This window comes from Candidatus Campylobacter infans (genome assembly GCF_013416015.1).
Lineage (GTDB): Bacteria > Campylobacterota > Campylobacteria > Campylobacterales > Campylobacteraceae > Campylobacter > Campylobacter infans.
Map to the genome: position 1 here is coordinate 1 of NZ_CP049075.1, position 115,343 is coordinate 115,343.

The 115,343-nt window shown below is 37.0% G+C and carries 103 protein-coding genes, 2 tRNA genes, 3 rRNA genes and 3 pseudogenes (1 of these 111 running past the window's edge); 72 read left to right on the top strand and 39 right to left on the bottom strand.

Going from position 1 to position 115,343, the window contains the following annotated elements; translation table 11 throughout:
• The first annotated feature begins 27 nt into the window (after nucleotides 1–27).
• The 4 genes from dnaA to CINF_RS00020 all read left to right on the top strand — a co-directional run bounded on the left by dnaA (nucleotide 28) and on the right by CINF_RS00020 (nucleotide 6,267).
• Nucleotides 28–1,335 (top strand): chromosomal replication initiator protein DnaA, encoded by a 1,308-nt coding sequence (dnaA, locus tag CINF_RS00005; protein ID WP_240156129.1) that lies wholly within the window; start codon nucleotides 28–30, stop codon nucleotides 1,333–1,335.
• A gap of 151 nt (nucleotides 1,336–1,486) precedes the next feature.
• The gene (gene dnaN / locus CINF_RS00010) at nucleotides 1,487–2,563 is read left to right on the top strand and encodes a DNA polymerase III subunit beta (protein ID WP_179975280.1); all 1,077 of its coding nucleotides are present in this window, start codon (nucleotides 1,487–1,489) and stop codon (nucleotides 2,561–2,563) included.
• An 8-nt stretch (nucleotides 2,564–2,571) separates the two neighbouring features.
• On the top strand, nucleotides 2,572–4,881 hold the full coding sequence (gyrB, locus tag CINF_RS00015; protein WP_179975281.1) for a DNA topoisomerase (ATP-hydrolyzing) subunit B: 2,310 nt from the start codon (nucleotides 2,572–2,574) through the stop codon (nucleotides 4,879–4,881).
• A gap of 21 nt (nucleotides 4,882–4,902) precedes the next feature.
• Nucleotides 4,903–6,267, top strand: a complete 1,365-nt coding sequence (locus CINF_RS00020; protein ID WP_179975282.1) for a nicotinate phosphoribosyltransferase — start codon at nucleotides 4,903–4,905, stop codon at nucleotides 6,265–6,267.
• A 220-nt stretch (nucleotides 6,268–6,487) separates the two neighbouring features.
• Here CINF_RS00020 and typA read toward each other — a convergent pair whose 3' ends face one another.
• Nucleotides 6,488–8,302: a translational GTPase TypA gene (gene typA / locus CINF_RS00025; protein ID WP_179975283.1), complete on the bottom strand. Its 1,815-nt coding sequence runs from the start codon at nucleotides 8,300–8,302 to the stop codon at nucleotides 6,488–6,490.
• Between the two features lie 105 nt (nucleotides 8,303–8,407).
• On the opposite strand from typA, the gene fliK reads away from it, so the two are divergent.
• The 3 genes from fliK (at nucleotide 8,408) to CINF_RS08900 (ending at nucleotide 10,933) form a co-directional block, all read left to right on the top strand.
• Nucleotides 8,408–10,114: a flagellar hook-length control protein FliK gene (gene fliK, locus CINF_RS00030; RefSeq protein WP_179975284.1), complete on the top strand. Its 1,707-nt coding sequence runs from the start codon at nucleotides 8,408–8,410 to the stop codon at nucleotides 10,112–10,114.
• A gap of 148 nt (nucleotides 10,115–10,262) precedes the next feature.
• A complete protein-coding gene (locus tag CINF_RS00035; protein WP_179975285.1) occupies nucleotides 10,263–10,628 on the top strand; it encodes a hypothetical protein in 366 nt (121 codons plus the stop codon).
• A 71-nt stretch (nucleotides 10,629–10,699) separates the two neighbouring features.
• Nucleotides 10,700–10,933, top strand: coding sequence for a hypothetical protein (locus tag CINF_RS08900; protein WP_240156130.1), 234 nt, complete (start codon nucleotides 10,700–10,702; stop codon nucleotides 10,931–10,933).
• A gap of 246 nt (nucleotides 10,934–11,179) precedes the next feature.
• On the opposite strand, the gene fliI is transcribed toward CINF_RS08900, so the two are convergent.
• Nucleotides 11,180–12,478, bottom strand: a complete 1,299-nt coding sequence (fliI, locus tag CINF_RS00045; RefSeq protein ID WP_179975286.1) for a flagellar protein export ATPase FliI — start codon at nucleotides 12,476–12,478, stop codon at nucleotides 11,180–11,182.
• Nucleotides 12,479–12,520: 42 nt separating this feature from the next.
• Complete coding sequence (gene folE, locus CINF_RS00050; protein WP_179975287.1) at nucleotides 12,521–13,108, bottom strand: GTP cyclohydrolase I FolE; 588 nt, start codon at nucleotides 13,106–13,108, stop codon at nucleotides 12,521–12,523.
• Nucleotides 13,109–13,207: 99 nt separating this feature from the next.
• Between folE and tig the strand changes: the two are divergent.
• The 5 genes and pseudogenes from tig to CINF_RS00075 all read left to right on the top strand — a co-directional run.
• Nucleotides 13,208–14,524: pseudogene (tig, locus tag CINF_RS00055) on the top strand (trigger factor); the annotation flags it as partial.
• 175 nt (nucleotides 14,525–14,699) lie between these two features.
• Nucleotides 14,700–15,293 carry an ATP-dependent Clp endopeptidase proteolytic subunit ClpP gene (gene clpP, locus CINF_RS00060; protein ID WP_178695903.1) on the top strand — a complete coding sequence of 198 codons (594 nt, stop codon included), beginning with the start codon at nucleotides 14,700–14,702 and terminating at the stop codon, nucleotides 15,291–15,293.
• A 97-nt stretch (nucleotides 15,294–15,390) separates the two neighbouring features.
• Nucleotides 15,391–16,467 carry a GGDEF domain-containing protein gene (locus tag CINF_RS00065; RefSeq protein ID WP_179975289.1) on the top strand — a complete coding sequence of 359 codons (1,077 nt, stop codon included), beginning with the start codon at nucleotides 15,391–15,393 and terminating at the stop codon, nucleotides 16,465–16,467.
• A gap of 2 nt (nucleotides 16,468–16,469) precedes the next feature.
• Nucleotides 16,470–17,030 (top strand): peptide deformylase, encoded by a 561-nt coding sequence (gene def, locus CINF_RS00070; protein ID WP_178695512.1) that lies wholly within the window; start codon nucleotides 16,470–16,472, stop codon nucleotides 17,028–17,030.
• A gap of 79 nt (nucleotides 17,031–17,109) precedes the next feature.
• Nucleotides 17,110–18,633 (top strand): YifB family Mg chelatase-like AAA ATPase, encoded by a 1,524-nt coding sequence (locus CINF_RS00075; RefSeq protein ID WP_178695492.1) that lies wholly within the window; start codon nucleotides 17,110–17,112, stop codon nucleotides 18,631–18,633.
• A 42-nt stretch (nucleotides 18,634–18,675) separates the two neighbouring features.
• On the opposite strand, the gene CINF_RS00080 is transcribed toward CINF_RS00075, so the two are convergent.
• Nucleotides 18,676–19,152, bottom strand: coding sequence for a cysteine permease (locus tag CINF_RS00080; protein WP_179975290.1), 477 nt, complete (start codon nucleotides 19,150–19,152; stop codon nucleotides 18,676–18,678).
• A 335-nt stretch (nucleotides 19,153–19,487) separates the two neighbouring features.
• Here CINF_RS00080 and CINF_RS00085 point away from each other — a divergent pair.
• The 8 genes from CINF_RS00085 to CINF_RS00120 all read left to right on the top strand — a co-directional run bounded on the left by CINF_RS00085 (nucleotide 19,488) and on the right by CINF_RS00120 (nucleotide 28,099).
• Nucleotides 19,488–20,999: ribosomal RNA gene (locus CINF_RS00085) — 16S ribosomal RNA — on the top strand.
• A 104-nt stretch (nucleotides 21,000–21,103) separates the two neighbouring features.
• Nucleotides 21,104–21,180: transfer RNA gene (locus CINF_RS00090), tRNA-Ile, on the top strand.
• Nucleotides 21,181–21,522: 342 nt separating this feature from the next.
• A 23S ribosomal RNA gene (locus CINF_RS00095) occupies nucleotides 21,523–24,577 on the top strand.
• 158 nt (nucleotides 24,578–24,735) lie between these two features.
• Nucleotides 24,736–24,852 (top strand): 5S ribosomal RNA (rrf, locus tag CINF_RS00100).
• The 16S, 23S and 5S rRNA genes sit together here with 1 tRNA gene alongside, the layout of an rRNA operon.
• A 702-nt stretch (nucleotides 24,853–25,554) precedes the next feature.
• Nucleotides 25,555–25,785 carry a ComEA family DNA-binding protein gene (locus CINF_RS00105; RefSeq protein WP_179974642.1) on the top strand — a complete coding sequence of 77 codons (231 nt, stop codon included), beginning with the start codon at nucleotides 25,555–25,557 and terminating at the stop codon, nucleotides 25,783–25,785.
• A 715-nt stretch (nucleotides 25,786–26,500) separates the two neighbouring features.
• Complete coding sequence (locus CINF_RS00110; protein ID WP_179975291.1) at nucleotides 26,501–27,574, top strand: hypothetical protein; 1,074 nt, start codon at nucleotides 26,501–26,503, stop codon at nucleotides 27,572–27,574.
• A 64-nt stretch (nucleotides 27,575–27,638) separates the two neighbouring features.
• Entirely contained in the window at nucleotides 27,639–27,848 is a 210-nt protein-coding gene (locus tag CINF_RS00115; protein ID WP_179974819.1) for a hypothetical protein, read from the top strand.
• 20 nt (nucleotides 27,849–27,868) lie between these two features.
• Entirely contained in the window at nucleotides 27,869–28,099 is a 231-nt protein-coding gene (locus CINF_RS00120) for a hypothetical protein (RefSeq protein ID WP_179974818.1), read from the top strand.
• 325 nt (nucleotides 28,100–28,424) lie between these two features.
• Here CINF_RS00120 and CINF_RS00125 read toward each other — a convergent pair whose 3' ends face one another.
• Nucleotides 28,425–29,693, bottom strand: coding sequence for a citrate synthase (locus CINF_RS00125; protein WP_178697439.1), 1,269 nt, complete (start codon nucleotides 29,691–29,693; stop codon nucleotides 28,425–28,427).
• Between the two features lie 196 nt (nucleotides 29,694–29,889).
• Between CINF_RS00125 and thiH the strand changes: the two genes are divergently transcribed.
• From thiH to hypF, 4 genes are read left to right on the top strand one after another with little or no spacing between them, the layout of a single operon-like run.
• Complete coding sequence (thiH, locus tag CINF_RS00130) at nucleotides 29,890–31,050, top strand: 2-iminoacetate synthase ThiH (protein ID WP_179975292.1); 1,161 nt, start codon at nucleotides 29,890–29,892, stop codon at nucleotides 31,048–31,050.
• Between the two features lie 23 nt (nucleotides 31,051–31,073).
• Nucleotides 31,074–31,616 carry a HyaD/HybD family hydrogenase maturation endopeptidase gene (locus CINF_RS00135; RefSeq protein ID WP_179975293.1) on the top strand — a complete coding sequence of 181 codons (543 nt, stop codon included), beginning with the start codon at nucleotides 31,074–31,076 and terminating at the stop codon, nucleotides 31,614–31,616.
• A 17-nt stretch (nucleotides 31,617–31,633) separates the two neighbouring features.
• The gene (locus CINF_RS00140; protein WP_179975294.1) at nucleotides 31,634–33,019 is read left to right on the top strand and encodes a hypothetical protein; all 1,386 of its coding nucleotides are present in this window, start codon (nucleotides 31,634–31,636) and stop codon (nucleotides 33,017–33,019) included.
• Entirely contained in the window at nucleotides 33,019–35,271 is a 2,253-nt protein-coding gene (gene hypF / locus CINF_RS00145; RefSeq protein ID WP_179975295.1) for a carbamoyltransferase HypF, read from the top strand. The genes CINF_RS00140 and hypF overlap by 1 nt, the downstream gene beginning before the upstream one ends.
• A gap of 7 nt (nucleotides 35,272–35,278) precedes the next feature.
• On the opposite strand, the gene dcd is transcribed toward hypF, so the two are convergent.
• Nucleotides 35,279–35,851 carry a dCTP deaminase gene (dcd, locus tag CINF_RS00150; RefSeq protein ID WP_179975296.1) on the bottom strand — a complete coding sequence of 191 codons (573 nt, stop codon included), beginning with the start codon at nucleotides 35,849–35,851 and terminating at the stop codon, nucleotides 35,279–35,281.
• 107 nt (nucleotides 35,852–35,958) lie between these two features.
• Here dcd and accB point away from each other — a divergent pair, with 107 nt between their 5' ends.
• The 7 genes from accB to CINF_RS00185 all read left to right on the top strand — a co-directional run bounded on the left by accB (nucleotide 35,959) and on the right by CINF_RS00185 (nucleotide 42,846).
• Nucleotides 35,959–36,411: an acetyl-CoA carboxylase biotin carboxyl carrier protein gene (gene accB / locus CINF_RS00155; RefSeq protein ID WP_178697427.1), complete on the top strand. Its 453-nt coding sequence runs from the start codon at nucleotides 35,959–35,961 to the stop codon at nucleotides 36,409–36,411.
• Nucleotides 36,411–37,748, top strand: coding sequence for an acetyl-CoA carboxylase biotin carboxylase subunit (locus tag CINF_RS00160; RefSeq protein ID WP_179975297.1), 1,338 nt, complete (start codon nucleotides 36,411–36,413; stop codon nucleotides 37,746–37,748). Before accB ends, CINF_RS00160 begins: the two co-directional genes overlap by 1 nt.
• Nucleotides 37,749–37,777: 29 nt before the next feature.
• A complete protein-coding gene (locus CINF_RS00165) occupies nucleotides 37,778–39,061 on the top strand; it encodes an anthranilate synthase component I family protein (protein WP_179975298.1) in 1,284 nt (427 codons plus the stop codon).
• Between the two features lie 59 nt (nucleotides 39,062–39,120).
• Nucleotides 39,121–39,726 (top strand): SGNH/GDSL hydrolase family protein, encoded by a 606-nt coding sequence (locus tag CINF_RS00170; protein WP_179975299.1) that lies wholly within the window; start codon nucleotides 39,121–39,123, stop codon nucleotides 39,724–39,726.
• Between the two features lie 183 nt (nucleotides 39,727–39,909).
• Nucleotides 39,910–41,268 carry an oxygen-independent coproporphyrinogen III oxidase gene (hemN, locus tag CINF_RS00175; protein ID WP_179975300.1) on the top strand — a complete coding sequence of 453 codons (1,359 nt, stop codon included), beginning with the start codon at nucleotides 39,910–39,912 and terminating at the stop codon, nucleotides 41,266–41,268.
• A gap of 13 nt (nucleotides 41,269–41,281) precedes the next feature.
• Nucleotides 41,282–42,109: a DUF5718 family protein gene (locus CINF_RS00180; RefSeq protein ID WP_179975301.1), complete on the top strand. Its 828-nt coding sequence runs from the start codon at nucleotides 41,282–41,284 to the stop codon at nucleotides 42,107–42,109.
• Nucleotides 42,106–42,846, top strand: coding sequence for a pyrroline-5-carboxylate reductase (locus CINF_RS00185; RefSeq protein WP_179975302.1), 741 nt, complete (start codon nucleotides 42,106–42,108; stop codon nucleotides 42,844–42,846). Before CINF_RS00180 ends, CINF_RS00185 begins: the two co-directional genes overlap by 4 nt.
• A gap of 526 nt (nucleotides 42,847–43,372) precedes the next feature.
• On the opposite strand, the gene CINF_RS00190 is transcribed toward CINF_RS00185, so the two are convergent.
• Nucleotides 43,373–43,882, bottom strand: coding sequence for a type II secretion system protein (locus CINF_RS00190; protein WP_179975303.1), 510 nt, complete (start codon nucleotides 43,880–43,882; stop codon nucleotides 43,373–43,375).
• A gap of 767 nt (nucleotides 43,883–44,649) precedes the next feature.
• Entirely contained in the window at nucleotides 44,650–44,979 is a 330-nt protein-coding gene (locus tag CINF_RS00195; RefSeq protein WP_178696093.1) for a hypothetical protein, read from the bottom strand.
• 191 nt (nucleotides 44,980–45,170) lie between these two features.
• Between CINF_RS00195 and ccoG the strand changes: the two genes are divergently transcribed.
• Nucleotides 45,171–46,535, top strand: coding sequence for a cytochrome c oxidase accessory protein CcoG (gene ccoG / locus CINF_RS00200; protein WP_179975304.1), 1,365 nt, complete (start codon nucleotides 45,171–45,173; stop codon nucleotides 46,533–46,535).
• Between the two features lie 437 nt (nucleotides 46,536–46,972).
• On the opposite strand, the pseudogene catA reads toward ccoG, so the two are convergent.
• The 5 genes and pseudogenes from catA to mraY all read right to left on the bottom strand — a co-directional run bounded on the left by catA (nucleotide 46,973) and on the right by mraY (nucleotide 50,491).
• Nucleotides 46,973–47,610, bottom strand: a pseudogene (gene catA / locus CINF_RS00205) (type A chloramphenicol O-acetyltransferase).
• A 35-nt stretch (nucleotides 47,611–47,645) separates the two neighbouring features.
• Nucleotides 47,646–47,802, bottom strand: a pseudogene (locus CINF_RS00210) (IS1595 family transposase); the annotation flags it as partial.
• 194 nt (nucleotides 47,803–47,996) lie between these two features.
• A tRNA-Phe gene (locus CINF_RS00215) sits at nucleotides 47,997–48,072 on the bottom strand.
• Between the two features lie 69 nt (nucleotides 48,073–48,141).
• On the bottom strand, nucleotides 48,142–49,413 hold the full coding sequence (gene murD, locus CINF_RS00220) for a UDP-N-acetylmuramoyl-L-alanine--D-glutamate ligase (protein WP_179975305.1): 1,272 nt from the start codon (nucleotides 49,411–49,413) through the stop codon (nucleotides 48,142–48,144).
• A 13-nt stretch (nucleotides 49,414–49,426) separates the two neighbouring features.
• Entirely contained in the window at nucleotides 49,427–50,491 is a 1,065-nt protein-coding gene (mraY, locus tag CINF_RS00225) for a phospho-N-acetylmuramoyl-pentapeptide-transferase (protein WP_179975306.1), read from the bottom strand.
• 126 nt (nucleotides 50,492–50,617) lie between these two features.
• Between mraY and gpmI the strand changes: the two genes are divergently transcribed.
• The 5 genes from gpmI (at nucleotide 50,618) to CINF_RS00250 (ending at nucleotide 55,351) form a co-directional block, all read left to right on the top strand.
• Entirely contained in the window at nucleotides 50,618–52,102 is a 1,485-nt protein-coding gene (gene gpmI, locus CINF_RS00230; RefSeq protein ID WP_178696085.1) for a 2,3-bisphosphoglycerate-independent phosphoglycerate mutase, read from the top strand.
• Nucleotides 52,103–52,149: 47 nt separating this feature from the next.
• A complete protein-coding gene (fabG, locus tag CINF_RS00235; RefSeq protein WP_179975307.1) occupies nucleotides 52,150–52,893 on the top strand; it encodes a 3-oxoacyl-ACP reductase FabG in 744 nt (247 codons plus the stop codon).
• 74 nt (nucleotides 52,894–52,967) lie between these two features.
• Nucleotides 52,968–53,201: an acyl carrier protein gene (gene acpP, locus CINF_RS00240; protein WP_178696081.1), complete on the top strand. Its 234-nt coding sequence runs from the start codon at nucleotides 52,968–52,970 to the stop codon at nucleotides 53,199–53,201.
• A complete protein-coding gene (locus CINF_RS00245; RefSeq protein ID WP_179975308.1) occupies nucleotides 53,202–54,413 on the top strand; it encodes a beta-ketoacyl-ACP synthase II in 1,212 nt (403 codons plus the stop codon).
• A 2-nt stretch (nucleotides 54,414–54,415) separates the two neighbouring features.
• Entirely contained in the window at nucleotides 54,416–55,351 is a 936-nt protein-coding gene (locus tag CINF_RS00250) for an acetyl-CoA carboxylase carboxyltransferase subunit alpha (protein ID WP_179975309.1), read from the top strand.
• Between the two features lie 129 nt (nucleotides 55,352–55,480).
• On the opposite strand, the gene CINF_RS00255 is transcribed toward CINF_RS00250, so the two are convergent.
• The 5 genes from CINF_RS00255 to CINF_RS00275 are packed head-to-tail and all read right to left on the bottom strand — an operon-like array spanning nucleotide 55,481 to nucleotide 59,445.
• On the bottom strand, nucleotides 55,481–56,224 hold the full coding sequence (locus CINF_RS00255) for an ABC transporter ATP-binding protein (protein WP_240156131.1): 744 nt from the start codon (nucleotides 56,222–56,224) through the stop codon (nucleotides 55,481–55,483).
• Nucleotides 56,208–56,945 carry an ABC transporter permease gene (locus CINF_RS00260; protein WP_179975311.1) on the bottom strand — a complete coding sequence of 246 codons (738 nt, stop codon included), beginning with the start codon at nucleotides 56,943–56,945 and terminating at the stop codon, nucleotides 56,208–56,210. The genes CINF_RS00255 and CINF_RS00260 overlap by 17 nt, the downstream gene beginning before the upstream one ends.
• A complete protein-coding gene (locus tag CINF_RS00265; protein WP_179975312.1) occupies nucleotides 56,942–57,856 on the bottom strand; it encodes an ABC transporter substrate-binding protein in 915 nt (304 codons plus the stop codon). Before CINF_RS00265 ends, CINF_RS00260 begins: the two co-directional genes overlap by 4 nt.
• Nucleotides 57,853–58,908 carry an acyl-CoA dehydrogenase family protein gene (locus CINF_RS00270; RefSeq protein ID WP_179975313.1) on the bottom strand — a complete coding sequence of 352 codons (1,056 nt, stop codon included), beginning with the start codon at nucleotides 58,906–58,908 and terminating at the stop codon, nucleotides 57,853–57,855. The genes CINF_RS00265 and CINF_RS00270 overlap by 4 nt, the downstream gene beginning before the upstream one ends.
• A gap of 9 nt (nucleotides 58,909–58,917) precedes the next feature.
• Nucleotides 58,918–59,445, bottom strand: a complete 528-nt coding sequence (locus tag CINF_RS00275) for an OsmC family protein (RefSeq protein WP_179975314.1) — start codon at nucleotides 59,443–59,445, stop codon at nucleotides 58,918–58,920.
• Nucleotides 59,446–59,613: 168 nt separating this feature from the next.
• Between CINF_RS00275 and CINF_RS00280 the strand changes: the two genes are divergently transcribed.
• From CINF_RS00280 to CINF_RS09040, 16 genes are all read left to right on the top strand, one after another.
• Complete coding sequence (locus CINF_RS00280) at nucleotides 59,614–60,828, top strand: glucose-6-phosphate isomerase (RefSeq protein ID WP_179975315.1); 1,215 nt, start codon at nucleotides 59,614–59,616, stop codon at nucleotides 60,826–60,828.
• 9 nt (nucleotides 60,829–60,837) lie between these two features.
• Nucleotides 60,838–61,767 (top strand): class I SAM-dependent methyltransferase, encoded by a 930-nt coding sequence (locus tag CINF_RS00285; protein WP_179975316.1) that lies wholly within the window; start codon nucleotides 60,838–60,840, stop codon nucleotides 61,765–61,767.
• Nucleotides 61,768–61,820: 53 nt separating this feature from the next.
• A complete protein-coding gene (locus tag CINF_RS00290) occupies nucleotides 61,821–62,261 on the top strand; it encodes a Dps family protein (protein WP_179975317.1) in 441 nt (146 codons plus the stop codon).
• 217 nt (nucleotides 62,262–62,478) lie between these two features.
• Nucleotides 62,479–63,564, top strand: a complete 1,086-nt coding sequence (locus CINF_RS00295; protein WP_179975318.1) for an NAD(P)-dependent alcohol dehydrogenase — start codon at nucleotides 62,479–62,481, stop codon at nucleotides 63,562–63,564.
• Between the two features lie 72 nt (nucleotides 63,565–63,636).
• Nucleotides 63,637–64,068 carry a MerR family transcriptional regulator gene (locus CINF_RS00300; protein WP_179975319.1) on the top strand — a complete coding sequence of 144 codons (432 nt, stop codon included), beginning with the start codon at nucleotides 63,637–63,639 and terminating at the stop codon, nucleotides 64,066–64,068.
• Nucleotides 64,069–64,453: 385 nt separating this feature from the next.
• On the top strand, nucleotides 64,454–65,161 hold the full coding sequence (locus CINF_RS00305) for an NAD(P)H-binding protein (protein ID WP_205195800.1): 708 nt from the start codon (nucleotides 64,454–64,456) through the stop codon (nucleotides 65,159–65,161).
• Between the two features lie 35 nt (nucleotides 65,162–65,196).
• On the top strand, nucleotides 65,197–66,372 hold the full coding sequence (locus CINF_RS00310) for an aldo/keto reductase (protein ID WP_338025060.1): 1,176 nt from the start codon (nucleotides 65,197–65,199) through the stop codon (nucleotides 66,370–66,372).
• A gap of 113 nt (nucleotides 66,373–66,485) precedes the next feature.
• Complete coding sequence (locus CINF_RS00315; protein ID WP_179975320.1) at nucleotides 66,486–67,118, top strand: NADPH-dependent FMN reductase family protein; 633 nt, start codon at nucleotides 66,486–66,488, stop codon at nucleotides 67,116–67,118.
• A 52-nt stretch (nucleotides 67,119–67,170) separates the two neighbouring features.
• Nucleotides 67,171–68,367: an MFS transporter gene (locus CINF_RS00320; protein ID WP_240156132.1), complete on the top strand. Its 1,197-nt coding sequence runs from the start codon at nucleotides 67,171–67,173 to the stop codon at nucleotides 68,365–68,367.
• Between the two features lie 238 nt (nucleotides 68,368–68,605).
• Complete coding sequence (locus CINF_RS00325) at nucleotides 68,606–69,883, top strand: NTP/NDP exchange transporter (RefSeq protein WP_179975321.1); 1,278 nt, start codon at nucleotides 68,606–68,608, stop codon at nucleotides 69,881–69,883.
• A 184-nt stretch (nucleotides 69,884–70,067) separates the two neighbouring features.
• On the top strand, nucleotides 70,068–70,256 hold the full coding sequence (locus CINF_RS00330) for a hypothetical protein (RefSeq protein WP_179975322.1): 189 nt from the start codon (nucleotides 70,068–70,070) through the stop codon (nucleotides 70,254–70,256).
• A 500-nt stretch (nucleotides 70,257–70,756) separates the two neighbouring features.
• Nucleotides 70,757–71,833, top strand: coding sequence for an NAD(P)-dependent alcohol dehydrogenase (locus CINF_RS00335; RefSeq protein WP_179975907.1), 1,077 nt, complete (start codon nucleotides 70,757–70,759; stop codon nucleotides 71,831–71,833).
• 60 nt (nucleotides 71,834–71,893) lie between these two features.
• Entirely contained in the window at nucleotides 71,894–72,346 is a 453-nt protein-coding gene (locus tag CINF_RS00340; protein ID WP_240156166.1) for a cupin domain-containing protein, read from the top strand.
• An 11-nt stretch (nucleotides 72,347–72,357) separates the two neighbouring features.
• Nucleotides 72,358–73,374, top strand: a complete 1,017-nt coding sequence (locus CINF_RS00345) for a carboxymuconolactone decarboxylase family protein (protein WP_240156133.1) — start codon at nucleotides 72,358–72,360, stop codon at nucleotides 73,372–73,374.
• 14 nt (nucleotides 73,375–73,388) lie between these two features.
• Nucleotides 73,389–73,820 (top strand): cyclophilin-like fold protein, encoded by a 432-nt coding sequence (locus tag CINF_RS00350; RefSeq protein ID WP_179975324.1) that lies wholly within the window; start codon nucleotides 73,389–73,391, stop codon nucleotides 73,818–73,820.
• A 245-nt stretch (nucleotides 73,821–74,065) separates the two neighbouring features.
• Nucleotides 74,066–74,194 carry a hypothetical protein gene (locus CINF_RS09040; protein ID WP_275690510.1) on the top strand — a complete coding sequence of 43 codons (129 nt, stop codon included), beginning with the start codon at nucleotides 74,066–74,068 and terminating at the stop codon, nucleotides 74,192–74,194.
• 233 nt (nucleotides 74,195–74,427) lie between these two features.
• On the opposite strand, the gene thiC is transcribed toward CINF_RS09040, so the two are convergent.
• Nucleotides 74,428–75,753, bottom strand: coding sequence for a phosphomethylpyrimidine synthase ThiC (gene thiC, locus CINF_RS00355; RefSeq protein WP_178695661.1), 1,326 nt, complete (start codon nucleotides 75,751–75,753; stop codon nucleotides 74,428–74,430).
• A 193-nt stretch (nucleotides 75,754–75,946) separates the two neighbouring features.
• On the opposite strand from thiC, the gene fabZ reads away from it, so the two are divergent.
• The 15 genes from fabZ to CINF_RS00430 all read left to right on the top strand — a co-directional run bounded on the left by fabZ (nucleotide 75,947) and on the right by CINF_RS00430 (nucleotide 92,734).
• Nucleotides 75,947–76,384, top strand: a complete 438-nt coding sequence (gene fabZ, locus CINF_RS00360) for a 3-hydroxyacyl-ACP dehydratase FabZ (protein ID WP_420808756.1) — start codon at nucleotides 75,947–75,949, stop codon at nucleotides 76,382–76,384.
• A gap of 2 nt (nucleotides 76,385–76,386) precedes the next feature.
• Nucleotides 76,387–77,184, top strand: a complete 798-nt coding sequence (gene lpxA / locus CINF_RS00365) for an acyl-ACP--UDP-N-acetylglucosamine O-acyltransferase (RefSeq protein ID WP_179975325.1) — start codon at nucleotides 76,387–76,389, stop codon at nucleotides 77,182–77,184.
• Nucleotides 77,177–78,400 carry an ATP-dependent Clp protease ATP-binding subunit ClpX gene (gene clpX / locus CINF_RS00370; RefSeq protein WP_179975326.1) on the top strand — a complete coding sequence of 408 codons (1,224 nt, stop codon included), beginning with the start codon at nucleotides 77,177–77,179 and terminating at the stop codon, nucleotides 78,398–78,400. Before lpxA ends, clpX begins: the two co-directional genes overlap by 8 nt.
• Nucleotides 78,401–78,549: 149 nt before the next feature.
• Nucleotides 78,550–79,587 carry a rod shape-determining protein gene (locus CINF_RS00375; RefSeq protein WP_178695667.1) on the top strand — a complete coding sequence of 346 codons (1,038 nt, stop codon included), beginning with the start codon at nucleotides 78,550–78,552 and terminating at the stop codon, nucleotides 79,585–79,587.
• 28 nt (nucleotides 79,588–79,615) lie between these two features.
• Nucleotides 79,616–80,362: a rod shape-determining protein MreC gene (gene mreC / locus CINF_RS00380; protein ID WP_179975327.1), complete on the top strand. Its 747-nt coding sequence runs from the start codon at nucleotides 79,616–79,618 to the stop codon at nucleotides 80,360–80,362.
• A gap of 38 nt (nucleotides 80,363–80,400) precedes the next feature.
• A complete protein-coding gene (gene carB / locus CINF_RS00385; protein ID WP_178695671.1) occupies nucleotides 80,401–83,661 on the top strand; it encodes a carbamoyl-phosphate synthase large subunit in 3,261 nt (1,086 codons plus the stop codon).
• 14 nt (nucleotides 83,662–83,675) lie between these two features.
• Nucleotides 83,676–84,122, top strand: a complete 447-nt coding sequence (locus CINF_RS00390; RefSeq protein ID WP_178695673.1) for a Sua5 YciO YrdC YwlC family protein — start codon at nucleotides 83,676–83,678, stop codon at nucleotides 84,120–84,122.
• Nucleotides 84,123–84,444: 322 nt separating this feature from the next.
• Nucleotides 84,445–87,216: a nitrate reductase catalytic subunit NapA gene (napA, locus tag CINF_RS00395; protein ID WP_179975328.1), complete on the top strand. Its 2,772-nt coding sequence runs from the start codon at nucleotides 84,445–84,447 to the stop codon at nucleotides 87,214–87,216.
• An 80-nt stretch (nucleotides 87,217–87,296) separates the two neighbouring features.
• Nucleotides 87,297–88,055 (top strand): ferredoxin-type protein NapG, encoded by a 759-nt coding sequence (napG, locus tag CINF_RS00400; protein ID WP_179975329.1) that lies wholly within the window; start codon nucleotides 87,297–87,299, stop codon nucleotides 88,053–88,055.
• Nucleotides 88,052–88,837, top strand: coding sequence for a quinol dehydrogenase ferredoxin subunit NapH (gene napH / locus CINF_RS00405; RefSeq protein ID WP_179975330.1), 786 nt, complete (start codon nucleotides 88,052–88,054; stop codon nucleotides 88,835–88,837). Before napG ends, napH begins: the two co-directional genes overlap by 4 nt.
• The gene (locus CINF_RS00410) at nucleotides 88,834–89,346 is read left to right on the top strand and encodes a nitrate reductase cytochrome c-type subunit (RefSeq protein ID WP_179975331.1); all 513 of its coding nucleotides are present in this window, start codon (nucleotides 88,834–88,836) and stop codon (nucleotides 89,344–89,346) included. Before napH ends, CINF_RS00410 begins: the two co-directional genes overlap by 4 nt.
• Nucleotides 89,347–89,378: 32 nt before the next feature.
• On the top strand, nucleotides 89,379–89,630 hold the full coding sequence (locus tag CINF_RS00415) for a 4Fe-4S dicluster domain-containing protein (protein WP_179975332.1): 252 nt from the start codon (nucleotides 89,379–89,381) through the stop codon (nucleotides 89,628–89,630).
• Nucleotides 89,620–90,561 carry a WD40 repeat domain-containing protein gene (locus tag CINF_RS00420; RefSeq protein ID WP_179975333.1) on the top strand — a complete coding sequence of 314 codons (942 nt, stop codon included), beginning with the start codon at nucleotides 89,620–89,622 and terminating at the stop codon, nucleotides 90,559–90,561. Before CINF_RS00415 ends, CINF_RS00420 begins: the two co-directional genes overlap by 11 nt.
• Nucleotides 90,558–90,887: a chaperone NapD gene (locus CINF_RS00425; RefSeq protein ID WP_179975334.1), complete on the top strand. Its 330-nt coding sequence runs from the start codon at nucleotides 90,558–90,560 to the stop codon at nucleotides 90,885–90,887. The genes CINF_RS00420 and CINF_RS00425 overlap by 4 nt, the downstream gene beginning before the upstream one ends.
• Before the next feature lie 137 nt (nucleotides 90,888–91,024).
• Entirely contained in the window at nucleotides 91,025–92,734 is a 1,710-nt protein-coding gene (locus CINF_RS00430) for an ATP-binding protein (RefSeq protein WP_179975335.1), read from the top strand.
• A 238-nt stretch (nucleotides 92,735–92,972) separates the two neighbouring features.
• Here the strand turns inward: CINF_RS00430 and CINF_RS00435 are convergent, their stop codons facing one another.
• The 5 genes from CINF_RS00435 to galU all read right to left on the bottom strand — a co-directional run bounded on the left by CINF_RS00435 (nucleotide 92,973) and on the right by galU (nucleotide 96,437).
• Nucleotides 92,973–93,620 carry an RsmE family RNA methyltransferase gene (locus CINF_RS00435; protein WP_179975336.1) on the bottom strand — a complete coding sequence of 216 codons (648 nt, stop codon included), beginning with the start codon at nucleotides 93,618–93,620 and terminating at the stop codon, nucleotides 92,973–92,975.
• Nucleotides 93,620–94,024, bottom strand: coding sequence for a hypothetical protein (locus CINF_RS00440; protein ID WP_178695702.1), 405 nt, complete (start codon nucleotides 94,022–94,024; stop codon nucleotides 93,620–93,622). Before CINF_RS00440 ends, CINF_RS00435 begins: the two co-directional genes overlap by 1 nt.
• A 24-nt stretch (nucleotides 94,025–94,048) precedes the next feature.
• The gene (locus tag CINF_RS00445; protein WP_178695704.1) at nucleotides 94,049–94,618 is read right to left on the bottom strand and encodes a 6-pyruvoyl trahydropterin synthase family protein; all 570 of its coding nucleotides are present in this window, start codon (nucleotides 94,616–94,618) and stop codon (nucleotides 94,049–94,051) included.
• 52 nt (nucleotides 94,619–94,670) lie between these two features.
• Nucleotides 94,671–95,402 carry a 7-carboxy-7-deazaguanine synthase QueE gene (locus tag CINF_RS00450; protein ID WP_179975337.1) on the bottom strand — a complete coding sequence of 244 codons (732 nt, stop codon included), beginning with the start codon at nucleotides 95,400–95,402 and terminating at the stop codon, nucleotides 94,671–94,673.
• Between the two features lie 216 nt (nucleotides 95,403–95,618).
• A complete protein-coding gene (gene galU / locus CINF_RS00455) occupies nucleotides 95,619–96,437 on the bottom strand; it encodes a UTP--glucose-1-phosphate uridylyltransferase GalU (RefSeq protein ID WP_178695708.1) in 819 nt (272 codons plus the stop codon).
• A 75-nt stretch (nucleotides 96,438–96,512) separates the two neighbouring features.
• On the opposite strand from galU, the gene CINF_RS00460 reads away from it, so the two are divergent.
• The 3 genes from CINF_RS00460 to prfA all read left to right on the top strand — a co-directional run bounded on the left by CINF_RS00460 (nucleotide 96,513) and on the right by prfA (nucleotide 98,641).
• Nucleotides 96,513–97,091 (top strand): YigZ family protein, encoded by a 579-nt coding sequence (locus CINF_RS00460; protein ID WP_179975338.1) that lies wholly within the window; start codon nucleotides 96,513–96,515, stop codon nucleotides 97,089–97,091.
• A gap of 209 nt (nucleotides 97,092–97,300) precedes the next feature.
• Nucleotides 97,301–97,564 carry a 30S ribosomal protein S20 gene (rpsT, locus tag CINF_RS00465; RefSeq protein ID WP_178695712.1) on the top strand — a complete coding sequence of 88 codons (264 nt, stop codon included), beginning with the start codon at nucleotides 97,301–97,303 and terminating at the stop codon, nucleotides 97,562–97,564.
• 9 nt (nucleotides 97,565–97,573) lie between these two features.
• Nucleotides 97,574–98,641 carry a peptide chain release factor 1 gene (prfA, locus tag CINF_RS00470; protein ID WP_179975339.1) on the top strand — a complete coding sequence of 356 codons (1,068 nt, stop codon included), beginning with the start codon at nucleotides 97,574–97,576 and terminating at the stop codon, nucleotides 98,639–98,641.
• A 286-nt stretch (nucleotides 98,642–98,927) separates the two neighbouring features.
• Here the strand turns inward: prfA and CINF_RS00475 are convergent, their stop codons facing one another.
• The 6 genes from CINF_RS00475 to plsY form a co-directional block, all read right to left on the bottom strand.
• Nucleotides 98,928–99,695, bottom strand: coding sequence for an amino acid ABC transporter ATP-binding protein (locus CINF_RS00475; protein WP_179975340.1), 768 nt, complete (start codon nucleotides 99,693–99,695; stop codon nucleotides 98,928–98,930).
• On the bottom strand, nucleotides 99,695–101,179 hold the full coding sequence (locus CINF_RS00480) for an ABC transporter permease subunit (RefSeq protein ID WP_205195801.1): 1,485 nt from the start codon (nucleotides 101,177–101,179) through the stop codon (nucleotides 99,695–99,697). The genes CINF_RS00475 and CINF_RS00480 overlap by 1 nt, the downstream gene beginning before the upstream one ends.
• Before the next feature lie 101 nt (nucleotides 101,180–101,280).
• Entirely contained in the window at nucleotides 101,281–102,528 is a 1,248-nt protein-coding gene (locus CINF_RS00485) for a sensor histidine kinase (protein WP_420808758.1), read from the bottom strand.
• A gap of 2 nt (nucleotides 102,529–102,530) precedes the next feature.
• Nucleotides 102,531–103,211, bottom strand: coding sequence for a homeostatic response regulator transcription factor HsrA (gene hsrA / locus CINF_RS00490; protein WP_178695721.1), 681 nt, complete (start codon nucleotides 103,209–103,211; stop codon nucleotides 102,531–102,533).
• Between the two features lie 81 nt (nucleotides 103,212–103,292).
• The gene (locus tag CINF_RS00495; RefSeq protein ID WP_240156135.1) at nucleotides 103,293–103,658 is read right to left on the bottom strand and encodes a dihydroneopterin aldolase; all 366 of its coding nucleotides are present in this window, start codon (nucleotides 103,656–103,658) and stop codon (nucleotides 103,293–103,295) included.
• A gap of 2 nt (nucleotides 103,659–103,660) precedes the next feature.
• Nucleotides 103,661–104,278 (bottom strand): glycerol-3-phosphate 1-O-acyltransferase PlsY, encoded by a 618-nt coding sequence (gene plsY, locus CINF_RS00500; RefSeq protein WP_179975342.1) that lies wholly within the window; start codon nucleotides 104,276–104,278, stop codon nucleotides 103,661–103,663.
• Nucleotides 104,279–104,435: 157 nt separating this feature from the next.
• On the opposite strand from plsY, the gene CINF_RS00505 reads away from it, so the two are divergent.
• Nucleotides 104,436–105,032 (top strand): peroxiredoxin, encoded by a 597-nt coding sequence (locus CINF_RS00505; RefSeq protein ID WP_178695726.1) that lies wholly within the window; start codon nucleotides 104,436–104,438, stop codon nucleotides 105,030–105,032.
• A gap of 149 nt (nucleotides 105,033–105,181) precedes the next feature.
• Here CINF_RS00505 and CINF_RS00510 read toward each other — a convergent pair whose 3' ends face one another.
• The 9 genes from CINF_RS00510 to CINF_RS00550 all read right to left on the bottom strand — a co-directional run.
• Nucleotides 105,182–105,775, bottom strand: a complete 594-nt coding sequence (locus CINF_RS00510; protein ID WP_179975343.1) for a MotE family protein — start codon at nucleotides 105,773–105,775, stop codon at nucleotides 105,182–105,184.
• Entirely contained in the window at nucleotides 105,772–106,200 is a 429-nt protein-coding gene (locus tag CINF_RS00515; RefSeq protein WP_179975344.1) for a flagellar export protein FliJ, read from the bottom strand. Before CINF_RS00515 ends, CINF_RS00510 begins: the two co-directional genes overlap by 4 nt.
• A 49-nt stretch (nucleotides 106,201–106,249) precedes the next feature.
• Nucleotides 106,250–107,503, bottom strand: a complete 1,254-nt coding sequence (locus tag CINF_RS00520) for an adenylosuccinate synthase (protein ID WP_179975345.1) — start codon at nucleotides 107,501–107,503, stop codon at nucleotides 106,250–106,252.
• 50 nt (nucleotides 107,504–107,553) lie between these two features.
• Nucleotides 107,554–108,393, bottom strand: a complete 840-nt coding sequence (locus CINF_RS00525; protein WP_179975346.1) for an ATP phosphoribosyltransferase regulatory subunit — start codon at nucleotides 108,391–108,393, stop codon at nucleotides 107,554–107,556.
• The gene (locus tag CINF_RS00530; protein WP_179975347.1) at nucleotides 108,394–112,488 is read right to left on the bottom strand and encodes a diguanylate cyclase domain-containing protein; all 4,095 of its coding nucleotides are present in this window, start codon (nucleotides 112,486–112,488) and stop codon (nucleotides 108,394–108,396) included.
• Nucleotides 112,489–112,599: 111 nt separating this feature from the next.
• Nucleotides 112,600–112,890, bottom strand: coding sequence for a type II toxin-antitoxin system YafQ family toxin (locus CINF_RS00535; RefSeq protein WP_179975348.1), 291 nt, complete (start codon nucleotides 112,888–112,890; stop codon nucleotides 112,600–112,602).
• A gap of 2 nt (nucleotides 112,891–112,892) precedes the next feature.
• Nucleotides 112,893–113,180 carry a hypothetical protein gene (locus tag CINF_RS00540; protein ID WP_179975349.1) on the bottom strand — a complete coding sequence of 96 codons (288 nt, stop codon included), beginning with the start codon at nucleotides 113,178–113,180 and terminating at the stop codon, nucleotides 112,893–112,895.
• 166 nt (nucleotides 113,181–113,346) lie between these two features.
• On the bottom strand, nucleotides 113,347–114,939 hold the full coding sequence (locus CINF_RS00545; protein ID WP_179975350.1) for a flagellar hook protein FlgE: 1,593 nt from the start codon (nucleotides 114,937–114,939) through the stop codon (nucleotides 113,347–113,349).
• Nucleotides 114,940–114,959: 20 nt separating this feature from the next.
• Nucleotides 114,960–115,343, bottom strand: partial view of a flagellar hook capping FlgD N-terminal domain-containing protein gene (locus tag CINF_RS00550; RefSeq protein ID WP_178695745.1) — the 3' portion only. Its footprint extends 333 nt past the window's final position; the window shows 384 of its 717 coding nt (coding positions 334–717); its start codon lies beyond the right edge, outside the window; its stop codon occupies nucleotides 114,960–114,962.

The following is a 115,343-nucleotide window of genomic DNA, read 5'->3' on the forward strand; positions in this document are numbered from 1 at the left end:
ATGCGTGAATTTTCAAAAAGGTTTAGAGTGTTAGAAAGCGCAGCAAATACCATACTTTCAAAACTAAAAAACAATAACCCATACATAGCACAAATAAGTTTTGATGTAAAGCTTTCAAATGATGAAAATATAATATTTATCGCGCCTAATGAAATACTTGCTAAGTTTATAAGCACAAAATACGGCAATGATTTTAGCACTGAGTTTGAAAAAATTTTAAATAAACGCCCTATAATTAAAATTTTAAGCAACAAACCTAACCAAAAAACCAGCAAAAAACCAAGCATTGATATTGAAAATATAAAAAAACAAAGTTTAGTTTTAGATGAGTTTTTAACCTTTGATAATTTCATCGTAGGCGATAGCAATCATTACGCTTATGAAGTGGCATTAAATGTGGCAAAAAATCCGGGCAAAAGTTATAACCCGCTTTTTATTTACGGCTCTACTGGGCTTGGCAAAACACATTTACTTCAATCAATCGGGCATTATTGCTTACAACGCGGTCTTAATGTAACCTACATAACAAGTGAGCAATTTTATAATGATTTTATAGCAAATGTAGCTAGCCAAACTATGTTAAAATTTAAAGACAAATACCGAAATACTAATGTTTTATTAATAGATGATGTTCAATTTTTGGCTACAAAATCAAATAAAGTCCAAGAAGAGTTTTTTCACACCTTTAATGAATTGCGTGAAAAAAAAGCACAAATAGCGCTTACTTGCGATAAACATCCAAAATATTTAAAAGGTTTTGAAGAGCGTTTAATTTCTCGTTTTGAAAGTGGCTTAGTAGCTGATATAACGCCACCTGAGCTAGATACAAAAATACGCATCATAAAAGCAAAATGTAAATTTGATAAAATTATTTTAAAAGATGATGTAATAAATTATATGGCTACAAATATGGGCGATGATATTAGAGAGATTGAGGGGACGATTTTGGAATTTGGCGCATATAGTAGGATAATGAATGAAGAAATCACGCTAGATTTTGCCAAAAATCGCATAAAAGATAAAATCAAAATACAAAAAAACAGCACAAATTTAGAAGAAATAATAAACCTAGTAGCCAAAGAATTAAACATAAAAATAAGTGAAATAAAAAGCAAAAATAAAACTAAAAAAATCGTAGAAGCGCGCAGGATTTGCATATATTTAGCCAAAAACCTAACACCAAATTCCATGCCCGCATTAGCCACGCATTTTGGCCTAAAAGATCATAGCGCCGTAAGTCATAACATAAAAAAAATAAATGAGCTAATAGACACAAATGAAGTTTTCAAAATAAGATTAGAAGAGATAAAAAATAAAATTTTAGAGCAAAAATAGTGAAATTATGTGAATAAAATTTTAAAAATTTTAACGGCCAAAATATTAATATTTAATAATTTTAAGCCATTTTTCAAAATTTCACACAGCTTAATAATATAAAATTTATAAAACTAAAATAAGCAAAAATAAAAAAAACCAAGGAGCTTTTATGAAAGTAACCATTAAAAAACAAACACTAGAAAACTTAGTTTCTAGCCTAAATCCATATGTGGATAGAAGAGATTTAAGCTCTATAATCTCACATATTTATTTAAAAGCTAGTAATGGAGTTTTAGAGCTTAAAGCAACAGACCAAGAAATAGGCTTAGAGTTTTTTCTAACTAACGATATAGATATAAAAGAAGAAGGCGAAGCCACAGCAAATGGTAAAAGCTTACAAGATATAATTAAAGGTTTAAAAAATGGCGAAATCACGCTTGAAACAAATAAAGACACTCTTATAGTAAAGCAAAACCGCTCTCGCTTTAAAATAGTAATGCAAAAAACTAGCGATTTTCCAAATTTCCCAAGCATTGAAAATAAAGCAAAATTTGAAATAAACGCTAATTTACTAAGCTTAGGACTTAAAAAAGTAGCAACTTGTATAGAAGAAAAAAATCCTAGAACAGAATTTACAGGCGCATTAATAGATATTAAAAAAGAAAATATATCCTTAGTAGGCTCAGATGGCAAAAAATTAAGCGTGTTTAACCTAAATATTCAAAATGAAAAAGAATTTAAAATTATCTTACCAAAACGCGCAATAATCGAAGTTCAAAAGCTTTTTACTAATAATATAGATATTTTTTATGATGATACTATGCTAATAGCAAAAGGTGAAAATTTCTTATTTTATACTAAATTAATTAATGGGCGTTATGCTGATTATGAAAAGGTAATAAATATAGATTTTAAAAATAGCGTTATTTTAAATAGAGAAAAAATAATAGAAGGAATTCGTACAGTTAATATAATAAGCGAAGATATTAAAATTACATTAAATAAAAATAGCATTGATTTTGAAGCACTTAGTTTAGTAGGCGATGAAGCAAAAACTCAAATAGATGTGGATTTAAATATAGAAAATTCTTATGAATTAAGATTAAAATATAAAAATATTTTAGATTTTCTAAGCACCACAAATAATGAAAATTTTGAATTAAAATATAACGAAGTAGCTATGCCAATAATGCTTCTTTGTGATGATTTAAAAACAGTAATTACACAAATAAATATGGTTAGATAAGGTTTAAAATGGAAAATTATGGCGCAGGAAATATAAAAGTATTAAAAGGCTTAGAAGCAGTAAGAAAACGCCCAGGAATGTATATAGGCGATACAAATCTAGGCGGACTTCATCATATGATTTATGAAGTAGTAGATAATAGTATTGATGAATCAATGGCAGGGTATTGTGATACTATAAATATAACTCTTACAAATAAAGGCTCAGCTATTATAAGCGATAATGGGCGGGGAATTCCAGTTGATATTCATCCTACCGAAAAAATAAGTGCTGCAACTGTTGTATTAACTGTGCTTCACGCAGGCGGTAAATTTGATAAAGACACTTATAAAGTAAGCGGTGGATTGCACGGAGTTGGCGTTTCAGTAGTAAATGCTTTATCAAAAAAATTAATTTTAGATATTCATAGAGATGGTAAAATTTGGCACGAAGATTTTGCTAAGGGAATTCCACAAAATGAATTAAGCCCTGTTGGCACTACCAAAAAAACAGGCACGATAGTAGAGTTTTACCCAGATGATGAAATTTTTGAAGTAACTGATTTTAACCGCGAAATATTATGCGCTCGTTTTGCAGAACTTGCTTATTTAAACTCAAAAATTACTATAAATTTTAATGATGAACGCGATGGATTTAAGCAGAGCTTTCATTTTGATGGCGGACTTAAAAGCTTTATAAGCGATATGAGCAAAAGTGCGCCAATTAGCAAGGCTGTTAGTTTTGAAGGTGGCGAAGATGATGTGATAGTTGATTTTGCCTTGCTTTATAATGAAAGTTATAGCGAGAATTTATTAAGTTTTGTAAATAATATTAAAACCCCAGATGGTGGCACGCATGAAGCTGGTTTTCGCGCTGGTCTTACAAGAGCTATAACAAACTACATCACAGCAAATGCCGCCGCACGCGAAAAAGATATTAAAATCACAGGCGATGATGTGCGAGAAGGGCTTGTGGCTGTAATTAGCGTTAAAGTCCCTGAGCCACAATTTGAAGGACAAACAAAAGGCAAACTTGGATCAAGCTATGTAAAACCTATAACTCAAAAAATGGTTTATGAAACCTTAGTTAAATATTTTGAAGAAAATCCAAATGAAGCCAAAGCAATAATGGCAAAGGCTCTTTTAGCTGCTCGCGGTCGAGAAGCAGCCAAAAGAGCAAGAGATTTAACGCGCAAAAAAGACAATGTAAATAATATAGGCACCTTACCAGGCAAGCTTGCTGATTGCCAAAGTAAAGAACCTAGCGAATGTGAAATTTATTTAGTTGAGGGCGATTCTGCTGGTGGCTCAGCAAAACAAGGCCGCGATAGAGCTTTTCAAGCGATTTTACCACTTAGAGGTAAAATTTTAAATGTAGAAAAATCGCGCTTAGATAAAATTTTACAAAGCGAAGAAATTAAAAATATGATAACTGCTTTTGGCTGTGGAGTAGGAAATGAATTTGATGAAAATCGCCTAAGATACCATAAAATCATCATTATGACAGATGCCGATGTCGATGGTAGCCACATACAAACCTTGCTTTTAACATTTTTCTTTCGTTTTTTAACGCCTATAATTGAGCGCGGTTATGTGTATTTAGCACAACCACCTTTATATTTATACAAAAAAGGCAAAAAGAAAATTTACCTAAAAGATGAGCGCGCATTAAATGAGTTTTTGATTGAAACTGGCATTGAAAGCAAGGAATTTGAAGGCGTGGGCAATAATGATTTGGTGGAATTTTTAAAAATCGTAGCTCAATACAGAAATATGCTAAACGAGCTTAAAAAAAGATTTAACATAATCTCAGCCCTGCGTTATTTAATAGAAAATCCTAGTTTAATTTCTTTGCCATTTGCCCAGCTTAGTGAAATTTTAAAGAAAAACATCGAAGAATCTGGCTTTAACATACTTAATTCTTATGTAAGCGATGAAGAAATTCGCATTTACGCTCAAACGCAAAACGGCCTTGAAGAATTAGTAGTTAGTCAAAATTTATTTACAAATGTGCTTTTTGAAGAAGCTTCACGCATTTATGAAAAAATGAAAGAAATAGGCATAGATTTAGGCGCTGATCCTGTTTTAATCCTTAATGAGATTGAAGAAACTGCTAAAAAAGGCGCAGATATTCAACGCTACAAAGGTTTAGGCGAAATGAACCCAGAGCAGCTATGGGAAACTACTATGAACCCTGAAAATCGCCGTTTGCTAAAAATAGATGTAGGCGATATGCAAAAAGCTAGCGAAGTTTTTGAATTATTTATGGGCGATGAGGTTGAACCTAGGCGTGAATACATTCAAGCTCACGCCAAAGATGTTAAGCACCTTGATGTTTAATGAAATTTAAAGGGCTAAATTTTGAATCCTATATTAAATACAGATAGTTATAAATTATCGCATTATTTACAATATCCAAAAGATATAAAATTTGTAAATTCTTACATAGAAAGTCGTGGCGGACGATGGAATCGCTTGATATTTTATGGCTTGCAAGCCTTTTTAATAAAATATTTAAGCCAAAAAATCACAGCTGAAAATATAAGCGAGGCTTGCGAGTTTTCTAAGGCTCATGGTATGCCATTTAATAAACAAGGCTGGGAGTATATATTAAAAGAGCATGGCGGGGCTTTGCCAGTTAGCATTGAATCTTTAAAAGAAGGCGCAATAATAGGCACTGAAAATGTGCTTTTACAAGTTCAAAACACAGATGAAAAGGTGCCGTGGATAGTAGGCTGGATAGAAACGGCGCTTTTGCGCTCTATTTGGTATCCTGTGGCAGTTGCTACTCAAAGCTATTTTTGTAAGCAAACGATTTTGCGTTTTTTAGATGAAACGGGCGATGAGGCAGATGTGCAATTTGCCTTGCATGATTTTGGTGCGCGCGGTGCTTCTAGTTTTGAAAGTGCTAGCATTGGCGGGAGCGCGCATTTATTAAATTTTGGTGGTTCTGATACTATCGCGGGCGCGCTTTTTGCTATGAAGTATTATGGAGGGCAAATGCCAGCCATTAGCATACCAGCTAGCGAGCATAGCACAATGACAGCCTGGGGTAAAGATGGCGAAATTGATGCTTTTAAAAATATGTGTGAGCGTTTTGGTGATGGAGTTTTTGCTTGCGTTATTGATAGCTATGATGCGCTAAATGCTATTGATTTATGGGCTAAAAATTTTGATGAGATTAAAAAGCGTGGTGGGCGCGTGGTGCTTCGCCCTGATAGTGGCAATCCAGTAATGATGGCTAGCGCGTGCTTAGAGCGCATTATGAGCCACACAGGTTATAGCATAAATGATAAAGGCTATAAACTTTTACCACCTTTTGTGCGTTTGATTTATGGCGATGGCATTACGCCCGAAAGCCTTAATGATATATTAAATGAGCTAAAAATGCGCCACATTAGTGCTTCAAATATTAATTTTGGTATGGGTGGCGCGCTTTTACAGCATTTAAACCGCGATACCTTGCGTTTTGCCATGAAAGCAAGCGCGATTAGTAAAGATGGCATAAATTGGCAAGATGTTTTCAAAGCTCCAAATACCGATATGACTAAACGCTCAAAAGCTGGCGTTTTGGCCTTGATTAAAAAAGATGGCGTTTATCATACCATAAGAGCCGATGAATTAAAAAATCAAAAAAATGAGCTAGAACCTGTCTTTAAAAATGGTGAAATTTTGCGTAAAAGCAGTTTTGATGAAATAAAAGCAAGAATCATAGAGCATAGTTAAGCTTACCCAAAACTGGGGTTAGAAATTTGGGGTTATAAATTTTATAATAGCCCCTTAAATTTATCATTTAATTTGCCTAAATTATTCTAAAATATTTAAAATTTTAAACCAAAATTTTAATTTGTTTAATATTTAATAGAGTAAATTTTAAAATTTGCGTGATTTTTAGATTAAGCCAAATTTTAAAATTTTAATTTAGATTTTTAGAAATTGGCCAATTTTAAGTGTAAGCGTTTGCTTTTGCCATTCTTTTTCTTATGTTTGGATCTAAATATTTTTTTCTTATACGGATATTTTTAGGCGTAACTTCTACTAATTCATCATCTTCTATCCATTCAAGCGCGCGCTCAAGCGTATTTTTGCGCGGTGGAACTAGCTTGATGGCATCATCGCTGCCACTGGCGCGGACATTTGTTAGGTTTTTGCCTTTTATGGGATTTACTTCAAGGTCATTTGGACGGCTATGCTCGCCTATTATCATACCTATATAAACCTTATCTTGTGGCTCATTAAATAGCACGCCGCGCTCTTGTAAATTCCATAACGAATAAGCAAGTGCTACGCCATTTTCCATACTCACTAGCGCGCCGTTACTGCGATGAATGGCTGCCCCACTAAGCGGACGAAATTCCAAAAAGCTATGATTCATCACGCCCTCGCCCCTAGTATCTGTTAAAAACTGCGAGCGAAAGCCAATTAACCCGCGCGCTGGGATTTCAAACTCTATGCGCGTTTGCCCATCGCCTGTTGGGTTCATCGCTGTCATTTCAGCCTTTCTTTTGCCTAGTTTTTCTATTACAGCGCCAGTGCAATCATCTGGGGCATCAATTACTAAAAGCTCATAAGGTTCGCATTTTACGCCATCAATTTCACGCACGATAACCTCAGGCCTGCCAAGACAAAACTCAAAACCTTCTCTACGCATATTTTCAGCCAAAATTGTAATTTGCAACTCTCCGCGCCCGCTTACTTTAAACTTGCCTTCGCCGATATTTTCGTATTTCATCGCGATATTTGTTTTCATTTCTGCTTCTAAGCGTTCTGCGATTTTATTGCTTGTTACAAACTTGCCCTCGCTCCCAGCTAGTGGGCCATCATTTACGCTAAAAACCACGCTAAGGGTTGGCTCTTCAATATGTAGCGGGTCAAGTGGCATAGGATTAGCTGGATCAACCACGCTATCGCCTACATCTAAGCTTTCAAAGCCAGCAATTGCTACAATATCGCCTGCGCTTGCTTGGGTGATTTCTGTGCGCTCTAAGCCCATAAAGCCAATTAATTTGCTAATGCGACCTTGCGTTTTTGTCCCATCTGCTTTTGCTAGCATTACGCTTGCGTTTTTTGAGATTTTGCCATTAAAAATGCGTGCAATGCCGATTTTACCGACATAATTATCATAATCTAGTGTGAAAACTTGAACTTGTAAGGCGTTTTCTTCGTTGCCGCTTGGAGCTGGCACGCGCTCGATTATTGTTTCAAATAAAGGTATCATATTTTCATTTGCATCGTCTAAGTTTAATTTTGCATAGCCGTTTTTTGCTGCTGCATAAACCACGGCAAATTCCAACTGCTCGTCATTTGCCCCAAGAGCCACAAATAAATCAAAAATTTCATTTATCACGCGATCTGGATCAGCGGCTGGCTTGTCGATTTTATTAACCACCACAATCGGTTTTAACCCAAGATTTAACGCCTTTTTGACCACAAATTTTGTTTGTGGCATTACGCCTTCTTGCGCATCGACAAGCAAAAGCACGCCATCGACCATTTTAAGCACGCGCTCAACCTCTCCGCCAAAATCAGCGTGTCCGGGAGTATCGATGATATTGATTTTATAATCTTTATAAGTTATGGCGGTGTTTTTAGAAAGTATGGTAATGCCGCGTTCTTTTTCTATATCATTGCTATCCATTACGCGCTCGGCGATATTTGCTCTTTCATCAAAAGTGCCTGATTGCTTTAAAAGCTCATCGACCATAGTTGTTTTGCCGTGATCGACATGGGCGATAACTGCGATGTTTCGTATGTTTTGCATAGCTTTGCCTTGATTTTGCTTAAATTTAAAGTGGGCGATTATAGCGGATTTTATTTAATTTGGAATAAAATTTGCGTGTAAGCTAGAAAAGTTTAAGGATGAAAAATGCTAAATTTTAAGCCAACATCAAGCAAAAACGCTATTTCAAACGAGCAAACCACTCAAAAATTAAGCAACAAAACAAGCGGAGATTTTCTAGCTACTTTACTTGAAAATGTCCATAAAAACGATATTAAAAAAGCAAACAACAGCACTAATGAAAAAGCCCAAACCCAAACCACTAGCCCCACAAACTCTAATCAAACACAAACACAAAATCAAACACAAAGCCAAAATCAAGCCCAAAATCAAGCCCAAAATCAAGCCCAAAATCAAGCCAGTCCCGCAAACCCTAACCAAACCCAAGAAAGCACAAAAGATCAAAGCCAAGATCAAAATCCGCAAAATCCAACAAAGCTAAAAGATCTTTTAAATGAAAACCAAACCCAAACAAAAAATAACAATAATGAAATTTCAAAAAACGATGGCGAAAATAACACGCAAATTTTAAATAATTCGGCCCTTGCAACCTTAATAAATGACGATTTATCAGCAGTAACGGCTGGCGCGCTAATAACAAACCCATTGAGCGATGATAGCCAAAGCGCGCTAGAATCAGCAAAATTTATGAAAATTTTAGGCTTGCTAGATAAGCTAGCCACAGGCGATGATAAACTTAATAAAATTTTAAACACCGAAATAAATGTGGCACAAATAAAGAGCATCAAAAGTTTAGAAGATTTAATAAAAATCGCTGATAAATTTGGGCTAAATTTAAGCAAAATTAGCATAACAAATAGCGATATAAAAGCACTTCAAAGCGAGTTTAAAAATCTTAATTTAAAGGGCTTTTTTGATAATGTTTCTCTTAGTCTAAGCAAGGCAAACGAGCAAAAAAGCAAACAAAACTTAAATAATCCAAAATACAATCTTGCCAAGCTTTTAAACGGAGTAAATGAAGCTAAAAATGTCTTAAAAACAGAGCCAAAAGAGCTTAAATTTAGCAAAAATTCCGCTTTAAATGAAAGCTTGATTTTAGCATTAAATGAGGACAAAAAAGTAGGCAATGATTTAAAAGCGCTTTTAAATGATACTCAAATAAAAACTGAGCCTAAAAGCACGCCTATTTGCCTAAAAAATAAATCAAATGATGCCACGATTGATAGCTATTTAGATGCGATTTCTAAAAAAGCAGCCCAAAATGCTAGCACGCCATTACAAGATCCTAGCACGCCTAGCAATTTTGAAAATTTCACAAATGACGCCCAAAGCACACAAAACGAGCAAAGCACGATAAAATCAAGCGAACAAAGCATCTTAAAAGATATTATGCTAAATGCTAAATTAAAAAATATAAGCAAAGAAACACAAATTTCAAGTGTGCGAAGTTTTGCTGCTGAGATGGCACAAAAAATAAACGATTATAAACCGCCGATTACGCGCATTGCGATGGTGCTAAATCCAGCTGAGCTTGGCGAGGTAAGCGTAACGATGATAAGTCGCGCAAATAATCTACACATCAACATCACAAGCAACGCCCAAACAATGCAGCTTTTCGTGGCTAATCAAGCTGAGTTTAAAAATAGCCTTGTAAATATGGGATATAGTGATGTGCAAATGAACTTTTCAGACGCAAAACAAGGCGGTGGCAATGGCTCACAAAATCGCGCCAAAAGCGCAAAGCGCGCCTATGAAAATGACGATATACAAATAAATGAAATAAACGAAAATGGCGAAAAAACACTTGAAGTGATTTTGCCAAAATATATTTAATTTAAAATTTTAATATTTTATTTTTTAAGATTTTAAAATTTTCGCGGTAAAAGATTTTAAAATTTGAGGGATAAAAAATTTTAAATTTTGCTTGTTAAAATTTTAAAATATGTTTTTTAAAATTTTAAAATTTTCGAGCATTTGTAGTTTGAAATTTAAAGGGGAAAGAAAATGCGGGCTTGCTTTGTTTTCTAGCGTTGCGCTATCATCTCGCGCAAGCTTACGCTATAACGCCAAAAAAGAAAAATATAGATTAAGTGAAATTTTATATATAAATAGATATTATTTCATAAAATGGTTTAAAGGAGATTTTATGAAAAAAATTATTTTTTCTATTGCAATTTTATGTGGATTAGTCTCTAGTGCATCTGCTGCTAGTTGGTATTACGATGCAGATGGATGCACTAAAATATACGCATATGGTTATGATGCGAGCGGATGTTTTGATAAAGCAAGAGATATAAAAAAAGAAGCTGGACGCAAATTTCTTTGTAGATATGGATATTGTTTTTAGGCAACATTATGATAAGGATAAATGGATACTCTCACCCTTGTATGCCTAAAGAATATCATCAAATGTATGATTTGTTGAGGTTACAAGAAATACAAGATGAAAAAGACAAAAAAGAAGAAGCTAAAAACGAAATAAAAGTTGAATTTAGTGTAGAAGAAGTTAGTATTAAAACAAATACAAAGAAGTTACAAGAAAAACAAGATGAAAAAGACAAAAAAGAAGAAACTAAAAACGAAATAAAAGTTGAATTTAGTGCAGAAGAAATTAGTATTAAAACAAATACAAAAATGGATATTATGGCGTAGTAAAACCCTAAAAATTAATTTTTAGGGTTCTCGTTCTTTTTCTCTTTGGATCTTAGTGGAGTTTGGATTAAACTTACTTTGTGTTTTTAGTCTTTCAACTTCTTTTAGCTGAGCTTCTCTATGTTTTTCATCATCGCTAATAGACTTTTCCTGTGTCTCTACACTTTTAGCTTTTTCTTTTGCTATAATATTTTTTAGCTTTATAATTGCGCGGTGCGTTAAAATTTTAAATTATTTATTTGCGCGTTAAATTTCACTTAAAATTTGCTCTGTTTTGCTAAGCTCAACGCCTTCATTTGGGTCTTGGCGGATAAAATCATCCATAAAATCTTTTTTTGCCATCGCCATATCAAGCTCTTTGTCTGAACCTTTTTGATAAGCCCCGATGCGAATTAGCATCTCGTTTTCTTTTAAAAGTGAATATAGTTTTTTAAATTTTCTAGCGTTTAAAAGGTGTTCTTGGCTTATTACATCGCTCATTACGCGACTTGCGGAGTTTAAGATATTTATGGGCGGATAAATGCCAAAGTCAGTTAGATTTCTATCAAGCACTATGTGGCCATCTAAAATCGAGCGACTTTGATCAGCTATTGGATCGCTCATATCATCGCCTTCGACAAGCACGGTAAAAAACGCCGTTATCGAGCCTTTGCCATCTTCTTTGCCTGCGCGCTCCATAAGTTGGGGCAAAAGCGTAAGCACGCTTGGGGGATAGCCTTTTGAGGTTGGTGGTTCGCCAAGAGCTAGGCCTATTTCACGCTGAGCCATAGCAAAACGCGTAACGCTATCCATAATAAAAAGCACATCTTTGCCTTGATTTTTAAAATACTCCGCCACACTCATAGCGCAAAATGCACCATATTTACGCATTAGCGGGCTATCATCGCTAGTTGCTACTATCATAACAGTATCATTTAAATCTCCGCCTAAGTTTTTTTGAATAAACTCAGGCACCTCGCGCCCACGCTCACCTATAAGCGCTACTACTTTTATAGGCGCGCTTGAATGCTTAACGATCATTCCCATAAGCGTGCTTTTACCCACGCCAGAGCCAGCAAAAATCCCTAATTTCTGCCCTTTACCACAAGTTAGCAAGCCATCAATCGCTTTAATGCCAACGCTAAAAGGCTCATTTATTAGCCCGCGTTTTAGCGCATCAATAGGCGCGCGCATTATAGGCACAAAAGATGTCGCATTTATGGGGCCTTTTTCATCTTTTGGATTCATAAATGGATCAACCACGCGCCCTAGCAAGCCATCGCCCACTGGGATATTCATGCCTTGATTATTAGCATAAATTCTATCGCCAATTTTAAATCCTTCTACAAAGCCAAAAGGGCAAACGCTAGCACCGCCTTGATAAATTTGTGTAACCATACCTAGCTCTTTTTTGCTCTCGCCTATTATATTTACAATATCACCAATGCTTACTTTAAGCCCTGTGGCATCAATTGTGTTTGCGCTGATTTTTGAGATAAGGCCAAAAGCACCACTTAGCTTAAAATCATTTTTTAAAAGCTTGTCTTTTAATTTATCAAGGCTCACGATTTTTCCATTAAAATTTATTAAAATTTGCTAGTTTTGCGACTAAAAACTATTTACTTTTGAGGCGTTTATTAAATCAAAAAATTCTTTTCTTGTTTCATGTTTTTTTAGAAAAATTCCGCGTAATGCCGATGTGGTTGTTATTGAATTGATTTTTCCAACGCCGCGCATCTCCATACACATATGTCTTGCTTCAAGCACTACGCCCACGCCTTGCGGATTTATGCATTCTTCAATGGCTTGTGCGATTTGTTCGGTTAATTGCTCTTGGATTTGTAATCTGCGCGCGAAAATATCAACCATTCGTGGAATTTTACTAAGTCCTACAACCTTGCCATTTGGGATATAAGCTACATGCGCGCGACCAATTATAGGCAATAAATGATGCTCACAAAGGCTATAAAATTCAATATTTTTAATTAGCACCATTTCGTTATTTGTGCTTTCAAAAAGTGCGTCATTTAGCACATTTTTTGGGTCTTCATAATAGCCTGAGGTTATAAAATCAAGCGATTTTGCTACGCGTTTTGGCGTGTGGAGCAAGCCATTGCGCGCAGGATTTTCGCCTAAGAGATTTAAAATTTCTCTTATACATTCTTCAAGTTTTATTTGTTTGTCTGTATTTAACATTTTATTATCCTAAAAAAAGTAGCGAAATTTAGCTGATTTATGTTTAAATAAAGCAAAAATTAGCTATATTTGCTCGATTTTTTTTCTCAAAGGATAAGCATGGATATTAAAACCAGCAAAATTGACAACGCAAACGCAAACGCAAGCGTAACAATCAGTCAAAAAGAACTAAATGATAAAAAATTAGCTCTTGCCAAAGAAGCGGCTAAAAACGCAAAAATAGATGGTTTTCGCAAAGGTAAAGTAAAACCTGAGGTAATGTTACAAAGATATGGCAAAGGCTTAGATCAAGATGCTAAAAACCGCTTATTAGCTGATTCAATCGGTTTAGCACTAAAAGAATTAAAAAAAGAAGTAAATGAACTAATTGGCGAGCCTGTGGTTAAAGATTTAGATGAAAAAGACGGGCTAATAAAAGCAAATATTATCATATCATTTCGCCCAAATTTTGATATAAGCGGTTATGAAGAGCTTTTACCAGAGTTTAAAGCACCAGAAGTAAGCGATAAAGAAATAGAAGATAAAATTAATGAAATTTTAACTAATTTTGCTCCGCTTGAAAAATCTAAAAAAGCTAAACTTGAAAAAGGCGATTTTGCAAAATTTGATTTTGAGGGCTTTTTAGATGGCAAGCCTTTTGAGGGTGGCAAGGCTGAAAATTATGTATTACAAATCGGCTCAGGGCAGTTTATACCGGGATTTGAAGATGCTATGATTGGTATGAAAGCTGGTGAAAATAAAGATATAAATGTAGAATTTCCAAAAGATTACGGCGCCAAACATTTAGCAAGCAAGGCGGCTGTGTTTAAAATAAAATTGCATGAAATTCAGCAAAAAGGCGAGGCCAAATTAGACGAAAAAACGCTAAAAGCGATCTTACCTCGCGAAGAAAACCCAAGCAAAGAAATTTTACAAAAACAAATGAAAGCACAGATAAAAGCACAAAAATTTACAAAATTATTAAATGAAGAATTGAAAGTAAAATTTGCTGATAATGCTGTGGAGAAATTTAATTTTGATGTGCCTCAAAATATTTTAGACCAAGAAATAAATATGCGCATTCGCAACGCCTGGGGGGCATTTAGCGATGATGAGCGCAAGAGTTTAAGCCAAGATGTTAAAGCTTATGAGGCAAAAAAAGAAGAATTTAAAGCAGGCGCACTTCGCAGTGTAAAGCTTACTTTTATCATCGATGAATTAGCCAAGCTTAGAAAAATCAGCGTTAGCGAGCAAGAGCTACTTCAAACAATTTATATAGAAGCATATAGAAACGGATTAGATCCTAAAAAGCATTTAGAATATTACAAAAATACCGGTATGCTCCCAGCTGTAAAAATGGCGATAGTAGAAGAAAAACTTTTTGTTGATTTATTTAAATTGCCTAGCGATGAAGAATCAAACAATCAAAGCCAAAAAGTAAGCGCGAAAAAAGAAGAAAGCGTAGCAAAAACCACCAAAAAAGCAAGCCCAAAAAAAGATGAAAGCGCAGCAAAAACCACTAAAAAAGTAAGTGCGAAAAAAGAAGAAGGCGATGAAAAAGTAGCCAAAAAACCAAGCACAAAAACAACAAAAAGCAAAAAGATTAAAGATGATGAATAATCAATATATCCCATATGTCGTAGAGCGCACTAGTAAAGGTGAGCGAAGCTATGATATTTATTCGCGTCTTTTAAAAGATCGCATAATTATGCTAAGTGGCGCAATAGACGATGGCGTTTCATCGGCCATCGTGGCGCAAATGCTGTTTTTAGAAGCAGAAGACCCAGATAAAGATATTTATTTATACATAAATAGCCCAGGCGGCGTGATAACAAGCGCATTTAGCATTTATGATACTATGAATTACATAAAGCCAAATGTTTGTACGATTTGCATAGGCCAAGCAGCAAGTGCTGGTGCGTTTTTGCTAAGTTGTGGGGCTAAGGGCAAGCGGTATTCATTGCCAAATTCACGCATTATGATTCATCAGCCACTTGGTGGAGCGCAAGGACAAGCCACTGATATAGAAATTCAAGCCAAAGAAATTTTGCGCCTAAAAGAGCTATTAAATGATATTTTGGCTAAAAATACAGGCCAAAAATTAAGCAAAATAGCAAAAGATACAGAGCGCGATTTTTATATGAGTGCTGAGCAAGCCGCTGAATATGGCATTATAGATAATGTCCTTAGTAAATCTTTTAAATAATAAATTGGCGTTGATTTAGCCAAAACGCAAATTTTAAATCTAAATGTATAACTTACTTAAAATTTAACCTTAAATTTTAAGTAAAAAAAGGATCGATATGCCAGCGGTTAGCTTACAAAGTGATAGAAAGCCAAATTTTAATAAAAACGCCAAAGAAATTACAATCACCAAAAACACAGAAGAAAAATCAGTAAAAGAGCAGGTAAAAAAACCAGCATCGCAAATAGATGCTTCTTTATTAAATTCCATCGCAAGATTTGCTACAAATGTGCTTGATCATATGTTAAATGATAAAGTAGTCGCCACACCTGAAAATTATGAAATTTATTTTGCTAAGCTTTTAGAGGGCGAAGATAGCGAGCTAAAAGGCTATATAGCCAGTATGGAAAGTAGCGAGAGAATTAGCACTCAAACCCGCGTTCAAATGGAAACTGACATAAGGCATGGTTTTCTTCAAATTAAAAATATTTTACAAATCATCACTGTGATTTATAAAAATTTGCTAGTAATGGAGGGCATAGTTAAAAAGCGCTTAGATGAGAGCAAAAACGACACTAACGCTTTTGAAATCCAAAGTTGCATAAAGGCCTTTAATGATGATTTATTAAAGCTAAATGCCCTAATCGCTCGCCATGTAGAAGCCATAAAAACGAGCTATGATGAAATCGGCAGAGTATTTAAAAGCATTTCAAATCAAAGCGTTTATGATACGCAATATGCTGTATTTAATAAAAGATATTTTATAGCTATTATAAAAAACAACCTTGAATATGTTAAAAAATACGGCTATAACGAAACCTTAATGCTAACCCAAGTGGATCCAAAAGTGCTTGCAAGTATTGATTCTATAAACGATAAACGCGGGATTTTACGCAATATCGCTCAAACTTTATTTAATATTTCGCGCCGCTCAGATATTGTGGCTCATTATGAAAATGGCTGTTTTGGCGTTTTGATGCAACACACCGATATAGAAGGTGGCAAGATGGCTTGTGAGAGAATACAACGCTTGCTAGGACAGGCTAAATTTTTTATTAGCGAATCAGAGATTAAATTACAAATACAAATCGTCATAGCTCCGCTAAAAGCAGATTTGAGTGCTGAGGAACTAATATCAAGCGCGCTTGATGGTTTAGAAAAATCAAGTGGCAAAGATTATTTTATAGTGGATTAAAAATGGTATTAAAAGTAATCACTTACCCAAATAAAAATTTATTTATGAAAAGTAAGCCAGTAGAAAATTTTGATGAAAATTTGCATAAATTTTTAGATGATTTATATGATACTATGCGAGCTTATGATGGCATAGGGATTTCGGCCATACAAGTAGATAAGCCAATTCGTGCGATGCTGGTTTTAATACCGCGCCAAAGCCAAGAATTAGATGAAAATGGCGAGTTTATTGCTGAGCAATTTAAAGAAGATTTGCTTGAAATTATAAATCCACAATTTATTGAGCTTGAAGGCGAGCAAATATGTAAAGAAGGTTGTTTGAGCGTGCCTGATTTTTACGAAGATGTTAAAAGGGCTAAAAGTATTAAATTAAAATTTTTTGATAGATTTGGTAAAGAGCAAATTTTAAGTGCTGATGGATTAAAAGCTGTTTGCATTCAGCACGAATACGATCATTTAGAAGGTCATTTATTTATAGAAAAAATCGGCTACACAAAACGCAAAAAGTTCGACAAAGACTATAAAGCAAAAATCAAAGAATTAAAAGCAAAAAGTGAAAATTAGGGCTTTGAATGAAGCAAAAGCAAATTTTAAAATTTACGCAAATTTTAATATATTTAAAATTTAAACAAAGCACAAATAAATGAAATCGTTAAAATCGGCTTGTCTTGGCGATAGTTTGCATATAATAAATATCGAGGTTTCGCTTAGCCCGGCCTTGCCAGCTATTGAAATTGTAGGGCTTGCTGGCACCACGATAAAAGAAAGCACCACGCGAGTAAAAGCCGCTCTTAATAATTTGCAAAAATCTTGCGAACACGCCAAACTCCCAGCTATGCGCGTTAGTGTAAATCTTAGCCCAAGCGATGTGAAAAAAAATGGCTCGCATTTTGATTTGGCAATAGCCTTGTTAATTATGCTACAAAAAATTCGCTTTGATAATGATTTTTTCGTTTTTGGAGAGTTGGGGCTTGATGGCAATGTGCGCTCTAATGCTGAGCTGTTTTCAATTTTATTATTTTTAAGCACAAAAGCAAAAAATATCCGCGTTTTAGTCCCACAAGACATAGCTTTAAAAGCTGCGATGATACCAAATTTAGAAGTTTTTAGCATTTGTAATCTTGAAGAAGCTTTTAGGTTTTTTTGCGATAGCGATTTTGCTAAGACTTGTGCTGTAACTGCTACGCATCCATTATTTGAGCATACTTTAAATATCGCAGGACAAGTTTTTGTCCCTAATACAAATTATGAGCTAAATTTTAGTGATATTAAAGGCCAAGATAGAGCCAAGCGTGCTTGTATTATATCAGCTGCTGGGATGCATAATATTTTATTTGAAGGCAGCCCAGGATGTGGCAAATCAATGAGCGCGAAGCGTTTGCGCTATATTTTGCCACCACAAAGTTTAGATGAGGTTTTATTAGCTAGTGCTTATGCTAGTTTAAATAGCCAAGATAGCGATTTTAGCGCGCTTAGACCTTATCGCGCTCCACATCATACTAGCACGCGTTCGAGCATTTTTGGTGGCGGTTCGCAAATGGCAAAAATCGGCGAGGTTGCGCTTGCAAATGGTGGTGTGCTATTTTTTGATGAATTACCGCATTTTGGTAAGCAAATCCTTGAAAGTATGCGCGAACCGCTTGAAGATAATTGCATAAACATTTCGCGCGTTAATTCAAAAGTGCGCTATGAAACAAAATTTTTATTTGTGAGCGCGATGAATCCTTGCGCTTGTGGCAATGCCTTTTCTCAAAGCTTAAATTGTCGTTGTAATGAGCGCGATATCGCTCGTTATAAAAGTGCTATTTCTGCTCCGTTAATTGATCGTATTGATTTATATGTGGCTATGAGCGAAATAAGCGCAAATGACGCTAGTAGCCTAACAAGCCAGCAAATGCACAAACAAGTAATGCAAGCTTTTAATGCTCAAATTTTACGCAAGCAAAAGCAACTAAATGGCAAGCTAGATGAGCGCGATATAGCACGCTTTTGCCAAATCGATAACGCAAGCGAGCAGGTGCTAAATAAAGCCATTAGCAATTATCATTTAACCCAGCGCGGTATAAACAAAACCTTAAAAGTAGCGCGCACTATCGCAGATTTAAGCTCTTGCGAGCAAATACAAAAAGAACATATTATCGAGGCTTTAAGTTTTCGTATGCGTTAATATTACGTAAATTTTAATTATAAATTTTAAAATTTATTTAGTTTAATAATAGCCCAAACACAATGTCGGCGTTAATTTTATGCATTTTTCAAGCGGTGCAGGCGAGAAAAATTTGCATTTTTCGATGTAAATTTTAGCATCGTTTTCCAAGCCCAAAGAGTTTAGAAAATGGCGTAAATCTACGAATTTAAAAGGGCCGATTTTATGAATTTTTAATAATTCATTTAAGCGCGAGCAGTTTGAGCGCGTAAGGTGCGAGCTAGCAAGCCCGCTAAATGCGCAAAATGCGCTACTTAGCACTAATCCGCTAAGATTGGAGCATTCTTGGATTTGCTCTTGGTATTTTGGCGGGATTGATGATTTTAGCAAAAATACAGCCCTTGCGCCACTAAAATGCGCGCTAATCGTCTTTTGCCAAAATTTATACGCCGTAGGTGCGATTTTGCAATGTTTGCTAAGTTCGTAATTTAGCACGAAATTATCAAGCATTTGATTTGATTCTAATGAAATTTGTGGCATTTTTTGCCTTTGAAATTTTATATATTGCTTGCTAAATTAGTAATTGTATTAAAATTTTTAGAAATTTTAATAGATTTTAGAAATTTTAAAAAAGTTTTTTCTATTTAAGCAACATTTAAGCCTAGCGCTTGTATAATTTCGCTCTTGCTTAACGGAGCAAGGTGCTTGAAACACTGATTATATCGTGCTTTGAGCGTGTTTTTTTAATTTTAAATTGTTTTTTTACAACAAAGTCAATCTTTGAAATCTAAACAAGTGATCTAATTGAGCCAGTCATTTTATATGACTAAAATTATTTTACATTTCTAAATTAGTTTTTAGATTAAACTTTCATTTTTATGGAGAGTTTGATCCTGGCTCAGAGTGAACGCTGGCGGCGTGCCTAATACATGCAAGTCGAACGGACAAGTAAGAGCTTGCTCTTATGAGTTAGTGGCGCACGGGTGAGTAAGGTATAGTTAATCTGCCCTACACAAGAGGACAACAGTTAGAAATGACTGCTAATACTCTATACTCCGCTTTAACACAAGTTAGAGCGGGAAAGTTTTTCGGTGTAGGATGAGACTATATAGTATCAGCTAGTTGGTGAGGTAATGGCTCACCAAGGCTATGACGCTTAACTGGTCTGAGAGGATGATCAGTCACACTGGAACTGAGACACGGTCCAGACTCCTACGGGAGGCAGCAGTAGGGAATATTGCTCAATGGGCGAAAGCCTGAAGCAGCAACGCCGCGTGGAGGATGACACTTTTCGGAGCGTAAACTCCTTTTCTTTGGGAAGAATTTTGACGGTACCAAAGGAATAAGCACCGGCTAACTCCGTGCCAGCAGCCGCGGTAATACGGAGGGTGCAAGCGTTACTCGGAATCACTGGGCGTAAAGGACGCGTAGGCGGATTATCAAGTCTTTTGTGAAATCTAATGGCTTAACCATTAAACTGCTTGGGAAACTGATAATCTAGAGTGAGGGAGAGGTAGATGGGAATTCTTGGTGTAGGGGTAAAATCCGTAGAGATCAAGAAGAATACCCATTGCGAAGGCGATCTGCTAGAACTCAACTGACGCTAATGCGTGAAAGCGTGGGGAGCAAACAGGATTAGATACCCTGGTAGTCCACGCCCTAAACGATGCATACTCGTTGTTGCTCTACTAGTTAGGGCAGTAATTCAGCTAACGCATTAAGTATGCCGCCTGGGGAGTACGGTCGCAAGATTAAAACTCAAAGGAATAGACGGGGACCCGCACAAGCGGTGGAGCATGTGGTTTAATTCGAAGATACGCGAAGAACCTTACCTGGGCTTGATATCCTAAGAACCTCTTAGAGATAAGAGGGTGCTAGCTTGCTAGAACTTAGAGACAGGTGCTGCACGGCTGTCGTCAGCTCGTGTCGTGAGATGTTCGGTTAAGTCCGGCAACGAGCGCAACCCACGTATTTAGTTGCTAGCAGTTCGGCTGAGCACTCTAAATATACTGCCTTCGTAAGGAGGAGGAAGGTGTGGACGACGTCAAGTCATCATGGCCCTTATGCCCAGGGCGACACACGTGCTACAATGGCATATACAATGAGACGCAATACCGCGAGGTGGAGCAAATCTATAAAATATGTCCCAGTTCGGATTGTTCTCTGCAACTCGAGAGCATGAAGCCGGAATCGCTAGTAATCGTAGATCAGCCATGCTACGGTGAATACGTTCCCGGGTCTTGTACTCACCGCCCGTCACACCATGGGAGTTGATTTCACTCGAAGCCCAAATACCAAACTGGTTATGGTCCACAGTGGAATCAGCGACTGGGGTGAAGTCGTAACAAGGTAACCGTAGGAGAACCTGCGGTTGGATCACCTCCTTTCTAGAGTACATTTGAATATTCTCTCACAAGATATTCATTAAGCTTGATTAGAGCTTGTTTAGGTTTGAGAGATTGACAACTTTCGCATTTTGATTGTATTATTAGGGCCTATAGCTCAGCTGGTTAGAGTGCACCCCTGATAAGGGTGAGGTCACAAGTTCAAGTCTTGTTAGGCCCACCATAAAGTCTAATCAAAAAACTTACCCAAATTTTAAATCAAAGTTTTTTGATTAGACTTTCTAGTCTAAGCGTTATTTAAATTATCATTGTTAAAAGAAATCAAGTTTAATACAATTTTACAGGACTTGTTAAAGCTTTAAGCATTAAACTCTTGCAATTTAAGTTTAACTATCCAAACTTATTATTTTTATAATAAGCCAGTTAATGCTTTCCGTCTTGGGGTTTAAAGTTTAAATATTATAAAAGTTTAAAAATTTTCTAATTTATTTAAAAATTTTAAATCATCTTTTATCTTTAACAAGGAAGTGATGCATTAGAATACACAATTTTGTAATTCAAATAAAGGTAAGCTACTAAGAGCAAATGGTGGATGCCTTGCCTAGTAGAGGCGATGAAGGACGTGCCAGGCTGCGATAAGTCTCGGGGAGCTGTCAAGGAGCTTTGATCCGGGAATTTCCGAATGGGGCAACCCAAATGATAGTAATATCATTTACCCAATGTGGAGCGAACTAGGGGAACTGAAACATCTAAGTACCCTAAGGAAAAGAAATCAATAGAGATTACGCTAGTAGCGGCGAGCGAACGCGTAAGAGGGCAAACCACTAGCTTGCTAGTGGGGTTGTAGGACTGCAATATAGACTAAACTTAGCTAATAGAATAGGCTGGAAAGCCTGAGCATAGAGGGTGATACTCCCGTATATGAAAGCTTCGTTTTACTTAGCAGGATCCTGAGTAGGACGGGACACGTGAAATCCTGTTTGAAGCTGGGTAGACCACTATCCAACCCTAAATACTACTACTAGAGCGATAGCGAACAAGTACCGTGAGGGAAAGGTGAAAAGAACGGCGGTGAGCCGAGTGAAATAGAACCTGAAACCATTTGCTTACAATCATTCAGAGCACTATGATTTATCAGTGTGATGGACTGCCTTTTGCATAATGAGCCTGCGAGTTGTGGTATCTGGCAAGGTTAAGCAAACCCGGAGCCGTAGCGAAAGCGAGTCTTAATAGGGCGTTAAGTCAGATGCTGCAGACCCGAAACGATGTGATCTATCCATAGAGCAGGTTGAAACCGGTGTAAGAGCCGGTGGAGGACCGAACAGACGGCTGTTGAAAAAGCTCCTGATGACTTGTGGATAGGGGTGAAAGGCCAATCAAACATCGTGATAGCTGGTTCTCTCCGAAATATATTGAGGTATAGCGTTGTGTCGTAATACTAAGGGGTAGAGCACTGAATGGGCTAGGGCATACACCAATGTACCAAACCCTATCAAACTCCGAATACTTAGTATGTAATCACAGCAGTCAGGCGGCGAGTGATAAAATCCGTCGTCAAGAGGGGAACAACCCAGACTAACAGCTAAGGTCCCAAAATCTCATTTAAGTGGAAAACGATGTGAAGTTACTGAAACAACCAGGAGGTTGGCTTAGAAGCAGCCATCCTTTAAAGAAAGCGTAATAGCTCACTGGTCTAGTGATTTTGCGCGGAAAATATAACGGGGCTAAAATGAGTACCGAAGCTTTAGGCTTGCATACAACTTAGATTATATAAATTAACTTTTATTTATGGTTAAATTTTAAAATTTATAAAGTTAGAAATTTGAAAATTTTAATAATAGTATTTTTTAAAAATATTTTAAAAAATATTCTTATTTTAAAATTTTGCTAAATAATCTAAGTTGTGTGCAAGCGGTAGGAGAGCGTTCTATTTAGCGTTGAAGATGTACCGGTAAGGAGCGTTGGAGCAAATAGAAGTGAGCATGCAGGCATGAGTAGCGATAAAAGGGGTGAGAATCCCCTTCGCCGTAAACCCAAGGTTTCCTACGCGATGCTCGTCATCGTAGGGTTAGTCGGGTCCTAAGCAAAGTCCGAAAGGGGTATGCGATGGAAAATCGGTTAATATTCCGATACCAATTATTGTGTGCGATGGAAGGACGCTTAAAGTTAGTGGAGCTAGCGGATGGAAGTGCTAGTCTAAGGAAGTAGGTTAAGTGGTAGGCAAATCCGCCATTTTTTATCCGAGATCTTAAAGGCTTATGACGCTCTTCGGAGTAGATTAAGAATCCATAATACTATCGAGCCAAGAAAAGTTTCTAAGTTTAGCAATAATTGCCCGTACCGTAAACCGACACAGGTGGGTGGGATGAGTATTCTAAGGCGCGTGGAAGAACTCTCTTTAAGGAACTCTGCAAAATAGCACCGTATCTTCGGTATAAGGTGTGCCTAACTTTGTTAGTGGATTTACTCCACAAAGCATTGAAGGTTACAACAAAGAGTCCCTCCCGACTGTTTACCATAAACACAGCACTCTGCTAACTCGTAAGAGGATGTATAGGGTGTGACGCCTGCCCGGTGCTCGAAGGTTAATTGATGATGTCAGCTCTGCGAAGCATTTGATCGAAGCCCGAGTAAACGGCGGCCGTAACTATAACGGTCCTAAGGTAGCGAAATTCCTTGTCGGTTAAATACCGACCTGCATGAATGGCGTAACGAGATGGGAGCTGTCTCAAAGAGGGATCCAGTGAAATTGTAGTGGAGGTGAAAATTCCTCCTACCCGCGGCAAGACGGAGAGACCCCGTGGACCTTTACTATAGCTTGACACTGCTACTTGGATAAGAATGTGCAGGATAGGTGGGAGGCTTTGAGGCTAGGACGCCAGTTCTAGTGGAGCCATTGTTGAGATACCACTCTTTCTTATTTGGGTAGCTAACTAGCTTGCGTTATCCGCAAGTAGGACAATGTCTGGTGGGTAGTTTGACTGGGGCGGTCGCCTCCCAAAATGTAACGGAGGCTTACAAAGGTTGGCTCATTGCGGTTGGAAATCGCAAGTTGTGTATAAAGGCATAAGCCAGCTTAACTGCGAGGCATACAGGCCAAGCAGGGACGAAAGTCGGTCTTAGTGATCCGGTGGTTCTGTGTGGAAGGGCCATCGCTCAAAGGATAAAAGGTACCCCGGGGATAACAGGCTGATCTCCCCCAAGAGCTCACATCGACGGGGAGGTTTGGCACCTCGATGTCGGCTCATCGCATCCTGGGGCTGGAGCAGGTCCCAAGGGTATGGCTGTTCGCCATTTAAAGCGGTACGCGAGCTGGGTTCAGAACGTCGTGAGACAGTTCGGTCCCTATCTGCCGTGGGCGTAAGAAGATTGAGGAGAGTTGACTCTAGTACGAGAGGACCGAGTTGAACGAACCACTGGTGTATCTGTTGTTCTGCCAAGAGCATCGCAGAGTAGCTAAGTTCGGATGTGATAAGAGCTGAAAGCATCTAAGCTCGAAGCCAACTCCAAGATGAATCTTCTTTTAAGAGCTCGGAAAGACTATCCGTTTGATAGGCTGGGTGTGTAAGTGGTGAAAGCCATTTAGCTGACCAGTACTAATAGCTCGTTTGCTTATCTTTATAAGCATCACTTCCTTGTTAAGGATAAAATCCTTAGAAGTGTTAATTGATTAAGCTTGTATCTTTTACAATGTAAAGCTTTATAGCATTGTTAAATAAAAAAATCATTGCATTTTATCTTACATTAAAGTTGCAAGAGGATTTTTTTATTTAACAATGCTCGTGACTATACAGACGAGGAAACGCCTTGCTCCATCTCGAACCAAGAAGCTAAGCTCGTCATGGCTGATGATACTATCTCTTACTGGGACCGGGAAAGTAGGTCGCTGCGGGCTTTGTTAAAATTTATTCAAAGTTTATTTTTTAAATTATCTTTTATTTTTATTATGGGTTTTTTTATTTATATTCTAAAAATTTTATTTGCTTTACTTGCTTTTTATTTAGATTAAAATTTTATCTTTTTTTAATTTATATTGATTTATATTTAAGTTTTTAAATTAGAAATTTGTTTGTAATTGATATTAAAATTTTAAAATAAAAATTATCAAAAATTTTAACATCGTAAAACTACACTCAAATTTTAAAATCTCAAAACTACATTCAAATTTTAAATTATCTATTTTAAATATGTAAATTTTATAAAACTTAACTTCGCATTATAACTATAAAACAACGCAATAAATCACAATAAATAAAAGGAGTTAAAATGCCAAATAAAAAAGAACACAAAGCACAAGAAAAAGCGGATTTAGAAAGTTCTAAACCAAATCCAAAGCGATAGTCGCACTTTAAGCAAAGATGAATATGAGCAGTTAAAAAACAAAGCTTATTTAAAGCTTGAAAATCAAATATTTTTTTAGCACAGATGATGCAATAATGATAAATTGATGTGCTTTTAGGTTATTGGTTAAACTGCTATAAATGCAAATTAGTGGCTAAACAATACAAAAAATGCTGTATTATTAAGCCATAATTTATACACAAATGGCTAAAATACGCGCCTTTAACTCTAAAAATTTGCTTTTAAAGGAGAAAATATGAAAAAGATTTTAGTGTTATTATTAGCTTTGGCTGGGCTTATGTTTGGCGCTGTAAATATCAACACGGCTAGCAAAGAAGAGCTAATGAGCCTAAAAGGCATAGGCTCAGCAAAAGCCGATGCTATCATTGCTGCTAGGCCTTTTAATGAGATTGATGATATTAAAAAGGTTAAGGGCATTGGCGCTGTCATATTTGAGGGGATTAAGGGCGAAATCATCGTGAAATAAGCTTAATTAAAGTGCGTAAATGGCGCACTTTAATTTAGTGCGCATTTTTATTGATTGCGTGCTTTACATTTAACGCATTTTAAATTTACGCATTTTAATTTATGGCACACTTTAATTAAACGCGCTTGTATGTTTGGCACGTATTTTACATTTAATTACACACTTTATATTTAATCGCGCAAATCTGGCACGCTTAAAGTTCTTTAAAAATTCTAAATTTTAAACATTAAAATTTCAAATTCTTTATTAAAATCTTTTAAAATTTTAAAAATTAAAATTTCAAATTCTTTATCAAAATATATTAAAATTTTAAAAATTTTAATATAAAAACTGCAAATAAAAGCTAGCTAATTGCGCTATCATATGAGAAAACTTAGTATGGCTTAGAAAATTAAAATTCAACATTCAAAAATTAAGATATTTTACAAAATAAGCAAATAAAATTTTGCTTTTTAAAAAATTACTAGTCAATTTAAAAAAATATTATTTTAAAACATAGAATAAATTTAATTGCGGTGTTATATTAAAATATGTAAATTTATTCTTTAAAATATTTAAATATTTTAAAGAATAATGAATTAATAAAATTCTAGAATTTGTGTAATATTTATCTAGAATTTAGCTTAAAAAAAGCTAGTTTTTTACTAAAATGCGGGTTTTGGTTTAAAATTTTAGATTTTTGCCAGTAAATTTAAAGATTTTTAAAGGAGATATTTTGTTATTTTTTCTTTTATTTCCGTTTTTTATTTTTATTTTTGCTTATTTTTTTCCGTATTTTTGGGCGATGGCGATAAGCTCTGCGATGAGCTTAAATATTAAGCTTAAATTCCAGATTTTACTCTCTGTGTTTTTGTTTGTTTTTGTGGGGTTTTGTGCTGTTTATTGTTACGCTATAGATACCGATCATACGCTTTATTTATTGTTTTTGGCTGGATATGTGATAGGTACGCCGCTTTGGGTGCTTCATTTTTATTTAAACGAAAGGACTAGCAAAGTGCGTTTTTATACAGGTTTGGTGGCTACGCTTTTTATCATTTGGGAAATGGAAGTGCCTCAAAAGATTATTTTTTATAATATAACAAAAGATAAAACTATGTATGATATAGAGATTGTTGATGATAACTATACTTTGCCAGTTAATTTTAAAAGATTTAGCATAGGTTACGCAGATCCGTATAATGATTGCGTTGATGACCCTTCTAAATGTCCTTTATTACCTATGCCTCATCAATTAAAGCACTATGTAGATAAAAAAAAGAACAACGAGCGAATAATAGTGGCAAATTTATATGGACCTTATTATGCTAGCACCTATTTAATGTTATTTTTTGATACTTTTAAAGATGGTGGCGGGATAACTTATCAAAAAAGTTTTTACATTAAGGATAATCTTATTTTTCAATATTTAGAAAATTTAAAATTAGAAAATCAAAAAATAAAAAATCTAGCCAAAAAGGAGAAAACAATGGCGACAATTAAAACAATCGAAATGTTTGATGAAAATAGGACACTTACACCAGAGGCACTATTAATAATAAATGATAGTGCGTTTTTAGCTGAGATGGCTTATAACGATGGAAAAGAATTAGAAAATTTATCAAAGCCATTAAATAAAAATTCTCCAGAGCAACCTTTAAAAAGCAAAGATGGTTATATCATCATAGAAAACCCAGACACTGGCACAAAATTTGAAGTAGTTCGTATTTTTAGCGATCCAAATACTGGACCATTATGCGCAAGCTTAGCACAATATATGCTTATAAGACAGGGCATAATGGTGATAAAATAGCTTTTAAATCAAGCTGGGTAGAATGTGGATTTTGGAATTTATTAAAAACAATCAAAGGCAAAAAATGAATGAAAATGAAATGCTAAATGATAAGCCAATTTTTGTGGCAAAAAGCAGGATTTTTCACGGTTTGATACTAGTTGCGACAGGCTTAATGATGGCTTTGGTTATCTATTTTTTGGCACAAGAGCCAAAAGCCAATAAGCTAAAACAAGTGGTTGGTTGTTCTGTGTTGGATTGTTTGGTGTATTTGGAGTTGGCTTTCTTGATATAACGCTTATATTTAAAAAAATTATGCTTTTTGATGATAGGATAGAGGTTTATTGCCTAAATAAGGTTATAGTTAGGGCATATAGCCAGATAAAAAGCTTTAAGCTTTTTGAATACGAGCTGACAAAAAACTTGATTTTAGAGTGTGAACCAAAATTTATGCACGCTTACCTAAGCGGCATTCTTTTACACAAAAACGAGCTATATAAAATAAAAGAAATTTTAATTAAAAAAGGAGTAAAAAACAATGGCTGATTCAAAAGATATAGCTATGGCAGGTTTTAGCGGGTATTAAGCAAATAAAATTTTAAAACAATTAGAAAATATGAAAAAGATTATCCGCAAATAAATAGTAAAATAACAAAAAGATTAATTATAATTGGCAAAAAAAGCAATGGGAAAATCAGCAGTATTTTAAGGTGGCAATAGATAAGATCCTAATTATTAAAACGCAATATATAAAAAACTATAAGTTTAAAATTTTATAAATAACAATGTTTTAGGCATTTTGGTACAAGTGTAAGTAAATTTTAATAAATATCAAAGATAATCAAGCCCGTAAAACGGGCTTTTAATAGAATTAAGCTTGTGAAACAGGGCCTGTGTAGAGTTGTCTTGGGCGAGTGATTTTTACAGGTGCGTTTTCTTTTTGCTCTATCCATTGGCTTAGCCAGCCTGGCACGCGTCCCATTACAAAAATCGCCGCAAACATTTCATTTGGAATGCCTAAGGCTTTTAGGATTAAGCCGCTATTAAAATCCACATTTGGATATAGTTTTCTGCTTACAAAATATTCATCTTGTAAGGCTATTTCTTCGATGCGTTTTGCTACTTTTATTAAATTTGTATCTATGCCGATTTCATCGATTAGTTGATCGCGTAATTTACCTAGTACTTTTGCGCGCGGGTCGAAATTCTTATAAACTCTATGCCCAAAGCCCATTAGTCTAAATGGATCTTTTTTATCTTTTGCTTTTGCGATAAACTCATCTACGCGCTCTGGCGTGCCTATCATTTCAAGCTGGCGAATCACGCCCTCATTTGCGCCACCATGAGCATGTCCCCATAGCGCACCGATACCAGCACTTATGCAAGCATAAGGATGTGCGTGCGTGCTACCTACTGTGCGCACGGTTGAAGTGCTGGCGTTTTGCTCGTGATCAGCGTGTAAAAGCAATACAGCCTCAAGCGCTTTTACTTCAATAGGTTTTAAATCCACTCTATCGTGCGGATATGCGCGCATCATATATAAAAAGTTTTCTATAAAACCACGATCTAAATCTGGGTAAATTTTAGGAAAACCTCTTACATGGCGATAATAAAAAGTGATAAGAGTAGGAATTTTAGCCACCAAGCGCTTAGCAAGCTCCATATAATCATCCATATCGTCCATATTCATATCGCGTTTATAATAAGCGCTCATCATTGCTGTTGTAGCTTGTAATGCTGCCATTGGATGTGCTTTATCAGGCAAGGCATCAAAAAGTTTAATCATTTTTTCATTTATATAGCTTCGTTGTTTAAGCTCAGTGCGAAAAGCAGATAATTCATCTTGTGAAGGCAATTTTTTATAAAGCAATAAATAAACTACATCTAAATATTTTTTATTATCAGCTAGCCAGGCGATATCATAACCTCTGTGCATAAGCTCGCCTTTTTCGCCATCTATAAAGGTTATATCGCTTTTAGTGCTTGCTGTGCTTGTATAGCCTGGATCATAAGTAAACATACCAGTTTGCCCATAGAGCGAACTTATATCAATTACGCTTGGTCCTTTTGAACCATCAAGGATAGGAAATTCATAACTTTTACCGGTGCGGTTGTCTGTTAGAGTAACTGTGTTTGCCATTTTTTCTCCTTTTGTGATTTTATGTGCGTAATTTTGCCAAAATTTTTTTAATTTTATTTAAATTTTTTTATTTTATTTTTTTAATTAAAAAAAATTAAAGAAATTATTTTTTACGCATTTAAAATTTTAAAATTTGTACCTTATTTATACAAAATTTGTCAAAATAGCGTAAAATCAGCCACTAAAAAGAGCGTTTATGAAAAATTTATTAGATTGTATGAGCTATTTAAGCCATCAAGAACAAAGCGATCATAAAATAATGAATTGTGTATTAGATGAGTGCGAAAATGCCGATTTTAACGCCATAAGCCAAAGCCAAGTAAAAAGTGCAATCAATAAAGCATTTAGAAAAGAAGCGTTAAATTTAAGCGATTTTAAAGCGCTTTTAAGCCCTGCGGCTGCTTTGTTGCTTGAAGATTTAGCCCAAGCTAGCAAAGCAAGCAAAGAGCGATATTTTGGCAAAAATATTTATCTTTTTACTCCGCTTTATATAGCAAATCACTGCGATAATTTATGTGTTTATTGTGGCTTTAATTCTAAAAATAAAATCCGCCGCGCCCAGCTTAGCGATGAGGGCTTACAAGCCGAGCTAGAAAGCATCGCAAAAAGCGGGCTGTGCGAACTTTTGGTGCTAACTGGCGAGAGCCAGAGCAAAACCCCGCTTGATTATATTAGTAAATCTTGTAAAAAAGCTAGTAAATATTTTGCCACGCTTGGGGTTGAAATTTATCCATTAAATACCGATGGATATGATAATTTGTGCCAAAATGGAGTGGATTTTGTAACGGTTTTTCAAGAAACTTACAACCCCAAAAAATACGCAAAAATTCACCTTGATGGCAATAAACGCATCTTCCCGTATCGTTTTAACGCGCAAGAGCGCGCATTAAAGGGCGGAATGCGTGGCGTGGCTTTTGGCGCGCTTTTAGGCATAGATGATTGGCGAAAAGACGCGCTAGCTACTGGCTTACACGCGCATTTGCTCCAAGCAAAATATCCGCACGCTCAAATTTCAATCTCAGTGCCGCGCCTGCGCCCATTTATACATAATGCGCGCCAAAAATCAGGCGTAAGCGAGCAAGAATTAGCCCAAATAATCTGCGCTTACAGACTTTTTGCGCCTTATGCTGGCATTACGCTAAGCACGCGAGAAAATGAAAAATTTAGAAATGGCGCTATGCATTTTGGCATTACTAAACTTAGTGCTGGCGTAAGTGCTGGCATAGGCGCGCATAGTGGCAAAAAAAGCGGCGATGATCAATTTGAAATTAATGATTTAAGAAGCGTAGAGCAAATGAAGCAAGCTATCAAAAAAGCAGGCTTGGTGGCGGTTTTTAACGATCATATTAATCTTTAAAATTTTAAAATTTAAGGCAAGAGATGAAAATTTTAATACTTGGCATTGGTAATGTGATGTTTGGCGATGAGGGCTTGGGCGTGCATTTTATAAATTTAATAAGTCAAAATTTTAATTTCAAAAGCTCTTTGCATGAGCTTAGTTTTATTGATGGTGGGACTATGGCAAATGCGCTTACTCCACTTATTGCAAATAGCGATTATTTAATAGTTTGTGATTGTATTGAAGCAGATGATAGCAAGGCTGGCGATGTGTATTTTTTTGATTATAATGCTATGCCAAAAAGCATAAAGTGGAGCGGCTCAGCCCACGAGGTTGAAATGCTCCAAACCTTACAAATGTGCGAATTATCCGGCGTTTTACCAAAAAGTGTAAAGGTGCTAGGTGTGGTGCCAAAACGCATTGAGCCTATGAGTTTTTCTTTAAGCTCGCAAGCTAAAAATGCGCTTAAAACTATGCAAAAAGTGCTTTTAGATGAATTAGGCCAGCTTGGTTTTAGCTGCGAGCAAAAGGCAAATTTTAATATCGATGAAATTTTATCAAAATGGCTTAAAGCATTGTATTAGCGGAATTTGGAGTAAGAATGGTTTTGGAGTTTTGTTTTTATATTAAGGCTTTTTATTTTGGCGATTTTTTGGAATTTATGGCTAAAAATAGCGCGCTAGAATACAAAATAACCAAAAGCGATGGGATTTTTAGGCTTTTTGTAAAGGCCAAAACAGCTGAGCTTGAAAATTTTATAAGCTCGCAAATTAGCCAAATCCCACATAGTATTTTTTTAGAAAACAGCGAAGTTTTCAAGCGTGAAATTTCAGCTTTTAATGAGCAAAAAAATATTTTTCAAAAAAGCAATTTTAAGAGTGAAAATATCACGCCTTATTGTTTGAAAAATGGAGTAAATGAATTTGATGCTAGAAGCGATGAAAATTTTATAAACAGTGCCATAGCCACGCTAAATAACGCTCAGATATTAAGATATAAAGATTTAGAAATTTGTGCTTTTGGGGATTTTGCTTGTGATTATATGGTGCCTGTAAGGGTTGAAAATATCGCTAAAATTTTCATAGCAGATGAAAGTGCTTTAATAGCTCTTTGTAGTTTTGAAAAACCTGTGCTTAGATTAAAAACTAGCGCGCTTTACCGCCAAAATCATAAAAACGCGCCACGATCTTTTAATCTTAGATTGCCTTGGGATTTAAATATTTTTAAAATTTGCCAAAAGCTAGAAAATATCGCCTTTTTAGGTGTTAAAAGCAAGAGTGAAATTTTTAGTGTTAATCTTTTAAATAAGGCCGTTTTAATAAACTCAGGTTTTGATTTTAGCCCAAAAAAAGCTAACTCTAATAACGAACTAATAAAGCTGATTTTGGCTGAAAAATCGCTTGAAAATAAAACCAGCGCAGTATTTAATCTAAGCAAAACTAGCGATGATTTTATTAGGGTTTTTAAAAATAATGAATGCTACGAAATGCTTAAAATCACTACGCCTTCAAGCTTTGATGAAATTTATAAAAACATAAATCAAAATTTATTAAATAATTTTAAAGCAAATTTCACCTTAAAAACTGGCGAGATTGGGGCAAACAATTCTTTTTATGCTTTATTTAATATCATAAAAGAAATTTTAAATTTTGATGATGAAATATTAGAGCTTGGCGATGATTTTAACTTGCAAAAAGGCGTAAGGATTAGCTATAAGCTCATAAACAAAAATGAACTTGATGTATTTGGGCTAATTTCAAGTGCGATGAGTTTTAGGCTAGCTGGGGCAAGCAAGCAAGATATTGCTTTTGGGATAATTGAAAGTCTTGCCTTTTTTATAGGCGATATGTGCGATATTTTGCGTGCTGAGCTAGATTGCCAGGGGGAGATTTTATGCGGGAGTTTATTTAGCACAAAATCGCTCTCACGGCTTTGCGTTTTACACACAAAAGCTACTTTTAGCCAAATTTACCCCTTAGAAATTTAATGAAAAAAGCTTTTAAAATCGCAGTTGCTGGCCTGGTTCAAGGCGTTGGATTTAGGCCTTTTGTGTATAAGCTGGCCTTAAATTTTAAATTAAGTGGCGATGTGTTTAATGATGAAAGTGGCGTAAAAATACGCATTTTTGGTGAAGAAAAAAACTGCCTTGATTTTATTGAGAGTTTAAAAACAAAATCTCCCGTGCTTGCTAGGATTGATGATTTAATCGTTTGCGAGATTAAAATTTCAAAAAACGCTAGCAAAGAGTTTAAAATTTTACCTTCAAAACGCGCCAAAAAAATAGCACCGATTTTAAGCGATTTTGCTATTTGCGATGAATGCAAAAATGAATTTTACGATAGCAAAAACCCGCGCTATCACCATGCTTTCATTACTTGCACAAATTGCGGGCCGCGATTTTCAATCATTAATGCCCTGCCTTATGATAGATCAAACACAAGCATGGCCGGCTTTAAGCTTTGTAAGAATTGTAAAAAAGAATATCTTAACCCACTAGATAGGCGTTTTCACGCTCAGCCAATTGCTTGTAATAATTGCGGGCCAAGGGCGTATTTAAGGGATTTTGATGGCAATATTTTAGCTAGCGATACACAGGCTTTTAAAATGGCGAGCCTTGCGCTAAAAAATGGCAAAATTTTAGCCATTAAAGGCCTTGGCGGCTTTCATTTGTGCGTGGATGCGCTAAATTATAAGGCCATAAAAGAGCTAAGAAAAAAGAAAAATCGCCCCCACAAACCCTTTGCCATAATGCTAAAAGATAGCACGCAAAGTGCGCTATTTGCTAAGCTAAGCAAAGCAGAGCTAGATCTTTTAAACAGCCCGCAAAAGCCTATAATTTTAGCCAAAAAAAATAGGCAAAATTTTAATAAAAATTACTTAGAGCAAATCGCGCCAAATCTTGATAAAATCGGCATTTTCTTAGCACCCACTTCATTTAATCTTTTGCTTTTTGAATACTTTAAAAATCCACTAATTGCAACTAGTGCTAATCTTAGCTCCGAGCCTATTATTAGCGATTTTGATGCCTTAAAATCAAAGCTTGGCGGCGTTTTTGATCTTGCCTTAGATCATAATAGAAAAATCATAAATCCAAGTGATGATAGCATAGCTTTTAGCCTTAATTTAGGTAACAATCTAGCGCCAATAAGGCAGTTTTTACGCACTTCGCGCGGCTTTAAACCTAGCATAATTAATACAAATTTTAATAAAAAATCTTGCATCCTAGCTCTTGGTGGCGAGCTTAAAAATAGCTTTGCAATCTATAAAGATGGGCTAATTTTTCTAAGTCCTTATATAGGCGATTTAAAGAATATTTCAAGCTTTGAGCGTTTTTTAAATCTTTTGGATTTTTATAAAAAAACATATGATTTAAAATTTGATTTAGTAGTTGGCGATTTACATCCGCATTTTATGCATACGCAATATTTTGAGAGTTTAGGTTATGAAATTTTAAAAATCCAGCACCACCAAGCCCATATTTATAGTGTTTTATGCGAGCATAATTTAAAATTTGATAGTAAAATTTTAGCTTTTGGCTTTGATGGGACTGGCTTTGGTCAAAATGGCGAGATTTGGGGTGGTGAGATTTTCAAAAATACGCCATCTGGCTTAAAGCGCGTTTTTCATTTTGATGATTTTTTGCTAATTGGCGGGCAAAATGCTATTAAAAATATAAATTTTTTAACCTTTGCGATTTTACAAAAATACAATATAAATGCGCCAAAATTTTATTCTAAATTAGGCGATAAATTTACTGCTCTAAAAAGCGCGCTAAATGCTAGCAAAATCCGCACAAGCTCGCTAGGACGGATATTTGATGGGCTTGCTTGCTTGCTTTGTGGGCTAGATGAGATTAGTTTTGATGGGCAAGGGGCGATGAGTTTAGAAGCTCTTTATGATGAAAGTTTAAATATCTGCTATGAGTTTAGCCTAAATGATGAAATAATAAACTTTAAAGGCATTTTTGAAAAAGCTATAAAAGATGAGCCAAAAGTAGTAGCAACTGGATTTATTAACGCAGTAGCAAAGCTAATATTTGATATTTCACAAAATGAATATGTAAAAGATAATGAAATAGGCGTGGTTTTAGGCGGTGGAGTTTTTGCAAATTATGCGCTTTTAAAACGCACGCTTAATCTATTAAATAATGCTGGCATTAGGTATTATTTACCGCGTCAAAACCCAGCAGGCGATGAAGGCTTGGCGCTTGGTCAGCTTTATTATGCGCTAAATATTTAAAATTTTATTATTTTAAAATTCTTGGCAAGGTAATGCCCTCTTGGGATTGGTATTTGCCTTTTTTATCGTTGTAGCTTACCTCACAAGGCTCATCACCTTGAAAAAATAACACCTGAGCGATGCCCTCATTTGCGTAAATTTTAGCTGGCAATGGCGTGGTGTTTGAAATTTCAATAGTAATATGCCCGCAAAATCCTGGCTCAAAAGGCGTTACATTTACGATTATACCGCATCTTGCGTAGGTGCTTTTGCCTAGGCAAATAGCTAGCACATCGCGTGGCATTTTAAAATATTCTACCGTTCTAGCCAGCGCAAAACTATTTGGCGGAACTATACAAAAGGGCTGTTTTTTATCGCAAATAAAATCTACTACATTTTTTTCATCAAAACTTTTAGGATCTACTACCGTGCCACCGATATTTGTGAAAATTTTAAATTCATTTGCCACTCTTATATCATAGCCGTAGCTGCTTAATCCATAGCTTACTACGCCCTTGCCTATATTATCATTACAAAATGGCTTAATCATCGCATTTTTAAGGCTTTGCTCTCTTATCCATTTATCGCTTTTTAATCCCATTTTGACCCTTTTTTTAAAAAGCGATTGTAGCCAAAATACTCAAAATTTACTACAAAAAGACTAAATTGTGCTAGAATTAGCCATTTTAATTTATAAGGAGACTTTCTATGACACACGATGAAATCAAAGATTTAATGAACTTTTTTGATGAAAAAAAGAGTATAAATAAAATAAAAATTAAAAATAAAGATTTTGAAATAGAAATAAAAAAAGCCGGAGCCGATGAGCCAGCTGTGGATATGATACCAGCTAGTGCGTGTCCTACTTTACCTTCTGTAAATGTAAATTTAGTAAATGAACAAAACACAGCCAGAAAAGGCAATGATACAATAAACTCACCTATGGTCGGCACATTTTATAAAGCCCCAAGCCCTGGTGCTAGCCCATTTGCTAGCGTAGGCCAAAGCATTAGAAAAGGCGAATGCGTAGGCATTATCGAGGCTATGAAGATAATGAATGAAATAGAAGCAGAGTTTGATTGTCGCATCGTAAAAATGCTAGTTGAAGATGGTCAGCCAGTAGAATATGGCATGGCATTATACGAAGTGGAAAAATTATAATGAAAGAAATTAAAAGAATACTAATAGCAAACCGCGGAGAAATAGCCTTGCGTGCTTTGCGCACTATACAAGAAATGGGTAAAGAAGCGATTGTGGTTCATTCTACTGCTGATGCTGATGCTTTGTATGTGCGCTATGCTGATGCTAGCATTTGTATAGGCGAGGCTAGAAGTAGTGATAGTTACTTAAATATCCCAGCCATCATTACAGCTTGTGAGGTTTCGCAAGCTGATGCGATTTTTCCAGGTTATGGCTTTTTAAGTGAAAATCAAAATTTTGTAGAAATTTGTGCTAAACACGATATAAAATTTATTGGCCCAAGCGTTCAAGCAATGGCTTTAATGAGCGATAAAAGTAAGGCAAAGCAAATGATGATGAGAGCTGGGATCCCAGTTGTTCCAGGTAGCGATGGAGAAGTGCCAGATGCGGATTTTGCTAAAAATTTAGCCGAAAAAATCGGCTATCCTGTGATAATCAAAGCCGCAGCAGGTGGTGGCGGGCGCGGTATGCGTATGGTTGAGAGTCAAAAGGATATTGAAAAGCTTTTTTGGTCAGCACAAAGCGAGGCTATGAGTGCTTTTGGCGATGGCACGATGTATATGGAAAAATACATAATAAACCCGCGCCACATAGAAGTGCAAATTTTAGGTGATGAATATGGCAATGTCGTTCATATCGGTGAGAGAGATTGCTCTATGCAACGCCGCCATCAAAAGCTAATTGAAGAAAGCCCTGCTATTATTTTAGACGAGCAAACAAGAGAAGAATTGCTAAATACCGCCGTTCGCGCAGCCAAGGCCATAGGTTATACAGGTGCTGGAACTTTTGAGTTTTTATATGATAGCAAGGATAAGAAATTTTATTTTATAGAGATGAATACGCGCTTACAAGTAGAACACACAATAAGCGAAATGCGCTCAAGGCTTGATTTAGTAGAATGGATGATACGCATAGCCCAAGGCGAAAAACTAATGGATCAAAGCCAAATTACTTTTAGCGGACACGCCATAGAATGTCGCATAACAGCCGAAGACCCAAAAAGCTTTGCTCCAAATCCTGGCAAAATCACAAAATATGTAGCACCTGGCGGGCTTAATGTGCGTATGGATAGCCATGTTTATGAAGGTTATAGCGTTCCGCCATTTTATGATAGTATGATAGGCAAGCTAATCGTGCACGCAAGCGATCGCCAAAAGGCCATAACAAAAATGAAAGTGGCTCTAAGCGAATTAATCGTAAATGGTATAAAAACCACAAAAGATTTTCATTTAAATATGATGAAAAACCCTGATTTTATCAGCAATAGTTTTGATACAAACTACCTAAGCAAGCATTAAATTAGCCATTGCTTTAAAAAGAGCCGATTATGCTATTAGCACAGCCTTTATTTTACTTTAAGCATTTACTTAAAATTTGGCCTAATTCATATCTTGCCGAAGATGGCGAGCAAATCATCATCGGCATTGATTGTGCTTATTTGAGTGGCGATGATTTAAATGAGCTTAAAGCTAAATTAAATGAAAGCGCAAAGGAATTTAATCAAAGCGATGATTTAAAATTTGCGTGGTTTGCTGGGCTTTTTGGTTTGCTTAGTTATGAAGCTGTTTATAAGTTTGAAAAACTTGGCGATAAAAAACCAGCACTTTATAAAATGCCTGTGTATTGCTACGCAAAGGCTAGCGCGTATTTGTATTATGATAAACACAGCAAAATTTATGAATGCTTAGGCGATCAAAAATATTTTAAAGATCTTCAAAACTTACAAAATCCAAAAATAAATGAGCAAGATAGTATATTTTGTGAAATTTTAAGTGATTTAGACGCCCAAAAACAGCATTTTAAAAGCATAATTGAAGAAGCCAAAGAATATATCAAAAGCGGTGATATTTTTCAAGTCGTGCTAAGTAAGACCTTACATTTGTATTCAAATCTTGATCCGCTAGTATTTTATGAATGCTTAAAAAATCAAAATCCTAGTCATTATATGTATTATTATCCTACGCCTTTTGGCATTGTTGCTGGTTCTAGCCCTGAGCTAGTGATGAAAATAAAAGGTGATGAAATTTTCGTCTCGCCCATTGCTGGCACAAGAGCGCGCGGAATAGATGCTAATGATGATGAACGCCTAGCACAAGATCTTTTAAACGATGAAAAAGAGCTAGCCGAGCATAAAATGCTAGTGGATTTGGCGCGTAATGATGTGGGTAAATTTGCCGTAGCTGGGAGCGTGAGGGTTAAGGATTTAATGCATATAGAGCGTTTTGAGAGCGTGATGCACATAGTTAGCGATGTTTATGCCAAAAAAGATAAAAAATTTGATAATTTTGATGTACTTAGCGTGGTTTTTCCAGCTGGCACGCTTAGTGGTAGCCCAAAAATCCGCGCTATGCAAATCATAAACGAGCTAGAAACGCACGCTCGCGGCATTTATGGCGGGGGCATTGGATTTTGGCATTTTAATGGCGACATGCAAATGGCGATTTTAATCCGCTCGGCTATGTTTAAAGCGCGCGAAAATGCTTATGATGTTTATATTGGTGCTGGCGCTGGGATAGTTTATGATAGCGATGCAAACGCCGAATACATTGAAATTTGTAATAAAAGAAAATCTTGCCAAAAGATTTTTACTCAATTTGTTAAAAATAAATAATTTATTTACGCGCTTATAAATCTTTTCGGGGCGTAAATTTTAAAATTTTAAGAATAAAAATGAAAAAAATCCTTTTAATTTTTTTGGTGATTTTTGGCGCAATTTTTTTGTATTCTAAAAAAGACAGGCAAAACACTTGTGATTTAAAAGGCCAAAATATTTTAATTTTAGGCGATAGCATAGCAAATAACTATGGACTTGATACAAAGGACAATTTTGGCTATAAAATAGCTACTGCCTTAAATAAAAAAGCAATAATTAAGGGCGTAAATGGGCTAACAAGCACTGGGCTTTTAGCGCGCTTAGATGATGATTTTAGCGGTATTAGCGATATTGGCGCGGTGTTAATTTCAATAGGCGGTAATGACATCTTGCGCCAAGTAAATGCTAGCACAAGCAAGCAAAACATTGAAAAAATCGCAAATTTTGCTAGAACAAAAAGCTCTTGTGTTGTGTTTTTGGGCGTGCCAGATAGTGCTATTAGCGCTTTTAGCGGGGCGGTGGCTAGCTTTTACAAAGATCTAGCGAACTTACAAAATGTGCTAATTGATGATAAATCAATGCCACAAATTTTAAAAGATAGAGCTTTGCTGCTTGATCGCATTCATCCAAACGAGCAAGGCCACGAGCTAATCGCTAAAAATATACTCTCTTTATTTAATTGATGTATTTGGCGCAAAAAAAGCCATAAAAATAAGTTTTGTGCTATAATTTTTTTGTGCTTATGATGAAATTTTAAGTAAAACTATTTGATTTTATTTTTTAAACGGGTTGAAATTTTAAAATTTTGCTGGTTAAAATTTGCTAGTTAGCTAAATTAGAGCGCGCTTGATATTTAAGGATTTATGATGATTGATTTTAATAAATTTGTTAAATTTTCCAAACCAGGTCCTCGCTACACGAGCTATCCTACGGCTTTGGAGTTTAGTGATACTTTTAGCTATGATGAATACACAAACAGGCTAAAAAACGGCACAAAACCGCTTTCTTTGTATTTTCATTTGCCTTTTTGTCGCTCTGCTTGTTATTTTTGTGGCTGTAATGTTACTTATACAACAAACGAGCAAAAAATGGCGCGCTATTTGGATTATTTAGAGCGCGAGCTGGATTTATTGAGCCAAATTTTAAATACAAAACGCGAAGTGGTTCAAATGCATTTTGGCGGTGGCACGCCTACTTATTATAATGCTAAGAGTTTAGAGCGCGTATTTAAGGCCATTAGAGCAAGGTTTAGTAATTTTGCAAAAGACGCTGAGATTAGCTGTGAGATCGATCCTAGATTTTTTAATAAAGAACAAATGAGCGTGTTTAGAGCCAATGGCTTAAATCGCATAAGTTTTGGTGTCCAAGATTTTGACGAAAAAGTTCAGCGCGAAATTCACAGAATCCAGCCATTTGAAATCACGCAAAACGCCGTCCAAATCGCGCGCGATGGCGGTATAAAAAGCATAAACACGGATTTAATCTATGGCTTGCCTTATCAAAGCCCAAAATCTTTTGCAAATACGCTTAAAACAGCACTTAGCCTAAGTCCTGATCGTTTTGCGATTTTTAATTATGCGCATGTGCCGTGGCTTAAAAAATCTATGCGAAAATTTGATGAAAGCACCTTGCCAAATCCTGCTAGCAAGCTTGAAATTTTAAAATACACCATGGAATTTTTGCCAAATAATGGCTATAAAATGATAGGTATGGATCACTACGCGCGCCCTGATGATGAGCTTTTTGGCGCGCTTAAAAACGGCACTTTACATAGAAATTTTCAAGGATACACCACAAAAGGTGGCGCAGATTTAATAGGCATAGGATTAACCAGCATAGGCGAGGGCGATGATTATTACGCTCAAAATTTTAAAGATTTGCCAAGCTATGAAAATGCCATAGATTCAGGGCGTCTGCCTAATGCCAAGGGCGTGCTTTTAAGTGCTGAGGATAGATTAAGAAAGGCTGTGATAATGAGCTTGATGGCAAATTTTAACCTTGATATAAATGCCATAGAAAATGCTTTTAATGTGGATTTTTTCAGGCATTTTAGCGCGGAGTTAGAGCTGCTTAAAATTAATTTTGGCGAGTTTGTAGAGCTTAGCGGGGACAAAATCAGCGTAAATGAAACCGGCATTTTGCTAATCCGCAATATCGCAATGTGTTTTGATGAATATATGGTGCGCCACAGCAATAACGCTCAAAGTTTTTCAAAAACTTTATAATTTAAGGATAAAAATGAAAAATTTACTTGGTTTTGGCGTGGTTGGTAATTTTGCCGGGCATTTAGAACAAGCCGGCGAGGCTAGCGATTTTGCCAATTTAGAGCGCGAAATAAACGCGCCTAAGGGGATTTTTGCTTATTATGTGCCAGATCTTAATAAGGCAAAAAATACATTTTTAAATAGATTTTGCGTGGATAATAAAATTTTATTAATCCCAAAAGGCCAAAAAGTCCAAGCAGAAGCAGAAATTGCCCTGCGTTTTAGCTTGGATTATAGCGATGGCAAAATCGCGCATTTAATCCCGCTTGCTTTTATGGCCTTTAATGATGCTAGCCTAAGAGAAATCACAACTCCAAAACTCTCACAAAAAAAGAATTTTTCACAAGCTTGTAAGGGCGCAGGCAACGAAATAGCAATAAATAGCTTTAAAAATGGCGGGATTTGTGATGATTTTAGCTTGTGTAGCTTTTTAGAGCGCGATGGTGAAATTTTAGAATATGGCGAGTGCGCTAGGCTTTGTAGCTATGGATATTTTTACGAAAAACTACTATCTTGGCTAAAAGATACGCTAAATTTTCAGCGCGATGAGGGCGTGCTAGAAAATTTAAGCGAGTTTTTTGCTTTGGCAAATTACCCTAAGCAAATAATAATTGCTCTTGGGGCTACAAAATATGCGCCAAATATGGAAAAAGCGTATTTACAAGCAGGCGATGAACTAAGCATAATAACCTTTAACCATACAAAATTTTCACACTCTCAAATAAAAATTTTGCTAAAAGAAAACAAAATTACTCCAAATGATGATATATCAATACTAAAACAAAGGGTAAAAGAATTATGAAAATACATATTTTAGGCTCAGGCGTTATGGCCAAGGCTATGGCAGCAGGGCTAGCAAATAGCGGTTTTAGCGTGGTTTTAGTAAGCCAAAACGCGCTAAATGACACTAGCTTTGCTAATGAAATATACGGGCAAAACTACCAAATAGAGGGCAAAAATATAATTCTAGCCTTTAAGCCTTACGCATTAGCCGAGGTGGCAAAAAAGCTAACAGGCAAGGCAAATATTTGTATTAGCGTGCTTGCGCGCACCGGGCTAAAACAAATAAAAGAGCTAATAAACGCTAGAGAGCACGCAATTTGTATGCCAAATTTAGCAGCCAAGCACAACGCATCAATTACACCATTTTTATGCGAAAACGAAGCCAGAAGCGATGAAATAGAGGGTATTTTAGAAGGTTTTGGCAAGGCGATTAAGCTTAGTAATGAGAGCGAGTTTAACGCCGCAAGCATTGCTAGCGGGTGCGCGCCAGCTTATCTTGGCTTGGTCGCTGAGGCGCTAAAAGATGCGCTCATTCAAGCTGGCATTAAAGCAAACCAGGCAAATGAGCTAATCTCAGGCGCATTTTCAAGCACGGCAACAATGCTTCAAAGCACGCATCCAGCGATTTTTAAAGAGCGCATTTGCTCGCCTGGTGGCACCACGATAGAAGGCATTGTAAGCCTTGAAAAATCTGCCGTCCGCGGAGCTATGATAAGTGCTTTTAAAGCAAGTTTTGATAAGCAAAATAATGCTTAAATTTTTAGTTTTAAATTCTAAAATTTTGGTTTATTTGGAGTTTTAAACTTTAAAAATTCACTGGCGGAATTTTTAAAATAATTTTTAAAATTTTTGAGTTTTGCTTTAAAATTAATTCTTAAATTTCTAAGATTTTAGCTTCAATTTTATTTTTAGATTTAAAAATTTAATCTTTGGTTTTTTAAAATTTTAATTATTTTTTGTGGTTTTTATGCTTGGTTTTGTATTGTTGTTTTAAAAATTTGCTTTTTAAATAAGCATTTTTGATTTTTAAAAATTTCGCACTTATTTTATATTTTAAATTTGCGATTTTTTTATTTTATATTTTGCTCTGCGTTTTTGATTTTTTTCTAGTTTAAATTCTGTGCTGATTTTTTAAAAAAATAAGAGATTTAAAATTTAAAAAATGAAAATAAAAAAAACCCCTTGAAATTTTTAGAATTTCAAGGGGGTGATTAAGCTTTAAAATTTATTTTTTAAAATTAACGCTAAAAATAAATTAGTGCGAATTAAGCTTTAAATTAAATTAGAATTGTATGCCACCAGAGCCACCGATTTGGATTTTGCAATCGCTTGAATTTGTGCCCACTGATGTCTTATTATTAGTAGTATCTACCCCACACATTGTCATAATTCCTGGCAATTTTCTTAATTGTTTACACACGGCATCTTCTTTGCCATTAGCTCCAAAATATAATTTAAGTTCAACTTTGTTTGAAGCGGTAGTTTGGGCATTGGCTGTTGTTGTAGGCAATTTCACTTCTACGCAAGTTGTGCTACCTTTTACATTAAGCTTGCCATCTTTAGTTAGCGCATTTGTGATTTCATTAAATTTTGTCGACATGCCAGTACTAAATTTTCCTTTCGCCGTATAGTAAGCCGTAATATCACTCACCGCCGTGGTTAAGTTTGTCGCTGCCTTTGCCACCTCTGCATCATCTCTAGTAGCTGCTAGTCTTGGAATCGCCACTGACGCCAAAACACCTAAAATTACGATAACAAATATTAACTCAATCATCGTAAAACCTTTTCTCATCGAAAACTCCTTGTGTTGAAATCCTAAGCAAACGCTAGCCCTATGATTGAGATTTTTGGAGTAAGCCACCGTCTGCTTAGTGCCTGCTTCAAGCAAGCACAAGAATTATAGGGGGGGGTTAAACTAAGCTTAAATTACATAAAGTTTTTTTAAAAAAAAATTTCAATTTTTTAAAAAATTTTTAATAAATTTCTTTAAAAATTTGGTAAATGTTTTATAAATTTTAATGCTTTTTGGGCTGAGTTTGTGCTTTTGTGGTGAGATTAAAGGGCAGGGCAAGTTGATTGGCGGGCGGTTTGGGCGTGGCTGAGAATTTGGCGCGAATGGCTAGCGGAGTAGGCGGGTAAATGCGAACGGACACGCGCGGTGGGTAGTTTGGGCGTTGCGGACGCGGTTATAAAGTGGGCGTGTTTGAATTTGGCGCGTTGAATTAAATTGAAATTTTAAAATTTTATTTTGGCTGATAATTTGTTGCGAAGTTTTAATGGTTGGGCGGTTTGCTTGGCGGGCGCGTGCGTGTGGCTGAGAATTTGGCGAGTGGATTAAGAATTAAATTTTAAAATTTTATTTTGGTTAGGAATTTGCGGGTGTGCGGGTTTGCTTAGATTTTTAAACGCGTTAATTTGCGCTGATTTAAAATTTATGGACTAAAAATCGTGCTATTTTTAAATCTCTTTTTTTAAAAGCGCAAGCCAAAAAGCGCTTTATTTTAAAACCCAAGCCAAAATTTTATAAATCAAAACTATAAATTTTAAATTAAGTCAAAATTAAACCACGATATTTAATTTTGGCTCTGGCTCGTTTGATTGGCCAAAATCTTTTGGGCTAAAATCATCGTTTGATTGATTTTGCTCTTGCTTTTTTTTCTTTTGTTCTTGGTTGTTTTGGGGATTTTTTTCTTGCTCGTTTTCTGGGTCGATTTGATGGCTTTGTTCTGCTGGGCGCGTTTGTTCTACGCGTTTTTGCTCCTCATTAGCAGCAGCGGCGGCTAGGGCGTTTTGTATGTCAAATTTGGCCTGTAAATCGCTTTGGATATTGCTAGCAGCTGGGGCTACTTGGTTTGCGTATATTGTGCTAGCTACTGGTGAGATCGCCATTTTAAATCCTTTTTTTAAATTTTAAATTTGGCATAAAATTTTTAGCCCTAAATTATAGCAAAAGTATTGATTGAAAATGCTTTATTTTTTTATTCATTTGATTTTTGTTAAATTTATGCTTCTTTGGTGATAATTTTACGATAAAATTTTGATAAAAGTGCTATAATTTCGCATTTTTTGAAAGGACAGCTATGCCGACAACATATGCAAAACGCAGGTATTTCGTTTTTTCGCTAATCGCGCTAATCACTTTTACTTTGCCTTTTATTAAAATAGGTAACAATCACTTTTTTTTATTGAGTTTTGACCATAAAAAATTAAATATTTTATGGACTAGTTTTGATATGCAAGAATTGTATTTGATGCCGTTTTTGCTTGTTATTTTCTTTCTTAGTATATTTTTTGTAACCACGCTTGGAGGGCGCGTTTGGTGTGGCTGGTCGTGCCCGCAGACGATTTTTCGCGTGATTTATAGAGATTTGATCCAAACTAAATTATTAAAAATCCATAAAAGCATAGCAAATAAGCAAAAGCCAGTGCAAGGACAATATTTTAAAAGAGCGCTTGGCGTGCTTTTGTTTGCCTGTATTGCTTTTGTGGCGGCTAGTAATTTATTATGGTATTTTGTGCCACCAGAGGATTTTTTCGTTTATTTACAAGATTTTAGCTCGCATAAGTTGCTTTTTGGCATAGTTACTGGCTTTGCGCTATTTTTGGTTTTTGATGTTACGGTTTTGGCTGAGAATTTTTGCGTGTATGTTTGCCCGTATGCAAGAATCCAAAGCGTAATGTTTGATCACGATACAATACAAGTAATTTATGATGAAGATCGCGGTGGTATGGTATATAACCAAAAGCATGAAAAATTAGGCAAAAAACCACAAAGCGGCGAATGTATAGGATGCGAGGCTTGCGTGGCGATTTGTCCATCGCATATTGATATAAGGCGCGGTATGCAGCTTGAATGTATAAACTGCCTTGAATGCGCTGATGCTTGCGCTGATGTGATGAAAAGAAAAAATCAGCCAAGTTTGATTAGCTGGACCTCAGCGCATTCATTACAAACTAAACACCCGGTGCAATATTTTCGCTTTCGCACGATAGCTTATATCGTGTTTATTTCGTGCTTTGGCGTGGCTCTTGGCTTTATGAGCACCAAAAAAGAACATATGCTTTTAAATATAAATAACACCACGGAATTGTATAAGATTAAAGTAAGCGATGGTAATTTTAGCGTGCAAAATACCTATACTTTCTTGCTTCAAAATACCGACACGCTAGTCCATGATTATTATTTTGACATAAATGATACTAGAATTGATATAGTGCGCCCAAAAAATCCTATCAAGCTCAAAGCTGGCACGAAGCAAAAAATAGTCGTTGTGCTAAGCACAAATCAATATTTAGTGCGCGATACCAAGCGCGATACTCCGCTTGATATTAAAGTGCATGCCTACGCACAAGACGAGCCAGAACGCATAAGCATAATGCGTAACGCTAGATTTATGTTCCCAAAAACCACACAAATTGACGAGGCTTTTGATAAAAATAAATAATTATTAGCCAAACTAGCTTAAAATTTGACATTTTGAGCTAGTTTTTTAATTATTATATATAAATATCTTTTATATATTGTATTAGTTAAAAATACTCAAATGCTAAAATTTATTTATGGTAATTTTAATGCTATTTTTTTGCAAAAGTGGTGAATAAAATTTTTTATAATATTGAAGGCAAGCTATGAAATTTGGCTATTTTTATTTACCTGTTTTAGAATTTTAATTTAAGCATTTTTTTAATATATAAATCTATTTTGCGCAAAAAATTTTTTAAGCTTTAATTTAGATTGATCGGCTTTTCTCTTATAAATTTTAATAAAATTTGATAGAGAGTTTTTTGCTAAAAACCCAAATTAACACTCTTTTAAGCGTAAAAATTCTCTTTTTTACACCTTTAAACCTACTTAGTTTTAAGCGCTTTGTTAGAGTTTGAGTTAATTTACGCATTGATTATTGATTAACTCTTGCAACTCATTAACAAAACGGCAAATGTGAAACCCGTCACACACGGCGTGGTGAACTTGAATCGCCAAAGGAAGAAGAATTTTTTGCCCCTCTTCGTAATATTTTCCCATTGTAAATATGGGTTTTAAGTAGTCATACCCCTTTTGTAAATTCAAATTAAACCCCTCAAAACTCGCCCACGGCATCATAGAGACCGTAAAAACATTTTCAGGTGCGTTTGGTTTGCCTGCCGTTTTGCCACTGCCGCCGCCGTAACGCCGCACATCCTCAGCATACGCCGCACAAAATGCCTCAACGCCCGCCACATACGGCGTCCAAAGCTCGCAAAAACTCTCTGTATCCTCGCAAAAAATGGCGTAACTTGGCGTCATCTCGTCATACACGCCCAAAACGCCCGCTTGGTTGATCGCTGTTTTAAACTCGCGATACCTATTGACAATGGTTGCAAGGCAGTAAAGCATAGCAGGATGTAGCCTCATCTTTTTTGCTTAATCGGCGTAATGTCTAGTTTCACGCTCATACTATAAGTGCAAGGCACATTCGTAAAGTAGCGCTCAAAACATTCTTTGCGCCCCCAACTGCTTGTATCAATCTTTTCAAACACCATTTTTTGCTCCTATAAACTCAAATTTCTGGTTGATCTTTAATGCTATTTAATTTATGCTTACAATAACCCCAAAAGTTTTTAATGCTGTTGATATTTGCCATTAGCAAATTCATTTTCGCCGTGCTTTACCCTATAATGAGCCTTAGCACCATAATCCACTAATCCATCATATGCTTTCTTGCAATCGCTATATTTTTTTAAAAATTTTATATAAACACATTTTTAAAATTTTAACTAATTTTGAGATTTTACTAGCTTTTTATCAAGGCTTCTTGTAAAGCTACGAGTAAGCGAAATAGAAAAATACTTCAAAATTTCACGAAATATAGAAAAATTATGATTAAAAATTTATTGTGAAATAAATACTAATTAAAGAAATATCATAGTGGTGGCCAGAGGCAGAATCGAACTGCCGACACAGGGATTTTCAGTCCCTTGCTCTACCGACTGAGCTATCTGGCCGAGAATTTAGCAAAAAGAGCGAAATTATACTAAAATTTACTTAAAATAATATAAATTATTATTTTTTAATTAAGAATCAGCAGTATTTTTCGCAAATAAAGCATTTATCGCATTTTTAAATGCTTGGCCGCGTTTTTCATAAGAGCTAAATTGATCTAAGCTAGCACAAGCAGGGCTTAATAGCGCGATTTGGTTTTTGTCTGTAAAATCCGCATTTATCGCCTTTACGGCAAGTTCTATGCGCTCACAAGGCAGAGCAAAAAGCGCGTGTTTGTGTGCGTATTCAATTATCTTGTGCGTGTTTGTGCCGATGGCATAGATGCGTGGGCTATGCGTGCAATTTTTAAGCGCCATAAAAACAGGGCTTAAATCCACGCCCTTATCATCGCCGCCTAGAATTATTAAAATTTGCTTATCATTGTAGCGTTTGATGGCGCAAATTGAAGCGTCAATATTTGTGGCTTTTGTATCATTTACCCAGGTTCTGCCTAAAAAATCGCTAAATTCTTCAAGTTTGTTTTTTTCGATTTTAAAAGTATTTATAAGCTCGTAATCAACGCTATCTAAAAGGATTTTTTGCAAGCTTAAAGCCATAAGTGCATCGAGTAAAAAAGGCGTTTTAAAATTTATTTTATTTAAATCAAGCCCAAAAAGAGCGCGCAAATGGCTTTCATTCTCGTAAAAATATATTTTTGCTAGTGAGTTTTTAGCAAAATTTTCATAAATTTTTGGGATTATGGCTAGGGTGCCTTCTTTCATCATTGATAGTGGTTTGAGTTTGTCATTTTGGTATTTTTGAAAATCTCCATGCCAGCTAAGATGATCTGGCGTAATAGGCAAAAGAGCGTAAATATCGGGGCTTGCGTGCTTTGTGTAATGTAAGGTAAAAGAGCTAGTTTCAAGTATCCAAAGCTTTGCGTTTGGGTTTAAATCGGCTAGTGGTATGCCGATATTGCCGCCCATAACGGCACCATTTTTGGCTAATAAATGCTCGCACATTTGCGTGGTTGTGGTTTTGCCGTTTGTGCCACTTATCCAAATGGTGCTTGGCGCGCAAATTTTATTATCAAAAGGATAAAATTTATTAGAAAAATCGCTTAAAAAATAATCATACTCGCTGATTAAATGCTTTGCGCTTTTGATTAGCTCGTGGTTTGGGGCAAAACCAGGGCTTGGGATTTCAAGCTCGCTTTCATCTGCGTTAAAATCACCAACTGGCAATAATTTATTGCCGTATTCATCGTTGCTTGCTTGTTTAAAATTATCATCATAAATGCACCAAGATCCGCTTTTTGCGATAGCTTTTGTGGTTTTGGCATAGCCAAATAATGATTTTTTCAAAATTTATCCTTAATTAGCGTAGTTTTATGGCAATTAGCGCTATTAGATTTGTTAATAATGCTATCATCCAAAATCTTACGATAATTTTTGTTTCGCTCCATCCTTTTGCTTCAAAATGATGGTGTAATGGAGCCATCAAAAATATGCGTTTATTAAGGATCTTAAAGCTACTAACTTGCAAAATTACTGAGATTGTTTCAAGCACAAAAATAAAGCCAATTAATATTAAAAGTATTTCGTTTTTAGTAACTATACCCATATAGCCAATGAATGCGCCAAGAGCCAAGCTCCCGCTATCGCCCATGAAAATTTCAGCTGGATGGCAGTTATACCACAAAAAGCCAAAAAGCGCGCCTATCATAGCCGCGGCTACTATAATCAACTCTCCAAGCCCGTTAAATTTTGGTAAAAACAAATAGCTGCTATAAACGGCATTACCGATTAAATAAGCATACACGCCAAGGGTGAAAATTGACGCGATAGCTGGCACGGTAACTAAGCCATCAAGTCCATCTGTGATATTTGTGGCATTTGATGCTGCAACTATCACCAAAATCCAAAAAAACAAGGCAAAATATTTTAAATCTATCACAGAATTTTTATAAAAAGGCAGGTAAAATTGCGTGTCAAAGTCGCTATTTTCATATAGCAAAATGGCGATTATAACGCCTAAGAGGCTTTGAAAAATCAATTTTGAGCGCGCGCTTAGGCCGTATTGATTCTTGCCTCTTTTGATTTTTAGCCAATCATCAATAAAGCCTATTAAACAAAAACTAAAAAGCACAAAAAGCCCCGTTAGCACAAAATTATTATCTAGCTTAGCACTAAGCAAGCTCGCAATAATCGTAACGCCTATAAATATAACCCCGCCCATTGTTGGAGTTTTTGCTTTTTGTTTGTGCTGTTGTGGGGCGCGCTCATAAATAGGTTGATTTACATTTTTTTTCTTGGCCATAATGATAAATTGCTTCATAAAAATCGCACAAAGCACAAAAGAAATAAAAAACGCAAGCCCGGTGCGCACAGTAATATATGAAAAAAAGTTTATATGTGTAAGTTCATAAAGATAATAAAACATTTAAAAGCCCTAAATATCGGTGAAAAATAGGCGCCGATTATAGCGCGCCAATCTTTAAAAGTAAGTTAAAATTTAGCTTTTATCGCTACAATTTCGCCTATTTTTAAAATGAGATGAGTTTTTAAAATGAGTAAAAAATGTGTGCTAGTAATTACTGATGGCATAGGCGCAAACCCTGATTTAAAAGATCCTTCAAATGCTTTTGCTTTTGCGAATAAACCAAATTATGAATGGCTTTTTAAAAATGCTAATTTTTGCTATTTAAAAACTAGCGGGCTTGCTGTTGGCTTGCCAGAAGGACAAATGGGAAATAGCGAAGTAGGGCATATGACAATAGGCGCAGGGCGCGTGCTGTATCAAAATTTAGTAAAAATTGATAAAGCCTTAGAAAATGGCGATTTGGCTAAAAACCCTGAGCTTGTGAAATTTTTAAATAAACACAAAAGAGTGCATATTATAGGGCTTTATAGCGATGGTGGCGTGCATTCGCATATGCGCCATTTTGATGGAATAATTAAAATTTGTAAAAATGCAAATAAAGAATGCATAATCCACGCCATCACCGATGGCCGCGATACCTTGCCTAGTAGTGGTGCTGATTTTATCAAGCATTTAAGCCAAAATCATCAAATAGCCACGATTTGCGGGCGTTTTTATGCTATGGATAGAGATAAGCGCTTTGAGCGAATACAAAAGGCTTACGAAGTTATGGCAAATAACGAAAATATCATAGCTTTAAGCCCTTATGAATACATAAAAAACAGCTATGAAAATAAAATTTTTGACGAGTTTATAGAACCTGCTAGTTTTTATGATTTTGGCGGGATTAGAGCAGATGATGGCGTGATTTGCGTAAATTTTCGCAATGATAGAATGCGCGAGCTTTGCGTGGCATTTAGCAGTGATGAGTTTAGTGAGTTTAAAAGAGATGGAGCGCGCATTTGTAAAAATATATTAACAATGACGCGCTATGATGAGAGTTTTAACTATCCTGTGCTTTTTAATTCTAGTGAAATTAAAGACACGCTTTCTCAAACAATCGCAAATTTTAATTTAAGGCAATTACACACAGCAGAAACCGAAAAATACGCGCATGTAACATTTTTTTTCAATGGTGGCAAAGAAGATCCTTTACCAAATGAAACGCGCGTGCTAATCCCAAGTCCAAAGGTAAAAACCTATGATGAAATGCCACAAATGAGCGCGCCAGCGGTGTGTGATGCGGTGTTAAAAGGTATGGACGAGCAAATTGATTTTATAGTGGTAAATTTCGCAAATGGCGATATGGTCGGGCATACGGGCGATTTTGAAGCTTGTAAAAAAGCGGTTGAGTGCGTAGATAGTTGCTTGGGCAAAATAATTCAAAAAGCAAAAGAGCAAGGCTATGGCTACATTCAAATCAGCGATCACGGAAATTGCGAGGCTTTGCGCTCAAAAGATGGCGAGCAATTAACCAATCACACGACCTTTGATGTGTTTTGTTTTATCCTAACTAGCACGGGAGAAAAATTTACATTAAAAAATAATGGCGGGCTAAGCAATGTGGCCCCAAGCGTGCTAAAATTAATGGAGCTAGAAATCCCGCAATCAATGGATAGCGCGCTGTTTTAGTTAAAATTTTAAAATTTGTGAAATTTTAAATTTGATAAGGAGTTAAGATGAAATTTAGTGGAAAAAATGTCCTAATCACGGGCGCAAGTCGCGGGATAGGTGCTGTTATAGCCAGCGTTTTGGCTGATTATGGCTTGAAAGTATGGATAAATTACCGCAATGATCCAGCTGGGGCTGACGAGCTAAAAGCAAGCATAGAAAATGCTGGCAAATGCGCTGCTGTGATAAAATTTGATGCAAGCAATGAGAGTGAGTTTAGCCAAGCAGTTAGCGCGATAATTCAATGCGATGGCGAGCTTTCATACCTTGTCAATAACGCTGGTATCACAAACGACAAACTTGCCTTGCGTATGAAGTTAGAAGACTTTTCAAGCGTCATCAACGCAAATTTAAACTCAGCCTTTTTGGGCTGCCGCGAGGCGCTTAAAGCGATGAGTAAGGCGCGTTTTGGTGCGGTGGTAAATATCGCTTCCATAGTTGGTGAAATGGGCAATGCTGGCCAAGCTAACTACTCCGCAAGCAAAGGTGGTATGATAGCGATGAGCAAAAGTTTTGCCAAAGAGGGTGCAGGACGCGGTGTGCGCTTTAACTGCGTAACGCCCGGCTTTATCAAAACGGCTATGACAAATAATTTAAGCGATGAAATAAAAGAGCAATATGCAAAAAATATCCCATTAGCGCGTTTTGGCGAAGCCAACGAAGTAGCGCAAGCTGTGGCATTTTTATTAAGCGATTATGCTAGTTATATCACGGGCGAAGTTTTAAAGGTAAATGGTGGCCTTTATATGTAATTTTAAGTAAATTTTAAGGCTATATTTAAATAATATTCGCTATTATACGCGACAATTTTTTTACAGGAGATAAAATGGCAGTTTTTGATGATGTTGTAGATGTAGTTGTAGAGCAACTTAGCGTTCCAAAAGAAAATGTAAAAATGGAATCAAATATTATAGAAGATTTAGGTGCTGATTCGCTTGATGTGGTTGAGCTTGTAATGGCGCTTGAAGAAAAATTCGATGTAGAAATCCCAGATAGCGATGCCGAAAAACTAAAAACTATCGCTGATGTAGTAACTTTCGTAGAAGGTCTAAAAAAATAAATGAGGCGTGTAGTAGTGACTGGCCTAGGTATGATAAATGCCCTAGGAAGCGATGCTAAAAGCTCATTTAAAGCTATTTGCGAAGGACAATGTGGCGTGGATAAAATCACGCTTTTTGATGCAAGCGATTTTCCCGTTCAAATCGCTGCGCAGGTTAAAAATTTTGAACCTGAACGCTACATTGAAGATGCAAAAGAGATTAAAAAATTAGATAGATTTATTCAGTTAGCGCATGCAGCTAGCGATGAAGCTATAAAAGATGCAAATTTAAAAGATTACGATATTGATGATTATGGCGTAAGCTCAGCAGCGGGTATTGGTGGCTTACCTAATATAGAAAAAAATTCAAATATTTGCTTAGAGCGTGGCGCGCGCAAAATTTCACCTTTTTTCATACCATCAGCACTTGTAAATATGCTAGGTGGCGTGCTTAGCATAAAATACAAATTAAGAGGTCCAAATATTTCTAGCGTTACAGCTTGTGCGGCTAGCACCCACGCTATTATAGAAGCAGCTAAAACCATAATGCTAGGCGAGGCTACTGGTATGTTAGTAATTGGCGCAGAATCTACTATTTGCCCTGTCGGCATCGGCGGTTTTGCTGCTATGAAAGCATTATCTACTAGAAATGATGAGCCAGCCACGGCTAGCAGGCCTTTTGATAAAGGGCGTGATGGCTTTGTGATGGGCGAGGGCGCTGGGGCTTTAATGCTTGAAGAATACGAGAGCGCAAAGGCTCGCGGTGCTAAAATTTATGCTGAGATTATAGGTTTTGGCGAAACAGGCGATGCTCATCACATCACCAGCCCTAGCCAAGATGGCCCACAGCGAGCTATATTAAGAGCTCTTAAAATGGCAGGCAATCCAAAGATTGATTATATCAATGCTCACGGCACCAGTACGCCTGCTAATGATAAAAACGAAACCGCCACGCTAAAAGCGGTTTTTGGCGATAATGTCCCGCCGATTAGTTCTATAAAAGGGCAAATCGGCCATTGTTTGGGCGCAGCAGGTGCGATAGAGGCAGTAAGCACGCTTTTAGCAATGGAGCAAGGAATTTTACCGCCTACTATAAATCAATTTGAAAAAGACGAATATTGCGATTTAGATTATGTGCCAAATGTAGCGCGTAAAATGCCGATAAATGTAGCAATGAGCGAAAATTTCGGCTTTGGTGGCACAAATGGTGTGGTGATCTTTAAAAAGGTGTGATTTTGCCTAGTTATCTTGACTTTGAAAAAAATATCAAGCAACTTGACGATGATATCATAAACGCTAAAATTAAAGGCGATGATGCAGCTGTGGCTATTTTAAGCAAGAGCTTGCAAAAAGAAATTTCTAAAACTTATAAAAGCTTAGATGAGTTTGGGCGCTTAGCACTCGCTAGGCATCCTGATCGCCCATATACGCTTGATTATGTGCGAGCGTTAGTAAATGAACCAAAAGAAATACATGGCGATAGGGCTTTTAAAGATGATACTTCGATTGTGTGCTTTTTGGGTTATATTGGCGGGCATAAGGTTATAGTAATTGGCGAGCAAAAAGGGCGCGGCACAAAATATAAAATTATGCGAAATTTTGGTATGCCACATCCTGAGGGCTATCGCAAGGCTTTACGCGTGGCAAGGCTTGCTGAAAAATTTGAAATTCCTATAATATTTTTAGTCGATACTCCGGGCGCATATCCTGGCATAGGCGCAGAAGAACGCGGACAAAGCGAGGCGATTGCTAGAAACTTAGCAGAGCTAGCCACGCTAAAAACTCGCACAATCTCCATAGTAATAGGCGAGGGCGGAAGTGGCGGAGCCTTGGCTATTGGCGTGGCGGATCGTTTTGCGATGCTGAAAAACTCGGTGTTTTCTGTGATTTCGCCTGAGGGTTGCGCGGCGATTTTATGGAATGATCCAAGCAAGGTTCAATCAGCCACAAAAGCCATGCAAATTACCGCTGACGAGCTAAAAACGCAAGGCTTAATCGATACCGTAATAGACGAGCCAGAGGCCGGCGCACACCGCGATAAAGAAGGCGCAGCTAAGCTAGTTGGCGCTTACATAGTAAATGAACTCACAGATCTTGCAAGACTTAGCATAGATGATATTTTAGAGCATAGAATGAATAAAATTTTAAGCAAAGGCAGCTACTCGCAGTAAATCCTGCTTGATTTGGCTCTTTTGCTTATAAATTTTGGCTATTAAAATTTTAAAATTTATCAAATAGCGGATAAATTTTAACTTCACAAAGCTATAAAATTTGTATTTTATAAATTTTTAAAACCACGCTTAAATCATATATTCAATTAACGGATCTTCGCCATTTAAAATGTCAAAAATTTTAGATTTTAGCTCAAAAAAGCTTGGAGAATGCGGAGAAAATCTTGGATTTTTTAGCTTTGATACTATTTTGCCTTGGCGTAAAATTACGATGGTATCGGCTAAATTTATGGCTTCATCTATATCGTGGCTTACAAAAATCACGCTTTTATTTGCGCTTAGTTTTTTTAAATCGGCTTGGAGTTTTAAGCGCACGATTGGATCAAGCGCGCTAAAAGGCTCGTCTAAAAATAAAACGCTAGGATTTAGGCTGAGCGCACGCGCAATCGCTACTCGCTGTGCTTGGCCGCCGCTAAGAGAATGAGGAAATAAATCGGCTTTATTTTCTAAATGCACCAGAGCTAAAAACTGCTGTGCGCGCTCTTTGCGCTCTTTTTTATCTTTTATGCCATAGCATTTTAGCGCGAACTCAATATTTGCCCTTGCGCTTAACCACGGCAAAAGAGAATATTGCTGAGTGATGATTTGGCGGCTTTTGTGGCTTGGGATTTTTTTGCTAAAATCCTGCCCTGATATGCTAATGCTACCTTGCTCAAAGCTTTCATATCCGCTTAAAATTTTAAGCAAGGTGCTTTTACCAGAGCCAGACGCGCCCAAAAGCACGACAAATTCATCATTTCTAATATGCAAATCAATGCCATCTAATATGCATTCATTATTAAAAAATTTCTTCAAATTATTTATTTTTATCATAGCCAAATCTTTTCGTAAAATATAATTCAATAGCGTTAAATAGCGCATTTATCATCATACCTATTATGCCTATGATGAAAATTAAGCCTAAAACAGCTGGTATTTCTAGCTGGTTTCTAGCATCGATTATTAAATATCCAAGACCAGTTTGTGCGCCCACCATTTCGCCAACTACTAGATTTATCCAAGCAAGGCTAGCACCAAGTTTTAAAGCCGAAACCAAGGCAAAAATACAAGATGGAAAATAAACGCCATAAAATAATTGCCAAGCATTTGCGCCAAAATTTTTGCTGATTAAAATTAGTTCGCGTGGGACTTGCTTTAAGGCATTTAGGCTAAGAAGCACCACAGGGAAAAACACGGCATAAGCGATAATAAAAATCGTAGGTTTATCGCCTATGCCAAAAATAATCACCACAAGCGGTATCCAAGCAATAGGCGAAATAGGCCTTAATAAATCCAAAACCGGACTAATAAAAGCATTTAATTTAGGCATAAAGCCCAAAAGTCCACCAAATAAAATGCCAAAACTAACGCCAATGCCAAGCCCTAAAATATAGCGCACAAGCGAATCTTTAAGCCCATTTTGTAGCGCACCAAGCTTATAAAGCTCAATAATTGCTTCAAAACTTTGCCTTGGGCTAGAAATTAGCTCATTTGAAAACATCCCCCAAATGCCGATAAAAACGCCTATGCTAAATAAAATTTTTAAAATTTTCAAAGCAAATAATCCTTTATATTTAGGCTTGCTAGATTTTTGCTACCTAAATTTTTAGCCACTAAAAAATCTCTTAGCTGGCTTAAATCCTGCTCGCTAATGCTTAAATCATCATAACTAACTAGCTTTTTACCTAGCACATCGTTTAAAATTTCAACTTTTTGAGCCATTATTTTATTGCCTAAAATCGCGCTTTCTTTTGTGTTTTGCTCTATGAAAGTGGCTGCGTTTTTAAAGGCATTTAAAATTTCATTAAAATTTGGCAAGTTTAAAATTTCATCTTTAAAATTTAAAACACAACAAATATGATTTGGCTTTATTTCTTTGCTAAAAAGCAAATTTTTTGCGCCTAATTTTACGCCAATTTGCCCAAAAGGCTCTGCTACGATATAAGCATCTATTTGCTTGCTTGCAAGCGCAAAAGGCATTTCAGGCGGTGCCATATCAATGATTTGTGCGCTAATTTTATTATCATTTAAGAGCTTATCTAGCAAAAAATAATGCATGCTAAATCTTGACGGGACGGCGATTTTTTTGCCGCTTAAATCATTTATATTATTTATATTTTTATTAACCACAAGCGCTGAGCCGTTTTTATGCGCGCTTAAAACAGCTTTGATATTTACGCCACTAGCTTTTAGATTTAGCCCAAGCGGAGCTAGCAAAAACGCCCCATCAATCGCGCCAGCTCTTAATGCCTCGCTAATATCAGCCCAGTTTGAAAATTTCACGCCTACAAGCTCGTAATTTTGGCTTACAAAAAGCTCTTTTGCGATGATTATTAAATGATCGCTTATAGGCAAAAAGCCGATTTTTATAGGAATTTTAAAATTTGAGTTTTGTTTGGCTAGGGTTTTGCTAGCGTAAAATGCCATAAAACCAGCCAAAAATAATAAAGCATTTCTTCTGTTCATGCGATTTTCCTTTTCCATTTATTTATGCAACCATCGCCATTTTCTATGTTTTTTAATTCTTTTAAAATATGTTTAATGCTTGGCGTTACGATTAAGACAAAATTTCCTTCTCTTTGTAATCTTTGTGGTTTTGCATCGGCTAAATATCCCATCGTTCCGCTAAAAAGCACGGCCGCTGCGGTGATTTTTTGCGTTAAAAGCGAAGCATTGAGCCTTAGGGTTAAAATGCTTTTTGGATCTGGGTTTTCAATGTTTTTGCTAGCATCTTTTGTCAGCTCTAAAAGCTTAGAAAACTCAGCCTTTAAACTCTCATAATCATACGGCAAAAACTCATTTATATGAGCGTGTGTTAATTGTGATTTTTGTATGCATTCTAGGCTTTGATTTATTATGCCAGCTGCGATGCCAGCTTGAAGCAAGATAAATCCTGGCGTGATTTTTATTAAATACTCATAAATATCATCACCGCCTAAAACATCGCTATCTTTTAAAAAATAATCCTTTAAAGCTATGGTTTTAGTAGCCGAGCCTTCAAGCGTGGCGTATTTTATGTGTGAGCTTAGTTTTACGCTTTCATCGCAAAATATCACGCCCATTACAGGTTTTTCATCAGGTAATAAAGCAATGGCTCCAAAAGCTGAGTTTTGCTCGATATTTGAAACCCAAGGCAGGGTGCCGTTTATTATGTATCCGCCTTGAACTTTTTTGGCTTTTAGGTGATTTTTTTCAATACCAGCAAAGTTTTTCATAGGATTGCTTAATGCCGTCCCGCCAAGAATTTCGCCACTTTTAAGCTTTGGCAAGAGCCTAGCTTTTAGTTCTAAGTTTTTAGTGTTTAAAACATACCAAATTAAAGCAAATTGACACCACATACAAAAACCAGTCGTCCCGCAAATATTTGAAATTTTACTTATATTTTCTATGGCTTTAAAAATATCGCTTCTTTGCTCTAAGACAGCGAAAAATCCATCATTTGCTAGGGCTTGTATTTGCTCTTTTGGATAATAGCCTTGTTTATCTATTTTTTGGACTAGTTTTTGTAGGGTTTGCATTTGTTATCCTTATTTTATTTCTACATTTACCTTGCGAAGCAGGGTGTTTGCTACTGGCGAATACTTAATAGCATGCGCGATTAGTTCGTCATTTGTGGCTTTGTCTTTGTTTGTTTGTAAATCCACTTTTATGCGCACATCTGTAAAGCCTAGTGGTTTATTTTCATCTAAATCTCCCGTTCCCCAAACAGCAGTGATATTTAAATCGCCTTCAAGCTCTAATTCAAGTTTGGTAATTACTATATCTTTATCTATGGCATTTGCATGAATGCCCACAGCCACGCAGCTACCAAGTGCTGCTAGCACAGCCTCGCTAGGATTTGGCGCAGTATCATCGCCTAAAAGCACAGGCGGTTCATCTACTATATAAGCTGGCAGGTTGCGGATGTAGTTTTCGTGGCGAAACTTGCCAGCAGCTACTGTGCGACATTTAAGGGTTTTTATCACATCAGGGTTTGCTATACCTGCTTTTTTAAGGGCTTCAAGCCCTGCCTTATCGATTGGATCTAATCTAGTACAAGATGTTAAAGTAGCCATTTTTGCTCCTTGGTTTAAGATATACTTAATAAATATATATTCATTAAGTGTGGCGGATTATAACGGATATTTTAGAGTTTGTCAATATAAATTAAAATAGTATATTTTAAAATTTTTTGTAAAATTTTAAAGCTATGCTATACTTTTGCATTTTTTTTAAGGTAAATTTTGGTTGATAATATTTTACATTTTAAGCTCGCCCAAAGCGAGCATATAGCGTCTTTTGCAAGGCGAATGAATGATGAAAAAGAACTGGTTGGCTATTATGATTTACCAGCTCTTTCAAATGGCATAATAGAGCAAATAAGCAAGTTAAAAAAATCTTTGCCAAATTTTAAAAACATCGCATTAGTCGGCGTTGGCGGTAGTTCTCTTGGAGTAAAGGCTATTTATGAAATGCTTGCTCATGGCCAAAAAAATCTTATATTTTTTGATAATTTAGATCCTTTTTTAATAGCTTCTAATTTAAATAAAATTAGCTTAGATGATACTATATTCATTATTTCAAGTAAATCAGGCACCACGATTGAGACAATTAGTATTTTTAAATGCATTTTAGAGCGTTTTAAAATAGTAAATTTTGAAAATTTTATAATAATAAGCGATCCAAATAGCCCACTTGAAATTTACGCAAAAGCACGAAATATCCGCGTTTTTAACATACCAAAAAATGTAGGCGGGCGTTTTAGTGTGCTATCTGCTGTTGGGCTTGTGCCGCTTGGGCTTAGCGGGGTGGATGTTAGTGAAATTTTAAATGGCGCGATGGCTTGTAAGGCTCAGCATCTTGGTGGCGATGATGATACGATTTTACAAAAAGCCTATCATTACGCGCGCCATGAAACGGCTAAAATAAATGTGCTTTTTAGTTATTCTAGTCGCTTGGCTAGTTTTAATGATTGGTTTGTGCAGCTTTGGGCTGAGAGTTTGGGCAAAAAACGCGGTTATAAGCGCGTTGGGCTAACGCCTGTGGGCTTGATTGGCTCAAAAGACCAACATTCGTTTTTACAGCTTATAATGGAGGGCGCTAAGGATAAAACCGTTACTTTCATAACAGCCAAAAAGCACGAAGATCAAAATTTAAAATTAAGCAACCTTAGCCTAGATGGCTTACAAAGCTGTGATTTTACAAATGATTTAGAGATCGCAAGCGTGCTAAATGCGCAAGCTCGCGCGACAATGCAGGCTTTAAAAAGCGAAAATATTAGCGTAGATGAGATTAGGCTTGATAGCTTAGATGCGTGGCATAGCGGGTATTTGGTGTATTATTATGAATTGCTTACTAGCGCAACTGGTTTGATGCTTGGCATAAATACCTACAACCAGCCAGGCGTAGAGCTAGCAAAATTGCTATTAAGACAAAATTTAGAGCAAAATAATTTTTAAGGACAAAAGATGAGTTTAAAGGATTTATATAATCAAAATGTAAATATTATGGAGTATTTTAGAAAAACTAACAACACAGATAACAACTCAATTAATGCCATTTTAGCATCTTATGATTTACAAGCAGGTTCGTATATTAAAAGTTACCAAGCAAATAAAAAATCAAACAATTATCATATAAACGGCAAGCAAACGCAGCTACTAGCACAAGATTTTATTGATAAATATGTAAGTTATTTAGCAGATGAAATAAACGCCCTCAAATATGAAAACATCTTAGAAGCAGGCGTGGGCGAAGCAACAACATTAAGCCCACTTATGGATAAATTAGAAAATAAAAATGCAAAAATTTATGGTTTTGATTTGGCTCCATCGAGGATCAAGCAAGCTAAGAAATTTTGTAAAAAGCATAATAAAAATTGTGAATTATTCGTGGCTAATCTTTTAAAAACGCCTTTTAAGGATAATTGCTTTGATGTAATTTATACATGTCATGCATTAGAACCAAATACAAACGAACTTGAAAATATCATCAAGGAATTATATAGAATCACAAAAAAATACTTAATACTTATTGAGCCTAGTTACGAGCTTGGCAATGCCAAAACAAAGGCAAATATAAAAAAGCACAAATACATTACTAACTTAAAAAATACTGCTCAAAATTTGCTAAAAAGCTTTGGGGGGGGCAAAATTATTAAGTATGATTTATATCCAATCGGCACATTTTCAAATCAATCAGCAATAATGATAATAGAAAAAAATCAGCAAGAAAATTTTAATAGCGAGCCTAGTTTTGCTTGTCCGGTATGTCACGAAAGCTTGATTTTAAAACACAAAAATTACTTTTGTAAAGAGTGCTTGCTGGTGTATCCGGTAATAAAAAATATACCTTGCCTAACAAAAGAAAATGCTATTTTATTTTCACAATATTTATAAAATATTAAAGGCAAATGGAGTATCATTTTGAAATTTTAATTAAAGGAGAAAAAATGAAATCAGTTGTAACTCAACTAAACAAACTTCAAGGCGAAGCTCACGCATTTTATATAGCTTTTCATGATTATCATTGGAATGTAAAAGGTTTGCAGTTTTTTGCAGTACATGAATACACACAAAAAGCTTATGAAGAAATGGGCGAATTGTTTGATGAAATGGCAGAGCGCGCATTACAAATCGGCGGTAAAGCCTTAAATGATATCGATGATATAGTAAAAGCTGGCAAATCAGCACCAGTTGAAGCAAAAGGCGATTATAAACCAGAAGCCGTGCTTAAAAATGTAAAAAAGGCTTATGAGTATTTACTAGCTGAGTTTAAAAAGCTTGATGAAATAGCTCAAAAAGATGGCGACACCACAACCTCAAATCTTGCACAAGATAAAGTCGCCCAATTAGAAAAAATGCTTTGGATGCTTAATCAAGCCATAGCTTAATCTAAATTGCCCTAACCTAAATTTTGGTTAGGGTTAAAATTTCACTTTAAATTCTTTACTACTTAGCATTATTTCATTAGCTTTTCTTTAAAATTTTAAGTTTTATTTTTACTAAAAACGCGCGCATTAAAATTTTCCCTTGACAAACACTAGGTGTAATGTTTTATAATGTCAAAACCAAATTTGATTTACGCATTTTCACACAAAGGAGCATTTTATGCAAGAGTATATTTCACAGGCAATTAGTGGCGCAAAAATCACCGCAAAAGGCTACGCGGTGGCGGATAAAAACGCCAAATTTACGCCATACAAATTCACACGCCACGCACTTGGCGAGCGCGACATTTTGATGGAGATTTTGTTTGCGGGCATTTGCCACAGCGACATTCACAACGCAAGAAGCGAGTGGGGCGAGGGCATTTACCCTATGGTGCCAGGACACGAAATCGCAGGGCGCGTCATCGCCGTAGGGAGCAAGGTGAGCAAATTCAAAGTGGGCGATTATGCGGGCGTTGGTTGTATGGTAAATTCGTGCGGCGAGTGCGAGGCGTGCAAGGCAAGCAACGAGCAGTTTTGCCAAAACACCATTTACACCTACAACTGCAAGGACTGCTTCCACGGGGGCGAGCCAACTTACGGCGGTTACAGCGACAACCTTGTTGTAAGCGAGGACTTTGCCGTAACCGTGCCGCAAAACGCCCCGCTTGACAAGGTGGCGCCACTTTTGTGCGCGGGCATTACGACTTATTCGCCGCTTAAATTTAGCAAGGTGAGTGCGGGCAAAAAGGTAGGCGTTGCGGGCTTTGGCGGGCTTGGGGTGATGGCGGTAAAATACGCACTGAAAATGGGCGCTGAGGTTTTCGTTTTTGCGCGCAACAAAAACAAAGAGCAAGACGCCTTAAAACTTGGCGTCAAGGCACTTTACACCACAGACAAACTGAGCGAAGTAAAAGAACGCTTTGACTTAATCATCTCCACAATCCCAACCGCATACGAACCTATGGACTATGTGCGGCTGCTTGGTTATGGCGGAGAGTTTTGCGTAGTGGGGCTTCCGCCCGCTGAGGTGATGCCACAAATCGCGATAAACTCGCTTGTTTTTGCAGGACACCGCCGCGTGTATGGCTCTATCATCGGCGGTATGAAAGAAACGCAAGAAATGCTTGACTTTTCGCTAGCTCACGGCATTTACCCAGAAACTGAAATCATCACAGCGGGCAAAATAGACGAAGCCTACGAAAAACTCACCACAGGCAAGGCGAAATTCCGCTATGTCATCGACATAAAAAAGTCGAAATTTTAAGGCTTTGAGCGGACAAAACCAAACACCTTTTGCGTGTAAATTTACGCGCAAAAGGCGACAGAAAGGACACAAATGAGCTACACTATCATCGATGTAGAAAGGCAAACGGGCATTTCATCGCGCACACTGCGCTTTTGGGCGAGCAAGGGGCTTTTTCCATTTACTGAGCTAAACGAACACGGCACGCGCTATTTTGCGCAAAGTGATGTCGAGTGGGCGCAGTGGATAGAGTGTTTGCGGAGTTTGGATATGAGTATAGAAGACATTCGCCGCTATCTTTATCTTTTTTCGCAAGGCAAGGACACGGCTAACGAGCGCAAAAGGCTTTTGCAACGCCAGCAAAGCAAAATCGAACAGCACTTAAAAACCCTACAAAACTCACTTGAAAAGGTAAAATTTAAAATCGAACTTTACGAGGAAATGGAGGCTTTGGGCGAGGACATTTTCGATAAAAACAGCAAATTTTACTACAAAAAACTTCCAAAATTCAAGGGTAAAAGCTGAATTCGCCACGCCGTTTTTGCAAAAACCAAAGACGGCGTAGCACGCAAATCTTGTCAGGCAATATGAAAGCCACAAGGTAAGGCGTAAAAAACAAATTTGGCTCAATTCTTGGTATTTAAAAATTCATCAATTTTTTAGCAAACACTCAAAAAATCACAATTTTATAAAAAACACAACAAGTTTTTTTAAGCAACGCAAAAATTCACAAAATTTAAATTTTATGCCGAATTTTTTAAGAAATTCAAAAAATTTCATACAAATTTAAAAATTTTAAAAATTTTTTTTGCAAATTTTAAAATTTTTCCCCTTGACAAACACTTGGTGTAATGCTTTATAATGCTTAAAAGAATTTATAAAAATTTTAAATTCAAACAAAGGAGCAAAAATGAGCTTAAAAAATGCTTTTAAAATGCTTGTCCTTGCCTTTGCTTTAAGTGCAAATGCGACAAGCTGGGACAAAGATGAATTTGTCAAATTCAACAAAAACAAAGGAGCAAATATGCAAATTCTCATCATCGGCGCAAATGGCGGCGTGGCAAAAGTCGCCACAGATGGCTTTTTACAAAGCACGAACGCAAATTTAAAACTTTTCTTGCGAGACTCAAAGCGTTTGGGAAAAGTAGCAAGGCAAAATCCGCAAAGAGTGCAACTCATCGAGGGCGATGCAAGGGACATTAACGCCCTTAAAAACGCGATGAGTGGCGTAAATGTCGTGTATGCGAATTTAGCGGGCGACTTGCCCAAAATGGCGGAGGCAATCATACAAGCGATGAAAGAAACGGGGCTAAAAAGGCTGATTTGGATAGGAAGTTATGGTGTTTATGATAGCGAAAATGTCTCACACCGCTCACGCCACGCCGAGCCTATAAGACTCATCGAAGCAAGCGGGCTTGACTATACGATAATTCGTCCGCAATGGTTTTCAAACGCCGATGAAATAGACTACGAGCTAACGCGCAAGGGTGAAGCGTTTAAAAACCCTGACGCGTTCATTTCACGCAAAAGCATAGCGCACCTTGTGATACGCCTTTGCCTTGAAAAAGACTTTGGCTTGAAAGAAAGTTTTGGCATAAACAAGCCCGCAAGGCGATGAGATGGGCGTTTGTTAATTAACACAAAGGAGCAAAAATGAACGACACAAGTGAATTTCACAGCAAAAACGCCCTTAAAAGCGTGAGTGAAATTTGTGCTTTGCAAGATACAAAGCAAATTCAAAACGCAAAGCGGCGTGATTTTGTCAAAAATTCGGGCAAATTTGCGCTTGCAAGCGTGGCATTAGGTGCAATGGCGAGCGTTTCGCCATTGTTGGCAAACTCGGGCACGAATTTAAGTTTGGCTAAAAATTCAAGCACGAATTCAAATTCGAATTTGACAAAAAATTCAGGCGCAAACGGCGCAAATTCAAACTCGGTGGCGAGTAAAAACACCACACATTCAAACAAAGGAGCGAAAATGCTTTACACTACACTCAACAACGGCGTGAAAATGCCTATTTTAGGCTATGGAACTTACCAAATCCCAAACAGCGAGGCGCAAAGGTGCGTGGAGGACGCTTTGAGCGTGGGTTACCGCCTAATCGACACGGCGCAAGCCTACGCAAACGAGCAAGCCATAGGCGAGGCTCTTAAAAGCGCGATGAAAGGGGGCATTAAACGAGATGAGCTTTTCATCGAAACCAAACTTTGGATAAGCCACACCAACGAAAAGGACGCATTTAAGGCGTTTGAGACGAGCCTTAAAAAGCTAGGGCTTGACTACATAGACCTTTATGTGATTCATCAGCCTTACAACGACACTTATGGCGCGTGGCGAGCGATGAGCAAGCTTTATAAAGAGGGCAAAATCCGCGCTATCGGCGTGAGCAACTTTTATGCGGATAAAATCACGGATTTTTGCGCCTTTAATGACATAAAGCCCGCTGTCAATCAAATCGAGCTGCACCCATTTTTTCAAAAGGTTGGTGAGCAAAAAATCAACAACGATTTAAGTATAACCGTGCAAAGCTGGGCGAGCTTTGCGGAGGGGCAAAATGGCATTTTCAAAAACGAGCTTTTAAGCCAAATCGGTAAAAAGTATGGCAAAACCCCAGCACAAGTGATTTTACGCTGGCTCATTGAACGAAATGTTATCGTTATACCAAAAACCACGAGCATAGAGCGAATGCGTGAGAATTTCGCCGTGTTTGACTTCGCGTTAAGTGCTGATGATAAGGCAAAAATCGCCACGCTTGATACTAACAAAACGCTTTTTATCGACCATCGCGACCCTGAGCGCATAAAATGGCTAGCAAATTACAAGGCGTGAGCCTTAAATTTGAGAAAGAATTTGAGTGATAAAAGCGAAAAAGGCGTTAAATTTAGCTTTTTAACGCCTTTTAAGGCAAATTTAAAAGCAAAATTCAAAACAAAGGAGCAAAAATGTCAGCAAATTTAAGCACGAATTTTAATCGCCGTGCGTTTTTAGGGCTTTGTTTAGGGACTTTGACAAGCTTTGCCTTTGGCAATGCAAGCATTTTGCGCGGGCGCAATCTTTTTGTGTATTACACGCGCACCCTAAACACGCACATTTTAGCGCACTATATGCAAGGTTTAATCGGCGGGGATTTGCTACAAATTCAAACGCAGCAAGCCTACCCGCAGGACTATCAAAGCTGTGTTGCCCTTGCTAGCAAGCAAAGAGAACAAGGCATTTTGCCGCCTTTAAAGCCCTTTGAGCTTGATTTAAAGGGCTATGAGCGCGTTTTCATCGCCGCACCGCTTTGGGGTATGGACTTGTGCGCGCCGATGAAAAGTTTTTTAAGTAGCGTAAATTTAAGCTCAAAAGAGCTTTATCTCATCATCACAAACGCAGGTTACGGGCTTGGAGCGAGCGTAAAGAGCGTAAAAAGCCTTGCAAAAGGCGCAAAAATCGCTAAAATTTTGGACTATGAATTTAAGGACTATGAAAAAATAGCCCCAAATTTACGCGCTCAAAACGAAGCAAAAATAGCGACAAATTCAGCATTTAACGCGCTTGATAAAGGCAAAATCGCTAGGTTTTTACGAAGCTAAAACAAAATGAGTGTAAAATTTAAGCGACATTAAATTCACACAAAGGAAAAAAGTGCCTTACAGCAAGTTAGACAGCAAAATCATCGCCCTAACCGAGCGCGTGCGTTTCAAACTCGCCCTTTTTGGCGCGGCGATGATGACGATTTTAGGTTCTGTGCTGGTTTCGCCCGCCTTGCCCGGCATCGCAAAAGAGTTTAGCACCACGCCGCACATAGAGCTACTCACGGGGCTAACGCTTACTATCCCCGCACTTTTTATGATATTTTTTTCGCCCATTGCGGGCGCGCTTATGGATAAATTTGGCAAACTCAAATTCCTTTATCCAGCGATGATTTTATGGATATTTGCGGGCGTTAGCGGAGCGTGGTGCGCTGACATTTACACCCTGCTTTTAAGCCGCTGCGCCTTTGGCATAGCAAGTGCTTTCATCACCACAGGCGCAAACGCCTTGCTTGGCGACTACTACGCTGTGGGCGAAGGGCGGCGCGATAGGGCTTTGAGCTTACAAGGCTTTGTGATGGCGCTTGGCGGGGCGGTTCTTACCATCATCGCTGGCTATCTTACGAGCTTTTCGTGGCGTTATGCCTTTTATGTCTATGCGAGCGGGCTTTTTGTCTTTGTGTTTTGCCTTTTTTATCTTTTTGAGCCACGAGCTGCGAAAAACAAAGCCACTCAAAACGCCGCAAATACCGATAAAAAGGTGTTTTATAAGGATTATGCTAGCATTTATTTTGCGGGCTTTTTTGTGGTGATGATTTTTTACCTTGCAGCCGTGCAGTTTCCGCACTACATAGAAGACACGCTTGGGCTAAATCCCAAATTCATCGGCTTTGCGATGGCTAGCACCACGCTTTCGCACGCTGTGGTGGCGTATCTTTACAAGGACATTGTGAAATTTTTATCCATTAAGCAAATTTATGTGCTGGGCTTTGCCTTGCAAGCCTTTGGTTTTTTGCTTGTGTTTTTAGTCGATGATTTCATCGTGGCGATAGTGAGTTTAGCGATATTTGGGGCTGTGGGCGGGCTTATCGTTACAAACAACTCCGCTTATCTTTTCCAAAAAGCCCCGCAAAGCGTGCGCGCAAGGGCTTACGGGGGCTTGGCAAGCTGCGTTTTTTTGGGGCAGTTCATCAGCCCCATCATCACCACGCCTATGGTGTCAAACTTTGGTTTAAAGGCTGAATTTGGCATTTGGGTTGCCATCATCTTGCTGGTAAGCCTTATTTACGCGAGATTAAATTGTCGCTAAATTTGCGTTTGTGTGATTTTCGCGCTTGTTTTGGGTAAATCTTTGCTTACCTTGCGCGAATTTTTGAGCGAAATTTATAAATTTTTACATTTTCCACTTGACAAACACTTGGTGTAATGCTTTATAATAATGCTAAAAATTTACAAAAGGCGTTTTGCGAATTTTGCAAGAAATCAAGCTTGATTTAAGCTAAAATTTAGGCAAAAATTCAAACAAAACGCCACGACAAGGCTTAGCGATGAGACAAATGCATTTATTTTTTGGCAAACTTTTGAGCTTAAAGCAAGGCGAATTCAGGCTTTTAGCACTTTCTTTTGGCTTTATTTTCGTGCTTTTTAGCTCTTATGCCTTGCTTCGTCCTATGCGCGATGCTTTGGGGCTTGAAGGCGGCAAAGATGAGTTAAAATGGCTATTTTTGGCGACTTTTGCAAGCTGTATCATCGCCTCGCTCGTGCTTATGTGGCTTAGCACGCGCATAAGGCGCAGGTTTTATACGGACTTTGTCTTTGTTTTTTTCGCGCTTAATCTCATCGGCTTTTTCGTGGCGATGAACGCCTTTGAGACGAAAAGCGTGGAGTTTGTGTGGCTTGCGCGCGCATTTTATGTGTGGGTAAGCATTTTCAACCTCTTTGCGTTCTCATCGGCGTGGAGTTTGATAGCGGACATTTTCAGCAAAGAAGCCAGCCAAAGGCTCTTTGGTATCATCGCAGCGGGCGCAAGTCTTGGCAGCATAGCGGGCGCAAGCAGTGTAAAAATTTTTGCAAATTTAATCGGTGCTAGCAACTTAGTCTTTGCCTCTGTGGTGCTTTTGCTGCTTGGTGTGGTGCTTAAAAATTTGATGATAAAAGAGCTGGGCAAGCTCGAAAATAGCGTGAATTTAGCACGCTTTGACAAAACCATAGGCGCGAAAAACCCTTTCATAGGCTTTACACTCATCGCTAAAAGCCCGTATTTGCTGGCTTTGTGCGCCTTTGTGCTGCTGCTTACGAGCGTTTCGACTTTTTTATATATGGAGCAAGCGCGCATAGTCCGCGAAGCCTTTGCCACGCGAGAAGCGCGTATGGCTGCCTTTGCAAACATTGATTTAGTCGTGCAAATTTCAGCCCTCATCATACAAATCTTTCTCACCGCTAAAATCGCTCAGTTTTTTAAACTCACGGCGTTGCTTGGCGTGCTTGGCTTTGTGATATGCGCGGGCTTTGTGGTGCTTATCTTTACGCACCCTGCGTTTTTGCCTTTGGCTGTGGTGATGAGCGTGCGGCGCGTGGGTGAGTATGCACTCGTAAAACCCGGGCGCGAAATGCTCTTTGTGCCACTTTCAAGCGATGAAAAATACAAAGTCAAAAGTTTCATCGACACGGTAATTTACCGCGGCGGAGACGCGCTTTGGGCGCAGTTTGAAAGCCTGCTTGCAAGCGTGAGTATCACGCTCGTGCTTGGCGTGGGAGCTTTTGTGAGCTTTGTGTGGGGGCTTTTGGGCGTGTTTTTGGGTAAGAAATATGAGAAAATAACTTAATCCTTTGACAAGTCCGCTTTTGCCTGCTCTAAAATCTTTTCATCGCTCGCAAAGTCAAAGAATTCAAACTCATTGCCGTGCTTTGCCTTGCAAGCCTTTGGCTTGAATTTACTCAAATTTTAAATTTTTTGTGAAAATTTGTAAAATTTGTTATAATGCTGAATGTAAAATTTAAAGGTTGATGATGAAAAAATGCTTATTTATAATCTTGCTTTTAGCCTGCGTAAATGCCCTAAATGCGGCGAATTTTAGCGAAAAAAGCACGCTTTCGCTTGGAGCGTATGGCAACTTTGGCGCTGCTATGGGCGAGAAGCCATTTTGCTACGAGATACAAGACGCAAAAAACAAATTTGGCTCAATTCTTGGCATTTAAAAATTCATCAGCTTTTTGACAAACACTCAAAAAATCAAAAAATTTCACACAAATTTAAAAATTTTAAATTTTTTTGTAAATTTTAAAATTTTCCCCTTGACAAACACTTGGTGTAATGCTTTATAATGTTGAAAGATAAAGTTAAAAATAGTGTGGCAAAAGCCTTTAAACTCAGGCTTTACAAGCAAAAGGTTAGTTTGCAAGGCTTCCAAACACAAGGCTAGTTTAATAAGGCTTTATAAACGCAAGGCGAGTTTAGCAAGCCTTTGTCACGCAAAACTTTATAAATTTTATTTTACAAAGGAGCAGTGATGAAAAATTCATCATCAAGGCGCGATTTTATCGCAAATTCGGCAAAATTAGGCGTGGCATTAGGCGCAGTAGCGAGTTTGCCACTAGGTGCTTTTGCGCAAAACACAGGCGCGAATTCAAATTCGAATTTGACAAAAAATTCAGGCGCAAACAGCACAAACTCAGTCGTTGGCACAAACGAAGCCATAATGCAAGCTAAAAACGGCTCACGCATTCAAAGCAAGGGTTATGCGGCTTTTGGCAAGGATTTTAAATTCAAGCCTTACAGCTTTACACGCCACGCACTTGGCGAAAAGGACATTCTCATTGAGATTTTGTATGCTGGCATTTGCCATAGCGACTTGCATTCAGTAGCAGGCGACCATCACGAGCCTATTTATCCTATCGTTCCCGGACACGAAATCGCTGGACGAGTGGTTGCTGTGGGTAAAAAGGTGAGTAAATTTAAAGTGGGCGATTACGCTGGCATAGGTTGTATGGTAAATTCTTGCGGCAAGTGCGAAGCGTGCAAGCGTAGCGAAGAGCAGTTTTGCACAAATGCTAAAACAGTCTTTACCTACAACAGCACAGACCACTTTCACGGCGGCGAAAACACCTATGGAGGCTACTCAAACAACTATGTAGTAAGCGAAAATTTCGCCATCAAAGTGCCAAAAGGCGCACAAATTCAAAAGGTTGCGCCACTTTTATGTGCTGGCATTACGACTTACTCGCCTATAATGTTTAGCAAGGTTAAAAAAGGGCAAAAAGTCGCGGTTGCGGGCGTGGGCGGCTTGGGACATATGGCGGTTAAGTATATGGTAGCTTTGGGCGCAGAAGTAACAGGCTTTGACATAGTAGATAAAAAAGAAGCCGTGCTAAAACTTGGCGCAAAACGCTTTGTCAAGGTAGGCAGCAAGGAATTTGATGAGATTAAAAACGAATTTGATTTTATCATCTCAACCATACCTTATCACTACGACATAAACGCCTATCAAAAAATGCTTAAAATGTATGGCGAAATGGCTATTGTTGGCTTGCCCGCACCAAAAGACAATCCAAATTTAAACGCAAATGCGATGATTTGGAACTTTCGCCGCAAAATTTATAGCTCACTCATCGGCGGCATAAAAGAAACCCAAGAAATGCTTGATTTTAGCGTAAAGCACAACATTTACCCCGAAATCGAGCTTATCCCCATAAACGAGCTTGATAGTGCGTATCAAAAAGTCGCGCAAGGCAAGGCGAATTTCCGTTTCGTCATCGATATGAAAACTTTGAGCTAGGAGGCAAAGATGAAAAAGATGAAAAATCTAGCATTAGTGGCTATTTTAGGGGGTTTTGTTATGGCAAATGCGACTGATTTAAAAAATGCGACAAGCTCACAAGAGCTAGTAAAAGCTGGCTCGCTTGGGGGCTTTGAGAACAACGAGCAGTTTTTCACGGGCAAGGTGAAGGTGTCTTATCTGTTTCAAAATGCGCCTTATCGCCCTTTTGGCGGGGCTTTGGTAGAGTTTAGCAAGGGCGCACGCACGGCTTGGCACACGCACCCAGCGGGGCAAACGCTCATCGTAACGGATGGCGTTATCATCACAGCTACCGAGCAAGGCGTGGTGCAGCTAGCGCACAAGGGCGACACCGTGCTTTGTCCGCCTGATTTAAAGCACTTTCACGGAGCGACAGACAAGCAAAGTGGCGCACATATCGCACTTGCAGGCGTTAAGGACGGGCAAAATGTCGTGTGGCTTGACAAGGTAAGCGACAAAGAGTATAAAGAAGCCCTTAAAAAAGCTCAATGAAAGGCGCGACAATGAGCAAGCAAAACAAAATTCGGCGTGAATTTGAGCGTGAATTTCAAAATGCGAGCGAATTTCGCGGCGATTTTCAAAGCGAAATTCAAAACACTTGCCAAAACTCACGCCGCAAATTCATCAAAACGAGCGCGAAAATGGCGAGTTTAGCCACGCTTTCAGTATTTACAAGCATAAATTTAAACGCTTGTAAAAACGATGAAAAAAGCGGCTCAAAGGCTTACAATCCAAATCAAAACAACCTAAATTCAAACAAAGGAGAGACGATGAACCTAACAAACACAGCAAGGCAAAATTTAGAGCGTTATTTTGGCGCAGATTTTGCACGCGGCGAGCTGGCGCAAAATGACAAAGAATTTTTCGAGGCTTATGCGAATTTCGCTTTTGATGAGGTGCTAGCGCATACAAATTTAGACGAAAAAGAGCGTTTGATGCTCACACTTGGTGCGCTCATCGCCACGCAGGGCGCAAGCGAATACAAAAATATGCTTGAAGCTGCCCTAAACGCTGGCGTTTTGCCCGTGCAGGTAAAGGAAATTTGCTATCAAGCCACGCCTTATGTGGGTATGGGAAAGGCTTTGGAGTTTATTTTGGCGACAAATGAAGTGTTTAAAAAGCACCAAATCGCCTTGCCTTTGCCAGCTCAAAGCACGACAATAAGGCAAAATCGCGTGCAAAAAGGGCTTGAAACCCAACGCGCACTTTTTGGCGAAGCCATAGACAAGGGCAACGCCGCCGCGCCAGCTGATGAAAAGCACATACGCACCTTTTTGAGCGGGCATTGCTTTGGGGATTTTTACACGCGCGAGGGGCTTGATTTGCGTTTTCGCGAGCTTTTAACCTTTGTCTTTGTGGCAAGTTTGGGCGGAGCGGACGCACAGGTAAAAGCGCACATACAAGGCAATTTCAACATAGGAAACGACAGAGCAAGGCTCATCGCCACGCTCACCGCGCTTGTGCCTTACATAGGCTATCCACGCGTTTTAAACGCACTTGGAGCTATACCAAAGGCTTAAATTTAGGAGCGAAAATGAAAAAAATTTGTGTCATTTTGGGCGTGGTGCTTGCGCTTTGCGCCTTTGGAGCAGATAAGGGAGAAAAAATGCAAATTCAGCTTTCATTAAACGATGAAAAAACCATTGCCCAGCTTGAAAACAACCCCGCCACGCGTGATTTTTACGAGCTTTTGCCCTTGAATTTAAAATTTAGCGATTATGTGGGTAAAGAAAAAATTAGCCACGAGCTAAAAAAACGCCTAAACACTAGCGGTTTGAGCGGTTATGCGCCGCAGGTTGGGGATTTGTTTTATTTCGCGCCTTGTGGAAATTTGGGCATTTTTTACGACAAACAGCCTTTTCACAGCGGTTTGGTGCGTTTTGGTAATGTCGGCACAAATTTTTTGGCTAAAATCAAAGCGCAAAAAGATGACTTTGAAATCAAATTTGAAAAAGTCGTAAAATGAAATAAAATGCGTGATTTGAAAGAAAGACTGAATTTAGAGCGCGTGGATTTTAGCCACGAAATTTTTGCGCGCAAATTTGAGTGTGAAATTTAGGGCGAAATTTGAAAAATTTTAAAAAATTCAAAAAAATTTCGTAAAAATTTAAAAATTTAAAAAATTAAAATTTTTTAAATTTTTGAATTTAACCCTTGGCGAATATTTGGTGTAATGCCTTATAATAATGCTAGAAATTTAAAAAAGGCGTTTTGCGACTTTTGCACGCTGTATCATCGCCTCGTTCGTGCTTATGTGGCTTAGCCACGCATAAGGCGCAGGTTTTACACGGACTTTGTCTTTGTTTTTTTGTGCGCAAATATCATCATTTTTTCGTTTAGTTCTTTTTTATTTTTAGCTCTAAGATTATTTAAAATTTCACTTTTGTGTAAGTGGGCTAATGCCCCAAGCTAGCGTTAAAAATGAGCGGTTTGCCACCGCTCGTTTTTTATTAAATTTTAAAATTTCACAGCTCAAAGTTTTTGGCAAATATTTCATTTATCTTCGCACTTTTGGCTAAAATTAAATTTATTATACGCTAAATACTCTTGTTAAAAGCATAAAAATTATAAAATTATTTTTTTTCATTTATATCTTGCGTGATTTTATAAGCGCAAAATTTTGGCCCGCACATAGAGCAAAATTTCGCCTCTTTAAAACCCTCAGCAGGCAAGCTTTCATCGTGTAATTCCCTTGCTTTATCAGGATCTAAGGCTAAGTTAAATTGCTCTTGCCATTTAAAATTCCACCTTGCATCGCTCATTTTATGATCGCGTTCAATCGCACCCGGGCGTTTAAGCGCGATATCTGCGATATGCGCTGCGATTTTATGCGCTATTATTCCATCTCTTACATCTTGGGCATTTGGCAAGCCTAAATGCTCTTTTGGCGTAACATAACAAAGCATACTAGCCCCATGAAATGCCGCCATTGTCCCGCCTATGGCACTTGTGATATGATCATAGCCTGCGCCTATATCAGTAGGCAATGGGCCTAAAATATAAAATGGCGCGTCATCACAAAGGCGTTGCTCTTCTTTCATATTAAATTCTATCTCATTAAATGGCACATGCCCTGGGCCTTCGATCATTACTTGAACATTTTTTGCTCTTGCTCTGCGCCCTAGCTCGCCAAGCACGGCTAATTCGCTCATTTGCGCTTCATCGCTAGCATCAGCCAAGCACCCAGGCCGCAAGCTATCGCCAAGGCTAAGAGCTACATCATAGCGCGCGCAAATTTCTAAAATTTCATCAAAAGCTTCATAAAATGGATTTTCTTTATGATGTTTTATCATCCAAGATGCCATTAAAGAGCCACCACGACTTACTATGCCCATTTTTCGTTTTGCCATTAGGGGCATAAATTTTAAAAGCATACCTGCGTGGATTGTAAAGTAGCTAACGCCTTGCTGGGCTTGTTTTTTAAGGCATTCGAGCATTATTTTTGGTGTGAGATTTTCTAAATCGCCTATGTCGTGGATTATTTGATACATCGGCACCGTGCCAATTGGCACAAAGCTATTTTTAATAATTGCTTCTCTAATAGCGTCTAAATCGCCACCAGTGCTTAAATCCATCACGGTATCGGCTCCGTATTTTAGACAAATTTTAAGTTTTTCTACTTCTTCATCTAGGTTGGAGCTAAGTGCGCTTGAACCGATATTTGCGTTGATTTTAGTTCGCACAGCGCGTCCTATTGCCATAGGCACTAAATGCGTGTGGTTGATGTTTGCTGGGATTATGCATTTACCTTGTGCTACTTGCTCCATTAAAAACTTCGCATCTATCATTTCGTTTTTGGCTATAAATTCCATTTCTGGCGTGATGATGCCCTTTTTAGCGTAGTAAAGCTGGGTTGGGGTTGGATCATTTTCGCGCTCATGGCACCATGATTTTCTCATTTTTCATCCTTTAAAATTTTTAGGGCGGATTTTATCTTAAAAAACTCAATTTTTATTAAGTTTTTAATATTAAATTTTAAAATTTTTCTTTGGCTTAAAATTGCGTAAATATAGAGCAGGCTTGCTTTTTGTAAGTAGATTTTAAAAATTTTTTGCTAAAATTGCGGGATTTTTTTAAAGGCTACTTGTGATTATGGACATTACGCAAATACAGCAGATTTTACCGCATAGATTTCCTTTTTTATTGATTGATAGAGTAGTGGGCTTAGAGCCTGGCAAGCTAATAAAAGCTTATAAAAATGTAAGCATAGGTGAAAATATCTTTATGGGGCATTTTCCAGGCCATCCTATATATCCTGGCGTGATGATAATTGAAGGCATGGCACAAGCTGGCGGTGTTTTAGCGTTTAAAAGCGATGAAAGCATGGATATAGAAAATAAAGTCGTGTATTTTATGAGTATTGATGAAGCAAAATTTAGATCGCCAGTAAGGCCAGGGGATCGCTTAGATTATGAACTTATGGTCTTAAAACATCGTGGTAATGTCTGGGTGCTAGCTGGCAAGGCTTATGTAGATGGCAAGCTTTGTGCTGAGGCTAAATTAACGGCAATGATAGTAGATAAAGATTAACAATGAAAATCAGCCCCCAAGCAATAATAGAAAATGGCGCTAAAATCGGCGAAGGTTGCGTGATAGAGCCTTATGCCTTTGTGGGTAAAAATGCCGTAATTGAGCAAAATTGCACCATAAAACAAGGCGCAAGAATAGTCGGCAACACAAAAATAGGTCAAAATTCCATAATTTATAGCTACGCCATCATAGGCGATATTTGCCAAGATATAAGCTATGCAAAAAGCAGTAGCGAGGGTTGTGGGGTAGTAATAGGCAAAAATGCTAGCATAAGGGAGTTTTGCACGATAAACTCAGGCACGCATAAAAACGATGAATGCGATGGCTACACGCTAATAGGCGATAATGCTTTTATAATGGCCTATTGCCACATAGCCCATGATTGTCGCTTGGGCGATAATATAATTTTAGCAAATAATGCCACGCTTGGCGGGCATGTAAGACTTGGCGATTTTGTCGTAGTTGGCGGGCTAACGCCTATTCATCAGTTTGTTGAAGTTGGTGAGGGTTGTATGATAGCTGGCGCATCAGCACTTAGCCAAGATATAGTGCCGTTTTGCTTGGCTGAGGGCAATCGCGCTTATATACGCGGGCTAAACTTAGTAGGGCTTAGACGGCGTTTTGATAAAGAAATTGTTGAAGCAATAAATAAGGCGTATAAATTTTTATTTAAAGGCGATTTAAAAGATAACGCGCGCACTTTAATGGAGCAAAATCCAAACCCGCAAGTGCTAAAAATGTGTGAGTTTATTTTAAAAACTACGCGCGGAATCCCGCTTAAAAAGGAAATAAATGGCTAGAAAATGTAGTTTTTGTCATAATTATGAAAGTGCTGATAGAAAAATTTTATCTAATAACAACGATAGTGCGTTTATTTGCGAGTATTGCACAGACGCTGCTTATGGGGCTTTTCATGGTGATGAAAGAATTAGCGAGCAAGAAAACAAAAACGATGAATACGATTATAGCGACATAACGCCAAAAATGCTAAAAAGCGTGCTTGATAGCTTTGTAATAGGTCAAGAGCAAGCCAAAAAGGTATTTAGCGTGGGCGTGTATAATCACTACAAGCGCATATTTCGCAAAAATTTAGTAGATGATGATACAGAACTTGCTAAATCAAATATTTTATTGATTGGGCCAACTGGTAGCGGCAAAACCTTAATGGCGCAAACCTTGGCGCGCTTTTTGAAAGTGCCTATTGCAATTTGTGATGCTACAAGTCTAACAGAAGCTGGCTATGTGGGTGAAGATGTAGAAAATATCCTAACTAAGCTTTATCACGCAGCTGGCGATGATGTAAAAAAAGCAGAGCAGGGGATAGTTTTTGTCGATGAAATAGACAAAATCGCTAGAATGGGCGAAAATCGCTCTATTACGCGAGATGTAAGTGGCGAGGGCGTTCAGCAAGCTTTGCTTAAAATTATAGAAGGTAGCGTGGTAAATATCCCGCCAAATGGTGGCAGAAAGCATCCAAATCAAGATTTTATCCAAATAGACACTACTAATATTTTGTTTGTTTGTGGTGGGGCTTTTGATGGCTTAGATGAAATAATTGAGCGCAGAATTGGCAAAAATGTGTTAGGTTTTGGGCAAGAAAAAAGAAGCAAACAAGAGCGCGAAAATATCTTAAATATGGTAGAGCCAGATGATTTGGTACATTTTGGTTTGATACCTGAGTTGATTGGTCGCTTACATTCGCTAGCAACGCTAAATCAAATAGGCGCTGATGATATGGTTAAAATTTTAACCGAACCAAAAAATGCGCTTTTAAGGCAGTATCAAAAGCTATTTGCTATTGATGGGGCGAATTTAAAATTTGATGAAGATGCTAAGCTTGAAGTGGCAAATTTAGCTCTCAAACGAAAAACTGGCGCGCGCGGACTTCGCTCTATAATGGAAGAGATGATGACAGATATTATGTTTAATTTACCTGAACTAAACGGCTATGATGTGATAATCTCAAAAGAAGTAGTAGATAAAAAAGCCCAGCCACTTTTGCTTAAAGCTAAATAATTTAAAATGAAATTTTAACTCTATTTAACAAAACATTGATTTTAAAAAGCTTTTAATTAGCCTTAAAATCAATGCTTTTTTAAAAAGAGCAAATTTTAATAATATTTTTTAAGGCGCAAGCCACAAGCACTTTTATATAAGGATAGAATATGTTTTTAGATACTATTGTAGGTTTATTTTCTAGCGATATGGCTATTGATTTAGGCACTGCTAATACGCTGGTTTTAGTTCAAGATAAAGGTATAGTTATAAATGAGCCAAGCGTTGTTGCTGTCGAGCGTGAAAGATACGGACGCCAAAAAATTTTAGCAGTAGGACACGAAGCAAAAGAAATGGTCGGCAAAACCCATAGTGGCATAGAAGCAATTCGCCCGATGAAAGATGGAGTAATAGCGGATTTTGATATAACAGAAAAAATGATTAGATATTTTATAGAAAAAACCCACCGCCGTAAAAGTTTTATCCGCCCGCGTATTATTATTTCAGTGCCTTATGGCCTAACGCAGGTTGAGCGAAAGGCAGTAAGAGAAAGCGCTTTAAGTGCTGGCGCGCGCGAGGTGTTTTTAATAGAAGAGCCGATGGCAGCAGCGATTGGGGCTAATTTGCCTGTAATGGAGGCACAAGGTAGCTTGGTAGTAGATATTGGTGGCGGAACGACTGAGATTGGCGTAACTAGCCTTGGCGGTTTGGTGATTTCAAAAAGCATTCGCGTAGGCGGAGATAAAATAGACGCTGCCATAGTAAATTATGTAAAAGAAAAGCATAATTTAATAATCGGCGAGCGCACAGGCGAAGAGATAAAAATTAAAATTGGGTGCGCTGTGCAATTACCAAAAGAACTAACAATGAATGTAAAAGGACGCGATCAAATAAGCCGTATGCTTTCAAGCATGGAACTAAGTAGCGAAGATATAAGAGAAGCCATTCAAGAACCACTTAAAGAAATAGCTGATGCTTTAAAATTTGTGCTAGAAAAAATGGCACCAGATCTCGTGGCTGATATATTTAAAAGCGGAGTGGTGCTAACTGGTGGTGGCGCGTTGATTCGCGGGCTAGATAAATATTTGGCTGAGATTGTTAAACTGCCTGTTTATGTGGCTGATGAACCGCTTTTAGCCGTGGCAAAAGGCACAGGCAAGGCACTTGAAGAAATAGCTATTTTACAAACCTTAGCAAATGGAGATTAAAATTTATAAGCGATTTAGGTAGTGGTTAATGCGGGGAAAGTTTAAGTTTTTATTATTATTTGCGTATGTGATTTTAATATCATTTTATGCTAGTGATACCTTAAAAAAAATCTTTTTAGATAGCACAGATGATGTAATAACGACTTTTTATTCTTTTTTAGATTATTCTAAAAATACAATCGCCCAGCACATCGATCAAGCCGAACAAATAAAAATTTTACAAGAAAAAAATGAAGAATTACAAGAGCGCGCAGCCTTGCTGATGGCATTTGATTATGAGCTTAATGATTTATTAGCAGATAATAATTCAACGCTGTTTAAGCCTTATGCTAAGCTTGTGCGCGCTATGAGTTATGCAAAAATCGGCGATAGTAATAAAATTTGGATAGATTTTAAAGATTATAATGCTAGTAAAATTTATGGCCTAATGCACAAGGGCGTAACGGCTGGGATTGTCATAAACGATACTGGCAGGCCACTTGCTATTTTACAAAACGACCCAAAAAGTAGCTTTGTGGTTTATATTGGCGAGCGCAAAATTCCAGGCGTGGCAAAAGGCACTGGCAAGGGCGTTGAGATAAAATATATAGCAAAATGGCTAGAGCCACAAATTGGCGATGAGGTTTATACTAGCGGGTTGGATGATATATTTTTTGGCGGTATTTCTGTGGGTAAGATTACTGGCGTTGTAGATGAAACCATTTATTTAAGCGCGTCTGTTCAAACTTATTCTAATGTGGGTGTGCCGGAGTTTTTGTATGTGCTTAGCAAGTAAGGCTAGTAAATTTTAAGTTATGTAATAAAGGATAATTTATGCCAAAACGATCTGATATAAAAAATATTTTATTGATTGGTAGCGGGCCTATTGTGATTGGTCAAGCTTGTGAGTTTGATTATAGTGGCACGCAAGCAGCTAAAACGCTAAAAGATTTAGGATATCGCGTAGTGCTTATAAATTCTAATCCAGCCACTATTATGACAGATCCTGATTTTGCCGATGCTACTTATATAGAGCCTATTACCACACAAAGCATTTCGCGCATAATCCAAAAAGAAAAAATTGACGCCATTTTGCCTACAATGGGCGGCCAAGTAGCTTTAAATGTGGCTATGGAGTTATATGAAAAAAACGAGCTTTACGGGGCGGAGTTTATCGGCGCAAACCCAGAAGCGATTAAAAAAGGCGAAGATAGAGTTGAGTTTAAAAAATCTATGCAAAAAATCGGTATGGATTTGCCAAAATCAACTTATGCTTATAATGCCGATGAGGCAATGCACGCAGCAAATGAAATAGGTTTTCCGCTAATTATTCGCGCTAGCTACACACTTGGCGGTGCTGGTAGTGGCGTGGCGTATAATATAGACGAGTTTAAGGTGCTTGCTGAGGCTGGCTTAGATGCTAGCCCGATAAATGAAATTTTAATTGAAGAAAGTTTGCTAGGCTGGAAAGAATACGAAATGGAGGTAATTCGCGATAAAAATGATAATTGCATTATAGTTTGCTCCATTGAAAATTTTGATCCTATGGGCGTGCATACTGGCGATAGCATCACAGTGGCCCCAGCTCTTAGTTTAACCGATAAAGAATACCAAAGAATGCGCGATTTTAGCTTTAAAATTTTACGCGAAATAGGTGTGGATACTGGCGGAAGCAATGTGCAATTTGCCATAAATCCAAAAGATGGGCGTATGACAGTAATTGAAATGAATCCGCGCGTTAGCCGTAGCTCAGCACTTGCTAGCAAGGCCACAGGCTATCCAATAGCAAAAGTCGCCACAATGCTAGCAGTTGGGTTTAGTTTAGATGAGATTAAAAACGATATAACCGGCACGCCAGCAAGTTTTGAGCCGGTGATTGATTATATAGTTACAAAAATCCCGCGCTTTACTTTTGAAAAATTTCCGGGCACTAACCAAACTCTTGGCACGGCGATGAAAAGCGTGGGCGAGGTTATGGCAATAGGGCGCACTTTTAAAGAAAGCATACAAAAGGCTCTTTGTAGTTTAGAGCGCGGATATAGTGGGTTTGATTATTTAGAGCTTAGCCATAATGAGCTAGAACGCGGGCTAAGAAGCGGGCATGAAAAAAGAATTTTATATCTAGCACAAGCTTTTAGAGATGGTTTTAGTTTAGATGAAATTTACTCTCTTAGCAAGATCGATCCGTGGTTTTTAAATGAAATTAGCCAAATAGTGGAATTTGAAAAATACATAAATATGGATATTTTAAATAATCCAGCACTTTTAAGACGAGCTAAAACAATGGGATTTAGCGATAAAATGATAGCTTTTTTAATAAATAAAAATGATAATTTAGAGCTAAGCCAAAATGATGTTTTTTATGCTATGAAAAAATACGAGATAGAGCATGATTATTTTCAAGTAGATACTTGTGCTGGCGAGTTTGAAGCGCTTACGCCTTATCTTTATTCAAGCGTTAGCGTTGATAATGGCGTAAAAATACCAGCTGAGTTTAAAAGCCTTAAAACTACAAAAAAAGTGCTAATAATAGGCGGCGGGCCAAATCGCATAGGTCAGGGCATAGAGTTTGATTATTGTTGCGTGCATGCTAGCTTTGCCTTAAAAGATTTAGGCATAAAAAGCATAATGTATAATTGCAACCCTGAAACTGTTAGCACAGATTATGATACTAGCGATGAATTGTATTTTGAGCCGATTGATTTTGAGCATTTACGCGCCTTAATAGAAAAAGAACGCCCAGATGGCGTAATAGTGCATTTTGGCGGGCAAACTCCACTTAGATTTTCTAAAATGCTCTCATTAATTCAAAGCAAAATCATAGGCACTAGCGCAAGAGCTATTGATTTAGCAGAAGATAGAAAGAAATTTAGCGAGTTTATTACAAAATTAGGCATCAAGCAACCTAGCAACGACACAGCTATTAGCGAAAGCGAAGCCATAAGCAAAGCGTCTAAAATAGGCTATCCTGTGCTAGTGCGTCCTAGCTATGTGCTTGGTGGGCGAGCTATGCGCCGCGTGCATAATGAGAGCGAATTAATTGAATATATGAGCGAAGCCGTAGAGGTTAGTAATAATTCGCCTGTTTTACTTGATAAATTCTTACAAAATGCCACTGAGCTTGATGTAGATGCAATTAGTGATGGTAAAGAGGTTTATATAGGCGCGATTATGGAGCATATTGAAGAAGCTGGCATTCATAGTGGCGATAGTGCAAGTATTTTGCCACCGCGTTCATTAAGCCCTGAAATGATAATCTTAGTAGAAGAAAGCACGCGAAAAATCGCTATAAGTTTGGGTGTAATTGGCTTGATGAATATACAATTTGCCGTATCTCAAAATGAACTTTATATAATAGAAGTAAATCCGCGCGCAAGTCGCACCGTGCCTTTTGTAAGCAAGGCTACTGGTATGCCGCTGGCTAAAATAGCCACGCGGGTAATGTGTAAGGGCGATTTGCTTGAAGCATTAAAATTTTATGATAAGTTTAATGTGCTTGAAAAAAAGGGCGATATTTACACAGCGCGCTCAAAAGGGCAAATATGCGTTAAAGAAAGCGTTTTCCCATTTGATAAAATGCATGGCGCTGATATTGTGCTAGGACCTGAAATGAAAAGCACGGGCGAAGTAATGGGCATAAGCGATAGTTTTGAAAAAAGTTTTATCAAAAGTCAATTAAGCGCAAAAAATGAATTACCAAGCTCTGGCGCGGTTTTTATAAGTTTGGCCGATAATGATAAGGCAAGGGGCGTAGAATTAGCCAAAAAACTGCTTGAATGCGGATTTAGCATTTTAGCTACTGGCGGGACTTATAAGTATTTTAAAAACCAAGATATAGAGTGCGAGCTAGTTTATAAGATCAGCCAAGGACGCCCAAATATAGAAGATAAAATTAAAAATGGCGAGATCGCGCTTGTGGTAAATACTAGCGATACTAAATCAAGCAGCAGTGATACATATAAAATCCGTCAAGCTGTATTGCGCTTTAAATTGCCGTATTTTACAAATATTCGCACAGCCTTAATAGCGGCTTGGTCTATCCCGCATACTAAATCCGCCCTTGAAGTTAAAAGCTTACAAGAGTTTTTGGCTTAAATTAAGAACGCGCGATGGCTTTTGATGAAAATAAAATTTATCTAATCCAAAGCGACACCACAGCAGGCTTTGTAAGTAAAAATTACAAAGCCATAAACGCGCTAAAAGGTCGCAATGAGCGCACAAAATGCTTAATCACCGCTAATTCATTTTTAGCCTTAAAAAATTTAGCCAGAGTGCCAAAAGCACATAAAATTTTAATCCGCAAGGCTAAAAAAACTAGTTTTATTTACGCAAATAATCTTTGTATTAGAGTATCACAAAATAGCGAGTATAACGCCTTTTTGGCTAATTTTCGTGGCGGTTTTGCATATAGTAGTAGCGCAAATTTTCATAATTCTAGCTTTAATGAAAAATGGGCAAAACAAAAAGCCAGCGAGGTTATAGGCGAGCATTTTTTTCTAGCGCCTGCTTCGCGCATTTATAAACTTGGAAAAACCCGCATTAAAAAAATAAGATAATCCAAAATAAATTTTCAAATTTTAAAAATAAATTTTAAAATTTTAATAAAATTTTTATATATAAAAAAATAATTTATAAATTTTAATTGATAAGCCTTATAAGAATTGCCTTATTGTAAAATAAAAATTATTTTTAAACAAAACAAAAATATATGAAATTTCATCTTTTAAGAAATATCAGCCTTTATAATTCTTAGTTAAATGCGATTAAATAAATCTTAAAATAATAAATTATTTTTTTATATTTAAAATTTTAGGCTAAAAAAGCATAAAATTTTGGGCTAAAATTACGCTCATAAAACTTCTACGCAAAGGAGAAAAGATGGATAGACGAGAGTTTATAAAAAGCTCAGCAGTTGCGGCTGCGTGTAGTGTGGCTGGCATTGCTAGCCCGCTAAATGCTCAGCCACAAGATAAAGCGAATTGGCGCTGGGACAAGGCTGTGTGTAGGTTTTGTGGGACGGGTTGTGGCATTATGGTAGCTACTAAAAATGGCAAAATTGTAGCCACAAAAGGCGACCCGCTAGCTCCGGTAAATCGCGGTTTAAATTGCATTAAAGGCTATTTTAACGCTAAGATAATGTATGGAGAAGATAGGATTACAAAACCACTTTTGCGTGTAAATTCCAAGGGTGAGTTTGATAAAAATGGCAAATTTGCTCAAGTAAGCTGGAAAAGAGCCTTTGATGAGATGGAAAAGCAATTTAGAAAAGCCTATACCCAAAAAGGCCCAACTGGCATAGGCGTTTTTGGTAGCGGACAATACACCATTCAAGAAGGCTACGCTGCGGTTAAGCTAATAAAAGGTGGTTTTCGCTCAAATAACATAGACCCAAACGCAAGGCATTGTATGGCAAGTGCGGTGGTGGCTTTTATGCAAACCTTTGGCATAGATGAACCATCAGGCTGTTATGATGATATAGAGCTAACCGATACCATCATATGCTGGGGCGCAAATATGGCTGAAATGCATCCTGTTTTATGGGCGCGCGTAAGCGATAGAAAACTAAAAGATCCTACAAAGGTAAAGGTGGTAAATCTTTCTACTTTTTCAAGCAGAACTTCAAATATAGCTGATTTAGAAATAATATTCCGCCCAAATACCGATCTTGCGATTTTAAATTATATAGCGCGCGAGATAGTTTATAATAATCCAAAAGCTATTGATATGGAATTTGTGAAAAATTATTGCACTTTTGCTACTGGCCCTGTGGATATCGGCTATGGCTTGCGCTCTAATATAAATCACCCAAAATACTCCCCAAGCGAGCTTGACACCGCTGCAAAAGAAAAATCAAAAGTAATTAGTGAGGCAGAAGGCGTAAGCCTTGCTTATGCTGGCTATAAGCAAGGACAGGTTATGGAAAATAAAAATTCTAATAAGCCCGATGCTCATTGGCAAATAACCTTTGAAGATTTTAAAAAGGCATTAGCACCTTATACGCTTGATTTTGTAGCAAACCTAGCAAAAGGCGATAATAACGAAAGCCTAGATGATTTTAAGAAAAAATTAAAAGCCTTGGCAGATTTATATATAGAAAAATCTCGCCGTGTTGTTAGTTTTTGGACTATGGGCTTTAATCAGCATTCAAGAGGCACTTGGGTAAATGAGCAAGCTTATATGGTGCATTTTTTACTAGGCAAACAAGCAAAACCAGGCAATGGCGCATTCTCGCTAACTGGACAGCCATCAGCTTGTGGGACAGCGCGAGAGGTTGGAACCTTTTCGCATCGTTTGCCAGCTGATATGGTAGTGGCTAATCCAAAACACAGAGAAATTACAGAAAAAATTTGGAATTTACCATCAGGCACGCTAAATCCGCGCCCTGGCTCACCTTTTGTAAAAATTATGCGTGATCTTGAAGATGGAAAAATAAAATGGGTTTGGGTGCATGTAAATAACCCTTGGCATAACACAGCAAATGCTAATCACTGGATAAAAGCTGCAAGACAAATGGATAATTTTATCGTTGTAAGCGATCCATATCCTGGCGTTAGCGCAAAAGTAGCGGATTTGATTTTGCCTACGGCGATGATTTATGAAAAATGGGGTTCTTATGGCAATGCTGAGCGCCGCACGCAGCATTGGAGACAGCAGGTGTTGCCTGTTGGCGAGGCTATGAGCGATACTTGGCAAATGATGGAATTTTCAAAACGCTTTAAATTAAAAGATGTTTGGGGCGAGCATAAAATTGATGATAAATTAAGCTTGCCAAATGTGCTTGATGATGCCATTAAACTAGGATATAGCCCTGAAAGTAGCTTGTATGATGTGCTTTATGCTAATGATTTTGCTAAGGCATTTACGCCAAAAGATCCTATTATGGAAGATTTTGATAATACAGAAGTTTTTGGCGATAAAAGAAAGGTAAAAGATGGCGATGGCAAGGTTTATAAGGGCTGTGGATTTTTCGTGCAAAAATCTCTTTGGGAAGAATACAGACAATTTGGGCTAGGACACGCGCACGATCTTGCTAGTTTTGATACTTATCACAGAGTGCGCGGGCTAAGATGGCCTGTAATTGATGGCAAAGAAACGCAGTGGCGTTTTAATACAAAATACGATATTTACGCCAAAAAAGCTAATCCAAATGGAGAATTTGCATTTTATGGCAATCAAGGCGCCTTGCCTTTTGGTAGCCTAACAAAAGCCGGCGATGGCCAAAAGGTAAGCTTTAAAAATAAGGGTAAAATTTTCTTCCGTCCTTATATGGATCCTGCTGAAATGCCTGATGAAAAATACCCGCTTTGGCTATGTACTGGGCGCGTTTTGGAGCATTGGCATAGTGGGACGATGACTATGCGCGTGCCTGAGCTTTACCGCGCTGTGCCTGAGGCATTATGCTATATGCACGAAGATGATGGCAAAAAACTAGGCATAGCTCAAAATGATATAGTTTGGGTAGAAAGTCGCCGCGGTAAAGTAAAAGTAAGGGTGGATTTTAGAGGGCGCAATAAACCACCAGTTGGCTTAATTTATGTGCCTTGGTTTGATGAAAATGTGTTGATAAATAAAGTATGCTTAGATGCTACTTGTCCGCTTTCGAAAGAAACGGATTATAAAAAATGCGCCGTAAGAGTATATAAGGCGTAAGTTATTAAGAGCTGTGAAATTTTAAAATTTGTAATAAATTAAAATTTCTAGCCTACAAAATTTAGCCCAAAGGTGTAGCAATGCAAAGGCGAGATGCTATTAAAACTGGTTTTTCTTTACTAGGCTTAGCCTTAGCTGGTGGTGCTGGCATTTATGAATACGCGGCGGCAAATGAAGTCTTAGAGCTTAGACCGCCAGGGGCTTTAAGCAAGGAAGAGTTTTTAAGCAAATGTATTCGCTGCGGACTTTGTGTGAGTGCTTGCCCGTATGATACATTAAAATTGGCTAGTTTTGGGGATTTTGGTGTGGCTATGGGGACGCCGTTTTTTACGCCAAGAATAACGCCTTGTTTTATGTGTGAGGATATACCTTGTCTTATGGCTTGCCCAACTGGCGCCTTAGAGCCAAAATTAGTATCAAATGAAAACGGGCAATTAAATATAAATAAAGCCAAAATGGGCGTAGCCGTAATAGATGAAAAAAGCTGTGTGGCGTATTTTGGCGTTCAATGCGATGCGTGTTACCGCGCTTGTCCTGTTATAGATAAGGCGATTTTTATTGATTATCGCCATAATGAACGCACCGGCAAGCACGCAATGCTTTTGCCTGTGATAGATAGTGATTATTGCACGGGTTGTGGCAAATGCCAAAAGGCTTGTATCACAGAAAAATCCGCTATTAGCGTTTTGCCACGCGATATCGTGCTAGGCAAAATAAATGAGCATTATGTAAAGGGCTGGATCCAAGGCGATGATGCTAAGCTTGAAGATATAAATACGCACATTAAATTAGACAGCAAAAAAAGCCTAGATTATTTAAATAATGGAGATGAGCTATGAAATTTAGCATTATAAGACATAGCGTTCAAATTTTAATTTTAGTGCTTTTTGTGTTAGGCAATGCTGGAATTTTAAAATTTTTAGAGGGTGATTTAAGCTCGTCTTTGCTTTTTAAAAGCCTTGGTTTGAGTGATCCTTTTGCGGTTTTACAGTTGCTTTTAGCTGGTTTTGGCTTAGCAAGTGCTAGCATAATAGGCGCTTGTATAATCTTAGCATTTTACGCTCTTATAGCACATAGAGCATTTTGTGGCTGGGTTTGTCCTATAAATTTGCTAAGCGATCTTGGAGCGTGGATTAAGGCTAGATTAAAATTTGCGCATAATCTTAGTAGTTTTAGTCCAAATGCTAGGTATTATGTGCTTGTTTTAGTTTTGCTTGGTAGCTTTTGCTTTCATATAGCCGTGTTTGAAAGTTTTAGCCAAATAGGCGCATTTACGCGCGCGGTGGTGTTTTTAAATAGCAGTGCTTTTAGTATAGCTATTATAATACTTGCGCTTGAAATTTTCGTTCAAAAAAGGTTGATTTGTTCGCACCTTTGCCCGCTTGGGGCATTTTGGGCTTTTGCTAGCTATTATAGCCTAATACGCATAAAACATAAGGTAGCAAACTGCACCAAATGTAATGCTTGTAAGGCCATTTGCCCTGAGCCACGCCCGCTTGGGCTTGTGGGTAAAAGTGATGGTTTTGTTGGTTTTGAATGTATAAGTTGTGGTCGTTGTGTAGAAATATGCAAAGATGACGCATTAAATTTTAGTATTTTAAAAATAGGGGGACAAAAATGAAAAAACATTTAATTTGTGTGCTATCGCTAGCACTTCTTAGCACGCTTTTTGGCGCAAAAGCCATAGATGACACAAAAATAGGCCTTAGAAACACTAGTTTATTAGATGAAAATCTAAGCCTACCTGAGATTAAATGGGACGCTGATTTTGCTGGATCAAGCAAGCTAATAGAGCGTAGCTTTGAAAACGCTCCGCCATTAATCTCACACAGCCTTGAAGATTTAGTGCCTATAACTACTGATAATAATTCATGCGTTACTTGCCATATGCCAGAAGTGGCTAAGGATTTGGGTGCTACAGCAGTGCCAAAAAGCCATTTAACCGATATGTTTAGTGGCAAGGATTTAGCCGGCGCGCTAAGTCAAGAGCGTTTTAATTGCACCCAGTGCCATGTAGAGCAAGCAGATGCTAAGCCACTTGTAAAAAATACTTTCAAAAGCGAGTTTAGATATAAAGATGGCAAAAGCAAATCCAATTTAATAGATATATTAAATCAAGGCGTTGAGTAATTAAAATTTTAATTAGTTAGTTTAGGGTTCAAATGGGTTTAAATAGCTTTTTAGAAAAAAAATCCAAGCAATACAAAAACGAGCAAAACAAAAAAGCCATAATAAATACAAAGCTTTGTTTAGCTTGGGATAATGTGATTTGTAATGCCTGTCAAGATAGCTGTCCTAAAAAAGCAATTGAGTTTTTAGGGCTTTTTCGCCCTGTAATAAATGATAAATGTAGCGCAAATAATTGCGATCTTTGCGTGCAAAATTGCCTACGCGGGGCTATAAATGTTTGCTAGATTTTTTTTGATTTTTGCTTTTATTTTTAGCGCGCTTTGGGCAGATTTTAAGTTAAATCTTAGCGCAAATGTAAGCGCGCTCAAACTTAGCAATGATGAGCTTTTTATAGGGCTTGATAATGGCGAGCTTTATAAATATAATCTTAAAAGCACGCTAGATTTTTTAAAAGCTAAACAAAACATAAATCCTAAAACCCTACTAGCTACTACGCCTAAAATTTCAAATTTTTTTGAAACTAACATAAATGCTAAAATTTACGACATCGATGAATACAACGGACTTTTGGCTTTATTAATAGAAGGCGATAATGGCTCAAAAAATCTTGGAATCTTAAAACAAAACTCAAAACTAAAAATTATAAATCTGCCCTTAGATAATGTCAAAAAAATAATCATCCTTGATGAAAATACCATAGTTTTGTTGAGTTTTAGCAGTGAAATTTATTATTTTGATTTAAAAAGCCAAAAAAGCGTTTTTAGCACAAAATTAAGCACATCAAGCTTTGGCGATGCTAGTTTTGATAGGGCGCAAAATACGCTGGCTTTGGGCTGCGAGGGAGGTGTTATATTTTTATTTAATACCGCTAGCAAAACCCTACTTAGCAAAATAGAAGCCCAAAAAGACAGCATTTATTCTCTTAGTTTAGAAAATTCTCGCTTGCTTAGCGGATCAGCTGATAAGCAAGCTTATTATTTTGATGGACTAAGAGCGCATTATTTTGATACTAAATTTTTAGTTTATGCCACGGCTCTTAGCCAAAAATACGGCGCTTATAGCCTAGAAAACGGCATAAACATCATAGATAAAAATGCTAGTATCATAAAAAAATTAAATTACGATGGGGCTAGTTTAAATTATTTATTTTTTTATGATGAAATTTTAATAGGCGCAGGATATGATAATTTTGTGCAATTTTGGGAGTTAAAATGAATATTTCAAGCGTGGTAATAACATTAAAAGCAGATGCGAATAAAAGCGAGCTGGGCAAGCTTATAAGCGAGCTTGCTCAAATAATGGCTAGCGGGGATGATAAAATCGTAGCACTAATACAAAGCGATGATACAAATGGGCAAATAAGGATTTTTCGCGCCTTAGAAAATATCCCAGGCGTAAGCGATGTAGCGATGATTTATAATTATGAAGAGTTAGATGAGGATATCAAAAAAGCCAAAAATAACGATATAGTAAAAATCATAAATCAATTAGAAAACACGCCAGATGATCAAATTAAATATAGCGGAGAGCCAAGAATCTAAATAAATTTTAAAATAAAATTTATGGATTTAACACCCAAAAAACCTAAAATTTTAATTAGTAAAGTTTAAAATTTAGCTTATCTTAACCAAGCTTAAAGCACAAATTTGCTATAACCACGATTTTTTAGGACAAAGCCGTGAAATATCTAAAAGATTTCTTAGAAAATAACCAAAAAAGCGAAATTTTTAATATCTTAAATTGCACCCAAAACGAGCTTAAAATACTTAAACTTTTACTTGAAAAATATATTGTAGGCGTTTCTAGTTTGGGTTGTTATGAATTATTAAGTGCCATAAAAAAGCCAAAAGCCAAGGATTTTTCGCATTTAGAGCTATTAGATGATGTTAAAAATTTAATGGATTTAGGCTATGTTTTGGCTGGGTTTAACCCCTTTTTAAAAGAGCGTCAAAACACCAGTAAGCTAGGCTTGCTTAATGCTGAGCTAGCTTTGAGTGAGAATTTTTTACATTTAATAGAAAATAGTAGCACTACAAAATCTCCATCAAAAGAGCCTTACATCGATCATTTAGAGTATTTAAAAGATCAATTTTTACGCGTGGAGCTATATGTGCGCAGGTTAAATCAAAACGCGCAAAAAAGCGATATCAATCAAAAAATCAAAAGCATTGAAAAAGCCATAGGCGCAAGGCTAAAAATCAGCAAAACCCTTTTGCCGTGTGAGCAAATTTTTAAAGATAATAATTTAGATGTTAAAGAGCAGGTGATTTTTTTAGCACTTTTAAAAGAAGAATATGGCGAGCAAGATAGTGGCTCTTTACGCGAACTAGGCACGCTTTTAGGGCTTATAAGCGATGGAGAAATGGATAGAATGAAAAATCGCTCTCTTTTAGAAGATGGCGGGCGTTTGGTTGAAAGCGGGATTATTGAATATGATGAAATTTTAACGCCTTTTGGCTCAGTTTCGCGTAATTTTTTCATCGCAGAAGATACCCTTAGTGCGATAATGCATCCTAAATCAAGCTCGCAAGCTAAAAAAATGAAGCTAAAAAGCATAGTAAAAAATAGCGAAATTTTTGAGTTAATAGAGCCAAATAGCGATCTTAGCGATGTCGTGCTAAATGAAAAAACAAAAGATTTAATTGGTGCGATTTTATCCCAGCTAGATAAAAAAGTCCAAAACCGCCTAGCAAACTGGGGCATAAAAGCCTCAAAAGGCGTAGATGCCAAGGTGATATTTTATGGCCCGCCAGGCACTGGCAAGACAATGAGCGCGTTAAGCCTTGCCAAAAGCCTAAAAAAGCAGGTTTTAAGCTTTGATTGTTCAAAAATTCTTAGCAAATATGTAGGCGAGAGCGAGCAAAATGTAAGAAAAATTTTTGATTCTTACCGCGAAATTTGCGATAAAACTAAGAGCGCGCCAGTGCTTTTGCTAAATGAAGCAGATCAATTTTTAAGCGCAAGAAGTGATGTGAATGTAAGCGGCAGTGAAAAAATGCACAATCAAATGCAAAATATTTTTTTAGAGCAGATTGAGAAATTTCAAGGCGTGCTAATTGCTACTACGAACTTTTTACAAAGCCTAGATCACGCTTTTTCGCGCAGGTTTGATTATAAGATTGAGTTTAAAAAGCCAAGTTTTAATGAAAGGGTGCAGATTTGGCAAAAGGTGCTACCAAAAAACGCAAGATTTGAAAAGGCTTTTAGTGTTGAAGATTTAGCAAAATATGAATTAAGCGGCGCTCAAATCGTGCTTGTGATGAAAAGCACTGCGCTTAAAACAGCAATTAGCCAAAGCGGAATTTTCACGCTTGAATGCTTTGTAAATGAGATCAAAACAGAGCTTAGCTCAGCCTTTGGCGATGATAAAAAAGTAGGGCTTTTATAAGATTGCTCTTTCTTGCTAAATTACGCCCAGGGCATTAAAAAGCGCGATCTAGCCTAGATTTTTTCAAAGGCTAAAATTTTAAAATTTGGCTTGTTTTAAAAATTGAGAGTAAATTTTAAAATTTACTTTTTTGGTGGATTTAAACTTGATAAAGTTAGTATAAATTTGAATTTAATCCCGCCAAAAAGCCAAAAAATCATTAGCTCTAATTACAGACATTTTAGTATGAGATCATAAATCAAAGCAACATTTTAGCCACGCAAGCAATTATTGCGGTATTTGAGCGTAAAATTAGCGGGCTATTAAGGGCGATTTTGTGCTTAAATCTTTGCCTTTCAGCCTCGCTAAATCCGCCCTCAGGCCCAATAAAAAGCGTTTGATTTTGGCTTAATTTTAAATCTTTAATCTCACCCTCAAAATCAAGCAAAATCGTGGATTTTTCATCAATTTCGCTTATATTTTTTAGGCTAATTTTTAACGCTTTTGCCCTGCCGCATTGCTCACAAGAATTCGCTAAAATCCGCCCAAATCGCGCAAAATCTAGCCTTACATTGCCTTGTGAATACTGGCTATAAACCAAAATCAATTCATCAAGCCCTAATTCATTAAGCCCTGCTAATGTGCGCTCTATCACGCTTACATCGCACACAGCCCAGATTATTTTGCCTTTGTATTCTTGGGCGCTTAGCTCTTTGGCGTGGTTTAATTTTAGTGTTGCCTTGCGCCCCAGCTCGCAAATTTCATAAAAATACGCCCTAAACTCGCGCAAATTTTGAACCCGCAAAATATCGCCCACGCGTTTTCTTTGCGCTTTTATATGTTTGAGAGCATCACCATCAAGCTCTAAAATTTGCTCGCTTGCGTTTTCGTGGTATAAAAACTGCATTAAAATTTCACCGATATTATCGTAGTTATAATAATTACAAGCATTTCAAGTAAAATTTTAATGCTCATAAAAATCCTAAAATTTTTTATATTATTATTGATTCTTAATGCTTTTAATTTTTTAAAACCCTTTGCGCCCAAAATGATTAAAACCACGCTAGCTACAAGCATAGCCACAATGCTTGCGTTCATACTAAAATGCAAAAGCGCAAGGTTTAAAAACCCGCTAAAAACAATACAAGCAAGCACGCAATAATAAGCCGGCAAGAAAAACATCAAGCGTTTAATATAAGCAAAATTTTTATTTTTTAGCCACACAAGCACCAAGTGCGCCAGCATAAAAATTAAAATAAGCTTAACAAAAAATAAATGTAAATCTAACGAAAGAATATAAGTTTGACCCATTTTTATCCTAATTTAATTAAAAGTTTAAATTTCTTTTGGATTTGTAAATTTTTCTTTGTTTAATAATTTTTTTAAAATTTCGCCATTTTCTGCTTTAACTTGTTGGCTAAAAATAATTTCATCAAGCCTTACGCGCTCAAAACTTTCAAAATCCTTGCGCGTAAATCTAGCCCAGCCACGAGCGGTTTCTTTTAGCGTTATGGCCTTTAAAAACACGCCATTTTCGCCATTTTTCATAATTGTTTGATTTAAAATTTTATCAATTAAAGCAAAAAACACCCTTGCCATTTGCTCGCAGCTCGCATTAAAGGGTAATTGCACCCATCTTGCGCTTAGCGTTTTTATGGCGTTTTTGTATTCATCGCTATCATTTGCGTAAAAAATCGTGCTATGATCAAAACTATCTATAAGTGCCTTTATTTCGCGTTTCATAAGCCCAAAATCATAAATCATACCGCCCTTATCAAGCCCTTTTGCACTAAGTCGCGCCTCAAGCGTATAACTATGCCCATGAATGCTGTATTTACAGCGTTTCGTAGAACAATCGCGCACGATATGTGCTGCTTCAAAATCATAAATTCTGCCTATTATCAAAGTCGCCCTTTTTGATGTTTAATCTCATAAACGCGCATTATAACTAAGTTTTTTAAACGCCTTCTTTATCGTCCCAAAGCCTTATATGCAAGCGATCTGAGTAATTAAAGCCATTTTTTAAGCAAAGATTTACTACTTTTATGGCTCTTTTTTCTAGCTCGCTAGCTTTTGCTCCAAGGCTCATCGCCCAAACCTCGCCCTTTTGTAAGTTTAAAATTTCGTTAATTTCGTCTATTTCGCTTTCATCGCCACTTAGCACGAATTTATAAAAGCATTTTGCGTTATTAAAAAGTGCGCTAAGAGCGCGCGCATTTATGCGTCTATGCTTGCTCTCAGCGCTATTTGCTAGCTTTACGCTCACGCTAAAATAGCAGTTTTTTAGCACTTGAAATTTCTCAAAATCCACAAAAATCGTGCCATTTGTTTCTATTTGTATTATTTTGCCCTGAGCTAGTATAAACTCTATAAAGCCCAAAAAATCAGCATTTGCGTGATAAAGCAGCGGCTCGCCACCGCTTAAAACTATCATCGCATTTGGCGCGTTGTAATTTTTTACTATATTTATAAGCTCATCTTTGCTAGCTTTTAAGCCAGGGCTAAAATGCTCGCTTTGTGCGGCCTTGATGGTATCGCAGCCGGTTAAAATTTGGCCATTTGGCGCTAATTTTTTCACCCCAAAACCAACGCAACGCAAATTACAGCCATTAAAACGCAAAAAAATCGCCAAACGCCCCATAAAAGCGCCCTCGCCTTGAATGCTTAAAAAATGCTCATTTAAATACATATTTTGCCTATTGCGTTTAAAATTTTAATTATTTTTAGCGCGCAAGAGTTTGAAATTTTAGGTTTAAATTTTAAAATTTGCCAATTCAAATTTTAAATTTTGCTAGCTAAATTTTTAAAATTTATAAAATAAAATTTTAAATTCCGCCAGCTAAATTTTTAAAATTTATAAAATAAAATGTTAAAATTTTAAAGCCAAATTTTAAACGCGCGCTAATTATAAATGCTCGTAAAAAAAGTTTGTAGCCTCTACAAATCCAGCCAAGCAACCACAATCAAAACGCCTGCCTTTAAATTTATAAGCTAGCACCATGCCGTTTTTGGCTTGTTTTAAGAGCGCATCGGTGATTTGTATTTCGCCATTTTTGCCAGGTTGTGTGGTTTGGATTGCTTCAAAAATATCTGGCGTTAGAATATATCGGCCGATTATTGCGAGGTTTGTGGGCGCGTCTTTTGGCTCTGGTTTTTCTATCATATCGCTTACCATTACTAAATTTTCGTCTATATTTTTGCCAGCAACTACGCCGTAATTTTGTATGCTTTCATCATCTACTTGCATTACGGCTACTATCGAGCAGCGGTATTTTTCGTAAATTTGGATCATTTGCGCCATTACGCCAATGCCATCTTCATTTATACACAAATCATCAGCTAAAATCACGCCAAAGGCCTCATCGCCTACAAGCGAACGCCCCGAATAAATCGCATCGCCAAGCCCGCGCATTTGCTTTTGGCGCGTAAAACTAAATGAACATTCATTCATTAATTGCCTAATTTCAGTTAGCAAATATTCTTTTTTAGAGCCTGCTATTTGGTGCTCTAACTCATAGCTTATATCAAAATAATCCTCCAAGGCTCGCTTACCACGCCCTGTAACAAAAGCCATATTTTTCATACCAGCTTCTAAGGCTTCATCTACGCCGTAATGGATTAGGGGTTTTGTTAAAATCGGCAGCATTTCTTTTGGCAAGCTTTTAGTAGCTGGCAAAAAGCGCGTCCCATAGCCAGCAGCGGGGAATAAGCAAGTTTTTAGCATTTTTGATCCTTAAAATTTGCGCGTAATTTTAGCGGATTTGCTTTAAAATTCCTTGATTTTGGCTATACTTGGGCTATGTTTTTGATTGATAAAGAATTTAACGGCGAACTTGAAATTAAAAAAAGCAAATTTTTGGCCTTTTTAGCGCCGTATTCGCATTTTCACAGCCTAAAAGCAGAGCTAAAAATTAAGCACGAAAAATCAGCGCATATTGTTTGGGCGTATAGATATTTAAATGATTTTGGCCAGATTGTAGAAAATAGCAGTGATGATGGCGAGCCAAAGGGTAGCAGCGCGCCAGCTGTGCTAAATACCTTGCGCGGTGCTGATTTGATAAACGCGTGTTGCTTGGTGGTGCGGTATTTTGGCGGGATTAAGTTAGGCATTGGCGGGCTAGCAAGGGCTTATGGGACTAGTGCAAATACCGCTATTTTAGCTACTAGCGGGCATTTAATCCAATATATCAAAAAAGAAAATTTTTGCCTTGTTGTGCCATTTTCGCTTATTTCGCGCATAGAGCATTTTTCGCGCACAAATAATTTTTCGTTTAATCAAAATTTCATTCAAAATGGTTGTGAATTTAGCTTTATGCTTAGTGATGAGCAAAAAGAAATTTTAAGCAAATTTGCTAAGGGGTTAAACTTAAAATTTTAATTTTATGCTTTTAAAATTTTTATAAAATTTAACCTAATATTATAATAAATTGTATTTATGTAGTGAAATATTCGCTATTTATAGCTATTTTAACTAAAATGCTTGTATTTTAAGTTTTATACTCTTAGCATAAACTTTGCTTAAATTTAGTTATATTTAATGTTTTATTAGATACAATCCGCGCTTAAAATTTTCATAAAAGGCATAAAATGGCAAACCATAAATCATCAGAAAAACGCGCTAGACAGACGATTAAACGCACACAAGCTAACCGCTTTTACCGCACAAGATTAAAAAACATCACAAAAGCAGTGCGCGAAGCAACCGCTAGTGGCGATAAAACCGCCGCCCAGCAAGCATTAAAAATCGCAAACCAAAACATTCACGCTTTTGTTAGTCGTGGATTTTTGAAAAAACAAACAGCTTCACGCCGTGTATCTCGCCTAGCAAAACTCGTAAATACCCTAAACTAAGCAATTTCAATGCTTCAAGATAAGCTCCGTCCTTTTATATCGCGCTTTGATGAACTTAGCGCGATGTTAGCAGATCAAGCAAATGCTAGCGATGTAGCCAAAATGACAGCATTTGCCAAAGAACAGCGCGCCTTAGAACCCATTAAAGAGGCTGCACAAAGGTATTTTGAGCTAATCGCACAAATAGATGAGAGCAAAGAGCTACTAAATGACCCAGAACTAGCAGAACTAGCCAAAGATGAGCTAAAAAACGCCCAAAACGAGCTTGAAAAAATCGAACAAGAAATTAAAATTTTATTAATCCCAAAAGACCCAAATGATGAGCGCAACATTTTTTTAGAGCTTCGCGCAGGCACTGGTGGGGACGAGGCGGCGTTATTTGTGGGCGATTTGGCCGCAGCTTATATGCGCTACACAGAGCAAAGAGGCTATAAGTATGAAATAATCAGTTCTAGCGAAGGAAGTGCTGGCGGATTTAAAGAGCTGATTTTGCTGATTAAGGGAGCGGGTGCTTATTCGCGTTTAAAATTTGAAGGCGGCACGCATAGAGTTCAGCGCGTCCCCCAAACCGAAAGCCAAGGGCGCGTCCATACTAGTGCTATCACCGTAGCGATAATGCCAGAAGTAGAAGATAGCCAAATCCAACTAAATCCAAATGATTTAAAAATCGATGTTATGCGAAGTAGCGGGCATGGTGGCCAAAGCGTAAATACCACAGATTCAGCCGTGCGCGTAACGCATATCCCAACGGGACTAGTCGTGGTAAATCAAGACGGCAAATCCCAGCATAAAAATAAAGAGGCCGCCATAAAGGTGCTAAAAGCGCGCCTTTATGAAATGCAAGAAAACGAACGCCTAGCCAAAGAAAAAAGCCAAAGAGCCGAGCAAGTAGGCACAGGCGATCGCAGCGGGCGCATTCGCACCTATAATTATCCGCAAAATCGCATAAGCGATCACAGAATAAATCTCACTCTTTACCGCCTCGATGCGATTATGGCGGGCGGGCTATTTGATGAGATTATCGACCCGCTAATAACAGCAGCCCAAGCCACAGCCATAGAAAAAGCAGGATTGTAAGGCTATAACTAATTCTTGCTTTAAAATTTCAAAATTTATAATTTGCCCTAAAAGTGAATAAACCCCATAAAATCGGCGAAATTTTAAAATTAAAATTTTAAAATTTATAAAATTTCAAACTTCACAAGATTGGAATTTAAAATTTTAAAATTTTGATATTTTAAAATTTTAAAATTCACTCTCGCATTTGGTAAAAATTTAAAAGATAAAATTTTAAAATTTATAAATCAGCCTTGCTCGCATTGTGTTAATTTAATTTTACTCTCTTGCTAAAAGGCGCTTAATTTCAAGCCGTCAAGCTGGCGTTTTGGCTGGCAAAAAAAGTTTTTATGATTTCATTATCGCTAGAAAGTATTTGCTCTACGCTGCCTTGTGCGATGATTTCTCCGCCGTGTAAAAAAGCAATTTTATCAGCCACGCTTTTAGCAAATTCCTTATCGTGCGTTACTATACACACGCTCATACCATCATTTGCTAGCTCGCGCAAGGTTTTGGCTAGCTTTATGCTCATTTGTGGATCTAGCGCACTTGTAGGCTCATCTAAAAATAAAATTTGCGGACACATAGCAAGCGCTCTTGCGATTGCAACGCGCTGGGCTTGCCCGCCTGAAAGCTCGTGTGCGTAAGCATTTGCTAGTTCGCTGATTTGTAATTTTTCTAATAAAGCAAGGGCTTGTTTTTTTACTTCATCTTTTGGGCGTTTTTGCGTGATTATGGGCGCGTCTGTGATGTTTTTAAGCACATTAAAATGCGCAAAAAGATTAAAATGCTGAAAAACTAGGCCAAAATGCGCGCTAGATTTTTGCAGGGCGCGCGAAGATGGATAAATGCTACCACTTGGGCTATCTTTTATAATTATTTCATCTCCATAGCTCAAAGAGCCTCTATCCATTCGCTCTAAAAAGCAAGCACAGCCTAAAAGCGTGCTTTTGCCAGCACCAGAATGCCCTAAAATTACGAGTATTTGGCTTTTTGTAAGTTCTAAATTTATATTATTTAAAATTTTTTTATCGCCGTAACTTTTGCTAAGTCCTTTTATGCTAAGCACGCTCATCACACGCTCCTTTTGTTTAGATAATTTACCTTTTTTTCTAAAACTGCCATCGCCCAAGCCACAATAAAATTAAAAATATAATAAAACAATCCCGCCACAAATAACGGCATAAGCGATGCTTGCGCGGCTGCGATTTGCTTTGCTATACTAAACATTTCAGCATACGCAAGCACGAAAGCTAGCGAAGTATCCTTAACTAGCGTTATTACTTCGTTTGTTACAGGCGGGATAACTTTATTGCACATTTGCGGGAATAAAATGCGCCAGTAGGTTTGCGCGCTAGAATACCCGAGCAAAAATGCGGCCTGGCTTTGCTCTTTTGGCACGGCATTAAATCCTGCCCTAAAAATTTCAGCAAAATAAGCAGCATAATTTAAGCAAAAGCCAATTATTACAGCATAAAATCTATACTCACTACTTAGAGAAATGCCAAAAAGATAATAAGGCCCAAAAAACACAACCAAAAGTTGAAGCATTAACGGAGTGCCACGAAGCACCGATATATACACGCTTGCAGCATATCTTAACGCTCTTATTTTGCTTTGGCGAATGGCACAAATTAAAAGCCCAAGCGGCAATGAAAAAATCAGCGTTAAGAAAAATATTTGTAAGCTTTTTAGCATTCCAAATGCCAGCTGGCTCCAAATATTAGTGCTTTGAGCTTGGTTATTAAAATTTTGATTTTGTGTTTTAAGTGCGCTTTGGTTTAGACTAACTGAATCTTCTAAACCCCAAGTTTTTGCCGTTTTAGCAAAACTTCCATCATCAAGCATTTCAAAAAGCGTTTTTTCTACCTTATCTCTAAGCTCGGTGTTGCCAAGCTTAAAGCCGATGGCGTATTGCTCGCTAGATATTGCAGCACTAAGCATTCTAAACTCGCTCCCGCGCGCATCTAGCTGGTATTTTGCCACGCCTATATCAAGGCAAATCGCATCCGCTGCGCCTGATTCTAGGCTTAAAAATGCGGTGTTATAATCATTTACTTGCTCTAAGGCCTTAAAAGAACTGGCTAAAATTTTATTTTCTTTGCTTGCGTTTGCGCCCTTAAATGCTGCTAGCGCTGATGAATCAGCCTGAACTACCACGACTTTATTTTTTAAATCTTTTAGCTCTTTTATATCGCTATCATTTCGCACGATTACAACTTGTGAATTATCGACATAAGGCACGCTCCAAGTGTATGCGCCTTCGCGCCCATTCATTGTAAAGCCATTCCAAATACAATCTATGCTATTTGAGTTTAGCTCAAAATCTTTTGAATCCCAATCAATAGACTGTTTGATTAGCTCCCAGCCATTGCGCGTGGCTACTTGCTGTGCTAAATCCAAATCAAAACCTATAAATTCGCCATTATCATCTTTATATCCATAAGGCGGAAAAGCTGGATCAAAACCTACGATGAAGGTTTTTTTTGGCTCCAAATCAGCAGAGTTTGCATTTACAAAACAAAGCAAAAACGCAAACAATAAAAATATTTTTTTCATTTTCATCCTTTAAAATTTCATATTAAATGGCGTTTAAAATTTTAAATCCCAGCTTCAAAATTTGGTATTTTATTTTAAGATTAAAATTTTAATCTTGCAATTTAGAAAAAAATCTTCAAGCAAGCAATTGTGCCGTTTTTGCCATCTTTGCGGTTTTCTACGCTAATTTGCGCGCCAAGTGCAGCCGCAGCATTTTTAGCCAAGAACAGCCCAAGCCCGCTACCGCCTTTATCGCCATAACGCTTAAAAGGCGCAAATAAATCCTTGCTTTCATCAACCCCACAACCCTCATCAATCACGCAAATTTCAAGTTCGTTATTTGGCCTAAGCGCACAACGCACCACGACAGAACCGCTGTCTGGGCTAAATTTAAGCGCGTTTTGTATGAAATTTTGAACGATGTGAGTAAATAAAGTGCTTTGGATATTGATTTTTAAAGTATTTGGGCTAAATTTTGTGATTAGGTTTAGGCCTTGTGCGCTTGCAAGTGCTTTAAAGCCATCGCAGATTTCGCCTAAAAGTGCGATTATATCGGTGCGTGTGGGCTTTTCAAATTGCGCGCCTTCTTGCCTGCCGATTTCTAGGATTGAGCTTATCATTTTATTCATTTTATCGATGGATTGTATGTTTTGTTTGATTACTTCGATGTAAGCTTGTTTGTCGCGCTCTTTTAGCAAGGTTACCTCAGCCTTTGTTTTCATAACAGCTAGCGGGGTTTTAAGCTCGTGCGCTGCGCCGATAAATAGCTCTTTTTGGTATTTTGCAAAGGTGGCAATGCGCTGAATTAGCATATTTATGCTATTTACAAGCGGCTTAAACTCGCTAGGGACGCTACTTGGTTCTACATTTTTTAAGAAATTTTCATTTAAGCGCGAAAGTTTTAGTGAGAGCGAGCGAATAGGCATTAAAAGCATACGCGATAAAAATAAGGCATAAAAAAGTATTAGAAAAATCGCCGATGCGTTGAGAAATAAAATGTTTGAAAGTATTTGAGAGATGATTTCGTTGTATTCTGTGCTGTCTTTTCTAAGCTCTAAGCATAGCTCGCCTAGGGGATAAAATAGCGTAATAAACTGCTCTTTTTTGTTTTCTTCAAAGCGCGGTTTGCTTTCATTTATGTTTTTTGTGATTTTTACGCTTATTTGTCCGCGCATAAAAGTATCATTGGTTTTTAAATTATTAAGCGCGCTAATTTGTATGGCTTCGTTTTTTAGGCTGACTATTATATTTTCAAAAATTGAAATTTTAATGTATTGATATAAAACTACTGAAAATATTAAAATCAGCATTGCCCCAGCTAAGGCTAGCTGAAAGGCAAAGCGCGCACGAAGGCTTTTAGGATGTAGCAAGGCTAGTTTTGTCCGGCTTTTTTAGGAAAGCAAAAACGATAGCCACGGCGTCTTACGGTTTCGATTGTGGAGATATTTAATGGCTTATCCATTTTTTGGCGGATTTGATTTATGGCTACTTCTATCACATTTGGCGTTACTAGCTCAGGCTCTTCCCATATGGCATCTAAGAGTTGTTCTTTGCTTACGATTTGATCGCTGTGGCGAGCTAAATGAGTTAGCACTTCAAAAGGTTTGCCTTTTAGCTCAATCTCTTGGCCTAAATATACGATTTTTTCTTCATCAGGGTCTATTATTAGTTCATCTATTTTAATAATATTTGAACCACCAAAACGAAGTCTAGCTTCAAGTCTAGCCACCAAAACATCAAAATCAAAAGGCTTTTTAATATAATCATCAGCGCCAGCTTTTAAGGCTGTGATTTCGCTTTGTTTATCGTCTTTTGCTGAAATAATCACAATCGCTGTGCGTGGGCTTTTTTGCTTAACTATATTTATTAAATCAAGTCCATTGCCATCGCCTAGCATCCAGTCGCATAAAATTAAATCATAATTTCTTATTCCTATAAAGTATTCAGCGTCTTTTAAGTTTTCGCTAGTGTCTGTTTGAAAACCGCATTCGCTAAGTCCTTCGGAGATTGTTTTATTAAGCGTTAATTCATCTTCTACTATGAGTATTCTCATTGATAATCCTTAAAGGTAAGTTAAAAAGTCCGTAATTTTAGCATAAAATTCAGCTAAATTTCAAAAAACTTTAAAAGTATTTTAATAAATATGCTTTAATGACGCACCAGGCGTGGTTTTGAGATATTTAAAATTTGAAATTTTAAGCTTTTTTGTTTTTGAGAGTAGCTTAAAAACATGGGGTTTTAAAATTTGTAATTTTAATAATTTTAAACTTGGATATTTTTGTTTTAAAAAATCTTTAAAAAAAATTAGCCCATCTTCGATTTTGTAAAATTTCTGCTTTTTCATTTGTGCTTTTAAAAGCTCGGCAAGCTCAGCATAATCAATAAATTCATCGGCTTTTAAGCTAAGATTTATTTTAACTTTTTGCTTTTTTATTCTTTCGCATTCAAGCAAGCCGATGATGCATTTAAAACGCAAGTTTTTAAGGTGAATTTTTATCATGACTAAATTACCTTTTTTTCAGCTCCGCTAATTAACCTAGCGATATTAGTGCTGTGCTTTGCTAGTATTATAAAGCAAATGATAAATATCGGAGCGTGCGTGTTTATCGGCTCTAAATCATAATGTAAAATAAAACTAGAAGCCAAAAATACAATAAGCGCACAAAGCGAAGCAAGGGAGCTGATTTTAAAAATTTTACCCGTTAAATACCAAGCAATTAGAGCGCAAATTAGCTCAACTGGCAAAAAAAACGCCATCACGCCAGCACCTGTGGCCACGCCTTTGCCTCCATTAAAACCCAAATATGGACTATAACAATGCCCAATAACAGCTAGCACTCCCATAGCCCAAAGCACATTATAATCGGCATTTATGGCGTATTTTGCGATGATTAAAGGCAAAAATGCTTTTAGGGCATCACAAGCTAGGGTGATTATGGCTAAAATGCGTGCTTTGTGCGGATTTTGCTCTTTTAATACGCGCAAAACATTTGTAGCACCTATGCTTTTGCTCCCAGCTGCTCTAATATCCACGCCGCCAAAACCCTTAGCAAGCAATAATCCAAAAGGTATAGCACCTAATAAATACGCAATTAAATATAAAAGAATATTTTCATTCATCTATGCTCTTTTATGCTTAAAATATGATGAGCGCGCATTTTAGCCATTTTTGCTTAATGGCAAATAAAAACTAACTAAGTTGATATAAATTATTTACACTTAATTTATCCTTTTTCTAATATAATTACGCCACTAAAAAAAAATTTAAGGAGAAAACATGCTTGTAACAGCAAAAGCACCGCGCCTTAGTGGTATTGCGGTATTAGGTAATGGTCAAATTGAAAATAATTTTGATCTATATAGTAACATCGGTCCAAAAGGCGCGGTTGTATTTTTTTATCCAAAAGACTTCACTTTTGTTTGTCCTAGTGAGATAATTGCGTTTGATAACCGCTTTAATGAGTTTAAAGAGCGCGGTATAAATGTAATTGGCGTAAGTTGCGATAATGAGTTTTGCCATTTTGCTTGGAGAGAAACTGAACCTAAAAAAGGCGGTATTGGCAGAGTTCAGTTCCCGCTAGTAGCTGATATCAAAAAAGAATGGGCGCGCAAATTTGATGTGCTTTTTGATGATGCGGTGGCACTTCGTGGGTCATTTTTGATTGATAAAGATGGCACCGTGCGCCACGCTGTGATAAATGATTTACCACTAGGACGCAATATCGATGAAATGCTTAGAATGGTAGATACTATGCTATTTACTAATGAGCATGGCGAGGTTTGCCCAGCTGGTTGGAACAAAGGCGATAAGGGTATGAAAGCTACAACAGATGGCGTAGCCGAATATCTAAGCCAAAACTCAAATAATTTATAATTTCTACCCGCAAGCACGCTTTGCTTGCGGGCATTCTTTCAATAAATTAATCACAAATTTTAATTATAAAATTTAATAGCAAATTTTAAAATTTGCGCTAGTTTTGCGCAAGCAATTTATAAAAGTAATTTATAAAATGCAAATAAATTTTAATTGCTTGGCTTTTGCTCATTATTTAAAATTTCATTATTTTGGCTTGCGTTATCATCTAGCATAACCGCGCGCTTTATCAAATCCGTATAAAGAGCTGCTTTTTTTTCATCAAGTTTAGCCATAACGCCTGCGATTTTTTTAGGTTCTAGGCGGTAAAGTATGCGCACAGCGTCTTTATCGTCCATTTGGCTAAGCACGCTTGCTACCTTGGCATCTTTCATTTTTGTATAAACTTCAAGCATTTTATCTTTATTGCCATCTTTGATTTGCTTTAAAATTTCTTCATTTTTAGCTAGCATTTTTGAAATTTTCTGCTCGCTTTCTTCGTTCATTTTGCTTATGTTTTGCTCTTTTTGAGTGATTTCAAGTAAAATTTTATTTAAATTTTCTTCTTGCTTTAAAAGCTTGGCTTCTCGCTGGGCAAAAAGCTTTTGGTTTTCGTTATTTAGGCTGTTTAGCTCTTGCTTTTTAAGCTCTAATTTTTCATATTCTCTTAAAATTTCTTCGCGTTTTTGAGCATAAATTAGCTCATCATCATTAGCATTAGATACTAAAATGCTAAAAAGCAAGATTATAATTTTATTTTTCAAGCATCAACCTTATTTAGCGCGTAAAATCTTTGCGTGGCAATCTCATCTAAATTTTTGCTTGCGATTTTGGCGCGCTCTTTTAAAATTTCTTTAATTTGGCTATTTTCAAGGTATTTGACCTTTTCAAGCTCTATGTAAGCTGTTTTATGCGCGTTTTGGAGATTTAAAATTTGCTTAGCAATTTGCGTTATTTTTTGCTTTAATTCATCTATTTGCTTTGTTAGCAAGGCTTGCGATGATAGGACAATTTGTAAGCTTGCAAAATCGCCACTTTTTGGAAAAGGCTTGCTAGCTAAAAGCATTCTAGTGCGCTCTAATTGCGATTTTAGCGTGCTTTCATACGCTCTTGCCTTATTTAGTGCAAGCTCGATTTCGTCTAGTTTATTTTGGCGAAGTTTTACTACGGGAGTGAATTTGGTTTTCAAAATTTACCCTTTTTTAAATGCTTGGCATTAAAATTTATCTTTTAAAAAGCTAAAAACGCACAATGGTGTCGTTTCTTTCTGGGCTTGTTGATACATATTGTATTTTTACGCCAGTTAGCTCTTCGATGCGTTCTATATAACGGCGCGCATTTAGCGGTAATTGCTCATAGTTTTTAATGCCTTTTATGCTCTCCCAGCCATCAAATTCTTCATAAATAGGCCTTGCATTTTCTAAATCTATTGGAAAATAATTGATTTTTTGGCCTTTATACTCATACGCGCTACAAATTTTAACCTTCTTAAAGCCATCAAGCACATCAAGTTTAGTAAGCGCAAAAGCGTCTGTGCCATTTAGTTTTGAAGCGTAGCGCACGCTAAGAGCGTCAAACCAGCCAGTGCGGCGTCTTCTGCCTGTTGTGGTGCCAAATTCTTTGCCAATTTCGCACATCTTATCGCCATCTTCGCTTAAATCTTCACTTGGAAAAGGCCCATTGCCCACGCGCGTGGTGTAGGCTTTGATTATGCCAATTACTCGCCCAAGCTCTTTTGGAGCCAGCCCAAGACCAGCACAAGCCCCTGCGCTAATCGTGCTTGAACTAGTTACACAAGGATAAGTGCCGTGATCTATATCTAATAAAGTCCCTTGCGCGCCTTCAATTAAAATTTTTTTATTTTCAGCCATTTTTTGCCATAAAAGCTCAGTAGTGTTTATGATAAACGGACTTAAAATTTTAGAATAATTTTGTAATTTGTTCAAAATTTCATCTTGTTTTGGTAATTGTATATTTAAGGCTTCATAATAGGCTTTATTTTGATTAAAATCGTTTATTAGATCGCTAGCTAATTTTTCAGGCTCTAAAAGCTCGCATACGCGGTGTCCTTGACGGCTGATTTTATCGCTATAAGCTGGCCCTATGCCCTTGCCTGTGGTGCCGATGGCATTTTGCCCTTTTTGGCGTTCTTTGGCTTGATCGATTAGAGCGTGATGGGTTAGGTTTAAATGCGCTCTTTGGCTGATGAAAAACCTACCCTCAAGTTGCTCAAACTGCGCTAATTCAGTAATTAAAGCCTCAGGATTTACTACCACTCCATTGCCTATAATATTTATAATATTTTTATGCAAAATCCCACTTGGGACTAAATGCAAGGCATAGCGCGTTCCATTTACTAAGATTGTATGCCCGGCATTATGCCCGCCACCGCTTCTGCACACCACATCATAATTGCTTGCTAGCATATCTACTATTTTGCCCTTGCCTTCATCGCCCCATTGAGTGCCGATAATTAAATCTGCTTTATTCATTTTTGCCTTTCGTTTATATTAAAATTTGCTTTTTGCCATTAAATTAAAATTTATAATAGCTCTATTATATTATCACTAAATGCTCCAAAACCTACGCAATTTCGGTTATCGATGCTGTATTCTCCGCCGCTGCATAAAATTTTATTAGCGCACAAAAATCTAAAAAATAGCTTATCATAATAGCGCATTTTAGAATAATAAAGTGGCGCAAAAGCAATTTTGCCATTAAAATTTGCTTCATTTGCAAGCGCGCTAAGTTCATTAAGAGGCTCTTTTAACTCGCTTGGGATGTTATTTTGTAAAGCCTTGATATCTGCTAGGCTTGAAATAGTCGCTAGTTTATCAAGCCAGTTTAAGTTTTTAGCAAAAATCAGCTCAATGCGCCCTAGCTCAAATACACTCATATCAAAGCCCAAAAGCTCGCATAATAAATGCGGGATTTTCATATTGCTAACTTGTAAAATGGCGTTTATTTCAAGCTTTTGTAATAAACTACTAGCAGTATTTACACAGCTAGCTAGCTCAGTGCTGTCTAAAATTTCAGCGCCGATTTGGTATGTTTCGATGCTTGGATAGCTAAAAACTGGCTGAATGTAAAACCATTTTTTTGTGGTTTCATCTTTTAGTCTGCGCGTGATAATGCGCACGACATCAACCGTGCTATCAGCGCGCAAAGCAAGGCTAGCATTTACTTCATCGCTAAAACGCAAAAGCTTTTGCTCGCTGATGGCGTTTGTTTGATGATAACTAAAAAATGGCGTGATAATCTCGCTAAATCCGTTATTTTCTAAAAGCTCGCTTGCTAGGCGTTCTAAATGTCTTTTTTTGCTCGCACTTTTACCAAAATACAATTTTGAACCATTTGGAATTTCATGCTCGTGCTTTTGCATTTATTCTCCAATTATGCTATTTAATAGATTGAGTTTTTCGTGTTTTAAATTCTCTAAAAGCTCATCTGCTTCGTTAGGATGCTTGGCTATGTAGCGGATTTGTTTGTCTGCTTCATCGCAAGCCCACAAAAGACTGCTATCTTGTAAATCTTTTAATTGATTAAATTTTAAAGCGTAGTTTTTTGGATTAAAGCATTTGGTATCGCGCGTTTGGAAAAGCTTGCATAAATCATCAATTGAGCTTGTTACAAAAATTATAAACTTATAAAAATTTAAAGCACTTTGTTTGTTTGGCATATCCATAAATGCTAATTTTCTAAGCTCAGTTTTTCGCCTATTTAATGATTTTATCGCGCCATCTAGTTCATCAGCGCTTACAGGCTCGCAAATAAACTCCCCACTCATCAATTTATAGCCTATGGTGCTTAAAATTTTATAAGCGTAAGGGTTTGATACATTTGTTGCGCCAACGCTTTTTTGATTTTCTTGGCAGAATTTTAAAATGTATTCTAAATGCTCGATATTTGCGTAATTATTTAATAAATTCTCAGCATAGCTTTTTTGGAGTTTAAACTCTCCGTGTGAGATTTTTTCTATGCTATTAGCATCGTTTTCGCCCAAATCATCAAATATCAACCCTATGCCTAAGCTTAAATAGCGTTTTAAGCCTAGTGCTTCTTCAACCACATCGCGCGAAGCAAATAAATCCACGACTTTTAGCTTTAAGCCTGATAAATCAAAATTCATAGCCAAATCGCTGATTTTTTTGAAAAAGGCAGCTGAGGTTAGCTGAGATATAGGCATATTTACATTCAAGCTAGCATTTTTTAGATTTAGTTTTTTAAATTCTTCTAAGGCGGTTTTGATTAGCCAAATATTTAAATCGCTAAACCAGTATTTTTGGCTTAGGATATTGCTAAAATCATTAGCGCTTAATATATTTAAAGCACCTTTTAAGCGGACATAAGCCTCTAAGCCTGCAATTTCGTTCTTTTGAACATTATAATATGGCACAAACATAATCTCAAAGTTATCAGGATCGTATTTATCGAGCTTAGCAAGGATATTTTTGTATTCTTTAAAGATAACAGAGCTTGTTTCATCAAAAATATAATAGCGGTTTTTGCCAGCAAGTTTGGCTTGATACATTGCCCAGTCGGCTTGTTCTAATAGTTCGTTGTGATTGATTTTATTTTGTTGTGGGTAAAATGCCACGCCAATTGTGGTGCCGATTTTAACCGTGTATTCGCCGATGATGAAATTTTCATTTATTGCAACTAAAATATTATTTAATATAGCCTTTAATTCATTGCCGCTATCATTTACTATCGCCACAAACTCATCGCCGCCAAGGCGTGAAACTATATCTGTGCTTTTAATTTGTGCTTTTAGGCGTTTGCCTACTTCTATTAAGACCTCATCGCCACAATGATGCCCATAGGTATCATTTGCTTTTTTAAAGCCGTCAAGATCCATATATAAAATAGCAATGCTTGTGTTTTCGCTATTTGCTTTTTGCATTCGTTTTTGGATTTCTTCGATGAAGTATGTTTTGTTTGGCAAGCCAGTAAGTCCATCAAAATAAGCTATTTCTCTTAGTTGTTTTTCTTTGGCTTTTAGCTCTGTAATATCGCTAAAAATTCCTATATAATTTGTTAAATCGCCAGCTTTATCTCGCACTGCTGAAATACTTAAAATTTCAGGGCATTCTTCGCCATTTTTGCGCCTATTTATAATCTCGCCACGCCAATAGCCCTCTTCATTAATATCATGCCACATTTTGTCGTAAAATTCATTATCATGTAAGCCTGATTGTAGAATAGAAGGCTTTTTGCCTGCAACCTCGCCTGAGGTATAACCTGTGATAGCTTCAAAGGCTTTGTTTGTTTCTAAGATGTTTTGATCAGCATCTGTGATGGTAATGCCTTCTCTTGAATGGGTAAAGATTTGTGCTAGTAGGTTTAATCTAGCATCTGTTTGCATTTCTTCGCTTATATCTTCAAGTATGCCTATAATCATAGGGCATTTTTTGTTGCTAGAACCATTTTGGCTAGTATCTTCTACCTCAAATAAAGCATAATATCCTTTTAGTTCTATCCAGGTTTCTTTTTTGTATCTTGAATTTAGTCGCAAGGTTAAAGTAAAATGATATTTTGTATCTTGGATGCATTTTTCTTGCTCTTGGATTAGCATATTTAAATAATTTTGTGGGATAAATTTTGAAAGCACTAAAAGGCTCATATCGTTTATGGCTTCTTTGTAGCCTATTAATTTGAAAAATGTATTTGAGAAATTATAAGTTTTATTGATTATATCGTATTCCCAAGTAATTAGCGATGAGCCTTGGAGCTGTTGGTCGTAGCGTTCTAATAACCTGCGCGCACTCAATAACTGCTCATAAATACTAGAAATATCCATCATAAAAATATTTGCATAAATAGATTTGCTTTGGTAATTTAATTTAACGCACACCCTAAACCATAAAATTATGCCATTGCCGAGTTTGATTTGCATAAAATCATCAAAGGTGTTATCGGTGCCGATGCGCTCTTGTGTGGAGATAAAATTTTTAATATCATCTAATTTTTCTTTTTTTAGTATTAGATCGCTTAAATTCATATTTTCATTTATTAGAGTGTCTTTGTTGTATTTTATTATTGAGCTGATATTATCGGTGCTTTGTGTGATTTTGTATTTTTTATCTACGCATAAAATTACCATAGGTGAGTTTTGGGCTAAACCCTTGGCATTTTGTGTCATATAATATAAATCCGCTACCTTGCTTACATCGCTAATATTTATTAAATAAAAAGAGTTCATTCCGCCATCTACTGCTTTTATTGTAAGCTGAATGGTTTTTTTCTCACCTTTTGCTGTGGCGTGGATCGCAAATTTTGAAATTTGATTGCCTATTTCGCTGAGGTTTGAGAGATGAAAAGGCTCGTTTTTTTCATAATTTAATTCATAAAATGCTTTTGTTAAAAGGTCTTTTTTGCTGTATCCGTAAAAATCTAGCGCTGCTTTTGAGCAAGCTATGATGCGCGAGGTTTTCGCATCTACAAAAAGCAAGATTAGCGGGCTGTTTTCAAGGATTATGTTGTTTTGAATTTCATACAAATATAATTTGCTATTGATGTATTTGAGCTTGAAAAAAAGCTTCATTATGTTGCGATGGATGTGAAGGAATTCTTTATTGTTTTTAAAATCATAGCTGTGAATTTTATCCCTGCTAAGATCAAGAAGTAGCATTCTTAGCTCTTTAATAGGCGCTAAAATGCCTTTTTTGATGAAAGTTATTAAATCCATGCTTATTATTAAGATTAAAATTCCCACACTAAAAAGCAAAAGCAAGGTAGAAATATGTTGCATTAAAATATCGGTGCAATTTTTGCTAGTAAGCAAGCCTATGCCGATTTTTGGAATATAATTTATGGAGTAAAATTGCCATTTTTTTTCTATATTATTAAAGCCAAGTCCCATGCTATGAGCATTAAACTCAACTGGCAAATCCAAAACATCATAAATATTACCAGAGTTAGCATCATTTATGAAATATCCATCTTTATCAAAGGCTAGGGCTTTATCTGTTAAAAGAGTGCTTGCCATTTTTTGAATGTTTATCAATGCGATTACGATATTTTTGCCTTTTGGCACTGCTATGCCTAAGAATGCGTTGTTTGGCTTTTCTATATTATATGGAAATTTTTCTACGCAATAACCGCCATTTGATATGCATTTTGAAATTTTATTATAGTTTAAGTTTTTGGTTAAAAACATTATTTCATTTTGAGAGTAAATGATATTAGAATTTGCGTCTATTTCATAAACAGCCTCTATATAATTTTTATTTTCAATCAATGCTTTTATATCGGTTTGACCCTTTGATACATGGCGCAAATGTGATAATACAAAATCTAATCTTGCTACTATAAGGTCTAAATAGCGTTCATTTTGCGTGTTGATTCTGTATTTTTCATCTCTTGTGCCATTATAAAAAATGACGAAAAATAAAAATATAATAAAACAAAATGTAATAATTTGCGTCAAATACGCTCTTAGCAATAAAGCCTTGCTAGCTCTTATGTCTTTTTTCATCATTTGCTCTAAGGTAAAAAAATGCGCGATTGTAGCAAAAAAATAATAAATTTTTTATAATGTAAGAAATTTTGATTTTTTAAAATTTGCGTTAATTTTATTTTGTGGATTTTAAAAATTTTTATAAAGTGTTGTATGTTTGCCAACTCTAATTAAATGTAAATTATTGCCAGCGATTTTATAAATTAGGCAAAAATTAGCTTTTATATGACAGCTAGTATAACCGCTATACTCGCCATTTAGCCCGTGTGGCCTGTATGGTTTTTCTGGTAAGGTCTTGCCACTTTGTAAAGTGTCAATCACAAATTTTAATTCTGTTTCTATTTTGTGTGTTATGATATTTTGCTTATAGGCTAGTTTTAAATCTCGTTTGTATGAGTTTTGGATTTCTAGTTTTAGCATTTTTAAATCTCGCTTTTGAGCTCTTTTAAAAAATCATCATAAGAATTATAAGACTTGCTATTGCCGCCTTGTTCGCACTCTTGTATTGCTTTAATCGTTTCATCATTTGGCGTGTATGAAATTTCATTAATTTTCTTTTTGCTCTTTGCTTTTAAAAAACTGACTAGATTTTTTTGATTTTCTAAGTCGGATTTCATTTTTTCGTATTTTTTTTCAGCATTTAGAAGTGCATTGAAAATTTGTCGTTTTGTCATATATTCGTATTTTTCGTATGCGATTGCTAGGGACATTTTTTTCCTTTAATTTGATTGATGTTTGAATTATAGCGAAGTTGTGAATATGATTCAAGCATAAAACCACAACAAAAAGCATCTTGCGTTCTTTAATTAAATAAGCTAAATTAAAATTTTAAAATTTAGCCTAGTAAAATTAAATTTAATAGGTTAAATTAAAATTTTAATTTAATTTCATATTTATTGCTTTTTGTAGCATTTCATCGCTTGTGGTTATTGATCTTGCGCTAGCTTCGTATGCTTTTTGCATTACTATGATATTTGTCATTTCTGTGCCAAAATCCACATTGCTCATCTCTAAAAAATAATTTTTTAGCTTTGAGCCATTATAAGGCGTGCCATCTTCTTTGGCATACATAAAGGCCTCTCCGCTGTTAGATGTTTGAGCAAAAAGCGTCCCGCTACCACCTACTGAAAACAAACCTTGATCATTTTGAAAATGAAAAATCGGTATTTTTGCCACAGCAGCTTGCTTGCCATTATCAAAAAGCGCTACAACCGTGCCATCTTCATTTATAGCATAATCTTTTAATAAACCCTCGCCGTAGCCGTCTTTTGTGATATTTTCTACCACGCTAGCACCATCGCGCACGCTAAGTCCATCATAATCTTTGCCAAAATCAAGCCCGACATTTACGCCTTCGTTATTTATATTTGTAAGTGTAGAGCTAATTAAAGCCCCATTTGAATCAAAGCGGATTTGTCCTTGCGAGTTAGAAATTTCTTTGCCATCTTTATCTGTGATAGTGGCTATGGCATTCCAAATCGAGCCAGTTGCGTCTTTGCTTGTTTTGCTAAAGTTGATTGTTAAGAGATTGTTTGAGCCATTTGGGCTGTATAAATCTGTGCTTAATGTAGCCGTGCTTGGCTTTTCGTGCTGGGCTACGCTAATGGCACTAAGGCTTAAAGTAGTGCTATCAAGCGTGCTTATATCAAAATTTTCTACACCAAAAGAGCCATCGGCATTTAAACTTGCTTTTGTTTTTAGGCTGTTTCCATTAGCATCGCTGATTGTGATATCTACTTTATCATCTGGGTGAAAGCTAGTTATGCCTGGCGTATTATTGATATTTGCGCTAAAACTTAAAAGATTATTTTCTATGTTTTTTTCTACGCCATCCATATTTAATTGAGTTTGTTTTAATTCATACTCAGTATTTGAGCTAAGATTGCCTTTAAAAGATACCTTGGTAGTAGGTTCTAATGGCATATAAAGATTATTTGGTAATTTAATCGGTTCGCTCACATCACTAAAAGCTAAATCAGTGCCAGCTTTTACGCTAAGTGCGTTTTCATCGGCACTTAAACCAAGTTTTTCAAGTGCGGTTTTTGAATATTTGCTTTCATTAAAATTTGCCATTGTTCCCATCAAATAATACCCAGCATCATTTACAATGGAATTTGTTACATCTTTATGAAAGGTGCCTGAGCGGGTATAATAAACATCGCCGCTGCCATCAGCTATCCTAAACCAGCCATCACCACTAATGGCTAGATCCAGCATACTATCTGTGCTTTCAAGGCTGCCTTCGCGCACATTTAAAGCAGTAGCTGCCATTGTAGAAGCTAGGCCAAGCTGTGAATAATCAGGCGAAAATCCTGCTGCGTTTATGTTTTGATAAAAAACATCTTTAAACTCAGCCTGAGAGCCTTTAAAGCCCACGGTGTTAATGTTTGAAACATTATTTGAGCTAACATCTATGCCAACGCTTTGGGTTTTAATGCCAGCAACGCCGTTATAAAATGCAACCATCATAGTGTATCCTTAAAATTTAGCTAAGAAAGTTTTTCGTGAAATTCGCTTACTTTTTCTACATTTATATATGAACCACCTATTTTGATTTGTGCTACGCCATCTTTAAAGCGCACGGCTTCGACTTGGAAGTTTTTAAGGCTCATATCTTTTATTTTGCCCTCTTTATTTATATATTGGACGCTATAAGTGTAGTTGCCATTTTCTACAACATTTTTTGAATTATTTAATAAATCCCAATTTATCGTGCCTGAACCAGCACTTAATGGACCTAGTTCGATATTTCTTACCACATTACCGGATTTGTCTTTTATGCTTATATTAGCAGCTAAAATATCCTCAGTAAAAGTAATAGGAATTCCAAGAAATTTTGTAGCATCATCTTTGCTTATAACATTATCAAGTGT

Bases quoted from the DNA above. Each gene is read 5' to 3' on its own strand.
- dnaN (WP_179975280.1), top strand. From the start codon at position 1,487: ATGAAAGTAACCATTAAAAAACAAACACTAGAAAACTTAGTTTCTAGC.
- gyrB (WP_179975281.1), top strand. From the start codon at position 2,572: ATGGAAAATTATGGCGCAGGAAATATAAAAGTATTAAAAGGCTTAGAA.
- typA (WP_179975283.1), bottom strand. From the start codon at position 8,302: ATGCAAAACATACGAAACATCGCAGTTATCGCCCATGTCGATCACGGC.
- fliK (WP_179975284.1), top strand. From the start codon at position 8,408: ATGCTAAATTTTAAGCCAACATCAAGCAAAAACGCTATTTCAAACGAG.
- folE (WP_179975287.1), bottom strand. From the start codon at position 13,108: ATGTTAAATACAGACAAACAAATAAAACTTGAAGAATGTATAAGAGAA.
- clpP (WP_178695903.1), top strand. From the start codon at position 14,700: ATGAATAATCAATATATCCCATATGTCGTAGAGCGCACTAGTAAAGGT.
- CINF_RS00065 (WP_179975289.1), top strand. From the start codon at position 15,391: ATGCCAGCGGTTAGCTTACAAAGTGATAGAAAGCCAAATTTTAATAAA.
- def (WP_178695512.1), top strand. From the start codon at position 16,470: ATGGTATTAAAAGTAATCACTTACCCAAATAAAAATTTATTTATGAAA.
- CINF_RS00075 (WP_178695492.1), top strand. From the start codon at position 17,110: ATGAAATCGTTAAAATCGGCTTGTCTTGGCGATAGTTTGCATATAATA.
- CINF_RS00080 (WP_179975290.1), bottom strand. From the start codon at position 19,152: ATGCCACAAATTTCATTAGAATCAAATCAAATGCTTGATAATTTCGTG.
- CINF_RS00105 (WP_179974642.1), top strand. From the start codon at position 25,555: ATGAAAAAGATTTTAGTGTTATTATTAGCTTTGGCTGGGCTTATGTTT.
- CINF_RS00115 (WP_179974819.1), top strand. From the start codon at position 27,639: ATGAATGAAAATGAAATGCTAAATGATAAGCCAATTTTTGTGGCAAAA.
- CINF_RS00120 (WP_179974818.1), top strand. From the start codon at position 27,869: ATGCTTTTTGATGATAGGATAGAGGTTTATTGCCTAAATAAGGTTATA.
- CINF_RS00125 (WP_178697439.1), bottom strand. From the start codon at position 29,693: ATGGCAAACACAGTTACTCTAACAGACAACCGCACCGGTAAAAGTTAT.
- thiH (WP_179975292.1), top strand. From the start codon at position 29,890: ATGAAAAATTTATTAGATTGTATGAGCTATTTAAGCCATCAAGAACAA.
- CINF_RS00135 (WP_179975293.1), top strand. From the start codon at position 31,074: ATGAAAATTTTAATACTTGGCATTGGTAATGTGATGTTTGGCGATGAG.
- CINF_RS00140 (WP_179975294.1), top strand. From the start codon at position 31,634: ATGGTTTTGGAGTTTTGTTTTTATATTAAGGCTTTTTATTTTGGCGAT.
- hypF (WP_179975295.1), top strand. From the start codon at position 33,019: ATGAAAAAAGCTTTTAAAATCGCAGTTGCTGGCCTGGTTCAAGGCGTT.
- dcd (WP_179975296.1), bottom strand. From the start codon at position 35,851: ATGGGATTAAAAAGCGATAAATGGATAAGAGAGCAAAGCCTTAAAAAT.
- accB (WP_178697427.1), top strand. From the start codon at position 35,959: ATGACACACGATGAAATCAAAGATTTAATGAACTTTTTTGATGAAAAA.
- CINF_RS00160 (WP_179975297.1), top strand. From the start codon at position 36,411: ATGAAAGAAATTAAAAGAATACTAATAGCAAACCGCGGAGAAATAGCC.
- CINF_RS00165 (WP_179975298.1), top strand. From the start codon at position 37,778: ATGCTATTAGCACAGCCTTTATTTTACTTTAAGCATTTACTTAAAATT.
- CINF_RS00170 (WP_179975299.1), top strand. From the start codon at position 39,121: ATGAAAAAAATCCTTTTAATTTTTTTGGTGATTTTTGGCGCAATTTTT.
- hemN (WP_179975300.1), top strand. From the start codon at position 39,910: ATGATTGATTTTAATAAATTTGTTAAATTTTCCAAACCAGGTCCTCGC.
- CINF_RS00180 (WP_179975301.1), top strand. From the start codon at position 41,282: ATGAAAAATTTACTTGGTTTTGGCGTGGTTGGTAATTTTGCCGGGCAT.
- CINF_RS00185 (WP_179975302.1), top strand. From the start codon at position 42,106: ATGAAAATACATATTTTAGGCTCAGGCGTTATGGCCAAGGCTATGGCA.
- CINF_RS00190 (WP_179975303.1), bottom strand. From the start codon at position 43,882: ATGAGAAAAGGTTTTACGATGATTGAGTTAATATTTGTTATCGTAATT.
- CINF_RS00195 (WP_178696093.1), bottom strand. From the start codon at position 44,979: ATGGCGATCTCACCAGTAGCTAGCACAATATACGCAAACCAAGTAGCC.
- ccoG (WP_179975304.1), top strand. From the start codon at position 45,171: ATGCCGACAACATATGCAAAACGCAGGTATTTCGTTTTTTCGCTAATC.
- mraY (WP_179975306.1), bottom strand. From the start codon at position 50,491: ATGTTTTATTATCTTTATGAACTTACACATATAAACTTTTTTTCATAT.
- gpmI (WP_178696085.1), top strand. From the start codon at position 50,618: ATGAGTAAAAAATGTGTGCTAGTAATTACTGATGGCATAGGCGCAAAC.
- fabG (WP_179975307.1), top strand. From the start codon at position 52,150: ATGAAATTTAGTGGAAAAAATGTCCTAATCACGGGCGCAAGTCGCGGG.
- acpP (WP_178696081.1), top strand. From the start codon at position 52,968: ATGGCAGTTTTTGATGATGTTGTAGATGTAGTTGTAGAGCAACTTAGC.
- CINF_RS00245 (WP_179975308.1), top strand. From the start codon at position 53,202: ATGAGGCGTGTAGTAGTGACTGGCCTAGGTATGATAAATGCCCTAGGA.
- CINF_RS00255 (WP_240156131.1), bottom strand. From the start codon at position 56,224: ATGATAAAAATAAATAATTTGAAGAAATTTTTTAATAATGAATGCATA.
- CINF_RS00265 (WP_179975312.1), bottom strand. From the start codon at position 57,856: ATGAACAGAAGAAATGCTTTATTATTTTTGGCTGGTTTTATGGCATTT.
- CINF_RS00270 (WP_179975313.1), bottom strand. From the start codon at position 58,908: ATGCAAACCCTACAAAAACTAGTCCAAAAAATAGATAAACAAGGCTAT.
- CINF_RS00275 (WP_179975314.1), bottom strand. From the start codon at position 59,445: ATGGCTACTTTAACATCTTGTACTAGATTAGATCCAATCGATAAGGCA.
- CINF_RS00285 (WP_179975316.1), top strand. From the start codon at position 60,838: ATGAGTTTAAAGGATTTATATAATCAAAATGTAAATATTATGGAGTAT.
- CINF_RS00290 (WP_179975317.1), top strand. From the start codon at position 61,821: ATGAAATCAGTTGTAACTCAACTAAACAAACTTCAAGGCGAAGCTCAC.
- CINF_RS00295 (WP_179975318.1), top strand. From the start codon at position 62,479: ATGCAAGAGTATATTTCACAGGCAATTAGTGGCGCAAAAATCACCGCA.
- CINF_RS00300 (WP_179975319.1), top strand. From the start codon at position 63,637: ATGAGCTACACTATCATCGATGTAGAAAGGCAAACGGGCATTTCATCG.
- CINF_RS00305 (WP_205195800.1), top strand. From the start codon at position 64,454: ATGAGCTTAAAAAATGCTTTTAAAATGCTTGTCCTTGCCTTTGCTTTA.
- CINF_RS00310 (WP_338025060.1), top strand. From the start codon at position 65,197: ATGAACGACACAAGTGAATTTCACAGCAAAAACGCCCTTAAAAGCGTG.
- CINF_RS00315 (WP_179975320.1), top strand. From the start codon at position 66,486: ATGTCAGCAAATTTAAGCACGAATTTTAATCGCCGTGCGTTTTTAGGG.
- CINF_RS00325 (WP_179975321.1), top strand. From the start codon at position 68,606: ATGAGACAAATGCATTTATTTTTTGGCAAACTTTTGAGCTTAAAGCAA.
- CINF_RS00330 (WP_179975322.1), top strand. From the start codon at position 70,068: ATGAAAAAATGCTTATTTATAATCTTGCTTTTAGCCTGCGTAAATGCC.
- CINF_RS00335 (WP_179975907.1), top strand. From the start codon at position 70,757: ATGCAAGCTAAAAACGGCTCACGCATTCAAAGCAAGGGTTATGCGGCT.
- CINF_RS00340 (WP_240156166.1), top strand. From the start codon at position 71,894: ATGGCAAATGCGACTGATTTAAAAAATGCGACAAGCTCACAAGAGCTA.
- CINF_RS00345 (WP_240156133.1), top strand. From the start codon at position 72,358: ATGAGCAAGCAAAACAAAATTCGGCGTGAATTTGAGCGTGAATTTCAA.
- CINF_RS00350 (WP_179975324.1), top strand. From the start codon at position 73,389: ATGAAAAAAATTTGTGTCATTTTGGGCGTGGTGCTTGCGCTTTGCGCC.
- thiC (WP_178695661.1), bottom strand. From the start codon at position 75,753: ATGAGAAAATCATGGTGCCATGAGCGCGAAAATGATCCAACCCCAACC.
- fabZ (WP_420808756.1), top strand. From the start codon at position 75,947: ATGGACATTACGCAAATACAGCAGATTTTACCGCATAGATTTCCTTTT.
- lpxA (WP_179975325.1), top strand. From the start codon at position 76,387: ATGAAAATCAGCCCCCAAGCAATAATAGAAAATGGCGCTAAAATCGGC.
- clpX (WP_179975326.1), top strand. From the start codon at position 77,177: ATGGCTAGAAAATGTAGTTTTTGTCATAATTATGAAAGTGCTGATAGA.
- CINF_RS00375 (WP_178695667.1), top strand. From the start codon at position 78,550: ATGTTTTTAGATACTATTGTAGGTTTATTTTCTAGCGATATGGCTATT.
- mreC (WP_179975327.1), top strand. From the start codon at position 79,616: ATGCGGGGAAAGTTTAAGTTTTTATTATTATTTGCGTATGTGATTTTA.
- carB (WP_178695671.1), top strand. From the start codon at position 80,401: ATGCCAAAACGATCTGATATAAAAAATATTTTATTGATTGGTAGCGGG.
- CINF_RS00390 (WP_178695673.1), top strand. From the start codon at position 83,676: ATGGCTTTTGATGAAAATAAAATTTATCTAATCCAAAGCGACACCACA.
- napA (WP_179975328.1), top strand. From the start codon at position 84,445: ATGGATAGACGAGAGTTTATAAAAAGCTCAGCAGTTGCGGCTGCGTGT.
- napG (WP_179975329.1), top strand. From the start codon at position 87,297: ATGCAAAGGCGAGATGCTATTAAAACTGGTTTTTCTTTACTAGGCTTA.
- napH (WP_179975330.1), top strand. From the start codon at position 88,052: ATGAAATTTAGCATTATAAGACATAGCGTTCAAATTTTAATTTTAGTG.
- CINF_RS00410 (WP_179975331.1), top strand. From the start codon at position 88,834: ATGAAAAAACATTTAATTTGTGTGCTATCGCTAGCACTTCTTAGCACG.
- CINF_RS00415 (WP_179975332.1), top strand. From the start codon at position 89,379: ATGGGTTTAAATAGCTTTTTAGAAAAAAAATCCAAGCAATACAAAAAC.
- CINF_RS00420 (WP_179975333.1), top strand. From the start codon at position 89,620: ATGTTTGCTAGATTTTTTTTGATTTTTGCTTTTATTTTTAGCGCGCTT.
- CINF_RS00425 (WP_179975334.1), top strand. From the start codon at position 90,558: ATGAATATTTCAAGCGTGGTAATAACATTAAAAGCAGATGCGAATAAA.
- CINF_RS00435 (WP_179975336.1), bottom strand. From the start codon at position 93,620: ATGCAGTTTTTATACCACGAAAACGCAAGCGAGCAAATTTTAGAGCTT.
- CINF_RS00440 (WP_178695702.1), bottom strand. From the start codon at position 94,024: ATGGGTCAAACTTATATTCTTTCGTTAGATTTACATTTATTTTTTGTT.
- CINF_RS00450 (WP_179975337.1), bottom strand. From the start codon at position 95,402: ATGTATTTAAATGAGCATTTTTTAAGCATTCAAGGCGAGGGCGCTTTT.
- galU (WP_178695708.1), bottom strand. From the start codon at position 96,437: ATGCTAAAAACTTGCTTATTCCCCGCTGCTGGCTATGGGACGCGCTTT.
- CINF_RS00460 (WP_179975338.1), top strand. From the start codon at position 96,513: ATGTTTTTGATTGATAAAGAATTTAACGGCGAACTTGAAATTAAAAAA.
- rpsT (WP_178695712.1), top strand. From the start codon at position 97,301: ATGGCAAACCATAAATCATCAGAAAAACGCGCTAGACAGACGATTAAA.
- prfA (WP_179975339.1), top strand. From the start codon at position 97,574: ATGCTTCAAGATAAGCTCCGTCCTTTTATATCGCGCTTTGATGAACTT.
- CINF_RS00475 (WP_179975340.1), bottom strand. From the start codon at position 99,695: ATGAGCGTGCTTAGCATAAAAGGACTTAGCAAAAGTTACGGCGATAAA.
- CINF_RS00480 (WP_205195801.1), bottom strand. From the start codon at position 101,179: ATGAAAAAAATATTTTTATTGTTTGCGTTTTTGCTTTGTTTTGTAAAT.
- hsrA (WP_178695721.1), bottom strand. From the start codon at position 103,211: ATGAGAATACTCATAGTAGAAGATGAATTAACGCTTAATAAAACAATC.
- CINF_RS00495 (WP_240156135.1), bottom strand. From the start codon at position 103,658: ATGATAAAAATTCACCTTAAAAACTTGCGTTTTAAATGCATCATCGGC.
- plsY (WP_179975342.1), bottom strand. From the start codon at position 104,278: ATGAATGAAAATATTCTTTTATATTTAATTGCGTATTTATTAGGTGCT.
- CINF_RS00505 (WP_178695726.1), top strand. From the start codon at position 104,436: ATGCTTGTAACAGCAAAAGCACCGCGCCTTAGTGGTATTGCGGTATTA.
- CINF_RS00520 (WP_179975345.1), bottom strand. From the start codon at position 107,503: ATGAATAAAGCAGATTTAATTATCGGCACTCAATGGGGCGATGAAGGC.
- CINF_RS00525 (WP_179975346.1), bottom strand. From the start codon at position 108,393: ATGCAAAAGCACGAGCATGAAATTCCAAATGGTTCAAAATTGTATTTT.
- CINF_RS00530 (WP_179975347.1), bottom strand. From the start codon at position 112,488: ATGAAAAAAGACATAAGAGCTAGCAAGGCTTTATTGCTAAGAGCGTAT.
- CINF_RS00535 (WP_179975348.1), bottom strand. From the start codon at position 112,890: ATGCTAAAACTAGAAATCCAAAACTCATACAAACGAGATTTAAAACTA.
- CINF_RS00540 (WP_179975349.1), bottom strand. From the start codon at position 113,180: ATGTCCCTAGCAATCGCATACGAAAAATACGAATATATGACAAAACGA.
- CINF_RS00545 (WP_179975350.1), bottom strand. From the start codon at position 114,939: ATGATGGTTGCATTTTATAACGGCGTTGCTGGCATTAAAACCCAAAGC.